General features: G+C 70.8%; 105 protein-coding genes, 3 tRNA genes and 1 pseudogene (1 of these 109 cut by a window edge). 67 read left to right on the top strand and 42 right to left on the bottom strand.

All coding sequences use genetic code 11. The features are described from left to right. Together QM641_RS00545 and QM641_RS00540 are read left to right on the top strand one after the other, a co-directional pair. Positions 1–113, top strand: the end of a protein-coding gene (locus tag QM641_RS00545) for a hypothetical protein (RefSeq protein ID WP_415112356.1). 4,771 nt of this gene lie to the left of the window's left edge; the window shows 113 of its 4,884 coding nt (coding positions 4,772–4,884); the start codon falls outside the window, past its left edge; the stop codon is at positions 111–113. A gap of 392 nt (positions 114–505) precedes the next feature. After that, positions 506–1,336 (top strand): Ltp family lipoprotein, encoded by an 831-nt coding sequence (locus tag QM641_RS00540; protein ID WP_415112354.1) that lies wholly within the window; start codon positions 506–508, stop codon positions 1,334–1,336. Positions 1,337–1,506: 170 nt separating this feature from the next. On the opposite strand, the gene QM641_RS00535 is transcribed toward QM641_RS00540, so the two are convergent. After that, positions 1,507–2,790, bottom strand: a complete 1,284-nt coding sequence (locus QM641_RS00535; protein ID WP_415112352.1) for a DUF222 domain-containing protein — start codon at positions 2,788–2,790, stop codon at positions 1,507–1,509. Between the two features lie 165 nt (positions 2,791–2,955). Here QM641_RS00535 and QM641_RS00530 point away from each other — a divergent pair, with 165 nt between their 5' ends. Further along, positions 2,956–3,873: an antibiotic biosynthesis monooxygenase gene (locus QM641_RS00530; RefSeq protein ID WP_415112350.1), complete on the top strand. Its 918-nt coding sequence runs from the start codon at positions 2,956–2,958 to the stop codon at positions 3,871–3,873. A 66-nt stretch (positions 3,874–3,939) separates the two neighbouring features. Here the strand turns inward: QM641_RS00530 and QM641_RS00525 are convergent. The 3 genes from QM641_RS00525 to QM641_RS00515 all read right to left on the bottom strand — a co-directional run bounded on the left by QM641_RS00525 (position 3,940) and on the right by QM641_RS00515 (position 5,267). After that, a tRNA-Arg gene (locus QM641_RS00525) sits at positions 3,940–4,011 on the bottom strand. 275 nt (positions 4,012–4,286) lie between these two features. After that, on the bottom strand, positions 4,287–4,628 hold the full coding sequence (locus tag QM641_RS00520; RefSeq protein ID WP_415112348.1) for a histone-like nucleoid-structuring protein Lsr2: 342 nt from the start codon (positions 4,626–4,628) through the stop codon (positions 4,287–4,289). Between the two features lie 114 nt (positions 4,629–4,742). Further along, a complete protein-coding gene (locus QM641_RS00515) occupies positions 4,743–5,267 on the bottom strand; it encodes a methylated-DNA--[protein]-cysteine S-methyltransferase (RefSeq protein WP_415112346.1) in 525 nt (174 codons plus the stop codon). 295 nt (positions 5,268–5,562) lie between these two features. Here QM641_RS00515 and QM641_RS00510 point away from each other — a divergent pair, with 295 nt between their 5' ends. Together QM641_RS00510 and QM641_RS00505 are read left to right on the top strand one after the other, a co-directional pair. Further along, positions 5,563–9,231, top strand: a complete 3,669-nt coding sequence (locus QM641_RS00510; protein WP_415112458.1) for an AAA family ATPase — start codon at positions 5,563–5,565, stop codon at positions 9,229–9,231. Continuing rightward, positions 9,218–9,403: a hypothetical protein gene (locus QM641_RS00505; protein WP_415112344.1), complete on the top strand. Its 186-nt coding sequence runs from the start codon at positions 9,218–9,220 to the stop codon at positions 9,401–9,403. The genes QM641_RS00510 and QM641_RS00505 overlap by 14 nt, the downstream gene beginning before the upstream one ends. A gap of 29 nt (positions 9,404–9,432) precedes the next feature. Here the strand turns inward: QM641_RS00505 and mscL are convergent, their stop codons facing one another. From mscL to QM641_RS00490, 3 genes and pseudogenes are all read right to left on the bottom strand, one after another. After that, entirely contained in the window at positions 9,433–9,849 is a 417-nt protein-coding gene (gene mscL, locus QM641_RS00500; RefSeq protein ID WP_415112342.1) for a large conductance mechanosensitive channel protein MscL, read from the bottom strand. A 30-nt stretch (positions 9,850–9,879) separates the two neighbouring features. Then, positions 9,880–10,143, bottom strand: coding sequence for an FmdB family zinc ribbon protein (locus QM641_RS00495; RefSeq protein WP_415112456.1), 264 nt, complete (start codon positions 10,141–10,143; stop codon positions 9,880–9,882). A gap of 24 nt (positions 10,144–10,167) precedes the next feature. Then, positions 10,168–10,749 (bottom strand): annotated as a pseudogene (locus tag QM641_RS00490) (5-formyltetrahydrofolate cyclo-ligase); the annotation flags it as partial. Between the two features lie 86 nt (positions 10,750–10,835). Between QM641_RS00490 and galU the strand changes: the two are divergent. The 3 genes from galU (at position 10,836) to QM641_RS00475 (ending at position 13,317) form a co-directional block, all read left to right on the top strand. Beyond that, the gene (gene galU, locus QM641_RS00485; protein WP_415112340.1) at positions 10,836–11,714 is read left to right on the top strand and encodes a UTP--glucose-1-phosphate uridylyltransferase GalU; all 879 of its coding nucleotides are present in this window, start codon (positions 10,836–10,838) and stop codon (positions 11,712–11,714) included. Positions 11,715–11,742: 28 nt separating this feature from the next. Next, the gene (locus QM641_RS00480) at positions 11,743–12,399 is read left to right on the top strand and encodes a GNAT family N-acetyltransferase (protein ID WP_415112338.1); all 657 of its coding nucleotides are present in this window, start codon (positions 11,743–11,745) and stop codon (positions 12,397–12,399) included. A gap of 66 nt (positions 12,400–12,465) precedes the next feature. Next, positions 12,466–13,317, top strand: a complete 852-nt coding sequence (locus QM641_RS00475; protein WP_415112336.1) for a large exoprotein — start codon at positions 12,466–12,468, stop codon at positions 13,315–13,317. 21 nt (positions 13,318–13,338) lie between these two features. On the opposite strand, the gene QM641_RS00470 is transcribed toward QM641_RS00475, so the two are convergent. Beyond that, entirely contained in the window at positions 13,339–14,367 is a 1,029-nt protein-coding gene (locus QM641_RS00470) for a LacI family DNA-binding transcriptional regulator (protein ID WP_415112334.1), read from the bottom strand. A 247-nt stretch (positions 14,368–14,614) separates the two neighbouring features. Here QM641_RS00470 and QM641_RS00465 point away from each other — a divergent pair, with 247 nt between their 5' ends. The 3 genes from QM641_RS00465 to QM641_RS00455 are packed head-to-tail and all read left to right on the top strand — an operon-like array spanning position 14,615 to position 17,763. Next, positions 14,615–15,973: an ABC transporter substrate-binding protein gene (locus QM641_RS00465; protein ID WP_415112332.1), complete on the top strand. Its 1,359-nt coding sequence runs from the start codon at positions 14,615–14,617 to the stop codon at positions 15,971–15,973. Continuing rightward, entirely contained in the window at positions 15,973–16,920 is a 948-nt protein-coding gene (locus QM641_RS00460) for a carbohydrate ABC transporter permease (protein WP_415112331.1), read from the top strand. Before QM641_RS00465 ends, QM641_RS00460 begins: the two co-directional genes overlap by 1 nt. A gap of 42 nt (positions 16,921–16,962) precedes the next feature. Then, positions 16,963–17,763: a carbohydrate ABC transporter permease gene (locus QM641_RS00455; protein ID WP_415112330.1), complete on the top strand. Its 801-nt coding sequence runs from the start codon at positions 16,963–16,965 to the stop codon at positions 17,761–17,763. 59 nt (positions 17,764–17,822) lie between these two features. Here QM641_RS00455 and QM641_RS00450 read toward each other — a convergent pair whose 3' ends face one another. Next, positions 17,823–18,845, bottom strand: a complete 1,023-nt coding sequence (locus QM641_RS00450) for a LacI family DNA-binding transcriptional regulator (protein ID WP_415112328.1) — start codon at positions 18,843–18,845, stop codon at positions 17,823–17,825. Between the two features lie 94 nt (positions 18,846–18,939). Between QM641_RS00450 and QM641_RS00445 the strand changes: the two genes are divergently transcribed. Continuing rightward, positions 18,940–19,015: transfer RNA gene (locus QM641_RS00445), tRNA-Ala, on the top strand. Positions 19,016–19,062: 47 nt separating this feature from the next. Next, positions 19,063–20,517 (top strand): GH32 C-terminal domain-containing protein, encoded by a 1,455-nt coding sequence (locus QM641_RS00440; RefSeq protein ID WP_415112326.1) that lies wholly within the window; start codon positions 19,063–19,065, stop codon positions 20,515–20,517. Positions 20,518–20,857: 340 nt separating this feature from the next. Here QM641_RS00440 and QM641_RS00435 read toward each other — a convergent pair whose 3' ends face one another. Continuing rightward, the gene (locus tag QM641_RS00435; RefSeq protein ID WP_415112324.1) at positions 20,858–21,058 is read right to left on the bottom strand and encodes a helix-turn-helix transcriptional regulator; all 201 of its coding nucleotides are present in this window, start codon (positions 21,056–21,058) and stop codon (positions 20,858–20,860) included. Continuing rightward, a complete protein-coding gene (locus tag QM641_RS00430; protein WP_415112322.1) occupies positions 21,058–21,537 on the bottom strand; it encodes a hypothetical protein in 480 nt (159 codons plus the stop codon). Before QM641_RS00430 ends, QM641_RS00435 begins: the two co-directional genes overlap by 1 nt. Before the next feature lie 141 nt (positions 21,538–21,678). Between QM641_RS00430 and QM641_RS00425 the strand changes: the two genes are divergently transcribed. The 5 genes from QM641_RS00425 to QM641_RS00405 all read left to right on the top strand — a co-directional run bounded on the left by QM641_RS00425 (position 21,679) and on the right by QM641_RS00405 (position 26,152). Beyond that, positions 21,679–22,224: a hypothetical protein gene (locus tag QM641_RS00425; RefSeq protein WP_415112320.1), complete on the top strand. Its 546-nt coding sequence runs from the start codon at positions 21,679–21,681 to the stop codon at positions 22,222–22,224. Between the two features lie 126 nt (positions 22,225–22,350). Next, the gene (locus tag QM641_RS00420; RefSeq protein ID WP_415112318.1) at positions 22,351–23,121 is read left to right on the top strand and encodes a glucose 1-dehydrogenase; all 771 of its coding nucleotides are present in this window, start codon (positions 22,351–22,353) and stop codon (positions 23,119–23,121) included. Positions 23,122–23,255: 134 nt separating this feature from the next. Next, a complete protein-coding gene (locus tag QM641_RS00415) occupies positions 23,256–24,422 on the top strand; it encodes a MalY/PatB family protein (protein WP_415112316.1) in 1,167 nt (388 codons plus the stop codon). Positions 24,423–24,674: 252 nt separating this feature from the next. Continuing rightward, entirely contained in the window at positions 24,675–25,541 is an 867-nt protein-coding gene (locus QM641_RS00410) for an endonuclease domain-containing protein (protein WP_415112314.1), read from the top strand. Between the two features lie 137 nt (positions 25,542–25,678). Continuing rightward, positions 25,679–26,152: a YbaK/EbsC family protein gene (locus tag QM641_RS00405; RefSeq protein WP_415112312.1), complete on the top strand. Its 474-nt coding sequence runs from the start codon at positions 25,679–25,681 to the stop codon at positions 26,150–26,152. Positions 26,153–26,171: 19 nt separating this feature from the next. Here the strand turns inward: QM641_RS00405 and QM641_RS00400 are convergent, their stop codons facing one another. From QM641_RS00400 to QM641_RS00380, 5 genes are all read right to left on the bottom strand, one after another. Continuing rightward, positions 26,172–26,642 carry a SixA phosphatase family protein gene (locus QM641_RS00400; protein WP_415112310.1) on the bottom strand — a complete coding sequence of 157 codons (471 nt, stop codon included), beginning with the start codon at positions 26,640–26,642 and terminating at the stop codon, positions 26,172–26,174. A 128-nt stretch (positions 26,643–26,770) separates the two neighbouring features. Then, a complete protein-coding gene (locus QM641_RS00395) occupies positions 26,771–27,121 on the bottom strand; it encodes a gamma-glutamylcyclotransferase family protein (protein WP_415112308.1) in 351 nt (116 codons plus the stop codon). A 59-nt stretch (positions 27,122–27,180) separates the two neighbouring features. Beyond that, positions 27,181–28,452, bottom strand: a complete 1,272-nt coding sequence (locus QM641_RS00390; protein ID WP_415112306.1) for a DUF445 domain-containing protein — start codon at positions 28,450–28,452, stop codon at positions 27,181–27,183. A gap of 75 nt (positions 28,453–28,527) precedes the next feature. Next, a complete protein-coding gene (locus tag QM641_RS00385; RefSeq protein WP_415112305.1) occupies positions 28,528–29,685 on the bottom strand; it encodes an acyl-CoA dehydrogenase family protein in 1,158 nt (385 codons plus the stop codon). Then, positions 29,682–30,449 (bottom strand): alpha/beta fold hydrolase, encoded by a 768-nt coding sequence (locus QM641_RS00380; RefSeq protein ID WP_415112303.1) that lies wholly within the window; start codon positions 30,447–30,449, stop codon positions 29,682–29,684. Before QM641_RS00380 ends, QM641_RS00385 begins: the two co-directional genes overlap by 4 nt. Before the next feature lie 60 nt (positions 30,450–30,509). On the opposite strand from QM641_RS00380, the gene QM641_RS00375 reads away from it, so the two are divergent. Beyond that, entirely contained in the window at positions 30,510–30,920 is a 411-nt protein-coding gene (locus tag QM641_RS00375) for a pilus assembly protein CpaE (RefSeq protein ID WP_415112301.1), read from the top strand. A gap of 116 nt (positions 30,921–31,036) precedes the next feature. Here the strand turns inward: QM641_RS00375 and QM641_RS00370 are convergent, their stop codons facing one another. Beyond that, on the bottom strand, positions 31,037–31,921 hold the full coding sequence (locus QM641_RS00370; RefSeq protein ID WP_415112299.1) for an intradiol ring-cleavage dioxygenase: 885 nt from the start codon (positions 31,919–31,921) through the stop codon (positions 31,037–31,039). Positions 31,922–32,337: 416 nt separating this feature from the next. Between QM641_RS00370 and nrdH the strand changes: the two genes are divergently transcribed. The 5 genes from nrdH (at position 32,338) to QM641_RS00345 (ending at position 36,747) form a co-directional block, all read left to right on the top strand. Then, on the top strand, positions 32,338–32,571 hold the full coding sequence (gene nrdH / locus QM641_RS00365; RefSeq protein ID WP_415112297.1) for a glutaredoxin-like protein NrdH: 234 nt from the start codon (positions 32,338–32,340) through the stop codon (positions 32,569–32,571). Positions 32,572–32,643: 72 nt separating this feature from the next. Further along, positions 32,644–33,081: a class Ib ribonucleoside-diphosphate reductase assembly flavoprotein NrdI gene (nrdI, locus tag QM641_RS00360; RefSeq protein ID WP_415112295.1), complete on the top strand. Its 438-nt coding sequence runs from the start codon at positions 32,644–32,646 to the stop codon at positions 33,079–33,081. Next, complete coding sequence (gene nrdE / locus QM641_RS00355) at positions 33,063–35,219, top strand: class 1b ribonucleoside-diphosphate reductase subunit alpha (RefSeq protein ID WP_415112293.1); 2,157 nt, start codon at positions 33,063–33,065, stop codon at positions 35,217–35,219. Before nrdI ends, nrdE begins: the two co-directional genes overlap by 19 nt. 35 nt (positions 35,220–35,254) lie before the next feature. Then, positions 35,255–36,235: a class 1b ribonucleoside-diphosphate reductase subunit beta gene (gene nrdF / locus QM641_RS00350; protein WP_415112291.1), complete on the top strand. Its 981-nt coding sequence runs from the start codon at positions 35,255–35,257 to the stop codon at positions 36,233–36,235. Between the two features lie 92 nt (positions 36,236–36,327). Further along, positions 36,328–36,747 (top strand): MarR family winged helix-turn-helix transcriptional regulator, encoded by a 420-nt coding sequence (locus QM641_RS00345; protein ID WP_415112289.1) that lies wholly within the window; start codon positions 36,328–36,330, stop codon positions 36,745–36,747. Positions 36,748–36,786: 39 nt separating this feature from the next. Here the strand turns inward: QM641_RS00345 and QM641_RS00340 are convergent, their stop codons facing one another. Genes QM641_RS00340 through QM641_RS00320 form a run of 5 tightly spaced genes read right to left on the bottom strand, consistent with a single transcriptional unit; the run spans position 36,787 to position 42,417 of the window. Further along, a complete protein-coding gene (locus QM641_RS00340) occupies positions 36,787–37,791 on the bottom strand; it encodes a LacI family DNA-binding transcriptional regulator (protein WP_415112287.1) in 1,005 nt (334 codons plus the stop codon). A gap of 33 nt (positions 37,792–37,824) precedes the next feature. Beyond that, the gene (locus tag QM641_RS00335) at positions 37,825–38,436 is read right to left on the bottom strand and encodes a 2'-5' RNA ligase family protein (protein ID WP_415112286.1); all 612 of its coding nucleotides are present in this window, start codon (positions 38,434–38,436) and stop codon (positions 37,825–37,827) included. Next, positions 38,436–39,575, bottom strand: coding sequence for an ABC transporter ATP-binding protein (locus QM641_RS00330; RefSeq protein ID WP_415112284.1), 1,140 nt, complete (start codon positions 39,573–39,575; stop codon positions 38,436–38,438). The genes QM641_RS00335 and QM641_RS00330 overlap by 1 nt, the downstream gene beginning before the upstream one ends. After that, a complete protein-coding gene (locus QM641_RS00325; RefSeq protein ID WP_415112282.1) occupies positions 39,572–41,284 on the bottom strand; it encodes an ABC transporter permease in 1,713 nt (570 codons plus the stop codon). The genes QM641_RS00330 and QM641_RS00325 overlap by 4 nt, the downstream gene beginning before the upstream one ends. Positions 41,285–41,343: 59 nt before the next feature. Next, positions 41,344–42,417 carry an ABC transporter substrate-binding protein gene (locus QM641_RS00320; RefSeq protein ID WP_415112280.1) on the bottom strand — a complete coding sequence of 358 codons (1,074 nt, stop codon included), beginning with the start codon at positions 42,415–42,417 and terminating at the stop codon, positions 41,344–41,346. 265 nt (positions 42,418–42,682) lie between these two features. Here QM641_RS00320 and QM641_RS00315 point away from each other — a divergent pair, with 265 nt between their 5' ends. Further along, a complete protein-coding gene (locus tag QM641_RS00315) occupies positions 42,683–43,318 on the top strand; it encodes a hypothetical protein (RefSeq protein ID WP_415112278.1) in 636 nt (211 codons plus the stop codon). 541 nt (positions 43,319–43,859) lie between these two features. Here the strand turns inward: QM641_RS00315 and QM641_RS00310 are convergent. From QM641_RS00310 to hrpA, 5 genes are all read right to left on the bottom strand, one after another. Next, positions 43,860–44,978, bottom strand: a complete 1,119-nt coding sequence (locus QM641_RS00310) for a class I SAM-dependent methyltransferase (RefSeq protein ID WP_415112276.1) — start codon at positions 44,976–44,978, stop codon at positions 43,860–43,862. Then, positions 44,975–46,273 carry a DUF4921 family protein gene (locus QM641_RS00305; RefSeq protein ID WP_415112274.1) on the bottom strand — a complete coding sequence of 433 codons (1,299 nt, stop codon included), beginning with the start codon at positions 46,271–46,273 and terminating at the stop codon, positions 44,975–44,977. Before QM641_RS00305 ends, QM641_RS00310 begins: the two co-directional genes overlap by 4 nt. Positions 46,274–46,294: 21 nt before the next feature. Continuing rightward, positions 46,295–47,176, bottom strand: a complete 882-nt coding sequence (locus QM641_RS00300) for an NYN domain-containing protein (protein ID WP_415112272.1) — start codon at positions 47,174–47,176, stop codon at positions 46,295–46,297. Positions 47,177–47,440: 264 nt separating this feature from the next. Next, on the bottom strand, positions 47,441–48,382 hold the full coding sequence (locus tag QM641_RS00295; RefSeq protein ID WP_415112270.1) for a quinone oxidoreductase family protein: 942 nt from the start codon (positions 48,380–48,382) through the stop codon (positions 47,441–47,443). 157 nt (positions 48,383–48,539) lie between these two features. Further along, a complete protein-coding gene (gene hrpA, locus QM641_RS00290; protein ID WP_415112268.1) occupies positions 48,540–52,472 on the bottom strand; it encodes an ATP-dependent RNA helicase HrpA in 3,933 nt (1,310 codons plus the stop codon). Between the two features lie 228 nt (positions 52,473–52,700). Between hrpA and QM641_RS00285 the strand changes: the two genes are divergently transcribed. Together QM641_RS00285 and QM641_RS00280 are read left to right on the top strand one after the other, a co-directional pair. Continuing rightward, the gene (locus QM641_RS00285; RefSeq protein WP_415112266.1) at positions 52,701–54,938 is read left to right on the top strand and encodes a 2OG-Fe(II) oxygenase; all 2,238 of its coding nucleotides are present in this window, start codon (positions 52,701–52,703) and stop codon (positions 54,936–54,938) included. 66 nt (positions 54,939–55,004) lie between these two features. Continuing rightward, positions 55,005–56,519 (top strand): ATP-dependent DNA ligase, encoded by a 1,515-nt coding sequence (locus QM641_RS00280; RefSeq protein WP_415112264.1) that lies wholly within the window; start codon positions 55,005–55,007, stop codon positions 56,517–56,519. Between the two features lie 146 nt (positions 56,520–56,665). Here the strand turns inward: QM641_RS00280 and QM641_RS00275 are convergent, their stop codons facing one another. Then, positions 56,666–58,252: a dolichyl-phosphate-mannose--protein mannosyltransferase gene (locus QM641_RS00275; RefSeq protein ID WP_415112262.1), complete on the bottom strand. Its 1,587-nt coding sequence runs from the start codon at positions 58,250–58,252 to the stop codon at positions 56,666–56,668. 22 nt (positions 58,253–58,274) lie between these two features. Here QM641_RS00275 and rsmI point away from each other — a divergent pair, with 22 nt between their 5' ends. The 4 genes from rsmI (at position 58,275) to QM641_RS00255 (ending at position 62,089) form a co-directional block, all read left to right on the top strand. Further along, complete coding sequence (gene rsmI / locus QM641_RS00270) at positions 58,275–59,120, top strand: 16S rRNA (cytidine(1402)-2'-O)-methyltransferase (RefSeq protein ID WP_415112260.1); 846 nt, start codon at positions 58,275–58,277, stop codon at positions 59,118–59,120. A 94-nt stretch (positions 59,121–59,214) separates the two neighbouring features. Next, a complete protein-coding gene (metG, locus tag QM641_RS00265) occupies positions 59,215–60,777 on the top strand; it encodes a methionine--tRNA ligase (RefSeq protein ID WP_415112258.1) in 1,563 nt (520 codons plus the stop codon). Continuing rightward, positions 60,774–61,649 carry a TatD family hydrolase gene (locus tag QM641_RS00260; protein WP_415112256.1) on the top strand — a complete coding sequence of 292 codons (876 nt, stop codon included), beginning with the start codon at positions 60,774–60,776 and terminating at the stop codon, positions 61,647–61,649. The genes metG and QM641_RS00260 overlap by 4 nt, the downstream gene beginning before the upstream one ends. Before the next feature lie 149 nt (positions 61,650–61,798). Next, positions 61,799–62,089, top strand: a complete 291-nt coding sequence (locus QM641_RS00255) for a hypothetical protein (protein WP_415112454.1) — start codon at positions 61,799–61,801, stop codon at positions 62,087–62,089. Between the two features lie 19 nt (positions 62,090–62,108). On the opposite strand, the gene QM641_RS00250 is transcribed toward QM641_RS00255, so the two are convergent. Further along, the gene (locus QM641_RS00250; protein WP_415112254.1) at positions 62,109–63,359 is read right to left on the bottom strand and encodes a glutamyl-tRNA reductase; all 1,251 of its coding nucleotides are present in this window, start codon (positions 63,357–63,359) and stop codon (positions 62,109–62,111) included. Positions 63,360–63,436: 77 nt separating this feature from the next. On the opposite strand from QM641_RS00250, the gene hemE reads away from it, so the two are divergent. The 10 genes from hemE to QM641_RS00200 all read left to right on the top strand — a co-directional run bounded on the left by hemE (position 63,437) and on the right by QM641_RS00200 (position 73,472). Continuing rightward, entirely contained in the window at positions 63,437–64,567 is a 1,131-nt protein-coding gene (gene hemE / locus QM641_RS00245) for a uroporphyrinogen decarboxylase (RefSeq protein ID WP_415112252.1), read from the top strand. Continuing rightward, entirely contained in the window at positions 64,564–65,955 is a 1,392-nt protein-coding gene (locus QM641_RS00240; protein WP_415112250.1) for a protoporphyrinogen/coproporphyrinogen oxidase, read from the top strand. The genes hemE and QM641_RS00240 overlap by 4 nt, the downstream gene beginning before the upstream one ends. Positions 65,956–66,013: 58 nt before the next feature. After that, a complete protein-coding gene (gene hemC, locus QM641_RS00235; protein WP_415112248.1) occupies positions 66,014–67,063 on the top strand; it encodes a hydroxymethylbilane synthase in 1,050 nt (349 codons plus the stop codon). Further along, positions 67,060–67,839 carry a uroporphyrinogen-III synthase gene (locus tag QM641_RS00230; RefSeq protein WP_415112246.1) on the top strand — a complete coding sequence of 260 codons (780 nt, stop codon included), beginning with the start codon at positions 67,060–67,062 and terminating at the stop codon, positions 67,837–67,839. The genes hemC and QM641_RS00230 overlap by 4 nt, the downstream gene beginning before the upstream one ends. A gap of 68 nt (positions 67,840–67,907) precedes the next feature. Beyond that, positions 67,908–68,879, top strand: coding sequence for a porphobilinogen synthase (gene hemB / locus QM641_RS00225; RefSeq protein ID WP_415112452.1), 972 nt, complete (start codon positions 67,908–67,910; stop codon positions 68,877–68,879). Further along, on the top strand, positions 68,876–70,183 hold the full coding sequence (gene hemL / locus QM641_RS00220) for a glutamate-1-semialdehyde 2,1-aminomutase (protein WP_415112244.1): 1,308 nt from the start codon (positions 68,876–68,878) through the stop codon (positions 70,181–70,183). The genes hemB and hemL overlap by 4 nt, the downstream gene beginning before the upstream one ends. 190 nt (positions 70,184–70,373) lie before the next feature. Next, positions 70,374–71,228 carry a 16S rRNA (adenine(1518)-N(6)/adenine(1519)-N(6))-dimethyltransferase RsmA gene (gene rsmA / locus QM641_RS00215; RefSeq protein WP_415112242.1) on the top strand — a complete coding sequence of 285 codons (855 nt, stop codon included), beginning with the start codon at positions 70,374–70,376 and terminating at the stop codon, positions 71,226–71,228. A gap of 77 nt (positions 71,229–71,305) precedes the next feature. Then, complete coding sequence (locus tag QM641_RS00210) at positions 71,306–71,479, top strand: hypothetical protein (RefSeq protein WP_415112240.1); 174 nt, start codon at positions 71,306–71,308, stop codon at positions 71,477–71,479. Continuing rightward, positions 71,476–72,546 (top strand): aldo/keto reductase, encoded by a 1,071-nt coding sequence (locus tag QM641_RS00205; protein ID WP_415112238.1) that lies wholly within the window; start codon positions 71,476–71,478, stop codon positions 72,544–72,546. The genes QM641_RS00210 and QM641_RS00205 overlap by 4 nt, the downstream gene beginning before the upstream one ends. Continuing rightward, a complete protein-coding gene (locus QM641_RS00200; RefSeq protein WP_415112236.1) occupies positions 72,543–73,472 on the top strand; it encodes a 4-(cytidine 5'-diphospho)-2-C-methyl-D-erythritol kinase in 930 nt (309 codons plus the stop codon). The genes QM641_RS00205 and QM641_RS00200 overlap by 4 nt, the downstream gene beginning before the upstream one ends. A gap of 169 nt (positions 73,473–73,641) precedes the next feature. Here the strand turns inward: QM641_RS00200 and ykgO are convergent, their stop codons facing one another. Then, a complete protein-coding gene (gene ykgO / locus QM641_RS00195) occupies positions 73,642–73,764 on the bottom strand; it encodes a type B 50S ribosomal protein L36 (RefSeq protein ID WP_415112234.1) in 123 nt (40 codons plus the stop codon). Positions 73,765–73,835: 71 nt separating this feature from the next. Here ykgO and QM641_RS00190 point away from each other — a divergent pair, with 71 nt between their 5' ends. Then, on the top strand, positions 73,836–74,873 hold the full coding sequence (locus QM641_RS00190) for a GTP-binding protein (RefSeq protein WP_415112232.1): 1,038 nt from the start codon (positions 73,836–73,838) through the stop codon (positions 74,871–74,873). Between the two features lie 146 nt (positions 74,874–75,019). On the opposite strand, the gene QM641_RS00185 is transcribed toward QM641_RS00190, so the two are convergent. After that, complete coding sequence (locus QM641_RS00185; RefSeq protein WP_415112230.1) at positions 75,020–75,172, bottom strand: hypothetical protein; 153 nt, start codon at positions 75,170–75,172, stop codon at positions 75,020–75,022. Then, positions 75,169–75,579, bottom strand: coding sequence for a hypothetical protein (locus tag QM641_RS00180; protein WP_415112228.1), 411 nt, complete (start codon positions 75,577–75,579; stop codon positions 75,169–75,171). The genes QM641_RS00185 and QM641_RS00180 overlap by 4 nt, the downstream gene beginning before the upstream one ends. 570 nt (positions 75,580–76,149) lie before the next feature. Between QM641_RS00180 and QM641_RS00175 the strand changes: the two genes are divergently transcribed. The 3 genes from QM641_RS00175 (at position 76,150) to QM641_RS00165 (ending at position 77,690) form a co-directional block, all read left to right on the top strand. Continuing rightward, complete coding sequence (locus tag QM641_RS00175; RefSeq protein ID WP_415112226.1) at positions 76,150–76,467, top strand: hypothetical protein; 318 nt, start codon at positions 76,150–76,152, stop codon at positions 76,465–76,467. Positions 76,468–76,565: 98 nt separating this feature from the next. After that, positions 76,566–77,039 (top strand): hypothetical protein, encoded by a 474-nt coding sequence (locus QM641_RS00170; RefSeq protein ID WP_415112224.1) that lies wholly within the window; start codon positions 76,566–76,568, stop codon positions 77,037–77,039. Between the two features lie 237 nt (positions 77,040–77,276). Next, entirely contained in the window at positions 77,277–77,690 is a 414-nt protein-coding gene (locus tag QM641_RS00165) for a hypothetical protein (protein WP_415112222.1), read from the top strand. Positions 77,691–77,819: 129 nt separating this feature from the next. Here the strand turns inward: QM641_RS00165 and QM641_RS00160 are convergent, their stop codons facing one another. Next, positions 77,820–78,032, bottom strand: a complete 213-nt coding sequence (locus QM641_RS00160; protein ID WP_415112220.1) for a nucleotidyltransferase family protein — start codon at positions 78,030–78,032, stop codon at positions 77,820–77,822. 216 nt (positions 78,033–78,248) lie between these two features. After that, on the bottom strand, positions 78,249–80,990 hold the full coding sequence (locus tag QM641_RS00155) for a LuxR C-terminal-related transcriptional regulator (RefSeq protein ID WP_415112218.1): 2,742 nt from the start codon (positions 80,988–80,990) through the stop codon (positions 78,249–78,251). Between the two features lie 305 nt (positions 80,991–81,295). Between QM641_RS00155 and QM641_RS00150 the strand changes: the two genes are divergently transcribed. From QM641_RS00150 to QM641_RS00130, 5 genes are all read left to right on the top strand, one after another. Beyond that, positions 81,296–81,904: an alternate-type signal peptide domain-containing protein gene (locus QM641_RS00150; protein ID WP_415112216.1), complete on the top strand. Its 609-nt coding sequence runs from the start codon at positions 81,296–81,298 to the stop codon at positions 81,902–81,904. Between the two features lie 130 nt (positions 81,905–82,034). Next, a complete protein-coding gene (locus QM641_RS00145) occupies positions 82,035–82,607 on the top strand; it encodes a hypothetical protein (RefSeq protein ID WP_415112214.1) in 573 nt (190 codons plus the stop codon). A gap of 1 nt (position 82,608) precedes the next feature. Next, the gene (locus tag QM641_RS00140) at positions 82,609–83,943 is read left to right on the top strand and encodes an RICIN domain-containing protein (RefSeq protein ID WP_415112212.1); all 1,335 of its coding nucleotides are present in this window, start codon (positions 82,609–82,611) and stop codon (positions 83,941–83,943) included. 4 nt (positions 83,944–83,947) lie between these two features. After that, complete coding sequence (locus QM641_RS00135; protein ID WP_415112210.1) at positions 83,948–84,706, top strand: hypothetical protein; 759 nt, start codon at positions 83,948–83,950, stop codon at positions 84,704–84,706. After that, positions 84,691–85,377 carry a signal peptidase I gene (locus QM641_RS00130; RefSeq protein WP_415112208.1) on the top strand — a complete coding sequence of 229 codons (687 nt, stop codon included), beginning with the start codon at positions 84,691–84,693 and terminating at the stop codon, positions 85,375–85,377. The genes QM641_RS00135 and QM641_RS00130 overlap by 16 nt, the downstream gene beginning before the upstream one ends. An 11-nt stretch (positions 85,378–85,388) precedes the next feature. On the opposite strand, the gene QM641_RS00125 is transcribed toward QM641_RS00130, so the two are convergent. Further along, positions 85,389–86,147, bottom strand: a complete 759-nt coding sequence (locus QM641_RS00125) for a MerR family transcriptional regulator (RefSeq protein ID WP_415112206.1) — start codon at positions 86,145–86,147, stop codon at positions 85,389–85,391. A 90-nt stretch (positions 86,148–86,237) separates the two neighbouring features. On the opposite strand from QM641_RS00125, the gene QM641_RS00120 reads away from it, so the two are divergent. After that, positions 86,238–88,031 (top strand): ABC-F family ATP-binding cassette domain-containing protein, encoded by a 1,794-nt coding sequence (locus tag QM641_RS00120; protein ID WP_415112204.1) that lies wholly within the window; start codon positions 86,238–86,240, stop codon positions 88,029–88,031. A gap of 1 nt (position 88,032) precedes the next feature. On the opposite strand, the gene QM641_RS00115 is transcribed toward QM641_RS00120, so the two are convergent. Further along, the gene (locus QM641_RS00115) at positions 88,033–88,542 is read right to left on the bottom strand and encodes a MarR family winged helix-turn-helix transcriptional regulator (RefSeq protein ID WP_415112202.1); all 510 of its coding nucleotides are present in this window, start codon (positions 88,540–88,542) and stop codon (positions 88,033–88,035) included. Positions 88,543–88,638: 96 nt separating this feature from the next. Here QM641_RS00115 and QM641_RS00110 point away from each other — a divergent pair. The 6 genes from QM641_RS00110 (at position 88,639) to QM641_RS00085 (ending at position 94,458) form a co-directional block, all read left to right on the top strand. Further along, positions 88,639–88,710, top strand: a tRNA-Gln gene (locus tag QM641_RS00110). Position 88,711: 1 nt separating this feature from the next. Beyond that, positions 88,712–90,181 carry a bifunctional UDP-N-acetylglucosamine diphosphorylase/glucosamine-1-phosphate N-acetyltransferase GlmU gene (gene glmU, locus QM641_RS00105; protein ID WP_415112200.1) on the top strand — a complete coding sequence of 490 codons (1,470 nt, stop codon included), beginning with the start codon at positions 88,712–88,714 and terminating at the stop codon, positions 90,179–90,181. Continuing rightward, positions 90,168–91,202: a ribose-phosphate diphosphokinase gene (locus QM641_RS00100; RefSeq protein ID WP_415112198.1), complete on the top strand. Its 1,035-nt coding sequence runs from the start codon at positions 90,168–90,170 to the stop codon at positions 91,200–91,202. The genes glmU and QM641_RS00100 overlap by 14 nt, the downstream gene beginning before the upstream one ends. Positions 91,203–91,560: 358 nt before the next feature. After that, complete coding sequence (locus QM641_RS00095) at positions 91,561–92,046, top strand: hypothetical protein (RefSeq protein WP_415112196.1); 486 nt, start codon at positions 91,561–91,563, stop codon at positions 92,044–92,046. A 1-nt stretch (position 92,047) separates the two neighbouring features. Next, on the top strand, positions 92,048–92,902 hold the full coding sequence (locus QM641_RS00090; protein ID WP_415112194.1) for an FAD:protein FMN transferase: 855 nt from the start codon (positions 92,048–92,050) through the stop codon (positions 92,900–92,902). Next, entirely contained in the window at positions 92,899–94,458 is a 1,560-nt protein-coding gene (locus QM641_RS00085; protein ID WP_415112192.1) for an FAD-dependent oxidoreductase, read from the top strand. Before QM641_RS00090 ends, QM641_RS00085 begins: the two co-directional genes overlap by 4 nt. A 217-nt stretch (positions 94,459–94,675) precedes the next feature. Here QM641_RS00085 and QM641_RS00080 read toward each other — a convergent pair whose 3' ends face one another. The 5 genes from QM641_RS00080 to QM641_RS00060 all read right to left on the bottom strand — a co-directional run bounded on the left by QM641_RS00080 (position 94,676) and on the right by QM641_RS00060 (position 99,937). Then, positions 94,676–96,145: a sensor histidine kinase gene (locus QM641_RS00080; RefSeq protein ID WP_415112190.1), complete on the bottom strand. Its 1,470-nt coding sequence runs from the start codon at positions 96,143–96,145 to the stop codon at positions 94,676–94,678. Continuing rightward, the gene (locus QM641_RS00075; RefSeq protein ID WP_415112188.1) at positions 96,142–96,870 is read right to left on the bottom strand and encodes a response regulator transcription factor; all 729 of its coding nucleotides are present in this window, start codon (positions 96,868–96,870) and stop codon (positions 96,142–96,144) included. Before QM641_RS00075 ends, QM641_RS00080 begins: the two co-directional genes overlap by 4 nt. Positions 96,871–97,023: 153 nt before the next feature. Next, a complete protein-coding gene (locus tag QM641_RS00070; RefSeq protein WP_415112186.1) occupies positions 97,024–97,470 on the bottom strand; it encodes a VanZ family protein in 447 nt (148 codons plus the stop codon). Positions 97,471–97,483: 13 nt separating this feature from the next. Beyond that, the gene (gene gndA, locus QM641_RS00065) at positions 97,484–98,935 is read right to left on the bottom strand and encodes an NADP-dependent phosphogluconate dehydrogenase (RefSeq protein ID WP_415112184.1); all 1,452 of its coding nucleotides are present in this window, start codon (positions 98,933–98,935) and stop codon (positions 97,484–97,486) included. 69 nt (positions 98,936–99,004) lie between these two features. Beyond that, positions 99,005–99,937, bottom strand: coding sequence for an NAD(P)-dependent oxidoreductase (locus tag QM641_RS00060; protein WP_415112182.1), 933 nt, complete (start codon positions 99,935–99,937; stop codon positions 99,005–99,007). 119 nt (positions 99,938–100,056) lie between these two features. Between QM641_RS00060 and QM641_RS00055 the strand changes: the two genes are divergently transcribed. The 10 genes from QM641_RS00055 (at position 100,057) to pth (ending at position 110,334) form a co-directional block, all read left to right on the top strand. Beyond that, positions 100,057–101,115: a D-2-hydroxyacid dehydrogenase gene (locus QM641_RS00055; RefSeq protein ID WP_415112180.1), complete on the top strand. Its 1,059-nt coding sequence runs from the start codon at positions 100,057–100,059 to the stop codon at positions 101,113–101,115. A 17-nt stretch (positions 101,116–101,132) separates the two neighbouring features. Next, a complete protein-coding gene (locus tag QM641_RS00050; RefSeq protein ID WP_415112178.1) occupies positions 101,133–101,954 on the top strand; it encodes an IclR family transcriptional regulator in 822 nt (273 codons plus the stop codon). A gap of 81 nt (positions 101,955–102,035) precedes the next feature. Continuing rightward, positions 102,036–103,574, top strand: coding sequence for a sugar ABC transporter ATP-binding protein (locus tag QM641_RS00045; protein ID WP_415112176.1), 1,539 nt, complete (start codon positions 102,036–102,038; stop codon positions 103,572–103,574). Then, positions 103,571–104,716, top strand: coding sequence for an ABC transporter permease (locus QM641_RS00040; protein ID WP_415112174.1), 1,146 nt, complete (start codon positions 103,571–103,573; stop codon positions 104,714–104,716). Before QM641_RS00045 ends, QM641_RS00040 begins: the two co-directional genes overlap by 4 nt. Next, on the top strand, positions 104,716–105,894 hold the full coding sequence (locus QM641_RS00035; protein WP_415112172.1) for a substrate-binding domain-containing protein: 1,179 nt from the start codon (positions 104,716–104,718) through the stop codon (positions 105,892–105,894). Before QM641_RS00040 ends, QM641_RS00035 begins: the two co-directional genes overlap by 1 nt. A 33-nt stretch (positions 105,895–105,927) precedes the next feature. After that, positions 105,928–106,857 (top strand): SMP-30/gluconolactonase/LRE family protein, encoded by a 930-nt coding sequence (locus QM641_RS00030; RefSeq protein ID WP_415112170.1) that lies wholly within the window; start codon positions 105,928–105,930, stop codon positions 106,855–106,857. After that, positions 106,854–107,636 carry an SDR family oxidoreductase gene (locus QM641_RS00025; protein WP_415112168.1) on the top strand — a complete coding sequence of 261 codons (783 nt, stop codon included), beginning with the start codon at positions 106,854–106,856 and terminating at the stop codon, positions 107,634–107,636. Before QM641_RS00030 ends, QM641_RS00025 begins: the two co-directional genes overlap by 4 nt. Beyond that, entirely contained in the window at positions 107,636–108,673 is a 1,038-nt protein-coding gene (locus QM641_RS00020) for an alcohol dehydrogenase catalytic domain-containing protein (RefSeq protein ID WP_415112166.1), read from the top strand. The genes QM641_RS00025 and QM641_RS00020 overlap by 1 nt, the downstream gene beginning before the upstream one ends. Positions 108,674–109,053: 380 nt before the next feature. Further along, positions 109,054–109,665 (top strand): 50S ribosomal protein L25/general stress protein Ctc, encoded by a 612-nt coding sequence (locus QM641_RS00015; protein ID WP_415112164.1) that lies wholly within the window; start codon positions 109,054–109,056, stop codon positions 109,663–109,665. An 84-nt stretch (positions 109,666–109,749) separates the two neighbouring features. Continuing rightward, a complete protein-coding gene (gene pth, locus QM641_RS00010) occupies positions 109,750–110,334 on the top strand; it encodes an aminoacyl-tRNA hydrolase (RefSeq protein WP_415112450.1) in 585 nt (194 codons plus the stop codon). 21 nt (positions 110,335–110,355) lie between these two features. On the opposite strand, the gene QM641_RS00005 is transcribed toward pth, so the two are convergent. Next, positions 110,356–111,744 (bottom strand): glycine--tRNA ligase, encoded by a 1,389-nt coding sequence (locus QM641_RS00005; RefSeq protein ID WP_415112162.1) that lies wholly within the window; start codon positions 111,742–111,744, stop codon positions 110,356–110,358. Positions 111,745–112,012: the final 268 nt, after the last annotated feature.

Raw genomic sequence — 112,012 nt, 5'->3', positions numbered from 1 at the left:
TCGAGGAGTGGGAGCGGTTCCCGGGCGACCCCGAGCCGGGTGGCGCCGGGCTGGCCGCACCGCCCCCGGTGTGGGAGCAGCGGCTCGTGTTCGCCGACGAGATCTACCTCTGACGATCGGCGCGGCGCACGCGCGGTTGGTGCGGCTTTCGTTCGGAATCCCGCCCGGACAAAGGCTGGATGTTGCGATCCGGCGCTTCTGGCGAGCCTTGGAGCGATCCGGCCTTTGTCCGGGCTGCATTCGGCGGCTGACGACCTCGCGTGGGCGTGTTGCGGCGCGGTGTCCGAGGTCTTCCCTTCGTATAGCGCCGCAGCTCAGGGTCAGCTCAGCATTCTCTTGGGTCGCTATCGCTCTGATCCGCGCGGTCGCTACTGTGAGCTGACGCCCTGGGGAGGCGTCACGGGACTTGTGGGGAGTCCCAGACACTCAATCTGTTGAGGAACGGGCGTGCTCGTCTCGGCATCGGGACGGTCGTTCTCCTCGGCATCCATCAGGGGGAACAACAATGACCATCACCGATCGAGAACAGCCGACTTACGCGGCCGGCTGGTACGTCGACACGACGGTCCCGGGCACCGAGCGTTGGTACGACGGAACGACCTGGACGGATCGTGTCCGCCCCGCGGCGCCTCAGATCCAGCCCCAGAGCGCCACCGCCGCCAAGCGTCGCTGGTACAAGCGGAAGGCCCTCGTCATACCGGTCGCCGTCATCGGTGGGATCGTCGTCGTGTCCGGCATCGCTGGCGCACTCGGCGGAGAGCGCAACAACGATGTCGCGGCGCCGCGCATCGCGTCGCAGGCGCCGGTCGAAGAAGCGCCGGCGGTCCTCGTTGACGTTCCGAACGTCGTGGGGATGACCGGCTCAGATGCTCAAACGACGTTGTCCGCGCTGGGCTTCCGCGTCGACTTCGGCAACGGGGATCCCACGATGCCGGTCACGGCACAGGACGTCGCTGCCGGAGAGCAGGCCGAGGAGGGATCGACTGTGCAGCTGACGCTTCAAGAGAAGCCGAATCTGACCGTCGCACAGGACTCGGCGATTCGCTCTGCAAAGTCATATCTGTCCTTCATGGGGTTCTCCCGCGCCGGACTGATCGAACAGTTGACCAGCCAGTACGGCGAGGGGTACGAGGCTGCCGATGCCGAGTTCGCGGTGGCCACACTGGAGCAGACCGGTCAGGTCGTTTGGAACGAGGAAGCGCTCCAGAGTGCCCAGTCCTATCTCAAGATCAGCGGGTTCTCGCGGCAGGGCCTGTTCGACCAGCTGACCAGTCAGTACGGTGGGCAGTTCACCCCGGAGCAGGCCAACTACGCACTCGACGGCGTCGGCCTCTGAGCGAGTGGCCCGTCGACATATCGGCGGGCCACCCGCTCCGTTCCCGCGGTTCGCCGTTGCGCCGTTCCGACCCGAGAGTCTCACGGGGCCGGAGATCTCCACGCCGTGGCGATCGATTGCCGCGGGTGAAGGATCGACGACGCCGTCGCTGAATCAGCCGAGTGATCCGGCTAGAAGGGCGCGGGTTCGTGCGCAGCGCGGAACACGGGCATGGGCCGTTCAGGCTCGACGAGATAGCGTCTGCCGGTCGGTGAGCTCCATTCGATGGCCCCGCCGTCCCGTTGTCGGATGGTCCAGTTGCCGTGGTGTTTGACGATGTGGTGCCCTTTGCAGAACGGGGCGTTGTTCCAGACGGCGGTGTGCCCGCCGTGCTCCCAGGCCACGTTATGGTCGATCTCGCAGCGCGAGGCGGGCATGCCGCACCCGGGAGCCATGCACCGGTCGGCACGCCAGCGCACGAGACGTCGCAGGGATGCCGGCGGCCGGTACCTCTTGCGTCCGACCGAGAGCACGACTCCGGTCTCGGGATGAGTCAGCACCCGCATCCACCCGTCGGCCCCGCCGCACAGCTCTCGGGCGGTCTCGATCGGGATGGGGCCGACGCCTTCGACGACGGCCGGGTCGCTCGCGGCCGCGTGCTCGTCGTCGAGGAGCGCGAGGGCGGGCACCGTGACGACCACGCTGGCGCGGATGCCGCTCGCCTCGGCCGGGTGCGCTGAGGTGTCGCCGTCGATGAGCAGGTCGCACATCACGTCGGCGCGCAGCTGATCGAGGGAGCGCGTCTCGCCGTCGCGGGTCTTCAGGGCTTTCGCGATCGCGGTGGCACGCTCGTGGGCGGCGTGCACCTCGACCGCGGGTGCGTGCAGTTCCAGGGTCGCCATCCCCTCCGTGCCCGGCTGCACCCAGGTGCGCCGCTCTGTGAGCGCCTTCTCATGCCGCTCGGTGAGGGTCTCGGCCCGGGCGGTCTCGATCAGCTTGCCGAGCTTGCGACGGAACACGCCGACCGGCTCGGCCTCGGCCAGGTCCAGGGCGGCCGGTGCGAGCCGTGCCGCCACGTCGGGTTCGATGCGGTCGAGCTCGTCGGCGATGATCTCGGCGTGCCGCTCCGTGATCCGCCCGCGCCCCAGGGCCTCCAGGGTCTCCGGGTAGCGTGTGCAGAGCGCTTCGGCGCGGGCGAGGAGCATGCCCGCGGCGTACTCGGAGACCCGCAGCGCCGCGGCCAGTTCGAGTCGCAGCGAGCGCTGCGCGATGTCTGCCTGTGCCCCGTACCCGGCGCCGGTCAGGGCACGGCGCCGCAGCACCTCGATGTTCGCGTACCGCTGCGCCGCGAAGATCGCGACCATGCCATCGACCTCACACACCAGGTCCAGGTCATCCGGTGCGGTCACGGGCCCGGTGAACTCCGGAAGCGGCGCGCCCTCGAACGGATCACGCGGCATCGGGATCGCTTCCATGCATCCATTATAGAACAAGAGTACTCATGATGTAAAGAGTACTGGCAGTTGATTATCGAAGTAAACTTCCCCACTTATCGCGTCTGCCGCACCGGCGCTAGGGTTTGCTCGGGACGCGACGAGGCGTTCCCGGCACGACGTGCCGCGCAGAGAGCAGGTGATCCGGTGGTCGACGGTCAGGCGACGGTGTTTCTCAGCTTCCATCGCACCGGCGAGGCGGAGGACTTCGCCGCTTTCGCAGAGGAGGTCGGGGCGGATGCCGCGGCGGCCCCGGGCTTCTCGGGGTGGCGGCTCTCGGTCCTCGCGTCCCCGTTGCTGGACTGGGCGATCGCGGTCGCCTTCGACGACGAAGGACGGCTGCACCAGTGGCTGGACCGCGCCCGTGGCCGCCTCGTCGGCACTCGCTTCCCGCGGCTGGGCATGGAGCTGTTCGTCGATGGTGTCCCGCACACGCCGGGGGTGGTGCTGGTGCGCGACGTCGCCGTCCCGGGCCGGGAGGAGGCGTTCGTCGCGACCGCCGAGGACCTCGCGCGGGCCGAGCGCGCCCAGCCGGGCTATGAGGGCTCCGCCGTGTTCCCTCCGGCTGCGCACCAGCCGCACTGGGCGTCGATCATCCGCTTCCGCACCGCTGCGCATCTTCAGGCCTGGCTTTCCTCTCCGGAGCTGACCAGGGCTCTTCCAGAACGCACCGCGTTGCTCGGCGGGCAGACCCAGGTGACGACGGCGACGTCATTCGGCTCGACGGTCCAGGTCGCCGGCGGCAGGGCGATCATGACTCCCACGTGGAAGATCGCGCTGATGATGCAGCTGATCCTCTACCCCGTGGTCATGCTGCTCGCGCGGTTCGTCAATCCGTTGCTCCACGCTCTGACCCCGCAGCCGTGGCTCGTGACGTTCTTGAGCCTGGGGATCAGCGTCTGTCTCCTGAGCTGGGTGCTGCTGCCGCTCGTCCACCGCGCACTCGCACGCTGGCTCGATCCGTCCGCGAGCGCGCGGGTGAGCGCACTGGGGGTGGTCGCCGTGGGCGCCGGCTACGCCGTGCTGCTCGCGGTGTTCGCCGTGATCCCGCTGCTTCAGGTGTAAGCTCCCGCCCGTGCAGGTGGGCGATCTGTGCGGTTCGCTCGGAACAATGACGCGGGGGTCAACGAGTGCCCCTCGAGGGACTCGAACCCCCAACCGTTTGCTTAGGACGCAACTGCTCTTCCATTGAGCTAGAGAGGCCGGTGCCACGAGTCTAATCCGGTGGCATCCGCGTCGCGCGCGAGCCCGGCGGGACCGGCGGCGCGAACCGCCGCTGCGCGCTGCCGGTTTACGACTCACAGACTTCGGAGAATCGCACGTACTTCGGAGGATTTCGGCCGAATCCTCCGAAGTACGCACGATTGTCCGAACTTCGTGTCGCGAACTTCGTGCCGCGAACTTCGTGCCGCGAACTTCGTGCCGCGAAGCTTGTGCCGTGCGCCGGGGAATCCGGCAAGCGAGCGCGCCGATTGCCCTCAGTGTGCGGCGTCGTACGCCTCGAGCACCGAGGCGGGAATGCGTCCGCGAGACGACAGCGAATACCCGTTCTCGGCCGCCCATGCGCGCACGGGACCGTAGTCGCGCTGGCCGGCGCGGCGCTGCGTCCGCGACCCGCGCGCGGCGGGACGCGACGACACCGAGCGACCGGCCGCGACATAGGGTGCGAACGCGTCGCGCAGCGCGGCGGCGTGCTCCTCGGTGAGGTCGATCTCGTAAGCGACGCCGTCGAGGGAGAACCGCACGGTCTCTCCTGCGCCGGTGTCGAGAAGGGTTCCGTCGAGGTCGTCGACGAGCTGATGAACGATTCTGCGGGCCATGACGACAATACTAATCACAGTGGCCGGAGGACAATGCACACATTCCGCGATTTCTTTCGCTAAAACGCCCACATGGCCCCGGGAATGCCTCCCGGGGCCGCCCGAGCGCGCGGCCTACTCGCGCGCCGAGGTCGATATCCCGCCGGCTTCGAGGCCGAGGAGGAAACGCTTGTGCTCGGGCCTGCCGCCGTATTCGCCGATCGAGCCGTCCGTGCGGACGACGCGGTGTGCGGGCACCACGATCGAGATCGGCGTGCGCGCGCACGCCGACCCGACCGCGCGATGCGCGCGCGGCGACCCCGCGGCGACCGCAACCTCGCCGTACGATGCGGTCTCGCCGTACGGGATCTCGCACACGGCCCGCAGGGCTGCCCGCGTGAACCCGCGCACCAGGCGCAGGTCGAGGTCGAGCTCGAACGCGCGCCGTGACCCTGCGAAGTACTCGTCGAGCTGGGTCGCGACGGATGCCGTGGCCTCGGCATCCGGATCCGGAAACGCCCCGAGCGCCTCGGCCAGCTCGTGCAGCGCGTCGTCGTCCGGTCCGTCCTGCACGTGCAGGACGACGAGACCCTCGTCGCCGACGACGATGAGGGCGTCGCCGAGCGGGGTGGGGTGGATGCGGAACGCGGTGCGGATCATGAACCCATGATGACCCGCGGCGCTGCCCCGGCGGCCGCAGCATCCGGCATCCGTGGAGAGATTCCCGAAACTCGCGATGGGGGAGAGGTCCTCGAGCCGCGTCGAGCCGCGTCGAGCCGCGTCGAGCCGCGGCGAACCGCGGCGGGCCGGGAAAGCCGGGCAATCGGGCGAAACTCGGTGACCGCGCAGCGCGCGGCCCGCCCGGGCGCATAGGGTATGTCGTGTGTGGCGAGCAGAGGACGGCGCCGTGCCGGACCCGACGGACCCCGAGCACGCGACAGCGGAGAACCCGGCGATGACGGACGCGACGGAGCAGGCCGCCCCCGCAGACGACGAGTCCGCCGCCGCAGGCGAGGCGACCCCCGTCGAGGCGGCGCGCGAGCGGCTGCGCGCCGAGACCGCCCGGCTGGGCGGACCGTCCGCGCTGCTGCACTACGCCGACGCCGGCGACGCCGGCATCGACGTGGCCAAGGCCCACCCCGGCAGCCTCCCGCAGTTCATCACCGGTCGCTCCACGCTGCTGTCGAACCTCTTCCGTGATGAGGTGGCGCTCCGCACCGCGCGTCTGGCCGCCGACCGCATCGCCGCGAAGGACGTCGAGCTGCGCACCGCACGGGGGCTCGACACCGTCGCGCTCGCCGTGGGCATGGCGTCGTGGCGCGTGGGCGAGGCGTCCTTCCGCGCACCGGTGCTGCTGCGTCCGCTGCGGATCCGCCGCCACCACGCCGACTTCGACCTCACGCTGCACGGCTCCTTCGCGATCAACCCCGAGCTCGTGACCGCCGTGCGCACGCACTTCGGCATCGAGCTCGACGGGCGGGCCCTGGCCGCGCTCGCCCAGGCGGAGGGCGTGTTCCAGCCGCAGCCGGTCATCGATCGGCTCCGCGCGCTCACCTCCCACATCGAGACGTTCACCGTGCAGCCCCGGCTGATCGTGTCGACCTTCGCCGACGCGTCGGCCGCGATGGTGCGGGATGCCGTCGACCTCGGCCATCCGGTCCTCGACGCGCTCGCCGGCGACGTCGACGCGCGCGAAGAGGTCTCCCTCCGCCGACCGGTGCCACCGGTCGTGGGCGCCGACGAGCGTCCGCCGGCCTCCGACCGCCTGCTGCTGGACGCCGACGCCGAGCAGGAGGCGGTGCTGGCGCGGATCGTCGCCGGGCAGTCGCTCGCGGTGCACACCCTTCCCGGCACCGGTGGCACGCAGACGGTCATCAACGCCGTTGGCGAGCTCGTGCGCACCGGCAAGCGCGTGCTCGTCGTGAGCGCCCGCCGCTCGACCCTGGAGGGGGTGCGTCACCGGCTGGCGGGCATCGCGCTGCCCGGGCTCACGGTGTCGCCGAGCCGCCTGCACCGCGACCTCATCCGCGCGATCGCGCGCAACGAGAAGGCCCAGCCGCCCAAGGTCAGCGAGGTCGACGACGCGCTCGTACGGCTGCGCTCGGTGCTGCGGGATTACCGCGTGGCCCTCACCGAACGGCATCCGCAGCTCGGCGTCTCGGCACTGCAGGCGCTGCGTGCACTCTCGACGCTCGTCACCGACCAGCCGCAGCCGCAGACCGAGACGCGGTTCGAGCTCGCCACGCTGCAGCGGCTCGCCTCCCGCCGCGACGAGGCCGCCACGGCGCTGGCCGCGGCCGCCCGGCTCGGGGAGTTCCGATTCGGTCCGGACGACTCGCCCTGGTACGGCGTGGCGTTCGAGACGACCGAGCAGGCGCGCGCTGCGCACGGCCTCGCCGGCCGCCTGCACCGCAGCGACGTGCCGACGCTGCTCGAGCGCGGCTACGAGCTGACGGCTCAGACGAGGATGCGGCCGTTCACGACCGTCGCGGGGCTCGGGAGCTACCTCCGGCTCCTGCAGGGCATCCGCTCCTCGCTCGACCGCTTCAGCCTCACCGTGTTCGAGCGGCCCCTCGGCGAGCTCATCCAGGCGCACGCGCCGCGCGGCACCGTCGCGTCGATGACCCGCACGCAGCGCCGGCACCTGCGCCGCCTCGCGAAGGAGTACGTGCGCCCGGGCATGCACGTCGGCGACATGCACGAGGCGCTCGTGCGCGTGCAGGAGCAGCGGACCGCCTGGGAGCGGCTGGTCGAGCCCGGGGTGCTGCCGGAACTGCCGGCGGGTCTCGACGACCTCGCGACGGCATGGCAGAGCGTGGATGCCGACCTGGCCGAGCTCGACCGGGTGCTCGGTCGTACGATGCCGCTTGCCGAGACGCCGATCCCCGAGCTTGTGCGAACCCTCGGCGGGCTCGCCGCGGAATCGGCAATGTTCGACAACCTCGTCGAGCGCGCGGAGCTGCGCAGTCGCCTGGCGGCGCTGGGGCTCGATGCGCTGCTGACCGAGCTGTCGATGCGGCACGTGCCGGAGGATCGCGTGGCGACGGAGTTCGAGTTCGCCTGGTGGCAGTCGGTGCTGGAGGCGCTGCTGCGCAGCGAGCGGGCGCTCCTGGGTGCGAACACGTCGGTCGTCGACCGGCTGGAACGCGACTTCCGCCTCGTGGACGAGGCGCACGCGGCCTCGGCGGGTCCGTTGCTGGCCGCCGAGCTGGCCACCCGCTGGCGGATCGCGATCGTCGACGAGGCGGCTGAGGCACAGGCGCTGAAGACGGCGCTGCGGGCAGGGGTGTCGGATGCCGCGGAGCTCATCGCGGCTGCCCCGACGCTGCTGCGCACGCTCGCGCCGGTGTGGCTGTCCACCCCGTACGACGTTCCCACGATCCCCGACCGGCCCGACTTCGACGTGGTCATCATCGCCGACGCGGGTGCGCTGAATCTCGCCGAGGCGGCGCCGGCGATCCGTCGTGCCCGCCAGGTCGTGCTGTTCGGCGATCCGGTCACCCAACGTCCCACGCCCTTCCGCGTCGCGGCGGGCATCGTGGCCGCCGACGACGAGGACGAGCCCGACGACACGAGCGTGTTCGAGCGGCTCGCCGAGCTCGTGCCGGTCGAGACCCTCACCCGCAGCTACCGCGCCGGCGGCGAGGACCTCGCCGAGCTCGTCAACGATGCGTTCTACGGCGGCGAGATCGTCTCCCTCCCCTGGGCGGGCTCCTACCTCGGCCGTGGCAGCCTCACTGTGGACTACGTCGAGGGCGGCAGCGGCACCCCTGACCCGGTCACCGGCGGCGTGGAGAGCCCCGACGCCGAGGTGGCCCGCGTCGTCACCCTCGTGGTCGAGCACGCCGTGAACCGGCCGACCGAGTCGCTCATGGTCGTCACCGCCTCTCCGCGCCACGCCGAGCGCGTGCGCGGCGCGGTGTCGGAGGCGTTCGCCGGCCGGGCCGATGTGGCCGATTTCGTGGGGCGCGACACCGCGGAGCCCTTCGCCGTGCACACCCTCGACGAGTCGGTGGCCGAGAGCCGCGACCGGGTGATCTTCTCGCTCGGCTTCGGGCTCACCAAGCACGGTCGCGTGCTGAGCGACTTCGGCGACCTGTCCCGCCCCGACGGGGAGCGGCTGCTGACGGTCGGCATGACGCGGGCGCGGCGCTCGATGGTGATCGTCTCCTCGATCCGGCCCTCTTCGTTCGACGGCGGGCGCCTGGAGTACGGCGCGGCGATGCTGATGTCGGTGCTCGGCGGCATCGCCGCACGGGCCCGCGACGCACGCCTGGAGGACCTCGCCGACCCGCTCACGCTGGGGCTTGCCCGTCAGCTGCGCAGCCTCGGCGTCGCGGTCGACGTGGACTATCGCGGCCGCCTGCCGCTGGTGGCCCAGCGCGAGGGCAAGGCGGTCGTGGTGGAGAGCGACCCGGAGACGACGGGGGAGTCGCTGCGGGAGTCGCTGCGGCTGCGTCCGCAGATCCTCCGTCGGCTCGGCTGGCACTACGTGCGGGTGCATGCCTTCGACTTGTACAGCGACCCGGCCGACGTCGCCGCGCGCATCGCCGCGATCCTCGGCGCCCCGCCGGAGACGCCGGCCTCGCACACCTCGACGCAGCCGATCGATGTCATCGAGTGATCACCAGCGCATCGTCCGGGTGCCGGGAGCGCGTCGGGCGAGGTTGACGCCGGCGCCGGGCACCTCCGGCGAACCGGGGGCGGAGACGGCGGATGCCGCGACCGAGCGGGCGGTCGCGGCATCCGGTCCGAACGACGAACGGCTGCGTCGAGAGGTGCCTCCGCACTACTGAGCGGATGCCTCGGCCGCCGCCGCGCGGTGTCAGCTCCGCTGCGGGCGCTCGCGCTCGAGCAGGTCGCGGATCTGCATGAGCAGCTCCTGCTCGCTGGGCAGCTCTTCCTCGGCGGGGGCGTCCTTCTTCGCCTCGGCGGCGGCCTTGGCGTGGTTCATCGGGTTGACGAACACGAAGTAGACGACCGCCGCGACCGCGAGGAAGTTCACGATGGCGCCGAGGAGGGCTCCGATTGCGAACGAGCTGGTGCCGCCGCCGAGGGTCGGGACGGTCAGGACGAGGGCCGTGTCGAGGCTGTCCGCGTTGAAGAACAACCCGATCAGGGGGTTGATGATCGAGGTGACGGCCTGGTCGACGATCGCGGTGAACGCGGCGCCGATGACCACGGCGACGGCAAGGTCGATGACGTTGCCGCGCATGATGAAGTCTTTGAATCCGTTGAGCATGATGCGTCCTTCTTTCGCTCGTGAGCCCCGTCAGTCGGAGCCGGTGGCTGCGGCCGGGGCTGCGGCCTTCTTCTCCGTCGCGCCCCCGGACGCGGCTGTCGAGCCTTCTGCGGGGGCGGTGCGGGAGTCTGTGCGGTAGAAGCCCGAGCCGTTGAAGGTGACGCCGATCGAGTCGTAGCGCTTGCGCAGTTCCCCGCCGCACTCCGGGCAGAGGGTGAGTGCAGGATCGGCGAACGACTGGACCGCGTCGAAGCGGTGGCCGCAGCTTTTGCAGGCGTAGGCGTACGTGGGCATGGGTTCTCTCCGGGCTGGGCGCGGGCGCGCCGCGAAGGCGACGGTCCGGGTGGGCGTGACGACTCCGGCGACGGGCTGGTCGTGCACGTCGCGCGGTACCGCGTCGACGAGCTCGGAGTCGAAGATCACAGCGTAGACCGGCGGATGCCGTTTCATCGAACCGAGCATCCGATCGTAGTATCCGCGGCCCCAGCCGAGCCGCATGCCCGACCGGTCCACGGCCGCCGCCGGGACCACGAGCAGATCGGCGTCCTCGACGGAGCGCGGCCCGATCGGTGCGCCGGCGGGCTCGGCAGGCCCCAGGGCGCCGGGCACGAACCGGCCGTCATCGACGGCCCAGTCCAGGGTCCCGTCGGCGCGGGCGAGGGGGAGGAGCACGCGGATGCCGCGGGCGGTGGCATCCGTCACGAACGCGCGGGTGCCCGGCTCGGTCTCGGTCGACAGGTAGCACGCGAGCGTGCGCACCCCGAGACCTGTCACGAGGCGCTCCAGCTGGAGGTGCAGCCCCGCGGCGGCGGCTTCTCGCTCGGCGATCGTGCGTCGTCGCCTCCGCTCGCGGAGGTCGTCGCGGAGCACGCGCTTGTCCTGCGCGATCGCATCGGACATGAGGTCGATTTTAGACGAGGCGGTGTCGGCGAGGGGGCAGCCCGTGCAGTCGGGCGGGGCGGCCGGGCATCGATAGAGTGTCATGCATGGCTCATACCCCCATCAAAGCCGTCATTCCTGCCGCGGGACTCGGCACCCGCTTCCTGCCGGCGACGAAGGCGTTGCCCAAGGAGATGCTGCCGGTGGTCGACAAGCCGGCCATCCAGTACGTGGTCGAAGAGGCCACGGACGCCGGGATCGACGACATCCTCATCATCATCGGCCGGAACAAGAACGCGCTGTCCAACCACTTCGACTCGGTGCCGGAGCTGGAGTCGAACCTGAAGATCAAGGGGGACCTCGCTCGGCTGCACCGGGTGCAGGAGTCGAGCGGACTGGCCGATATCCACTTCGTGCGCCAGGGCGAGCCGCGCGGTCTCGGCCACGCCGTGCTGCGGGCGCGCTCGCACGTCGGCGACGCGCCGTTCGCGGTGCTCCTGGGCGACGACCTCATCGACGCGCGCGATCCGCTCCTGACCACGATGCTCAACCAGCACGAGCGCACCGGGTTCGCGGTCATCGCGCTCATGGAGGTCGACCCCGACCACATCCATATGTACGGTGCGGCGGCCGTCGAGCCGACCGGCGAGCCCGACATCGTGCGCATCACCGGCCTGGTCGAAAAGCCCAAGGCGGAAGAGGCGCCCTCGAACCTCGCCGTCATCGGCCGCTACGTGCTCACTCCCGACGTGTTCGAGATCCTCGCCCGCACCGAGCCCGGCAAGGGCGGCGAGATCCAGCTCACCGATGCGCTGCAGGAGCTCGCCGCGGCCGGCCGCGTCTACGGCGTCGTCTTCCGCGGACGGCGCTACGACACGGGCGACCGGCTCGACTACATCAAGGCCATCGTGCAGCTGGCTGCTGACCGCGACGACCTGGGACCGGAGCTGCGGCCCTGGCTCAAGGACTTCACGGCGTCGCTGTGACGACGGGCCGGCGCTAGAAGGGCTCAGGATGGATCCGACCGCGCCGCGCAGCCACGGACCGATCTCGATCCGTCTGGTGCGCTCGCGCGACGCCCGGGGGCTCCAGGCGGAGCTGATGGGCAACCGGGCGTGGCTGCGCCCGTGGGAGGCGACCAGTCCCGACGGCCCGGTGTCGCTGGACATGCGGGTGGGCGTGCGGCGGCTGCTGCAGCAGTATCGCGACGGGGGCGGCGTTCCGTTCGTGATGGAGTACCACGGCCAGCTCACCGGTCAGCTGAACGTGTGGGGCATCTCGCGCGGGTCGCTGTCGTCGGCGACGATCGGGTACTGGGTGAGCGAGAGATATGCCGGTTTGGGCATCACTCCCACTTGCGTCGCGCTGGCGACGGATCTGTGCTTCCAGGAGCTGCGGCTGCATCGGATGGAGGTCTGCATCCGCCCGGAGAACCGCGCGAGCCTGCGCGTCGTGGAGAAGCTGGGCTTCCGTTACGAGGGGCTGCGCCGTCGCTACATCCACATCGACGGCCAGTGGCGCGACCACTACGCGTTCGCTCTCGTGCGCGAGGAAGTACCCGACGGCATCCTGCAGCGCTGGCTGTCCGGACGTGTGCCGGCGGATGCCGCCGTCATCCCGCCCGCGGACCGCTTCGACCCCGAGCGAGGGGTCGAGGAGGGTTCGACCTGAACTCGAACCTGAGACACGCGGCGTCATGGCCCGGTCGCGACGACGCGTGCCCCTACCGTGGACGGCATGGGTGAGCAGGTTCTCGGTGGTGGTGTGATCGTCCTCGTCGCCGTGGCCCTCTGGCTCGTGTATCTGCTCCCCTCCCTGCATCAGCGGCACCAGTACAACGCCGCCGAGCGCAACGCGGTGCGGCTCAGTCAGGCACTGCGGGTGCTGGCCGAGACCAGCGAGACGCCCGAGGAGGTGCAGGTGGAGCTCAACGCCCGTGCCGCGCACGCCCAGCAGCGGATCGCCAAGCGCGCCCAGGCCGAACGCGAGCAGTTCGCGGTCGAACAGGCCCGCGTGCAGCTCGAGCGCGAACGTGCAGAACGTGCCGCGCGCCGCGCCGACCCTGCTGCCCGGCGCGCCCGTGCGCGGCGGCGCCTGCGCCTGACGATGACGACCCTCGTGCTGATCGGCCTGGGTGTTGCCGCCTGGGGCGCCTACGAACTGGTGACGACGGGCGCGCAGCTGCTGCTGTGGGTCGGTGCCGGTGCGGCCATGCTCGCCGCGGCGGTGCTGTGGCGCGCCTCCCGGATCGGGGCGCGCACGGCGGCGAAGGAACTGGAGGCGCAGGAGCGACCGGTCGCCCAGGTGCAGGACGTCGCCCTGGAGGGCTCCGGCCGCCAGTGGGCGCCGCGGAGCCTGCCCAGACCCCTCACCGCGCAACCCGGTTCGCGCGCCTCCGCCGTGCTCGATGCCGAGTCCGCGCGTGCGGCATTGCGCCAGGCGGCGCTCGAGGAGGCGATGCGCGCACGCGCCGAGGCGCTGCGTCCGCCGTCGATCGAGGTCGCCCGGTCTGCGCGTGCGGCCGCAGACGACGCGGCGATCGAGGCGCACGTGCGCCGGCTGCTGGAGCAGCGCGCCTCCGGTCAGTGACGCGGCGAGCCGGAGCCGCGGTCAGTCCCGCGGCGGGCCCACCGATTCGCGGACGACGAGCGGCATCGGCAGCGTCTCGTGGGCGGGCTCGCGCCGGCCGAGCAGCATCTCCACGGCGCGCTGGGCCATCTCCTGATAGGGGAGCCGCGCGGTGGTGAGCCCAGGCCGCTGGTAGGCGGCGACCTCCTCGTCGTCGAAGGAGATCACGGAGAGGTCGTGCGGGATGCGCAGGCCCAGCTCGTGCATCGCCTGGTACACGCCGAAGGCGATGTTGTCGTTGCCGGCGACGATCGCCGTCAGCTCGGGGCGGGTCGTGATCGTCCGCAGCGCGTGCTCGTAGCCGAGCTGCACGGTCCACTCGGCGACGTCGACGCGCAGCGGTGAGACGCCGCCGGCCGCGAATGCGTCATCCATCCCCTGCAGGCGGTCGTCGATCGACACCGACTGCCGGGGATCGTTCATCAGTCGCCTGACCGGGCCGATGAACGCGATCCGCCGGTGTCCGGCGTTCAGCAGGAACTCGGCCACCGTTCTGCCCGCCGCGTACTCGCCGGGCAGAACACTGGGGTGGTCCTGCGGCGTCGTACCGTTGACGATCAGGAGCGGGAGATTCGCCGGGATGCGGGGGACGTCGACCATGCGGGCCTGGAAGAGCCCGACGAGGATGCCGTCGACCCGCCGGTCGAGCATGCTCTGGATCGACGCGTCGAGTCGTTGCGGATCGCCGCCGGTCTCGGTGATGAGGACCGTGTGGTCGTGCTGGGCGGCGGTGTCGAGCACGCCACGGATCATGGCGGACGCGTAGCGGGTGAGGGTGACGTTGTCGGAGACGAAGCCGAGCGTGCGCGTATGGCCGAGCCGGAGGCTCTGGGCGGCCGGGTTGGGGCGGTAGCCGAGCTCGGTCGCCGCCGCGCGCACGCGCTCCGCCGCCGCGGCGGACAGCCGCGAGCCCTCCTTGTTGTTGAGGATCATGCTCGTCGCCGACTTCGACATGCCGGCCAGGCGCGCCACGTCGGCGAGCGTGGGTCGGCGAGGAGCCTCTTCGACCATCACGACCTCCGTTCGCCCGCGGGTGCTGAACCATTTCAGCACAGTCTTGTCGCCGGTCGAGGAGGGGTGCTATCGTTCCCAATGCTGAATGGATTCAGCACGGACGATCCGAATCCCCACGTGGGGACTTGACGTCCTCTCAGCGAATTGTCAGGATGAGTTCTGGTGACCTAACACGTGTTAGTCGCCGGAACGAACTCTCTTCCAGAGAAGGAGCAACATAGTGGTTGACCTCACACGAAGAGCGATGATCGGAGCCATCGGCCTCGGCATCGTCGGAACTGCGGTGTCGTGGCCGCGTTTGACAGGGGCGGACATTCCGGGGCGCGGGCAGGACGCGCTCACGATCGCCCTCTTCGGAACCGCCCAAGACGCCGCTGCGCGTCAGAAGCTCGTGGACGGCTTCCAGAAGAAGCACCCCGGCATCGCGGTGCGCATCGTGGCGATCCAGGGACAGGACTGGAGCACCTACTTCGCGAAGATCCTCACCATGAGCGCGGCGGGCAGTCCGCCGGACATCGTCTCGGTCGCCACCGAGGGCACCCAGCTGTTCGCCTCGCGGATGGCGTATCCGATCGACGAGTACGTGCAGCGCGACGCCGACGAGATGAAGGGCTACTTCGACGACACGCACCCGGCCCTGGTGGACTCGATGCTCTACAAGGGCAACCTGTTCATGCTCCCGGACAACTTCAACGCGGCGAACGTCTTCTACAACTCGTCGGCACTGGAGCGGGCCGGGCTGGAGCGGCCCGACGACCACTGGACCCTCGACGACTTCTTCAACGTCGCCCGCAAGATGAAGGCCGGTGCCCAGGGCACGTTCCTGCCCTACTTCTGGAACAACCGGCTGTGGGGCGGTGTCGTGCCGTGGCTCTACATCAACGACACGAGCTTCCTCACCGAGGAGAAGGCGCCCGGCGGCGACTGGCTGTGGAACACCTTCTACCCCGACATCGAGCCGCGTGGCGGTGGCTACCTGTGGGAGGGTGCGGACGCGCTCAACGAGAAGACGATCGAGAGCTTCTCGGTGCTGCAGCAGCTGGTCGGCGAGGGACTCGCGGCTAACCCGGCCCAGGGCGGTGGCAACGAGCTGGTCGCCCTGTTCTCCACCGGCGCGGTCGGGATGACGCCGGCGGGCGGGTTCTGGGCGCAGGGCCTGCACGACGCCGGCGTCGCCAACGACGAGTACGACGTCACCTACTTCCCGAAGATGCGCGGCCAGCGGCACCAGTTCGGCGCCGGCGGCTACGCGATCATGGAGACCTCGCCCCGCAAGGACGAGGCGTGGGAGTGGCTGAAGTACTGCGTGTCGGAGGAGGGGCTGCGGATTGCGCACAACAAGCCCGACTCCTCGATCCCGCGCAAGTCGATCAACGATGAGATCTACGGCGCGGGCATCGGCCCGAAGCACTGGAACGTGTTCTACGACACGCTGATCAACTTCCCCGACACGGGCCCGATGCCGGCGCCGCCGCAGCAGGCGGCCGTCGAGTCGGCGCTGATCAAGAACGTGGTCAGCACGATCACGAATGGACCGGACGGGGTCAAGCGGGGTCTGGAGACCATGCAGCGCGACCTCGAACTCGCACTGAGGGAGCGCTGATGTCCACGACGACGACTCCGCCGACCACGCGTACCGTGGTCACCGGCAAGCGCAAGGGGAGCGCCCCGGAGGGAAGGCGCGGCAACCGCCTGCTCATCTGGGTGTTCCTCGCTCCGACGGTCATCGGCCTCGGTCTGTTCGCCTTCCTGCCGATCATCGGATCGGTCGTGCTGGCGTTCTTCCGCTGGGACATCATCACGGCGCCCGAGTTCGTCGGGTTCGACAACTTCGTCGAGCTCGCGGGCAACCCCACGGTGCGCGTGTCGTTCCTCAACACGATCGGGTTCGTGATCGCGGCGGTCATCATCCAGCTCGCCGTCGCCCTCGGGCTGGCGATTCTGGTGCAGTCGAGGATGCCGAACTGGCTGCGGACGTTCTTCCGCTCGTCGCTGTTCTTCCCGCTCATCCTGTCCGCGGCATCCGTTTCGCTCATCATGGCGTACCTGTTCAACCAGGAGTTCGGCCTGATCAACCAGTTCCTCGGTCTGCTCGGGATCGGCAAGGTCGGCTGGTTGACGACCGGATTCGGCGCCAAGGTGGTCGTGCTGCTGGTGTACGTCTGGCAGAACTTCGGCTTCACGTTCCTGATGTTCATCGGCGGCATCTCGGCGATTCCGAAGGAGGTCTACGAGGCGTCGTCGCTGGACGGGGCCACGGGTCTCACGCAGTTCCGTCAGATCACGCTGCCGCTGGTGAGCCCCACGATGCTCGTCGCCTCGGTCATGGCGATCATCAGCGCGCTGCAGATCTTCGACCAGCCCTACGTCCTCACGCGGGGCGGTCCGGGCGACGAGACGCGCACGGCGGTCATGGTCATCTACGAGTCGGCCTTCCAGCAGCTCGAGTTCGGCCTCGCCTCGGCGATCGGCATCGTGCTGACCGTCCTGATCATGATCGTCACGGCGATCCAGTTCCAGCTCAGCAAGCGTTACGTGTTCTACGGGTGAGGTCGAGAGATGACTATTGATGCAGTAGAGAAGCCGTCTCGGATGAAAGGCCTCGGGACGTTCGGAAAGTACGCCGTCCTCGCGATCGGTGCATTCCTGACGCTCGGACCGGTGGTCTGGACCCTGATCACGTCGCTGACGCCGACCGACCCGGTCACGAACATCACGTCGTTCGGGTTCGACGCCTACGCCGACGTGTTCACGAAGATCCCGGTGTGGCTGTACACCTGGAACAGCGCCCTCGTGACGGTGCTGGTCGCGGCCGGCCAGATGCTCAGCGCGGCCATGGCGGGCTACGTGTTCGCGAGGTTCGAGTTCCGTAGCAAGAAGATGCTGTTCGGACTCATCCTCGCCACGATGATGGTGCCGATGCAGGTCACGATCGTGCCGGTGTTCATGCTCATCCGTGGGATGGGCCTGGCCGACACGCTGCTGGCCCTCATCCTCCCGGCGCTGCCGACCGCGTTCGGCACGTTCCTCATGCGGCAGTACTTCATGGGGCTGCCGGCGGAGCTCGCCGAGGCGGCCGAGATCGACGGTGCGGGGCCGTGGAAGGTGTTCTTCAGCATCTACCTTCCGCTGTCCACGCCCGGTCTTGCGATCGTCGGCATCCTCGCGTTCAACTACCACTGGAACGAGTTCTTCCGGCCCCTCATCATGACCATCAGCGAGCAGAACTTCACACTGCCGCTAGGACTGGTCACGCTGCAGGGCAACCTCGGCACCGGAAGCGTCTCGACGGTGCTCGCCGGCGTCATCCTGTCGATGATCCCCGCGCTGCTGGTCTTCGTCTTCGGCCAGAAGCCGCTGCGCGAGGGCCTGACGGCAGGTGCGGGCAAGTAAGGAGCAGCACGACTCGAGCGGGCCTCGGCACGCTCCGTCATCGCCGTGGGGAGCAGACCCTACGACGACGGCGGAGCGACCGAGGCCCGCTCGATCGGCTCGCAGTCCACGAGGACCTGCTCCGGAGTCTGCGGCGCCGTGCCGGAGAGCTGGTCGACGAGCATGCGCACGCCGATCCGCCCCAGTTCGTCGTGGGGGAGGCGCATCGTCGTGAGCGGGGGGATCATCACCGCGGCGACGTGGTCGTCGTCGTCGTAGCCGACGATGGACAGGTCGCGGGGCACGTCGAGTCCCTGCCGGGTGGCGGCCAGAGCGATGCCGATCGCCGAACGGTCGTTGCCGGCGAGGATCGCGGTGGGCCGGTCGGGGCTCGCGAGCACGGATTCGGCGACCCGATACGCGCCGCCGATCTCCCAGCCGCCCACCAGGGGCTCGCGGGCAGGCAGGCCGGCCGCCCGCATCGCATCGCGATAACCCTGCAGCCGTTCGCGCGCGGGCTGCACGTCGAGCGTGCCGCCCAGCCACAGGATGTCGCGATGGCCCGCAGCCAGCAGCAGCTCCGCCGCGCGCCGGCCGCCGGTGCGCTCGTCGGGGCAGACGCTCGGGATGTCGGCATCCGCCGTGAAGCTGTTGATCATCACGCTCGGGAGCGTGCGCATGAGTGCGGGGACGGGATGCTCGTGGGTCTCCATGCCCGCGAAGACGAGGGCGTCGACCTGTCGGTCGACGAGCCGCTGGAAGGCGACCTCCTCGACCTCCTCGCTGTTGTGCGTGTCGACTGTGAGGAGCATGTAGCCGTGATCCAGTGCGGCGCGCGTGGCAGCGCTCAGGATGTGACCGCCGTATGCGGTGCTGGCGATGTAGTCGGTCACCACGCCGATCGTCTGCGTGCGCTGGCGCCGCAGGCTGACCGCGATCGAGTGCGGCGTGTAGTTGAGCCGCTGCGCGGCAGCGCGGATCGTCTGCTGGGTCTCGGCGGCGATGTTGCCGTCCGCACGGTCGTTGAGCACGAGCGACACCGCGCTGCGGGACACGCCGGCGAGGTCGGCGACGTCCTGCGCGGTCGTTCGGCGCGGCTTCACGCCGCTCAGTCTAGGGGGAGGGTCAGGCGGGGCTGTTCGCACGGCCCTCGCCGCGGGGCGCTCCCGCGGTCGTGATAGTGTTGCTGAGGTTCACGGGCCTGTGGCGCAGTTGGTAGCGCGCTTCGTTCGCAATGAAGAGGTCAGGGGTTCGAATCCCCTCAGGTCCACCACTGACGTCAGCTCTTCTGTCTCCGCTCTCTCATGAGGTCCCACGCACATGCGCGAGTCTGTCTTCTTCCGCCCGAAGCCTGCGTGGGTGGGCGACATCATCCCGTGGCAGGAGAATGGCGAGTTCTTCCTCTACTACTTGCATGAGTCGCGTACGGATCCCAAGCCGGGCACGCCGTGGCACCTGGTCAAGACGACGGACTTCGTCGACTTCGAGGACTGCGGCGAGGCGCTCGCCGCGGGAACGTCTGATGAGCCGGACTTCAACGCTTACACGGGCAGCATCGTGCGCGACGAGCGCGGGCTGCATCATCTCTTCTACACCGGCCAGAATCCTCACCGGCTCGGCCGCGATGGGCTTCCGCTGCAACTCGTGATGCACGCCACGAGCACGGACGGAATGCGCTCATGGCAGCGGCATCCGGAACACACGTTCGGCCCGCCCGCTCGCTACGAGACCGCCGACTGGCGTGACCCGTTCGTGTTCCGTGACGAAGACGCCGGCCTCTGGCGGATGCTGATCGCGGCGCGTCACGTCGACGGTCCTGAGCGCCGCCGCGGGCTGATCGCGCAGTGCGTCTCCCGTGACCTGGTGGCGTGGGAGCCGGTGGAGCCGTTCTGGGATCCGCGACGGTACATCGCCCACGAGTGTCCGGACGTCTTCCGGTGGGGCGACTGGTGGTACATGCTCTGGTCGGAGTTCTCCGAGTCGTTCACGACTCGATACCGGATGGCGCGGAGCCTGGACGGTCCGTGGCTCGTTCCGGAGCACGATTCGATCGATGGGCGGGCCTACTACGCGGCGAAGACGGCGGAGCGGGACGGCCGTCGCTTCCTCTTCGGCTGGATCGCAAGCCGCGAGGGCGACGTCGACGACGGCGCGTGGCAGTGGGCGGGAACGATGTCCGTGTTGGAGGCGCACCAGCGCGCGGACGGTACGCTCGCCTTCGGGTTGCCGCGTGAACTGGTCGAGAGCTTCGACGACGTCGTGCCGGTCGCCTTCGATGCGGTGACCGGGTCCGCCGGTCGTGCACTGGTCGAGCTCGACGCGCCCGACGGCTACGTCGCCGTGGTCTCGCGAGAGGGGCTTCCCGCCACTTTCCACGCTGCCGTCCGGTTCGAGGTGCAGCCGACGACGACCGAGTTCGGGGTACTGCTGCACGCGACCGAGGATGGCGATGAGAGTTTCATCCTTCGGATCGAGCCGAGACGCCAGCGCATGGTGCTCGACCGGTGGCCGCGTCGTCGGCTGGGGGATGCCCAGTGGGAGATCTCCGGCGATGTGCCGTTCTTCGTCGAGCTGGAGCGGCCGTGCCGACTCAGTGCCGGGCAGCACACCCTGGATGTGATCGTCGACGGTGATCTGTGCGTCGTGAATCTCGACGGTGCCACGAGCCTCAGCACCCGCATCTACGAACGGTCCGGTGACCGGTTCGGGCTGTTCGTGGGTGAGGGCTCCGCCGTGGTGCACGCGGTCGACGTGCACACCCGTGCCGCGAGCTGAAGGCCCCGGCATCCACCACCCGCCGCACGAGCCCCTCAGCTAACCGGCCGTACCGGGTGCGAACTCCGGCATCCGAAGTTCGGAGAGTTGAGCGAACTTCGGAGGTTCTCGGCCGGATCGCTCCGAAGTATGCGCGATTCTCCGAACTTCGTGAAACCGGATGGGTGGAGGCCGGAGGTCCGTCACGAGCACGAAGATGCCGACCGCGACGAGCCGGAACACCCATCCGATGAGGGTCGTTCCCACGGAGTCCTTCAGAAGCAGCATTCGCGCATCGCCTCCCGTGGCCGACAGGGCGGCGCCGGCGGCGAAGACCGAGCGGAGCGCCCGAGCGCCGGCGTCACCCGTCGGCATCCGGGAAGAACACCTCCTCGATGCGGCACTCGAAGATCGCGGCGATGCCGAACGCGAGCGGCAGCGACGGGTCGAAGCGCCCCTTCTCGATCGAGATGACTGTCTGGCGGGAGACACCGAGCTCGTCGGCGAGACGCTGCTGCGACCAGCCCGCGGCCGCACGCTTCTCGGACACGGCGTTGCGCATCAGCGGGCCGCTCGTGCCGTCGCCCAGAAGCGCAGCGCGAAGTCGGCCATCGCCACACCGCACAGCACCGTGAAGAGCAGACCGGTGTCGAACGTGAGGCGCGTGACACTGAATGCCGCAGCACCGAGTCCGAGAATCATGAGCAGGTCGTGGAACGTGCCCGTCGCCGCGCGATCGTACCAGGCGTTCTCGATCGATTCCTCTGGCCGCTTCGCCCGGCCGGCGATGGTCGACCAGTCGACCAGCAACGCCCAGCTGAGCGCCGCCGCCGCGGGAAGCGTCACGATGGAGCCCACGGCGAAGCCCAGCCAGGAGTCGCCGGAGGTGCTGAACAGCGCGAGGAGTGCGCCGAGCCCGCCGGCGATCAGCAGGCCGCCCGCGGCCGAGAGGGCGAGCAGCAGCGCGCTTCCTCCGCCGAAGCGGGCGCGGCCCCAGCGCGAGGTGGATCGAGTGCCGGGGGCGGCAGGGGTGGTGTTCATCGGTCTTCCTCCTTCAGAGTGGGTTGCGAGATGCGGTGGTAAAGAAGACTTTACAGTCAAGTGAGCTTTACGTCAAGCACGCTTGACATAAGGATGGCGCGGGGGCGTTAGGGTGGGGAGCGTGAGCAACGGCGGGATCGCATGATCACCGATTTCCTACGTGACCAGGCTGTGGCGATCGCCTGGCTGGCGTTGATGGCCGCAGGCTGGTTCGGCTGGTCGCAGGAGGACCCGAAGCCGCAGCTGCGCGGCTACCTGGGCGCCGGTTCGGTGGTCGGGTTCCTGGTCTCGGTCGCGTTCGGCATCGTCGTCTGGCGCAACTGGGCGACGCCGACCGCGCTCGAGGGGCGCTACTGGGTCTTCGGGGTGGTGGTGCTCGCCGAGACGTTGCTGATCGGCATCGGCTGCATCGTGTTCGCCCGGCGCAAGCAGAAGCGCTGGTACGGCTGGTGGATCGCGCTGTGCGTATCGCTGCACTTCCTCCCTCTGGCGTGGGTGTTCTCCGACTGGTCCTATCCAGTGCTGACCGCCGTGCAGCTCATCGGGCTGTTCGCGATGCTCCCCGCGCTGCGCCGCGGCACGTATGAGACGAGCAGATGGGCCTGCCCGTGGATCGCCGTGACCTTCCTGGTCTACGCGCTGCTCTCCGGCGCACTGTTCCTCGGCAGGTACGGCTATCCGTTCTAGAGGGCACCGGCTCGCGTGTGGGTTCGCGTGGGTGTTAGATTCGCGGCATCCGAGCCCCAGCGGAATCGGATGGCGCCCGGACCGATTCGGATCGGCGTCGGCACACAGAGACAGGGTGAGGCAGCTATGAGCAGGGTCGAAGGCAAGGTCGCGATCGTCACCGGAGGAGCGAAAGGGATCGGCGAGTCCACCGCACGCATCCTCGCCGCCGAGGGCGCGAGTGTCGTCATCACGGATCTGGACGCGGAGGCCGGCCAGTCCGTCGCGGCGTCGATCGACCCGTCCGGGGAGAAGACGCTGTTCATCCGTCAGGACGTCTCCGACGAAGCGGCATGGGGCGACGTCATCGCCCAGACGCTCGCGAAGTTCGGCAAGCTCGACGTGCTCGTCAACAACGCCGGGGTGGGCGTGACGGGATCGGCCGAGGACACGACGCTGGAGCAGTGGCGCTTCGTGCAGTCGATCAATCTGGATGCCGTCTTCCTCGGCACCCGCGCGGCGATCGGGGCCATGAAGGACAGCGGTGGAGGCTCGATCATCAACCTCGCGTCGATCGAAGGCATCATCGGCGACCCGAACCTGGCCGCCTACAACGCCAGCAAGGGCGGCGTGCGCATCTTCACCAAGTCGGCGGCGCTGCACTGCGCGAAGACGGGCACCGGCATCCGCGTCAACTCGGTGCACCCGGGCTACATCTGGACGCCGATGGTCGAGGCCGTCGCCGGCGAGGGCGGCGACCAGGATGCCGGGCGCAAGGCGCTCGAGTCGCTGCACCCGATCGGCCGTCTCGGTCGCCCGGAGGAGATCGCGTACGGCATCCTCTTCCTCGCGTCGGACGAGTCGTCGTTCATGACGGGGGCCGAGCTGGTCATCGACGGGGGCTACACCGCGCAGTGACCTCACGGCGGCGGGTGTCGGGCACGTCCCGGTGCCCGCCGCCATTCGGCGTGCGGAATGATGCGGCGAGCGGGTCGATGCGACCCGGCCGCGGTGACAGGCCGCCGAGGCGGACACAGAGGAGCACGAGACGCATGGATGACGGCATCGACTTCGACGCGATCACGATCGAACGGCTCCGCGAGATCGGCAGCGTGAAGTGGTCGGTGTTCCCCGACGCCATCGGCGCGTTCGTCGCCGAGATGGACTTCGGCGTCGCGCCGCCCATCGCCGAGGCCCTGCACGCGAGCATCGACGACGGTCTGTTCGGGTACCTGCCCAGGTCGCTGTCGGTCGCGATGTCCGAGGCGTGCGCCTCCTGGCAGGCGGACACCTACGGGTGGGACGTCTCCGCCGACCGCGTCCATCCGCTCCCCGATGTGCTGAAGGCGCTCGAGCTCGCGATCGTGCACTTCACCGCACCGGGGTCGAAGGTGATCCTGCCGACACCGGCCTACATGCCGTTCCTCCGCGTTCCGCCGAGCCTCGGGCGCGAGATCCTCGAGGTCCCGATGCGGGTCGACGCCGGCCGTTACGGGCTCGACCTCGACGCGGTCGACGCCGCCTTCCGCGACGGCGGTGAGCTGCTGATCCTGTGCAACCCGTACAACCCGGTGGGAAGGGTGTTCACCCGTGACGAGCTCGCCGCGGTGTGCGAGCTGGTGGACCGGCACGGCGGGCGGGTGTTCTCGGACGAGATCCACGCGCCGCTGGTGTACGCGGGCCGCCGGCATGTGCCGTACGCCAGCATCTCCGACGCGGCTGCCGCGCACACGATCACCGCCACCTCGGCCTCGAAATCGTGGAACCTGCCCGGGCTCAAGTGCGCGCAGCTGATCCTGAGCAACGACGCCGATGCGCGAGCGTGGGAGCAGCTCGGCCCGATGGCGGGTCACGGCGCGAGCAACCTCGGCGTCATCGCGAACACGGTCGCCTACACCTCGGGGCGGCCCTGGCTCGAGCGCGTCATCGCCTACAACGACGCCAACCGTCACGCGCTCGCCGAGCTGCTCGTCGAGCACATTCCCGGCATCCGCTATACGCCGCCGGAGGGCACGTACATCGCCTGGCTGGACTGCCGCGGGCTCGGGCTCGACAATCCGGCGCAGTTCTTCCGCGAGCAGGCCGGTGTGGCCCTGACCGACGGGCTTGCCTGCGGCGCACCCGGGGCCGGGTTCGTGCGCTTCGTCTTCGCGACCCCTCGGCCGATCGTCGAGCGGGCAGTGCGACAGATGGCCGACGCCCTCGCCCGGCGCGGATAGCGCCGCACCACCCGGGCGGATTCGCGGCCGTTCGACCCGATTCGCGTCCCGCTTACAGGGCGAATGGGGTCTGAGACCGGTCGGGAGCTCCGCCACAGCCGTTTCGCCCTGTAAGCGGGACGACAGGAGGGCGTCCTCCTCAGGACAAGGGCGCCCGCGCAGACTCCTCCACAGGCGACGACTTCGGGAAGTTGTCCACGGATCGGGTGTGAGGCGCCCCGCGCGGCGGCGTGTGTCGTCAAGATGCGACCCATGGACACCTCACGCAAGCCCGATGTGCGCCGCGCGCCCCGACTCCTCACGACGGGGGATCTCGTGGGGGAGGGCTTCAGCAAACGCCGGATCCGCACCGCGGTGGACGACGGGAACCTCCTCCGAGTGCGGGTCGGCGCGTATTGCACAGCCGACACCGACCCCGGCTGCATCGCCGCCGCGCGCCTGCACGGGCGACTGACGTGCGTGTCAGAGCTGCGGCGCCGTGGCGTATTCGTACTGGAGTCCGGCGCGCTCCACGTGCACGTGCCGCCCACGTCGTCCAGGCTCCCCGCTCGGTCGCACGGACAGAGACGACACCGCGCTGCGCTACTGCGTATCCCGCATCCGCGGGCGGTGTCCGTGGAGCCGCTCGATGCGGTGCTGCATGCCGTCCTCTGTCAGTCGCCCCGCGCCGCTGTGGCCACGATCGACTCCGCGTTGCATGTGGGGCTCATCCGCCTCGACGATCTCGACGAGCTGTTCGCGGCGCTCCCGCGCCGGCACCGGCGGCTTCGCAGGCTGGTGGACGGTCGTGCCGAGTCGGGTCCGGAGTCGTTCATGCGCCTGATCCTGCGCTCGCTCGGATGCGCCTTCGAGGTGCAGGTTGAGATCGATGGCGTCGGGCGCGTGGATTTCCTGGTGGACGGCTGGCTCATCGTCGAGTGCGACAGCAAGGCCCATCACTCGGACTGGCAGGCCCAGGTCGAGGACCGTCGCCGTGATCAGGAGGCCGCCCTGCGGGGATTCGCGACGTATCGTGTGCTCGGCTCCGACGCGATGTGGAAGCCGGACCGGGTGCGCGCCGCTCTCGCGGGCCTTCTGGCGGCCGTGCACGGCCGTCGGACGGTCGGCACTCGCCGTTGACGTCCCGCTTACAGGGTGAATTGGTCACTCGGCCGCGACCTCGCGCCGGTCGCGTCGATCGGCCCTGTAAGCGGGACGGAATTCGGCCGGCGCCCGGCTGAGCCGGGGGGACGGACCGGCGCCGATAGGCTGGCGCGATGACCGACCTCCCCGTCCGCAGCCGTCTCGTCCACGACGCCCTCCGGGCGGCCGGGATCCCCGGCGACATCGTCGTGCTCCCGGATGCCGCCTCCACCGCGCAGCTGGCCGCCGCCGCCCTCGGCGTCGAGGTCGGCGCGATTGCCAACTCGCTCGTGTTCTGGTGCGACGAGGCGCCGCTTCTGGTCATGACCAGCGGCGCGCATCGCGTGGACACCGCGGCGCTCGCCGCCCGCCTCGGCCGCGGCCGGATCCGACGAGCCACACCGGATCAGGTGCGTGAGGCGACCGGGCAGGCGATCGGCGGGGTCGCACCCACCGGACACCCGGCGCCCATCCAGACCGTCGTCGACGAGGCGCTGGCCGGCTACCCGCGGCTGTGGGCGGCGGGCGGAACGCCGCACACAGTGTTCCCGCTGACCTTCGACGAGCTCGTCCGGCTCACCGGCGGCACCGTGGCGGCGGTGGACTGACCAGCGCGCAGCGGCGGGGTCAACGCGGGCTGTCGAAGCTCCAGGAGGCGGGCTCGATCGCCGACGCGACCTCCCAGTCGTCGGCGTCCCACGTGAATCGCGCCACCGCGCACGTGGGCATGTGCCCGATGCCGCCGTCGGACAGCAGGCCGGCGAGCACGGTCATGCCGGGGTCGTGCGCGACGATCAGCACCGACGTAGCGCCGCTGTCGACCGCCGCCGCCAGCAGCGTGCGTGCCGGCGCGCCGTAGAGCTCCTCGCGCAGCTCGGGCTTCAGGCCGAGCGCTTCGCCGAAGAATCCCGCCGTGGTGCGGGCGCGCAGCGCCGTGGACGCCAGGATCGCGTCGGGGATGAAGCCGGTCGCCGCCAGGCGCGAGGCCATCTCCGGAGCGTCGCGCAGGCCGCGCTCGTTGAGCGGGCGGTCGTGGTCGTCGAGGCGCGGGTGGCCCCAATCGCTCTTCGCATGGCGCACGAGCACGAGGGCCGTCATCGACGTACCGCCTTCCCACGGGTTCCGCATGCGCGGCTGCGGCCGCACGACGGGGCGCGGCATCCGTCGCACCGCTCTCGACGATATCGGTGTCGCCGATCCGGATGCCACGCCCCGGCCTGCCGCGTTCAGGAGACGTAGACCCATCCCGATCGGCCGTCGGCCAGGGTGATCGCGATGCGCCGGTACATCAGAGGGGTCTGGTACTCGTCGGTGGCGTCGAGCTCGGCGTCGGTGAGCGACAGCACTGTGCCGATCACCTTGTCGATCGGGTTGCCGGTGTAGCGCAGGATCGGGTGCACGGAGCGGTCGCAGGCATCGGCGTCGCGATGGTCCTCGACGTCGGCATAGTCCACGGTGTAGCCGGTCATGCAACCGGGGCTGGCGGGTACCACGCGGCCGAACAGGTCGAGTTGCACCTCGGTGGACTGAAGCGCACCGTAGGAGAACAACAGCTGGTCGGCCCCCGCCTCGTTCACACTGTCAGGGTACTCCGCGGTGGCGTGAATGGGACAGGCCGGCCGGCGACCGCCTCGGCCTACCTCAGCAGTGCATGGGCGACGGAGAAGATGGCCAGACCCGCGAGCGCACCGACGATCGTACCGTTCAGGCGGATGTACTGCAGGTCGCGGCCGACCATGAGCTCGATCTTCTCGGTGGTCTCGGCGGCGTCCCACCGCTCGACGGTGTCGGTGATGATCGAGGCGATGTCGTGGCGGTAGCGCTCGACGAGGAACACGGCGGCATCGGCGACGCGTCGGTCGACGCGGCGCTGGAGCGCGGCATCCGTCGCGAGGCGGGCACCGATCTCGGCCAGCGCTTCGGCGATGCGGCGGCGCAGGGCGCTGTCGGGGTCGTCGAGGGCGCGCAGGAGCCCGACCTTGGCGGTGTTCCAGGCCTCCGCGGCCAGCTCCCGCACGCGGGGGCTGTCGAACACGGCGCTCTTGGCGTCTTCGAGGCGCCGGATGGTCGCCGGGTCGTGCTGGAGGTTGTCGGCCAGCCGCGCGAGATAGCCGTCGACGGCGAGGCGGGCCGGATGCCGCGGGTCGGCCTGCACCGCGTCGATGAACTTCACGGCCTCGTTGTAGACGGTGTCGTCGATCAGGCGCAGTGCGATCGACGGCACCCACGACGGGAGTCGTCGCGACATGAGGCCGCTGAAGGCCTCGCGATTGTGCCGCAGCCACACGGCGATGCTGTCGACGGCGAGGTCGACCGCGCCGCGATGGGCGTCGGCGTCGACGACGCGCGACAGCCATCCGCCCAGCGCCGGTCCCCACTCCGGGGCGATGAGGTGCTCGCGCGCGAGATCGGCGATGAGCTCCTGCACCTCGTCGTCGCTGAGCGCGCGCAGGATGCCGGCGGCCATCGTGGCGGCCTCCACGCCGACCCGCTCGGCGTGCTGCGGATCGCGCAGCCACTCGCCGGCACGGGCGGCGATGTGCGCCGAGTCGAGCTTGGTGCGCACGACCGAGCCCTCCAGGAAGTTCGTCTCCACGAACTCCCCGAGTGTGCGGCCGATCTCGTCCTTGCGGCGCGGGATGATCGCGGTGTGCGGGATGGGGATCCCGAGCGGATGCCGGAACAGCGCCGTCACGGCGAACCAGTCGGCGAGCGCGCCGACCATGCCGCCCTCGGCCGCGGCCCGCACATATGCCAGCGCGGGAATGCGCTCCTGCAGTGCGAACGCGATGACGAAGAGCACCGCCATGAACAGGAGCGCACCGAGCGCGACGCCCTTCATGATCCGCAGGCCTCGCCGGCGCTCCTGGTCGGCCGGGCTCAGCAGGGCGAGGGGAGTGGGAGGCATGCCGTCATCCTCGCACGGCGCTGCGGTCTCGATCACCGCGGGGCCTGACGAACGGCCGCGGCACCAAGGCCAGGATCAGGCGTCGAGGGGACCGAGCCAGGCGGTCGCGACAGTGGAGTGCGCCGATTCCGGGTCGGAGGGGTGGAAGAGCCCGGCCAGCACATCGCGGTAGAGCCGGCTGAGCTCGGCGCGCGCGAAGTACGACGACCCGCCGGCCACGAGCATCGCGTCGTCGACGACGGCCTTGGCGGTGGTCACGGCGCGGTGCTTGACCCCCGCCAGCAGCGAGAACCAGCGTGCGCCGTGGTCGGCGCGGCCGTCGACGTCGCGGCACAGGGCCGCCAGCTGCGGCGGCAGCGCGTCGTACGCGAGGGCCATGTCGGCGACGCGCCAGCGGATGTCGGGGTCCTGGCTGTAGGCGGCGCCGGACTTCTTCGAGCGGCGCGCGTGCGCGGCCTGGACCGCGAGATCGAGAGCGCGGCGCGCGATGCCGGTGTAGACCGAGGCGAGCAGCAGCTCGAAGACGCTGAAGATGCCGAAGACGATCGGGTCGGGGTTCGGGCCCGGGTCGACGCGGCGCACGACGCGACCTGCGGGGGCGACGGCGCCGTGCAGCTCGGTCGTGCGCGACTGGGTGCCGCGCATGCCGAGGGTGTCCCAGTCGTCGCGCGTGACGACGGCATCCGTGCGCGGCACGAAGGCGTAGACGAGCTTCGGCGCATCCGGCGAGGTGGTGTCGAGGCCGTGCAGCCCGAGCTGCGTCCACACCGGCGCGAGCGAGGTGAAGATCTTGGTCCCGGTGAAGGCGTAGCCGCTGTCGGGGAGGGGTGCGGCATCCGTGTCGCTCCCGAAGAGCACGAGGTCGTTTCCGGCCTCGCTGATGCCGAACGCGAAGACCTCGCCCGCCGCGGCGCCCTCCTGCACGAAGCGCAGTGCGTCGATCCCTCGGTCGGCGAGCACCTTCGCGACCCCGGTCCAGACCAGGTGCATGTTGACCGCGAGCGCGGTGGCGGGGGAGGCGGTGGCGAGCTTCTGCTGCAGGACGGATGCCTCGGCCAGGCCCAGCCCGGCGCCGCCGAGCTCTGCGGGGACGAGGATCGCGAGGTAGCCGGCATCCGCCAGTTCGGCAAGGTCCGCCTCGGGGAAGGTGTTGTCGCGGTCGTGCCCGGCGGCGCGCTCGCGGATGCGGTCGAGGAGGGCGTCGGGGAGGTAGGCCGCCGGGTCGAACCTCATGCGAGCGCCTCGTGCAGCTGCGCCATCGTCTCCTCGGGCTTGTCGCGGTGCGGGGAGTGCCCGGCACCGGCCACGACCGACATCGTGAACACCGGATTCTGCAGCACCTCGCACGCGCCCTCACCGGAGAAGATCGAGTCGAGGGACGGGTCGGCGGCGATCACATGCGCCGGCACGCTCAGGCGCGCAGCGGCATCGCGGACGTCCCATGGCGAGTTCTGCAGGATCGTCTGATCGACCGCCCACGGGCTCGCCTGGCGGAGGGAGATGAGCTTGAGCTCCACGTCCTGCTCGTGCCAGGTCGGGTTGGCGGCGCGGATCGCCTCTGCACTCGGATCGGCGAACGACGCCTGCTGACCGAGGCGGGTCTGCTCGCGGTTGTGTTCGGACAGGTGGATGCCGGGGTCGATGAGCACCAGCCGGTGTGCCCATGCCGAGTCGTCGGCGGCGGCGACGGTGGCGGCCGCACCGCCGAGGGAGTGGCCGATCACGAGATCCCAGGCGGCGGGCGGGGCGGGCCGGGTCGCGGCGATATCGGCCGCGTAGGCGGCGATCGTGTAGTCGAGGGCGCGCGGGGCCGTGCCGTGGCCGCGCAGGTCGACGGCGACGGCGTGCCAGCCGGCGTCTGCCAGGGCGACGCCGAAGCGCCACATGAGCGCCCCGTTCGAGCCGAGGCCGTGGACCAGGAGAGCGTGTCGGGGCGAGGCGGGATCGCCCCACGCGCGGCGGGGCAGGGTGACGGGGATGGGCATGGGCATGGGCATGGGCACCAGCCTAGGAGCGTGGCGTGTTCGGCGGGCGCGCGCGGGCTGGATAATGGTCGGATGATCTCGACGGAGCTGGCGATGGCGCTGCACGACGCGGGTCTGGTGTGGCATCCGACTTCCGGGGACCGGTTCCAGCTGCACGAGCCCGAGTTCGAGGCCGACGTGTTCACGGTGAGCGAGATGACGATCGAGCCCCGCGACTACCCCTCCGGCCGCATTCTCGCCTTCAACGGCACGACCGAGTGGGCGCTGGACTCCGTGTCGCAGGAGGACACGCTGTGGCTGCCGCGCGAGGATCAGCTGCGCGAGCTGCTCGGGCGGGCCTTCCGCGCGCTACGGCGCCTCCCGGACACCTACGAGGTCGAGATCGTGCTCCCCGGCGATGACGAGCCCCGCCGGTTCGCCCACCCCGAGCCGTCCGACGCGTACGCCCTCGCCCTGCTGGAGCTTCTGCGCCGCGTCGCGTAGCGCCGGCGCGCCGCATCGAATCCGCGAGACTCCACCCGTGCACCGAGACTGCGCGCTGGGCATGCAGTCTCGGTGCACCAATGGAGTCTCGCGGTCAGAGGGACCGGCATCCCGGGTCAGACGCCGACGGTGAGGGCGGCCGTGTAGCCCTCGGAGACCGAGCCGGACATCGTCGCGATCTGGAAGATGCCGCCGTCGTCGCCGAACACGTTGTCGCTCTGCAGCGAGATCTCCGACAGGTTGCGCACGCTCTGCTCGTAGCCTGCCGTGGCGTACACCGCGTTGTTCGTCTCGGCGGGCAGGGCCAGCTGCGACGTCTTGACGATCGGCCCGTCGGCGATCGCGCCGGCGAGGTTCTCGTACACCTCGAAGTGGATGTGCGGCCAGCGTCCGGAGTAGCAGGCGGGGTAGATCGTCGTGAAGCGCACGACGCCGTTGGCGTCGGTCTCCTGCACGCCGCGCAGGTAGTTCTCGTTCTCCAGCCCCTGGCTGTAGAGCGAGTAGTTCCCGTCGCGGTTGCAGTGCCACAGGTAGACCCCGCGTCCGGCGAGTGCGGCGCCGGTCGCGGCGTCGCGGATGGTGAGAGCCACCGAGAGCGGGATGCCCTCGGCGACCGTGGTCGACGAGCCGAAGCTGGAGCGGATGTCGCTGCGCACGATGCCGGAGTCGTCGAGCACATCCACGCCGTTGGAGCCGTCGGCAGGATACGGGCCGGCCGTCTCGTCGGGGATCTCCGTGACCGGGACATCGGCCGTCGCGGTCGGAGTCGGCGTCGCGGTCGCCGCGGGCGTTGCGGTCGCGGTAGCGGTCGCGGTGGATGTGGAGGTCGGTGTCGCGGTGGCCTCGGTGCCGCATGCCGCGAGCAGAGACGTGAGTGCGACGCCGCCGAACAGTCCGAGCACCCGGCGCCGGTCGATCAGGGTCTGCACGTCGTAGACGAGTCCGCGGTGATCCTCGTCGATCTCCTGGCCGTGCTCGTCGACCCAGCGTGTGTCGTCCATATCGCCCTCCTCATCGCGTGAGCCTCAGTCCACAGCATCCGGCTATGCGCCCACTGTGAGCGAGCGATGCGTTGAGTGGGCACTCCGGTCTCGACACGCCGCGACACGCCGGGGGCGCGTTTCCACAGCGAATCCGATGTCGGAGCCCCCGCGTAGCGTCGGGACTGTGGATGGATGCCGGCAAGGCTCGCGCGAAGGGCGTGAATCAGGGCTTTTCCCGGCTCCGAGGAAGGAGGTGTCCTGTGGATGAATCGGTGGACAACGAGCGTTGTACCTGAGGAGGGCGGTGGAAAACTACACGGATGTAACTACTAGCCCTTGTGGTGCATCCCGATGTCGGCACCTATATGTAGTATTGGGAGTCCGGCGGGGAGCCGCCGGGAGAACAGAGGAACTTGAGGGGAGAAAGGGTCACGATGGCGATCACGGTCTACACCAAACCGTCCTGCGTGCAGTGCAACGCGACCTACCGCGCGCTGGACTCGAAGGGCATCGACTACGAGGTCCTCGACCTGTCCGAAGACGCCACGGCGCTCGCGCACGTGAAGTCGCTCGGCTACCTGCAGGCGCCGGTCGTCGTCACCGACGAGGACCACTGGTCGGGCTTCCGTCCCGACAAGATCGACGAGCTCGCCTCGCGCCTGGCGTGACGCGTCTCGTCGCCGCCCGGAACATCCTGACGCCCCGTAGACGAGGCGAGACGATACGCGAGGAGGTGCGCAATGCCGACGTCACTGGCGACGCGAGCGCCCCTGCTCGTGTACTTCTCGAGCATCTCGGGCAACACCGCGCGCTTCGTCGAGAAGCTCGGTCTGCCCGCCGTGCGGATCCCGTTGCGGGCCTCCGATCCGGCCGTGGAGGTCGATGAGCCGTTCGTGCTCGTCACCCCCACCTATGGCGGGGGACAGGGGCACGGAGAGGAGAAGGGCGCCGTGCCCAAACAGGTCATCCGGTTCCTCAACGAGGAGCGGAACCGGAGCCTGATCCGCGGAGTGATCTCCGCGGGCAACACCAACTTCGGCGAGGCCTACTGCCTCGCCGGCGAGATCATCAGCCGCAAGTGCCGCGTGCCGCACCTGTATCGGCTCGAGCTATTCGGCACGCCTGAAGACGTCGATCGCGTGAGCGAGGGACTGGAGCGATGGTGGACACAGCACTGACCGACACGGCATTCAAGAAGGATGCCCGCTTCGACGGGATGGACTACCACTCCCTCAACGCGATGCTCAACCTGTACGGCGAGGACGGGAAGATCCAGTTCGACGCCGACCGTCGGGCAGCGCGCGAGTACTTCCTGCAGCACGTCAACCAGAACACCGTGTTCTTCCACTCGCTGAAGGAGCGGCTGGAGTACCTGGTCGACAAGCAGTACTACGAGCCGGCGGTCCTGGAGAAGTATCCGTTCGAGTTCGTCGCGCAGCTCAACGAGCTCGCCTACTCGAAGAAGTTCCGCTTCGAGACCTTCCTCGGCGCGTTCAAGTACTACACGAGCTACACGCTCAAGACCTTCGACGGCAAGCGCTACCTGGAGCGCTTCGAGGACCGCGTCGTCATGGTCGCCCTCGGGCTCGCCGACGGCGACCAGCAGCTGGCCACCGAGCTGGTCGAGGAGATCATCGCCGGCCGGTTCCAGCCGGCGACCCCGACCTTCCTCAACACCGGCAAGGCGCAGCGCGGCGAACTGGTCTCGTGCTTCCTGCTGCGCATCGAGGACAACATGGAGTCGATCGCCCGCGGCATCAACTCCGCGCTGCAGCTGTCCAAGCGCGGCGGCGGCGTGGCTCTGCTGCTGTCGAACATCCGCGAGTCGGGCGCCCCGATCAAGCAGATCGAGAACCAGTCCAGCGGCATCATCCCGGTCATGAAGCTGCTCGAAGACAGCTTCAGCTACGCCAACCAGCTCGGCGCCCGGCAGGGCGCGGGCGCGGTGTACCTCTCGGCGCACCACCCCGACATCCTGCGCTTCCTCGACACCAAGCGCGAGAACGCCGACGAGAAGATCCGCATCAAGACGCTCTCCCTCGGCGTGGTCATCCCCGACATCACCTTCGAGCTCGCCAAGAAGGACGAGGACATGTACCTGTTCTCGCCGTACGACGTCGAGCGGGTCTACGGCGTGCCCTTCGGCGACATCTCGGTCACCGAGAAGTACCACGACATGGTCGACGATGCGCGCATCAAGAAGACCAAGATCAACGCGCGCGAGTTCTTCCAGACCCTCGCCGAGATCCAGTTCGAGTCCGGCTACCCGTACATCATGTTCGAGGACACCGTGAACCGCGCCAACCCCATCAAGGGCCGGATCAACATGTCGAACCTCTGCAGCGAGATCCTGCAGGTGAACACCCCGACCACCTACCACGAGGACCTCTCCTACGCCGAGATCGGCAAGGACATCTCCTGCAACCTCGGCTCGATGAACATCGCTCTCGCGATGGACGGCGGCGACCTCGGCAAGACCGTCGAGACGGCGATCCGGGCTCTCACCGCGGTGAGCGACCAGAGCCACATCACCTCGGTGCGCTCCATCGAAGACGGCAACGACCGCTCGCACGCGATCGGCCTCGGGCAGATGAACCTGCACGGCTACCTCGCGCGCGAGCACATCCACTACGGCTCGCAAGAGGGTGTCGACTTCACGAACATCTACTTCTACACGGTGCTGTTCCACGCCCTTCGCGCCTCGAACCGGATCGCGATCGAGCGCGGCCGCGCCTTCGACGGGTTCGCCGACTCGACCTACGCGTCGGGGGAGTTCTTCGACAAGTACACGGATGCCGCGTGGGAGCCGCAGACCGAGCGCGTGCGGGAGCTGTTCGACGGCATCCACATCCCGACCCAGGACGACTGGCGGGCGCTCAAGGCGTCGGTGCAGCAGCACGGCATCTACAACCAGAACCTGCAGGCGGTGCCGCCCACCGGCTCGATCTCGTACATCAACAACTCGACGAGCTCGATCCACCCGATCGCGTCGAAGATCGAGATCCGCAAGGAGGGCAAGCTCGGCCGCGTCTACTACCCGGCGCCGTTCATGACGAACGAGAACCTGGAGTACTACAAGGACGCGTACGAGATCGGCTACGAGAAGGTCATCGACACCTACGCGGCCGCGACCCAGCACGTCGACCAGGGCCTGTCGCTGACGCTGTTCTTCAAGGACACCGCCACCACGCGCGACATCAACAAGGCGCAGATCTACGCCTGGCGCAAGGGCATCAAGACGATCTACTACATCCGCCTGCGGCAGCTGGCGCTGGAGGGCACCGACATGTCGGAGTGCGTCTCCTGCATGTTGTGACAGTCGATCAGGGATTTTTTGGAACAGGAACGACAATGACCCCGCACGAACCCCTCAAGCTGATCGACCACGTGCAGGCGATCAACTGGAACCGCATCCAGGACGACAAGGACCTCGAGGTGTGGAACCGCCTCGTGAACAACTTCTGGCTGCCCGAGAAGGTGCCGCTGTCGAACGACATCCAGTCGTGGAACACGCTGACGCCGGAGGAGCAGCAGCTCACGATGCGCGTGTTCACGGGTCTCACCCTGCTCGACACGATCCAGGGCACGGTGGGCGCGGTCTCGCTCATCCCCGACGCGATCACTCCGCACGAGGAGGCGGTGTACACCAACATCGCGTTCATGGAGTCGGTGCACGCGAAGAGCTACTCGTCGATCTTCTCGACGCTGTGCTCGACGAAGGAGATCGACGAGGCGTTCCGCTGGTCGGTGGAGAACCCGAACCTCCAGCGCAAGGCGAACATCGTCATGGACTACTACCGGGGCGACGAGCCGCTCAAGCGCAAGGTGGCATCCACTCTGCTGGAGTCGTTCCTCTTCTACTCCGGCTTCTACCTGCCGATGCACTGGTCGAGCCGCGCGAAGCTCACCAACACCGCCGACCTCATCCGCCTCATCATTCGCGACGAGGCCGTGCACGGGTACTACATCGGCTACAAGTTTCAGAAGGGGCTGGAGCAGGTGACCGAGGCCGAGCGCGCAGAGCTCAAGGACTACACGTTCTCGCTGCTGTACGAGCTGTACGACAACGAGGTGCAGTACACGCAGGATCTCTACGACGCGGTCGGTCTCACCGAGGACGTCAAGAAGTTCCTGCACTACAACGCGAACAAGGCGCTCATGAACCTCGGCTACGAGGCGATGTTCCCGTCGACGGTCACCAATGTGAACCCGGCGATCCTGTCGGCCCTGTCGCCGAACGCCGACGAGAACCATGACTTCTTCTCCGGCTCCGGATCCTCGTACGTGATCGGCAAGGCCGTCGCCACCGAGGACGAGGACTGGGACTTCTGACCCGCCGGTCGCCCGGTGTACCGACTCGAGTCCTCCGGCGCCGTCCGTGCCTCGCGGACGGCGCCGGTGACCGAGTGGCTACGATGAGCGTCATGCCCGAACGGCCGCCGCTCAGTCCCGTGATCGGTCTGCTGACCGTCTCGGCGATCTGGGAGGGCCGGCTCGCCGAGAAGCTGCGGGGCCTGGGCATCTCGACCCGCAAGTACGGCCTGCTCGGCCACATCGACGCCACCCCCGGCATCTCGTTCTCCGAGCTGGCGCGCCGCTCGAGCATCACGGTGCAGTCCGCGCACACCGCCGTCCGTGCGCTCGTCGACGACGGTCTTGTGGAGGACGCCACGCGCCATGCCGGCACGGCATCCGATCTTCGCGTCACCGCGCGCGGCGCGGAGGTGCTCGCCACGGCGCACGCACGGCTCGCCGAGCTCGATGCGCGGCTGGCCGATGAGGCCCCCGAACTCGCGGCGGTGCTGGCAGCCAGCCCCGCCGCGATGCTCCGCACGGCCACCTGAAGCGCGACACCGCGCGGATCGCCTCCGAGTGCCGCGACGCTACGCCGGCGCAGCGCCGAGCGTTCGGCCGCGGACGAAGTGCCCCGGAATGCGGATGTCCACCGAATCGGTCGCGTCGTTGCGCAGTCTGTCCTGGATCAGCTCGATGGCGCGTTCGGCGAGCTGGGCCACGGGTTGCGCGACCGTGGTCAGACCGAGCAGCGAGCTGCGATACGGGCCGACGCCGTCGAATCCGGTGACGCTCACGTCGTCCGGACACCGGACTCCCCACTCGGCGAGGTACTCGAGGATGCGGAGGGCGGTGGCATCGTCGCCCGCCATGAAGGCGGTGACACCGTCGTCCAGGGCCGCACGGAGCCCTTCCCTCAGCTCGCGCCCCTCCTGGGCGCGGCTGGCGATGATGGTCGTCTTGACATCGGCCATGATGAGCTGGGTCAGGAAGCTGGAGGTCCTGGCGTGCAGCGTGTGCGCCAGCCGATTCCGCGATGCGGTCACCGCGACGCGAGTGTGACCCGCTTTGACCACGCGGTCGGCGAGGTCGGCCTCGCTGGCCGGATCGATGTTGACGGCGTCGAACCCTGGACGCACGAGACCGAGGGCGATGGTCACCGTCGGGACGAAGGATGCCGCGAACTCCGCGGTGGCCGCGGACGTGCGGCCGGATGCCACGAGGATCCCACCCACACCGTGGCCCAGCAGATTGCGCACCGCGGCGGTCTGTCGCCGCTCGTCGTCGCCGGCGCCGACGATGAGCAGGTCGATGTCGCGCTTGTCGGTCTCCAACTGCACCTGTGCGGCCAGCTCGCCGTAGAAGGCCCGCCCGGCACCGCGGATGAGCAGGCCGATGGTCGTCGTCCGGGAGCTCGCCAGACCGCCGGCGCGCAGATCGGGCACGTACCCGAGCTTCTCCGCCGCCGCCTTGACGCTTCTGCGTGCAGCGGGGCTCACGCGGGGGGCGTCGGCCAGCGCACGGCTCGCCGTGCTCTGTGCGACACCCGCCTCGCGGGCGACATCGAGGATGCTGACCCGCCGCCTGCGTTCCATCTTCGAGTCTCCACCCAACCCATGCCGACGCCGTCAGCCGTCGAGCGTCCACTCCCGGAGCGTGTCGAACGTGAAGATCCCCTGCTCCGGCCGCTGGTCGACGGCCACGAGCGACACTCTATCGACGCGCATGGAGCTTCGCCGGGCGGCTCGCTGCAGCGCCCGGCTCACCGGCTCGGCCGCGGTGTCGTCGAGGCAGTAGGCGACCGTGTAGTGCGGGCCGTAGGGCGGCGCCATCAGCACGTCCCCGAGTCCCGCGCTCAGGAACGCCCTGCGCAGCCCGTCGAGCAGGGCCGCCCACGATGCGCTCGGGGCGCCGACGGCCTCCACCGCGTGCGTGTTCGCCCTCGGCGCCTCGAACTCCACATCGAACGGCTCGAGCGCGGCCACGGATTCGCCGATCCTGCCGAGGGCGGTGGCCCAGGCATCCCCGCCGATCTCGTCGGGGTAGGCGTCGAGCCGCTGCATCGTCATGTGGAGGTACTCGGCGGGCTGCACGGCCAGCTCTTCGATCGGCTCGAGCGACCGTGCCGCCGCCTCGTACGCGGCGAAGAGGGCATCGCCCGGTGGCGGACAGACGTAGAAGTGGAGCGCACCATCGAGTCTTCGCCACTTCGTGTCGTCCCGGTCGAAGAACCTCCGCATCAATGCACGTCCTCGGTCCGCGGGATCACCCACAGCGAGCCGGGCTCGATCGTGAGCGCGACCTGAGTCCCGCGGGGGTACAGCGGTGCCGCACCCGGCGCTTGGCCTTGAAGCTCGCCTACCTGGCTGCCGACGACGTAGTTGACCACGCCGCCGTCGAAGGCCACGGAACGCACCGTCGCCGAGATCGCCTCGTCGCCGGGCGCGGTCACGTGGAGGTTCTCGGCACGGATGACCAGCGACGCGGCGGAGCCCGCGGTGAGCCCCGGCGTGCCCGGCACGTCGAAGGTGCCGAGGTCGGTGTGGACCCGGTAGAGCGGATAGGCGCCCTCGCCCCCGAGGATCGCCGAGACGGTGCCGTCGACGAAGTTGCTCGTGCCCAGGAATGCCGCGACGAACCGATTGGCGGGATGCCGGTAGATCTCCGTCGGCGAACCCACCTGCTCGATGCGCCCGGCGCTCATCACCACGATGACGTCCGACATCGTGAGCGCCTCCGACTGGTCGTGCGTGACGAAGATCGCCGTCAGCCCGAGCCGCTGCTGCAGGGCGCGGATCTCGTCGCGCATGCGCACGCGCAGGCGCGCGTCGAGATTGGAGAGCGGCTCGTCGAACAGCACGATCTTCGGCTCCATGACCAGCGCGCGAGCCAGCGCCACACGCTGCTGCTGACCTCCGGAGAGCTGGTGCGGGTATCGATCGGCGTACTGTTCGATGCCCATCATGCGCAGGCCGTCGGCCACCTTCTGCTGGCGCACCTGGCGGTCGAGCTTCTTGAGCTTCAGTCCGAAGGCGACGTTGTCGCGGACCGTCAGGTGCGGGAACAGCGCATAGGACTGGAACACCATCGACATCGGTCGCTTGTCGGGCGTGACGCCCAGCACGCTGGCGTCGTCGAGCAGGATGTCGCCCTCGGTCGGATGCTCGAAGCCCGCGATCATGCGCAGCGTCGTGGTCTTGCCGCAGCCGGAGGGTCCCAGGAGGGTGACGAAGGTGCCGGCCTCGATGTCGAGATTGATCGTGTCGACGGCCTTCTGATCGGAGTGCTTCGCGTTGTACGCCTTGGAGACGTCGACGAGTCGGACGGATCCGGCCGTGGTCGCCGTGACGGGTCGCGGGGAGATGGTTGACGTGGTCATTTGTTGGCCGTCCTCTTCGAGCGGTTCAGTTGCTGTAGGAGCAGGGAGGCGACGCCGAGGATGGCGAGCACCATGAGGATGAGGATCGTGCAGTAGGCGAAGGCGTTGCCGAATCGCCCCGCGTCGACCTCGTCGAGGATCTGCGAGGTCATCACCTTGGTCTGCGGCGTGGTGATGAAGATGATCGCGGTGATGGTGGTCATCGACTTCGTGATCGCGTAGGTGACCGCGGTGATCACCGCCGAGCTGACCAGTGGGATGGTGATCTTCCTGAAGGTGGTCAGCGCGCCCGCGCCCAGCGAGGTCGCCGCCTCCTCCACCTGCGGGTTGATCTGCCGGAGTGCCGCGATCGACGCCTGCTGGCCGGTCGGGATGCCGCGGGTCACGTAGACGAGGACGATCGCGATCGCTCCGCCGCCGACGGCGAGCCCGCCGGCGAGGATCGGGAGGATCTGCACGCCGAGGAACCAGGTCGGGCTGGAGTAGGCCAGCGCGAAGCCGAGACCGAGTACGGTGCCGGGGATCGCAGCCCCCAGCATCCCGATGAAGTCGAGCAGTTTGCCCGACCGGGGGAGGTGCCGGACGACGAGCCAGGCGATCGCGAGTGCGAGCAGTGCCGCCACCGGCGCGGCGATGAGCGTCATGGTGAGGGTCGTCACCATGGCGCTGGATCCCAGTCGCTGGACGAACTCGTAGTGCGACAGCGTGAAGGTGTTGTTGACGCCCAGGATGTTGACGAACCCGCCGACGACGATCGTCACGTACACGAGCACGATCAGCAGGGCCCAACCGCCGGTGAGGATGCCGATGGGGATGACGATGCTCTTCGACGTCACCGGCTTGAGGGCTCCGGTCGGCTTGCCGGTGACCGTGATCACCGACTTCTTGCCGGCCCAGTACTTCTGGATCGCGAACACCGTCAGAGCCGGCAGGAGCAGCACGAGCGCGATGCCGGCGGCGCTCGCGATGTCGCCGCTGCCCGCCACCGCGAAGTAGATCTGGCTCGCCAGCACACGGAAATCCCCGCCGAGGACCAGGGGGTTCGCGAGGTCGGCGATGCCTTCGACGAAGAGCACGAGGAACGAGGCGAGCAGGGCGGGGACGACCATGGGGATCGTCACGGTGAGCAGCGTGCGCAGCTGCGTCGCGCCGAGTGTCGAGGCCGCCTCGAACAGCGACGGGTCGAGGTTCTCGAACATGCCCTTGATGTTCATGTAGGCGACCGGGGCGAAGGTCATCGAGATGACGATGACGAGTCCGGGCAGGCCGTAGATGTCGAACTCCAGGCCGAACAGCTGGTACGAGACGATGCCGCGTCGGCCGAACAGGCTGATGATCGCGGTCGCCGCGGCGAAGGGCGGCGAGATCGTGGGCAGCAGGGTGAGCCAGTGCAGCGCACGCTTGCCGCGGAAGTTCAGGAACACCTGCGCGTACGCGCAGACGAAGCCGACGAGCGTGCCGACGATCCCGACGAGCAGGCCGAGCAGCACCGTGTTGCGCAGCGGAACCGCGTTCGTGGTGAACGTGTGGATGATCGCGCCCAGTCCGTCGTCGGAGAACGCTGCGCCGACGAGCTTGGCGACCGGGATGCCGAGAACGACGACGAGCGCGAGCAGCACGATGCCGAGGACGAGCCATACGGCGGGATCCTTGCGCTGCTCCGTGCGGCGTCGGCCTGATGCGACCGGGATTCTGGTGGTGAGTGACATCGGTGTCTCCTCTTCGGATCGTGGGCCGGGGACGAGGGCGTCCCCGGCCCACGGGTCGGCTACTGAGCGTCGTTCGCCGAGGCGATCTGCGACTCGAACGCCTGAATGAAGGCGTCACGGCTGTCGGCAGCCAGACGGATGTCCCAGTCGACCTGCTTCACCTCGTCCTGCGGGGGCACGTTCGGGCCGACCTCGGCGTCGGGGTTGGTCGGCGCGGCGAAGGAGGGGATGTCCGCGTAGAGGTCCTGAGCCTTGGCCGTGAGCACCCAGTCCATGAACAGCTTGGCGTTGGCGAGGTTGGCGGGATCCTTGAGGATCGACACGGCGCCGACCTCGTAGCCGGTGCCCTCCTCCGGGTAGGAGGTGACGAGGTCGGGGTAGCCGGCCTGGATCGCCTTCTCGCAGTCGGAGTCGAGGGCGATGGCGACGGCGACCTCACCGCGTCCGGCCTGCTCGGTGCCGGTGGCCGCCGACTTGGAGTACTGCATGACGTTCGAGTTGAGCTTGGCGAAATAGTCGATCGCCTTCGCCTGGTCGCCGCCTTCGAGCGTCGCCACCGTGAAGATCGCCATGTAGCCGACGCCGGCGGTCGCGGGGTGCGGCATGGCGACGCTGCCGGCGAGCGCCGGGTCGAGGAGATCCTGCCAGGAGGTCGGAGCCTTGAGGCCCTTCTTCTCCAACTCCGCCTTGTTCGAGCAGAAGGCGACCGAGTCGGTGTAGAAGCCCGACCAGACGCCGGTCGGGTCGTTGTACTGCTCGGGAAGCGAGCTCGCCTCGGGGGAGATGTAGGACTCGACGAAGCCGCGGTCATCCGCGATCAGGTGGTTCTCCGCCTGGCCGCCCGACCAGACGTCGAACTCGCCGGGGTTCGTCTCCAGCCGGGCGAGGACCTCGCCCGAGCCGAGACGCACGTAGGTCGTCTCGATGCCGGTCTCGGCCTGGAATGCAGCCGTGATGGCCTGGCAGAAGTCCTCCTGCTGGGAGCAGGCGACGTTCAGGGAGCCGCTGGCCTCGGGGGCTGCGGAGGTCGTCGCGTCTGCGGCGCCTTCGGGAGCCGAGCACGCGGTCAGGGTCCCTGCGGTCAGGGCGAGCGCGCCGAAGGCGAGCAGGGCGGTGGTGGTGCGTGAGCGCATCGTTGAGCCTTCCGTAGTGGGTTCGGGAACGCTGTGGATACGCTCCCACTCGCAAAGAATGTCTCACTGGACTGCCCTATGTCAAGAGAACATTGGGATCAAGCCTGCATTGGGCGTCTCTCGGTCTGCGACGTCGAAGTGGATGCGTATCCATAGTCCGATCGGGTCAAGGGGTCCCGATGCATGCGGTTGATCCCGGCTCCTCGAATCGCGACACCGCCCGAATCCTCCGCACAGCGGGCGCATCCCGCACTAGGGTGCAGACATGCGCACACGTCTCGCCGCCGGTGCTGCGGCCTTCGTCGTCGCGGCATCGCTGGTCGGCTGCGTGCCCGAGCCCGCCTCCACGCCGACGGCCACACCGACACCGACGGTCACGCCGACGCCGACACCCACTCCGACCTCCACGCCCACTCCGGGACCGACCGTAGAAGCGTCGGCCGCCGCCCAGTACTGTACCGAGCACGGGGGCACGGTCGTCGAGATCACCCCGTCCTCGAGCGATGCCGTCCCAGGCGACTGGACCGCCGTCTCCGACCCGGTTCCGGCGTGCCGGTTCCAGCAGGGCACGGGCGACGCGATGACGCAGCTCGACGTCGATCTCACGACGCTCTACGCCGAGGCGCCGACGATGGCCGCCTACGCCTACCTGGCCAAGAAGCCTCTTCCCGGTGGGGGCGGCGAGAACCCCGCGGCGATGCTGTGCGTCAATCTCGAGGGCGTGGAGCTGACCCTCACACCCGTCGGCGGCAGTGCCGACACGGCGGTGACCGCGTGCCGCTTCGCCGACGGTTCGTTCATCGACGACTGGGCGATCGCCTACTACTCGGGCGGTGTGGTGCACGGCGTCGATCTGGCGACCCTGTTCCGGTTCGACCCCGCCTCGGTGCCGGCGGCCTGACGCACCACGCGCTCTTCGGCCCTCGCGCCCTCGCGCCGTGCGCCTCGCGCCGTCGCGCGGTGCGCCTCGCGCCGTGGCTCCTCGCGCCCTCGCGCCCTCGCGCCCCTCGCGCCCCTCGCGCCCCTCGCGCCCCTCGCGCCATCGCCCCTTGCGCCCTCGGGTCGTGCCGCTCCGCGCCCCTCGCGCCTCGGCTCCTCGCCCCTCGCACCGTGTCGCTCCTGTCGAGTCACTGTCTTCCTGCCGAGTCACTGTTCTCCAGGGCAGTGACTCGACGGAAGAGCAGTGACTCGGCGGGACGTCACCCGGGGAGAGCAGTGACTCGGTGGGGGAGGGGGATTGTGTCGGTGGCACGGGGCGGAGCGGTGCGCGGCGGAACCGGGGCGCATCGGGAGGCGGATCGGGGGGTGGAGCTAGGGGTGCGGGCCGGGGGCATGGCGGATTTCTGTCCCGCTTACAGGGTGAACTGCGCCGATCTGACCCGGAGAGCACGGTTCGGCGCGATCGGCCCTGTAAGCGGGACGCGCGAGTCACCGCAGCGAGGTCAGCGGCGGGTCGACACGGTCACGGTGAATCGGGCGTCGCGCGCGACCTGGCGGGTCGAACCGACGACGCGCTCCAGCGCGGGCCGATAGCGCAGCGGAGAGTTCCACACGCACCACAGCTCGCCGCCGGGCCGCAGCACCCGGGCGGAGTCGGCGAACAGGTGCGGCGCGATGCGGTCGGTGACCGCGGCGCCGCTGTGGAACGGCGGGTTGAGCGCGACGAAGGAGGCGGTGGCCTCCGCCCGTCGCGCCAGCGCGTCGTCGCGGACGACCTCCACGCGCGCGGCGACGCCGTTGGCGGAGACTGTCGCCCGTGCCGAGACCACCGCGACGGCGGACTGGTCCGACGCGTAGACGTGGGCGAGCGGATGCCGCAGGGCCAGCGTCGCCGCGACGACCCCCGTGCCGCACGCGAGGTCGATGAACGGATCGTCGCGCGTGCCGCCGGGAAGCGTCGCGGGAAGGCTCGACAGGAGCAGCCGCGTGCCGCCGTCGATGCGCGCGCCGGCGAACGCGCCGCCGTAGGCGCACACGACGATGCCGTCGTGGCAGGCCTGCGCGGGCGCCGGATCGCGGCCGTCGTGCGGATCGCGGGCGACGAGCACGCGGGACTTCTGGCGGGCGCGGGTGACGTCGAGCCGCCCGAAGAACTCGCCGAGCACCGCGTTCATGGCCGGCGTCATGTGCTTGAGGCGGCCGCCGGCGAACACGACGACCTCCGGTGCGGCGTGCGCGGCGATGAGCCCGGCGAGGTCGCGGAGCGCATCGAGCGAGCGGGGGAGCCGCAGCAGCACGACCCGCGCATCGCGCACCAACGGGCCCGCCGCCGATAGGCTCTCGAAGCGTCCCGAGAACCCCAGGCGCGCGGCGTTGGCCGCGAGCGCGCGCTCGCCGGTCAGGGCGTCCTGGTGCACGCGGATCGCGTCTGCACCGGCATGCGCTGAGGCGAGCGTGAGCGCGCCGTGCGTGTCGCCGATGACCACGAGGGCGCCGGGCGGGAGATCGCGGCGCGTGGCGGCCGACTCGTCCAGCAGCAGCCGGTCGGCGGCATCGGCCGCCACCAGCCCCGGCCCCTCGAGGTCGGGCGCACGCCGGAGCGCGTCGAAGGCGAAGCTCACGCCTCGCCCGGGTCGGCGTAGTGCAGGCGCGTGTCGTCGGCGGTGCACTCGTCGCCGATGCGGATGCCCGCCGCGACGAGTCCGTCGTCGCGCAGGTGCTGGAGCGCCACCACGGCGCGGCGGCGCAGCTCCCACGGATCGATCGTGTTGACGAAGATCTTCGTGCCGCCCTCGAAGCCCGCCGGGGTCGAGACGCGCCACTTCAGCACGACCCGCCACGGCATCGGCCAGGGTGCGCCCGGGGGTCGGTAGTGCCACTCCTCGTTGGTCGGCACGTGCGCTCCGGTCGCGGCGTGGAGGGCGTGCACGAGGTCGGAGACGGCGCGGATGCCGGCATCCGAATGCTCCTGCGGAAGGTTCGCGCCCGAGGTGGAGTACACCTCGAAGGCAGGGTAGCGGTGCCCCACGCCGGCGACGGCGACGGCGCCGTCGACGGCGGCCACGACGAGGCGCTCGGCCACAGCGAGGTCGGCGATCGCGAGCTGGTAGAGGTTCCGGTCGCTTGCGAGCATGCGCAGCTCGCGGTCGACCTGGGGACCGGCCTCGTCGACGGCCACGAGCTGCTTGTGCAGGTGCTCGAAGGAGGCGCCGGCCGGCGCCAGCCAGTTCTGGAACACGGAGACGTATGTCGCCGCGGGCTGGGCGGCCTGGATCGCGGCGAGCGAGTCCACGGTGAACGCGAAGTAGGCGCCGTGCTCGTCGGGGCTCAGGGTGCCCGAGGCGGCGAGCTGGTCGTCGGTGCGGGCGCCGTCGAGCACGTGCCGGCGAGCGACGACCACGTCGTGCGATCCGCCGAGGAGGTCGAGGGCGGCCTCTTCGAGCGAGGGGACGACGCCGGTCGCTCGGGCGCGGATCTCGGCGAGCCGCTGCAACTGCTCGTGGCCCACCGGGTCGGCGAGGTACTGCTGCGCCCACTCGATGACCGCACGCGGCTGACGGAAGCCGTGGTTCTCGCGCCAGTACTCGGCCGACACGATCTCGAACAGGTTGCCGAAGCGGCGGAACTCCGCCGGCGTGTCGAACAGCTCCGAGGCCGGCACGTGATGGACCGCCTCGAACGCGGGGCCGACGAGGCGGACCTTCTCCGGCGTGGTCTCCAGGTAGCGGTCGCTGCAGAACGCGCACAGGCGTGACGCCTCGCCCGGCTCCAGCGTGCGCGGCTCGCGCGGCAGGCTCGGCAATGCGCGCCCGGCGCGCCCGGGCACCGTCCACACGCGGGTGCCGGTGAGCGGGCCCACCTGCTTGACGGTCCCGTCCGGCAGGCGGACGATCATCGGCTGCGCCTTCACCCGCACCCCCTCAGCCTAGCGAGCGGTTCAGGGCGTGCGTGCCGGGTTGAGCCTCACGTACCTGATCGTCCCCTCTTCGCGCAGTTCGACGACGGCCGGATGGGCCTTCACGAAATCGGTGAACGAGGCGTGTCCGAGCTCCTTCTCGCTGAAGGACGGGTCCATGCGCTTGATCAGGTCCTTCAGGGCCGATGCGACGGCCCACTCGTCGTCGGTGCGCTCGCGCTCCAGGCGCAGCGCGCGCTCCAGCAGTGCCTCGGCGGGGTCGGCGGGCGGGGTCGCCGCCGGCTTGCGGGACCGTCCGCGACCGGATGCCGCGACCTTGCCGTCGCTGGCCTCGGGTCTCGTGACGCCGGGGAGCGACTCGTAGGAGTCGAAGCGGTCGCAGGCCGCCGCGAGCGCCTTCGCGGTGGATCCGGCCACGCCCACGCCCACGACGTACCGGCCGAGCCGCTTGCAGCGCTGAGCCAGCGGCACGTAGTCGCTGTCGCCCGCGACGATCACGACGTGGGTAAGGTCGGGAAGGCGGAACATGTCCTCGACGGCATCCACCGCGAGCCGGATGTCGGCGCCGTTCTTGGCGTAGGCGGCGGTGGGGAACAGCTGCACCAGATCGACCGCGCGTGCGACCAGCTGCGAGCGGTACTCGGCGTTGATGGGCGCGGACCAGTCGGCGTAGGCGCGGGTCAGGACGAGCGTGCCGAACGATGCCGCGTACTCGACGATCGCCGCGACGTCGACGGTCGCGGCGGCCAGGCGTGCCGTCACCTCCGGATCGCCGGCCGATGCCGCGATGCGAGCGCGGTCGCGGCCCAGGGAGCCGCGTCCGTGGATGCGGTCGTACCAGCTCAGCACGATGTTGTCGAAGTCGAAGTAGACCGCCACGCGGGCCCCGGCCGTCTCGGGCATCACGCCTCCTCGGGGTGGTTCAGGCCGATCCGGCTGCGGATCTCGTCGAGCGTGCCCGTGCGCGCCTCCACGCTGGTGCCGATGTCGAGGGTTCCGCAGGGCAGTCCGGTCATGCTGAGAGCCTAGCCGCCGTGCTCTGACGCGGAATGGCGCCCGGACGAAGGCATGGATCCATGCTGAGCCGATCCGTGCGGCTGGAATCGGTCGTCCAGCCTTGCTCCGGGCAGCATTCCGGTGGAGCCTCGCCCGGATCGGGCCGCGAGGTCAGGGGATCAGGACGATCTTGCCGTCGGCGCCGGCCTCAAGGAGCCGGTGCGCCTCGGCAGCCTCGGCAAGCGGCAGCTGCGTGCCGAGCTCGACCGAGAATGCCCCCGCGGCGACGAGCGCGACGGCCACCGGCATCGCCTCGGCACGCCACGCGCGCTCCAGCGCGCTGAGCGGGCGGGGGCTGCCGCCCATGAAGGCGCGGATGCCGAGGCCCGCGGCGTCGGCTCCGCGCACGAGCGTCGCGATGCGGTCGCGGTCGGCGACGAGCTCGAGGGACGCCGCCAGCGCCTCGTCAGTGCCGGCGATGTCGATCGCCGCGGTCACGCCCCGCGGTGCGGCGGCACGCACCCGCGAGGCGAGCCCCTCACCGTAGGCCACAGGGATCGCGCCGAGGGCGCGGACCCGGCCGGCGCGGCGATCGCTCGTGGTCGCGATCGCGGTCGCGCCCCACAGCACGGCGAACTGGATGACCGCCTGCCCGACGGCCCCCGACCCGCCGTGGACGAGGAGCGTGTCGCCGGCGCGCACGCCGAGCGAGCGCAGTGTCTGATACGCGGTGCCGAACGGGATGCCGAGGGCAGCCCCCACTGCGGCGCTCACCCGCGGGGGCCTCGGGGTCAGCTGCGCGGGAGTGACCACGAGGTCGCTCGCGTAGACGCCGGCGGCGCCGAACACGACGACCTCGTTGCCCGGACGGTAGCCCTCGACCTGGTCGCCGACAGCCGTCACGACCCCGGCGCCGTCGCCGCCGACGCGCCGCGGCGCAGTGATCGGCCCGGACGGGCGCCGCCCGGAGCGAAGCTTCGCGTCCAGCGGATTGACGCCCGCCGCCTCCACGCGCACGGCGACCTCTCCGGTGCCCGGAACGGGCGGCTCGATCTCGGTGAGGGTCAGGACCTCGGGGTCGCCGAACGCGGAGTAGGTGATCGCGGTTGCCATGCCTCCCCACTGTACGCGGGACAGGTGGTGGCCCGAGGCGCGGTGCCGGGCGCCTCTCTCCCCCCACCCGTTCGGTTGCCCCAGGTGTACGCCCGGAGCGCCGTTTCGCGTACATCCAGGACAAGTGAACAAGGGAGGGGGACGCCGGGGTCGGCGCTCAGCGGGCGCCGGACAGGGCCTTCGCGATGCGCTGCAGCGAGACCGGCTCGGCCGTGCCGAGGTTCTGGGCGAACAGGCTCACGCGGTACTCCTCCAGCAGCCAGCGGGCGTGGACGAGGGCTCGTCCCGCATCGGGGGCGACCGGGATCGTGCCGCCGGCCTCGGCGTAGAGTGCGGCAGCGCGCTCGAATTCGGTCATGCGCTGGCGATCGCGCCCGGGCTGGTCGGCGAGGCCGCGCACGCGATCCCGCGCGGCCTGCAGGTAGCGGGGGAGGTGGGCGAGCCGAGCGACGCCGGTCTGCGCGACGAAGCCGCGGTGGACGAGGCCCGCGAGCTGGGCCTTGACGTCGCCGAGCGCGCCCAGCAGGGTCAGGGAGTTCTGCTCCCTGACGGCTCGATCGACCTCGCGCTGGAGCGTCAGGATGCGCGCGCAGAGGGACACCGCAGCGAACAGCTCGTCCATCACGGCGGCCGAGAACGCGTCGCGCACGACCTCGAACCGTTCCCGCGTGCGGACGGCGGGGTCGGTCCGCGCGATGACGGCGTCGGCGACCGCGACGCGGGCGTCTTCGACGAGCGCCCGCGCCGACGGGTAGGGCGAGGCGGCCAGGGCGAGCTTCTCCGCCGCGGTCAGGTGGTCGAGCACGTACGCGGTCGGTGAGGGAACGGCCAGCAGCACGAGCCGGCGGATGCCGGCGTGCGTGAGCCGCGCGGCCTGTTCCGGCGTCGCCTCGATCCGCAGAGCCACGCTCGTGCCCTCGTCGACGAGTGCCGGATAGCCGCGCACCACGCCGCCGGCCACCGGCGTGTCGATGAGGGAGGGGAGCGCACCGAACGTCCAGTCGATGAGCCCCGATTGCTCGGCGAAGCGGGATGCCGGTGCCCCGTGCTCGCCGGGCATCGGGCGCGGGCCGGCGGGGCTCTCGGTCGGGGAGCGCGGCCCGGAGGGCCGAGCCGAGACGTCTGTGCCGGGTGGGCGTCCCGACTCGCTGCGCTCGACGGGCGACCGGGAACCGGTGCGCGCGAGGGAGCGGGACACGGCATCCCGAGCCCGCCCGGCGAGCCGGGTCTGCAGGTCTTCGAGCGAGCGGCCGGAGCCGACGACGCGCCCGCGCTCGTCGACGACGCGGAACGACGCAGTCAGGTGCGCGGGCAACCGGTCGAGGTCGAAGTCGCCCGCGCGCACCGGCTGGTTCGCCACGCGCTGCACGAGGGCGGCGAGGGCCTCGGTCAGCGTGCGGCCCGGACGGCCGTCGTGCGACTCGGGACCGGCGCCGTCGAGCTGCTCGCCGAAGCGCGCCGCCCAGTCCGCGGCGGGCACGACGTTGCGGCGGATCGCCTTCGGGAGCGCACGAAGCAGCGCCGTCACGAGCTCGGCGCGCAGCCCCGGCACCTGCCAGTCGAAGCCGTCCGGGCTCAGCTGGGCCAGGAGCGCCAGCGGTACCACGACGTTCACGCCGTCGTCGGGGGCCCCGGGCTCGAAGCGGTAGGCGAGCGTGAGCACCTGGTCGCCCTGCCGCCAGCGGGTCGGGAAGTCGCGCTCGTCGGCGCGCGCGGCGTCGTCGACGAGGTCGCCCTCGGTGAGGTCGAGGAGGCGCGGGGTGCGGGTCGAGGCATCCCGCCACCACATCTCGAAGGAGCGCACGTCGAACGCGTCGCGCGGCACCCGGGCGTCGTAGAAGCGGAACACCGCCTCATCGCCGACGAGGATGTCGCGGCGGCGCTCGCGCTCCTCCAGGCGCTCCAGCCGGCGGCGCAACGCGTGGTTGCGGCGCTCGAATGCCGTGAGGCGCTTGTCGAGGTGCTGGCTGTTCCACTCGCCGTCGACGAGTGCGTGCCGCACGAACAGCTCGCGTGCGAGGTCGCGGTCGATGCGCGCGAGCTGGATGCGGCGGCGCGGGATGATCTCCACCCCGAACAGGGTGATCTTCTCGGCGGCGACGGCGGCTCCGGCATCCTTCGACCAGTGCGGATCGCTCACGGTGCGGTGTGCGAGATCGCCGGCGAGCTCCTCGGCCCACGCGGGGTCGATCGCCGCGACCGTGCGCGCGAACAGGCGGGAGGTCTCGACCAGCTCGGCGGCCATGACCGCGTCGGGCGAGGCTTTGCGCAGGCCCGAGCCGGGGAAGATCGAGAACGTCGCGCCGCGCGCGCCGCGATACTGCGGCAGCGGCCTGCGGCCCTTGTCGCCCTTCGCGAGCGAGCGGGTGTCGAGGATGCCGAGATGTGACAGCAGCCCGGACAGGATCGCGCGGTGCACGGCCGCCGGATCTGCAGCGCCCGGGGCGCCGGGTGCCGCGCCGCCGTCGCGCAGGAGTGCGCGCAGCTGCCGATGCACGTCGAACCATTCCCGCACGCGTACATAGTTGAGATGCTCGGCGCGGCAGAGGCGCCGGAAGGCGCTGGAGCCGAGTCGGCCCTGCTGCTCGTGCAGGTAGGACCACAGGTTCAGAAGCGTGAGGAAGTCGCTGGTCGGATCGGTGAACCGCGCGTGGAGGCGATCGGCCTCGTCGCGGCGCTCCTCGGGGCGCTCGCGGACGTCCTGGATCGAGAGCCCCGCGACGATCGCGAGCACGTCGCGCGTGACCCCGAGCTTGCGTGCCTCGAGGAGCATGCGCGCGAAGCGCGGGTCGATGGGCAGGCGCGCGAGCTCGCGGCCGATCTTCGTGAGCTTCGGCTCGGCGCCCTGACGCGTGATCGCCCGGAGCTCGGTGAGCAGGTCCAGTGCGGCTTTCACGCCGCGCGAGTCGGGTGGGGTGAGGAACGGGAACGCCGAGATGTCGCCGAAGCCGAGCGCGAGCATCTGCAGGATGACGCTCGCGAGGCTCGTGCGCAGGATCTCGGGTTCGGTGAACTCGGGGCGCTTGTCGAAGTCCTCCTCGACGTACAGGCGGATCGCGATGCCCGGCGAGGTGCGGCCGGCGCGACCGGAGCGCTGCTGCGCGGATGCCTGCGACACGGCCTCGATCGGGAGCCGTTGCACCTTCGACCGCGCGCTGTAGCGGGAGATGCGCGCGGTGCCGGTGTCGACGACGTATCGGATGCCGGGGACCGTCAGGCTCGTCTCCGCGACGTTCGTGGCGAGGATGACACGGCGCCGGACGCCGGCGACCTGCGACCGCTCGAACACGCGATGCTGCTCGGCGGCGGACAGCCGGCCGAACAGGGGCAGAACCTCCGTCGGGCGAGGGTGATCCGCATACATTCCGCGAACGGCATCCATCGCGTCGCGGATCTCGGCCTCGCCGGGGAGGAACACGAGCACGTCGCCGTCGGGCTCGCGGTCGAGCTCACGGAGGGCCGCGACGATGGCGTCGACATCGTCCTCCGCGGGGTCGCGGTAGCGGATCTCGACGGGATACGTGCGGCCGGACACCTCGATGATCGGTGCCGGGTCGCCCGCGGCATCCGCGAAGTGCGCGGCGAAGCTCTCCGGGTCGATCGTGGCGCTCGTGACGATCACCTTCAGGTCGGGGCGCCGAGGGAGGATGCGCCTGAGGTACCCGATCAGGAAGTCGACGTTGAGCGAGCGCTCGTGCGCCTCGTCGACGATGATCGTGTCGTAGCGGCTCAGCAGCCGGTCGCGGTGGATCTCGTTCAGGAGGATGCCGTCGGTCAGCAGCGCCACGCGCGTGTCGGCGGAGACCCTGTCGGTGAAACGCACCTTGTAGCCGACCGTCGTGCCGAGGGGCACCTGCAGCTCTTCGGCGATGCGCTCGGCGATCGTGCGCGCGGCGATGCGGCGCGGCTGCGTGTGGGCGATGCTCGTGCGGCCGAGCTCGAGGCAGATCTTCGGCAGCTGCGTGGTCTTTCCCGACCCGGTGGCGCCGGCGACGATGACGACCTGGTGGCTCTCGATCGCGCGGGCGATCTCGTCGCGCGCGGCGCTGACTGGCAGCTCCGGCGGATACGAGATCGCGGGCTCGGGCATAGCCCTTCATCGTAGGCCGCCCGCGCTCGTCGGTGTCGGCGCGCAGCGATGCTCGTTCGCTGGCCCGTGTGGTCGCGCGGCGCGGCTGCGGCGACAATACGGGGCAGGTGAGGAAGGCGCACGCGCCTCGGGTCGGCGCGTATGGTCGCGTTCCGCGGCAGCGGCGACCACATGCGCCAAGGCGAGCGCTACCCGCAGCGGGCAGTCCTCCTCGGTAGGTTGTCGGTCATGGTCAAGCCAGCCCGAGAGAAGATCGCTCGCCTTCTGCGCGGTGGTGAGTCAACCGGGTCCTTCAGCGTGGAGACGTCGGCACCGGCCGCGGGCGTGACGTTATTGGTGGACGGGATCGGCTCGGTGAAGCTCCCCGTCGGCGCCGCGCAGGAGCGAATGCTCGTGTCGGTCGCGCGTCCGGCGATGTTCGGGCTCGGTGAACAGACGCTGACCGACACGTCGGTGCGCGACACGTGGGAGCTGACCGCTGACCAAGTCAGCTTGGGCGGCGCCTGGGACGAGCTGCTCGATGCCGTGCTGGCCGACGTGCACGAGGGACTCGGCCTGCCGAGAGGCTCGCGTGTTCGCGCCGAGCTGCACGCGCTGCTCGTCTACGGGCCGGACCAGTTCTTCGCGCCCCATCGAGACTCGGAGAAGGATGACGAGATGGTGGCGACGCTGGTGGTGTCGTTGCCGTCCGTCCATTCCGGCGGGGAGCTCCTGGTGAGCCATGGCGGAAAGACCCACGCCTATCGACACTCGGACCGGAACTCCATCGGCTTCGTGGCCTTCTATGCCGATTGCGTGCACGAGGTGCGGCCGGTGCGTTCCGGACGCCGGGTGACGCTGACCTTCAACCTGCTCGTCACCCGCGATGCCGAGACGATCGAGCTCGATCCGGAGGAGGAGCTCGCCGCCCTGGTGGGTGAGCACTTCGCCACCCCGGTGCCACGACCCTGGTCGGACGAGCCGTCTCCGGCGCCGAACCACCTGGTGGTCCTGCTCGACCACGAGTACAGCGAACGAGGGCTGGCCGCGGGTCGTCTCAAGGGCCGCGATGTCGAGTGGGTGAGGCGACTGCAGACCGCTGCGGCTCGAGCCGGCTGTCGGAGCGCGCTCGCTCTCGGTGAGATTCGCCAGACCTGGAACGCCTACGAGGACGGGTGGTCGTGGCGATACGAGGACGGCCCGGACGACGAGGGGTACGACGACGGAGGGTCTGGTGCGTCATACGACCTCGGGGAGCTGCTCGACGATGAGATCTCGCTGGGCTGGTGGAAGCGGGACGGTGTCGGCGACGGGGAGCAGATCGGTCTCGGTGTGGACGAGAGCGAGGTCTGCTCCGTCACACCGACGGCATCGATGGCCCCGTATCAGTCCGAATACGAGGGCTACATGGGCAACTACGGCAACACCCTCGACCGCTGGTATCGCCGAGCCGCGATCGTGCTGTGGCCGCAGGAGAGGGACTTCATCGCGCGCGCAGAGGCGGACCTGCCCAACGCGATCGCCGAGCTGAATGCCCGGTTGGGCGGCGGGGCCGACCTCGATCAGGCCCGAGCCGATGCGAAGGCGCTGACGGGTCTGCTCCGAGCAGGCAGTGCGGGTCTTCTGGCCCCGCTCCTGGCGCTCGCGGACGCTGTGGAGGACGCCGAACTCGCCCACGACCTCCTCGCCCACTGCGACGGGAAAGAGGTGACGGCCGCTCACGCGGCGGCGTTGGCTGCGGTTCGCCAGAGGTACGGAGACGCGTCGACGGCGAGGTTGATCGAGTCCTGGTTCCCTGTCGACGGCTACCGGCACGGGTACTGGGAGTGGGCGAGCGACACCATGCCGGACGTGGCCGCGGCGCTCAGGCGGGCCGGCGCAGCCAGCGTCGTCACCCGGTTGTGCCGACGGATCTGGGCGGGCGTGCTGAGTTCGATCACGGCGGCCCTCACCGCGGGTCCGCGGTCACGGGCGCGCAACCTGGCACCGGTCGTGAGGCCGGCGGAGGCACTCGTCAGGACCGCCGATTCCGAACTGGTGGAGGAGTTCGTGGCATCCCTTGCGGCGTGCGGCGACGGTGTGCTCGATCTGGAGCTCCCGCTGCTGCGCCGCCTCGGCTCGGCCGCGCCGGCGCTGTTGGCCGGTGACGCGGTGCGTCGGCTGGAGGGTGTCGTCGGGATCACGCCACGACCCGCCGACGACTGGTCGATCACGTGGTCGGGCTGCGGGTGCGACCTGTGCGAGCGCCTGCGGCGCTTCCTCGCGGACCGCACGGCCACGGAGCTCGACTGGCCGCTGAGGGCAGACCGGCGCCAGCACATCCATCAGCGCATCGAAGCAGCCGAGCTTCCCGTCATGCATCGCACGATCCGCAAGGGCAGCCCCTACACGCTGCACCTCGCGAAGCGGCCGGACCTTCACGAGCGCGAAGCCGCGCACCGTCGTCAGGCGATGCGGGACCTGGCGTGGCTGCGCGGGGAGGAGTGAACTCTTCTACCGGTGCCGGTGCGCCGCGCGGGTTCGGGTGTCGGAGGCCGGTGGGACAATGCCGGCATGCTGCTCGCCGAGGTCGTCGCAACGGTCCACGAGGTCACCGCCACGCGGTCGCGCCTCGCGAAGATCGACGCCCTCGCGCGGCTGCTCGCTCGCCTCGACCCCGACGAGGTCGCTCCCGCGGTGGCCCTCCTCACCGCGAGCCCGCGGCAGGGGCGCCTCGGCGTCGGCTGGCGCGGGCTCTTGGCGATCGACGCGCCGCACGCCGAGGTGCCGACCCTGACCATCGCCGACGTCGACGAGGCCTTCGACGTGCTCGCCGCGGCATCCGGACCCGGCTCGGCCGCCATGCGCAGCAGCACCCTCGTGGACCTCGCCGAGCGCGCGACCGCGCCGGAATGGGAGTTCGTGCGCCGCGTTATGCTGGGTGAGCTGCGCACCGGCGCGCTCGAGGGCGTGCTGCTGGAGGCCGTGGCCCGCGCGGCGGACCGGTCCGCGGCATCCGTCCGCCGGGCCGCGATGCTCTCCGGCGACCTCGGCGAGACGGCGCGGCTCGCCCTCACCGGTGCCGACCTCGAGGCCGTGGGCCTTGCCGTCGGGCGGCCGGTCATGCCGATGCTGGCGTCGACCGCGGCGTCCGTCGCGGACGCCCTCATCGAGACGGGCGAGGCGTCGGTGGAGTACAAGCTCGACGGCGCCCGCATCCAGGTGCATCGTCGGGGCGACCAGGTGCGCGTCTACACGCGGAGCCTCGCCGACATCACCCATCGCGTGCCGGAAATCGTGCGGGTCGTCCGCGGTCTCGACGCGCGCGAGCTCATCCTCGACGGCGAGACGCTCTCGCTCGACGAGGACGGCGCGCCGCGGCCCTTCCAGGACACGATGTCGCGTTTCGGCGCCGACGCGCCGTCGGAGGTGGCGCTCCGCCCCTGGTTCTTCGACCTGCTGCACGTCGACGGGCGGGACATCATCGACGAGCCGCTGCGCGTACGGCTGGCCGAGCTGGAGCGCGTTGCGGGGCCGTGGCGGATGCCGGGCATCGTCACCGCCGACGGCGACGCCGCGGATGAGCTCTCGCGTCGGGCGCTCGCCGCCGGGCACGAGGGCGTGGTCGTCAAGGCGATCGACTCGGTCTACGCGGCGGGTCGCCGCGGCAAGAGCTGGGTCAAGGTCAAGCCCGTGCGAACGCTCGATCTTGTCGTGCTCGCGTGCGAGTGGGGTTCGGGGCGCCGCACCGGAATGCTGTCGAACCTGCACCTGGGCGCGCTCGACCCCACCGGAGAGTTCGGCGAGCCGGGCGGGTTCGTCATGGTCGGCAAGACCTTCAAGGGCCTCACCGACGAGCTGCTCCGCTGGCAGACCGAGCGGTTCCCGCAGATCGCGACGCACCGGACCGCCCACGCCGTGTTCGTGGAGCCGGTGACCGTCGTCGAGATCGCGGTCGACGGCGTGCAGCGTTCGCCGCGCTACCCGGGCGGGCTCGCGCTGCGGTTCGCGCGCGTGAAGGCGTATCGCCCCGACAAGAGCCCGCGCGAGGCCGACACCATCCAGAGCCTCCGGGAGGGCCTCCGGTAAGGTGCGCGGGCCGGTGCCTTACCGGGCTGACCCCGGGCGCGGCATCCCGAGTCACTGCGTTGTTTCGCGAGTCACTGCCTTAGTGGCGAGTCACTGCGCTGCAGGGCAGTGACTCGGTGGGAAAGCAGTGAGTCGGGATGCCGGAGTCAGATCCAGCCGGGCAACCACGCGTGCAGGTGGTAGAAGTCGTACGGCACCTGGATCGCGGTCCACAACGGGAACCAGAACGCCGACAACGCGACCGCGGCGGCGAGGAGCACGACCACCGTGCGCTGTCCGGACCGGCGGCGCACCGGGTCGGTCGAGCTCGAGCCCGCGATCGAGCGCAGCGCGAAGGCGAGCGCCAGGAGCATGAAGGGCAGGATGACGATCGTGTAGAACTGGAAGACCGTGCGCTCGGCGAACAGCAGCCACGGTGCATAGGTCGCGGCGACACCGGTGAGGACGAACGCGTACCGCCAGTCCCGCGTGCGGACGAACAGGTAGCCGATGAACACGACCGCGGCGACCCCGCCCCACCACACCAGCGGGTCGGGCATGCTGTAGATGGTCGCGATGCAGCCGTTCGCTCCCACGCACCCGGGCGAACCATCGGCAGCGGTCTGCACGTACATCGAGGTCGGCCGCCACAGCAGCGGCCACTGCCACGCGGGGCTCATGTACGGGTGCGAGGAGGTGATGCTCGCCGTCGAGTTGTAGATCGTCTCGTGGTAGTGCCAGAGGTTCCGAAGCGGCAGCGGAACCCACGACCAGAAGCCCGGATCCGGATCGAGGCGGTCGCGCCCGTAGCCGCCGTGGGTGGTGAGCCAGCCGGTCCACGATGCCAGGTATACGACCACCGCGACGGGCACGAGCAGCAGGAACGACACCGCCCCCTGGCGGAAGGCGGCATCCGCGGGCCAGAGCTGTACGCCCCAGCGGCGTCGCGCGAGCGCGTCGGAGATCACGAGATAGAGGCCGATCGCGGCGAGCGCCCATGCGCCCGACCACTTGACGGCGGACGCCGCGCCCGCCGCTGCGCCGGCCGCCACCACCCACGGGCGGTTCCACAGCACCGGTCCCCATGCGGGCGGACCGGCATCGGTCTCGCGCGCGGCGATGCCCGCGGCGAGCCGGTCGAGGTGCCTGCGCCGATCGAGCAGCACGAACCAGAACGCGAGGAGCGTGAACATCGTGAGGATGACATCGAGCAAGGCGACGCGGCTCATCACGATGCCGAGCCCGTCGATCGCGAGCAGGCCCGAGGCGACCGCGGCGAACACGATCGAGCCGGTGAGGGCCCGCGCGATGAGGTACAGCAGGAGCACGCACGCGGTGCCGCTCAGCGCGACGGCGATGCGCCACCCGAAGGACGAGTCGGCGCCGAACAGCGCCATCCCCGCTCCGATCAGGTATTTCCCAAGCGGCGGATGCACCACGAAGCTGCCGTCGGCCTGGAAGAGGTCGGTCTGGCCGGCGACGAACTGCTCGTCAGCGCCGTCGGGCCAGGTCGCCGCGTAGCCGAGGTTCCACTGGCTCCAGGCGTCCTTCACGTAGTACGTCTCGTCGAACACCAAGGCGTGCGGATGCCCCAGGTTCCACAGGCGCAGTCCGGCCGCCAGGAGCGTGACGAGTGTCGGGGCGAGCCACGCGTACAGGCGGCGAAGGCGCGGGTCGGCATCGGTGCGTGCACGCCAGCGGTCGTACGCGGACGGTCGCACCGGAGGCGTGATCGTGGTCGCGGGCGTGGTCACCGGTCCAGCCTAAGCTGGGGCGGTGATCATCCTCGCGGCGACGCCGATCGGCAATCTGGGGGATGCCTCGCCCCGTCTCGTCGCCGCTCTGGAGTCCGCGACGGTGGTCGCCGCGGAGGACACCCGCACGGCGCAGCACCTGCTGCGGGCGCTCGGGGTGCAGAACCACCCGCGGCTCGTGGCGCTGCACGACCACAACGAGAAGCACCGCGCGGCCGAGCTCGTCGCCGCGGCGCGCGAGGCGGAGCTGCTCGTGTTGTCGGATGCCGGCATGCCCACCGTCAGCGACCCCGGTTACGGCCTCGTCGCCGAGGCGGTGGCGCAGGGCGTCGCGGTGAGCGTCATTCCGGGGCCGAGCGCCGTGCTGGCCGCGCTCGCCGTGGCGGGGCTTCCCACCGACCGCTTCACGTTCGAGGGGTTCCCGCCGCGCAAGCCCGGGGAGCGCCGCCGCGCCCTCGCGGCGCTTGCCGCCGAGCCGCGCACGATGGTCTTCTTCGAGGGCCCGTCGCGCCTGGCCGAGACTCTCGCCGCGATGGCCGACGCGTTCGGCGCCGACCGCCGCGCGGCCGTGTGCCGCGAGCTGACCAAGCTGCACGAGGAGGTCGTGCGCGGCGAGCTCGCCGAGCTGGCGGCCTGGGCGTCCGGGGGTGTCCGGGGCGAGCTCGTCGTGGTGGTGGCCGGAGCGGTCGCGCGCGCGGTCTCGCCCGACGACGCGCTCGCCCAGGTGCAGTCGCTCGTGGCGAGTGGAGCACGCCTGAAGGATGCCGCCGCCGAGGTCGCCGGTCTCACCGGCCACTCCTCCCGCGAGCTGTACCAGGCCGCGCTCGCCGCTCGGTCTGTGCAAGGAGCACCCTCGCGGGGGGAGTGAGCACCCTCGCGGGGGGAGGGAGCACCCTCGCGGGGGGAGGGAGCACCCTCGCGGGGGGAGTGAGCACCCTCGCGGGGGCAAATAGAATCGTCTGGTGACTTCCGGCCGCAGCTTCTACATCACGACGCCGATCTACTACCCGAGCGACGTACCCCACATCGGGCACGGCTATACGACCGTCGCCGTCGACACGCTCGCGCGCTGGCACCGCCAGGCCGGCGACGACACCTGGATGCTCACCGGCACCGACGAGCACGGCCAAAAGATGCTCCGCGCGGCCACCGCCAACGGGGTGACCCCGCAGCAGTGGGTCGACAAGCTCGTGAGCGAGTCGTGGCATCCGCTCCTGAAGACCCTCGACGTCGCCAACGACGACTTCATCCGCACCACGCAGGAGCGGCATGAGCGCAACGTCCAGGTGTTCTTCCAGGCGCTGTACGACCGCGGCTACATCTACGCGGGGGAGTACGAGGCGCTGTACTGCGTGGGCTGCGAGGAGTTCAAGCCCGAGTCCGAGATCGTCGACGGCACGGGTCCCTTCGAGGGGCTCAAGGTCTGTGCGATCCACTCCAAGCCGTTGGAGCTGCTGCAGGAGAAGAACTACTTCTTCAAGCTGAGCGAGTTCCAGGACCGGCTGCTCGAGCTGTACAAGACCGGGTTCGTACAGCCGGAGTCGGCGCGCAACGAGGTCGTCTCGTTCGTCAAGCAGGGGCTCAAGGACCTCTCGGTGTCGCGGTCGACGTTCGACTGGGGCATCACGGTGCCGTGGGACGAGTCGCATGTCATCTACGTGTGGATCGACGCGCTCCTGAACTACGTCACGGCGGTGGGCTACGGCTCCGACCCGGTGGAGTTCGCGCGGCGCTGGCCGGCCCGCCACGTGGTCGGCAAGGACATCCTGCGGTTCCACGCCGTGATCTGGCCCGCGATGCTCATGGCGGCCGGCCTCGACGTGCCCGAGGGCGTCTTCGCGCACGGCTGGCTGCTGGTCGGCGGCGAGAAGATGTCGAAGTCGAAGCTCACCGGCATCGCGCCCACCGAGATCACCGATGTGTTCGGCTCCGACGCCTACCGGTTCTACTTCCTCTCCGCGATCGCGTTCGGCCAGGACGGCTCGTTCTCGTGGGAGGACCTGTCGGCGCGCTACCAGGCGGAGCTGGCGAACGGCTTCGGCAACCTCGCCTCGCGCACGACGGCGATGATCGAGCGCTACTTCGAGGGGATCGTGCCGCCCCCGGGCGAGTACGAGACCGGTGACCTCGCGATCCAGCAGACGGTGGCGGATGCCGCGACCGCCGCCGACGCGGCCATGGAGCGCTTCCGCCCCGACGAGGCGATCGCCGCGATCTGGACCGTCGTCGACGCCCTGAACGCGTACATCACCGACAACGAGCCGTGGGCGCTCGCCAAGGATGACGCGCAGCGCGCACGATTGGGCACGGTGCTCTACACGGCCGCGGAGGGCCTGCGCGCCCTCGCGGTGCTCCTCTCGCCGATCATGCCGGTCTCGACCGAGAAGCTGTGGGTCGCCCTGGGCGGCCCGGGTCGCCTGGTCGACCAGCCGATCCGCGAGGCCGGTGTCTGGGGGGTGCTCCGCCCCGGGGCGAGCGTCAACGGGCTCGCGCCGCTGTTCCCGCGCGTGGAGCAATCCGCGTGACGGACCCGTCGGGGTACGTGCGGCGGCGGGAGCAGGGCTCGCGCGACGTGCGGTGGCCGCAGGCGCCCGAGCCGCTGCGCGTGCCGGTGTACGACAACCACTGCCACCTGGAGATCGCCGACGGCGACGAGCCCCGCACCCTTGCCGAGCAGCTGGAGCTGGCGGCATCCGTCGGCGTCGTCGGCGTGGTGCAGGCGGGGGGCGACATCGCCTCGAGCGTGTGGTCGGCGGATGCCGCCTCCTCCGACCCGCGGGTGCTCGCGGCCGTCGCTATCCACCCCAACGAGGCTCCCGGGTACGCCGAGGCGGGCCGGCTCGACGAGGCCATCTCGGTGATCGACGAGCTGGCGGCGCAGCCGCGCGTGCGCGCGATCGGCGAGACGGGCCTGGACTTCTTCCGCACCGGCGAGGAGGGGCACGCCGCCCAGTTCTTCAGCTTCGAGGCGCATATCGAGCTCGCGAAGAAGCACGGCATCGCGATGCAGATCCACGACCGCGACGCGCACGCGGCCGTCCTTGAAACGCTCGAACGCGTGGGCGCCCCCGACCGCACGGTGTTCCACTGCTTCTCGGGCGACGCGGACATGGCGCGCTCCTGCGCCGAGCGCGGCTACTACCTGAGCTTCGCGGGCAACGTCACGTTCAAGAACGCGCAGAACCTGCGCGACGCGCTCTCGGTGACGCCGCGCGAGCGGATCCTCGTGGAGACGGATGCCCCCTTCCTCACTCCCATCCCGCACCGCGGGCGGCCGAATGCGCCGTACCTCGTTCCGGTGACGGTGCGGTTCATGGCTGCCGAGCTCGGGCTCGAGGTGGACGAGCTGTGCGCGCAGCTCGCGGCGAACACCCTTGCCGTCTACGGCGCCTTCTGAGCTGTCCCGGTGGTTGCTGCGGGCGCCGTCTTCTCCACAGACGCTCGACCTCGCGAGCTGTCCACGGATCGTCGGAATCCGCCCGCGTCGGGGTGCGCGGCGCCGTAGCGTCGGAGTATCCGAACCGGGACAATGGAAGGGTGATCGAGATGGACGACGCGCAGACGTGGGCGGTGATCGGCGTGCTGGCCGCGTCGTTCCTCGGCACGATGACGATCATCTCGACGATGTTCACGCGCGTCATCAAGACCGAGATCGGTGCCGTGCGGAGGGAGCTCAGCGCGGCGATCGGCGGCGTCCGGGCGGAGCTCGGCGCGGAGATCGGCGGCCTCCGGGAGGAGATGAACGCCCGGTTCCAGGCGGTGCACACGCGACTGGACGGCATGGACCGCGACATCCAGTTGCTCATGAACCGGGAGTTCGGCACCGACAGAGGCTGATCGGGATTGCCGTGGGCCGTCAGTCCGACGGGCGCTGCGTGTCGAGCGGGAAGACCAGCTCGAGAGCCTGGCACCATTCCTGACCCGCTCCCGCGGCGGCGAGAGTGTGGCCCTGCCCGATCAACCGGTGCAGCACCACGCCCTCGAAGTGCCGCAGCGCCCGCTCTGTCTCGGCGACCCCGTCGCCGCGACCGCGCAGCCGCGCGATCTCCTCCTCGAGCAGGCCGTGCAGGTAGCCGCGGAGTGCGACGACAGAGGGCGACACCTCTCGCACGCGGCGCTCGGCGGCGTGGCGTCGCGCGGCCTCCGCGACGATCTCGCGGGCCTCCCCGAGGGCGGCGAACTCGTCCAGCGGCGCGTGCAGGCGGATCGTGTCGAGGTCGAGCAGCTCGGTGCCGGGCAGCTCGGCGACAGCGGGGTCGACGTTCCGAGGCATCCCGAGATCGATCACCAGTTGCGCGTGCGCATCGCCACCGCGGGCGGCGCGCAACACCGGGGCGGGCAGGACCGGGGCATCCGACGCGCTCGTGCAGGCGATCACGACCTGGGCGCGGGCCGCGGCCGCGGCGAAGTCCCGTTCTGTGACCAGGGCAAGGCCCTGCCGGGCCGCGAACTCGGCGCCGCGGCCCGATGCCGAGAACACACCGATGTCCACGGCGCCGTGGCTGCGCAGCACCGACAGCGTCGTGGCGGCATAGCGGCCGGTGCCGATCAGGAGCACCCGCGTCTGCGCCCAGTCGACGACCCGCGACGAGGCCATCTGCAGCGCCACCCGCACCAGCGACCTTCCCGCCGCGCCCACGCCCACGGCGTTCTTCACGACGCGCGAGGTCTCGGCGGCGCGCTGGAACAGGCTCTCCAGCGGCGTGGTGGTCAGGCCCTGCTTGCGGGCGGCGTCGAGGGCGCGCTTGACCTGCCCGGCGATCTCGTCCTCGCCGACGACGACCGACTCCAGGCCCGCGGCGACCGAGAACAGGTGACGTGCCACGCCGCTTCCGTGCGCGAAATCGACGCTCTCGCGCACCGTGCGAAACGGAAGGTCGCTCATCGCGGCGAGCCTCTCCATGGCGGCATCCATCGACGGCACCGGGGACTCGTCGGCGATGTCGAAGTACGCCTCGAAACGGTTGCACGTGGCGAGCACGACGGTGCCGAGGATGTCCTCGTGCGCGGCGCGGAGCGCGGGCGCGGCGGACTCGCCCAGGCGCGACAGGCTCTCCAGCGACTCGAACGGCGCCGAGCGATGGTGAGCGGACAGGCAGACGAGCACGAGTGCGGTTCCTCCGGGTGTTCCCCGTTAGTCTAGCCAGGAACGATTCCGCCGACTCTCCTCCCGGAAAAGACCGCATGTCCCTGGCCGCCAGCCACCCGCTCCGTGCGCACGGAACGTCCTCGTCGCGGCTCGTCCGGGCGCTCATGGGCACGCGCCCCGAGGTCGTGCCGGTGTGGTTCATGCGGCAGGCCGGCCGGTCGCTGCCGGAGTACCGCCGGTTGCGCGCGCGCGCCGGATCGATGCTCGACGCGTGCCTGGACCCGGACCTGGCCAGCGAGATCACGCTGCAGCCGGTGCGCCGGCACGGGGTGGATGCCGCCATCTTCTTCAGCGACATCGTCGTGCCGCTCCTGCTCGCCGGCATCGAGGTGGAGATCGTGCCCGGGCGCGGTCCGGTGTTCGCCCGGCCCCTGCGCACGGGCGCCGACATCGCCGCGGCCACCCGGATCGATCCCGCGCTCGTGCTGGAGCGGGGAGAACGGGTGGCGGATGCCGTCGCCCGCACGACCGGCGAGCTCGCCGCCCTCTCGCACGAGCGCGGCGAGTCGATTCCGCTGATCGGCTTCGCCGGCGCTCCGTTCACGCTCGCGGCCTATCTCGTGGAGGGCGGCCCCTCCAAGGACCACCTCGCCGCGCGGCGCCTCATCCACGAGGACCCGGTGGCCTGGCGTTCGCTCGTGGAGTGGCTCGCCGCGCTCGCCGGGGCGTTCCTCGTGCTGCAGGTGCGGGCGGGTGCGAGCGCCGTGCAGCTGTTCGATTCGTGGGCAGGGGGCCTCGCCCCCGCGGACTACCGCCGTGCCGTGCTCCCCGCCTCTGCCGCGGCCCTGGACCCGGTACGGGCGCTGCGGGTGCCCGACGGCGTGGAGCTGGAGCACGTGCCGCTCGTGCACTTCGGTGTCGGCACCGGCGAGATCCTGGCCGACATGGCCTCGATCGGGGTCGACGGGATCGGAGTGGATCACCGGGTCTCGCTCCGAGACGCCGTCGCGCGGGTCGGTCGCGAGGTCACCGTACAGGGAAACCTCGACCCGGCGCTGCTGGCCGCTCCCGAGCCCGTGCTCGACGCCGCGGTCGGGTCGATACTGGCGGACGGCCTCGCCGCGCGGGCGCACGTGTTCAACCTCGGTCACGGCGTGCCGAAGGAGACGGATCCGGCGGTGCTGACGCGTCTGGTGCGCACCGTGCACGAGTGGCGGGCGGTGTGAACGACACCGATCCCGTCGACGTCGCCGTGGTCGGCGCGGGGATCGCGGGGCTCGTCGTCGCCGCCGAGGCCGCGCGGGCAGGCCTGCGCGTCGTGGTGTGCGAGAGCGGTCCGCATGTCGGCGGCATGCTGCGGCCGCTGACGATCGCGGGCGTCGAGACCGATGCCGGCGCCGAGTCGTTCGCGACCCGCACCGGAGCCGTCGCGGCCCTCATCGGCGAGCTCGGGCTGCCGCTGGATATCGCCCTCCCGCGGCCCGGCGGCGCGCAGCTGGTCTGGCCCGCCGCAGGCGGCATCGATCGAGCCCCGCTGCCGCAGCGCACGATCCTCGGTATTCCCGCCGACCCGCTCGCGGCCGACGTCGTGCGCATCGTGGGGGCGGATGCCGCGGCGCTCGCCGCCGCGGAGCCGGCCCTCCCCGCGGCGCGGGCCGCCGCGGAGCCGGATCTGCACACGCTCGCCGCGACCCGGCTCGGGCCGCGCGTGGCCGACCTCCTCGTCGACCCGATCTGCCGCAGCGTGTACTCGCGGCCGGCCGGGGCGGCGCGGCTGTCGAGACTGCACCCCGAGCTGTGGCGGCGCTACCGGGAGCACGGCTCGCTGGTCGAGGCGGCGGCATCCCTCGCGCCCGGAGGGCGACCCGGGAGTGCGGTCGGAGGCATCCGCGGCGGCGTGTGGCGGCTCGCCGCGGCGCTGGCCGACCTCGCGCGCGCGCACGGCGCCCGTGTGCGCACCGACGCCCCGGTCACGGCGTTGCGCGCGGTCGACGGCGGGCACGAGCTGGTCCTGGGCGACGGCTCGGCGGTACGGGCCCGGCGCGTCGTGCTCGCGGTCGACGCGCGCGCCGCGGCGCGCCTGATCCGGTCGCCGAGCGGCACCGCAGGGCCTCGAACGCCGGGCGAGCCCGCGGGGCGTGTCGAGTCGGTGGGGGAGGACGATGCCGTGGCCGTCGTCCACGTCGCCGTCGAGGCCCCGGGGCTCGACGCGTTCCCGGTCGGCAGCGGGGTCATCGTCGCGCCGGGCACGGACGCGGCGGCCAAGGCGCTCACCCACGTAAACGCGAAGTGGCCGTGGGTCGGCGAGGCGCTCCCGCCCGGTGTGCACGTGCTGCGGCTCTCCGCGCGCGAGGCCGGCGCGTTCGAGGCGCGCGACCGTGCGGCGCTCGCGCGCGAGGTCGCCCTGCTCACCGGTGTCGCGGTGGAGGCCGGCGATATCCGCGAGGAGGTCGTGATGCGGTGGCCTGTCGCTGCCTCCGGCATGCTTCCCGCAGAGGTCGTCGCCGAGGCGGAGCGCCGCGGCATCGTCCTGGCCGGCGCCGCGGTCGCCGGCACCGGGCTCGCCTCGGTGGTGCCGCACGCGCGGGCGGTCGGCGCGACCCTCGCGCGATGACCCGAGCCCCGCGCGGGCCGACGTGCGCCGAGCGGTGCGCATCGGGGAGAATGGACCGATGCGCACCATCCGCCTCGGCACGCGCGCGAGCGCTCTCGCGACGACGCAGTCCCGCCACGTCGCGGACCTGCTCACCGCGGCGACGGGGGCGACGGTCGAGCTCGTCCCGATCGTCTCGTACGGCGATGTCGCGACCGGCTCGCTCGCCTCGCTCGGCGGCACCGGGGTGTTCGCGGCGGCGCTGCGCGAGGCGCTCCTGCGCGGCGAGTGCGATGTCGTGGTGCACTCCATGAAGGACCTCCCGACGGCGGCGCATCCCGGGCTCTCGATCGGCGGCATCCCGGCGCGGGAACGGCAGAACGACGTGCTGTGCGCCACCGGCGGGCGTGCGCTCGCCGCCCTTCCCCCCGGCGCCCGCGTCGGCACCGGATCGCCGCGTCGGGCCGCGCAGGTGCGGCGGGTTCGGCCCGACCTGGTCGTCGTCGACATCCGCGGCAATGTCGACACGCGGCTGCGCAGGGTGGCCGCGGGCGAGTACGACGCGATCGTGCTGGCCGAGGCGGGCCTGCGCCGCATCGGCCGCACGGACGAGATCAGCGAGGTGTTCCCGCTCGAGGAGTGGCCGACCTCCGCCGCCCAGGGCGCGCTCGCCGTCGAGCTGCGGCAGGACGACCTCGACGGCGCGTTGGGCGAGGCGCTGCGGAGCATCACCGATCCGGTCGCCGCGGCCACGGCGCTGCTGGAACGGGAGGTGCTCGCGCTCCTGGAGGCCGGCTGCACCGCGCCCATCGCGGTGAGCGCGACCGCTGTCGGCGGCGAGGTGCGGCTGCACGCCGAGGTGTACAGCGCCGACGGCCGCGAGGTCGCCCGCGCTCGCGCGACGGCCCCCCTCGCCGCCCTGATCCCCGTCCCCGCGCACCCCGCCCCCGCCGCCCTGATCCCCGCCCCCCTCACCACCCGTGCCCGTGTCGCCACCGCCGTCGCCACCACCCTCCTCGCCGAGGGTGCCACTTTCCTCGCCGAGGGTGCCTCCACCCTCGCCGAGGGTGCCACTTTCCCCGCTGAGGGTGCCTCCACCCCCGCAGATACGCCGGAGCCGCGCTCGTGAGCGGCCTCACCGGAGCGCGCGTCCTGGTCCCGCGCGGCGGCGCGTGGGGCGCCCGCGTGAGCGACACGCTGCGCAGCAGAGGAGCGGACCCCGTCGTCGCCCCCCTCATCGCCGCCCGGCCTCCGCGCGACCCCGCCGCGCGCGACGCCGTGTTCGCCCGACTCTCCGCGGGGGAATACGACTGGCTGTTCGTCACGTCGGCCGCGACCATCGAGCAGCTCACCGGCGCCGGGGTCGCGGTACCGTCCGCGACCCGCATCGCCGTCGTCGGCGCGGCCACCGCGCGCGCGGTCTCCGCGGCCGGCTGGACGGTCGCGTTCACCCCGGACGGGCCGTCGTCCGGCGAGAACCTCGTCGCCCAGTGGTGCGCACGGCACGACCCCGGCGCGACCGGTCGATGCCTCGTGCTGCGCTCCGACCTCGCGCGCGCCGTCGTCAGCGACGAACTGGAGCTGCACGGCTTCGCGGTCGATGTCGGCATCGCATACCGCACCGTCGGAGTCGACCTCGCCCCAGAGATCGCCCGCGACCTCCGCTCCGGCCGCATCCACGCGGTGCTGCTCACCTCGCTCAGCGTCGGCCGCGAGCTCAAGCGTCAGGTCGAGCTCTCCGAGCTCGTCGTCGTCGCCTCGATCGGTCCGGGCACGACGCGGGATGCCGCACGCATCGGCATCCCGGTCGCACTCACCGCGCCCGTGCAGACCGTCGATGCCCTCATCGACGCGCTCGACGCTCACTTCGCCACTCGCCCGCACCACGATGGAGGTCCCGCGTGACCGATCTTCCCGCCGATTCTTCCGGCGACGTCCCCGCCCGCTGGTCCGCCGGATTTCCCGCCCGCCGCATGCGGCGCGGCCGCCGCACCCCGGCACTGCGACGCCTGGCCGCACAGCATGCGCTCGTGCCCGCCCAGCTCGTCCTGCCGGTCTTCGTGCGCGAGGGGATCGACGCCCCGCGCCCGATCCGGACGATGCCCGGGGTGTTCCAGCACACCCTCGACTCGCTGCCGGCACTGGTCGAGGAGGCGGCCGGCGCGGGCCTGGGCGGCATCATGCTGTTCGGGGTCCCGGTCATGCGGGATGCGGTCGGCTCCGGCGCGATCGATCCGGACGGCATCCTGAACCGCGCGATCCGCGTCGCGCAGGATGCTGCCCGCGGCCGGCTGACGATCCAGAGCGACCTGTGCCTGGACGAATTCACCGACCACGGGCACTGCGGGCTCCTCGCCGCCGACGGCTCGGTCGACAACGACGCGACACTCGTGGTCTATGCGCGCATGGCCGTCGCGCAGGCCGAGGCGGGGGCCGACCTCCTCGGACTGTCCGGCATGATGGACGGTCAGGTCGCCGCGTGCCGCGCGGCGCTGGATGCGGCGGGCCACGAGGAGGTCGGCATCCTGGCCTATTCGGCGAAGTACGCGTCGGCCTTGTACGGGCCGTTCCGGGATGCCGTGGAGTCGACCCTCTCCGGGGACCGCCGCACCTACCAGCTCGACCCCGCGAACGGTCGCGAGGGGGTCGAGGAGGCGATGCTCGACATCCGGGAGGGTGCGGACATCGTCATGGTCAAGCCCGCCGGCGCCTATCTCGACGTGCTGGCGCGGGTCGCGGACGTGTCGCCGATCCCGGTGTGGGCCTACCAGGTGTCGGGGGAGTTCGCGCTGATCGAGGCCGCCGCCGAGGCCGGGCTGATCGACCGCGACCGCGCGATCGGCGAGTCGCTGCTCGGCATCCGCCGCGCCGGCGCCGACGTCGTCCTCACCTACTGGGCGCTGGAGGTCGCGCGGTGGCTGCGCGAGGGAAGGAGCCTGTCGTGACGGTCGACGAGCTGTTCGAGGCCGCCAAGGCGGTGATCCCCGGCGGTGTGAACTCGCCCGTGCGCGCCTACGGCTCGGTGTCGGGGACTCCGCGGTTCTTCGTCGCGGCATCCGGACCCTACGTCACCGACGCGGACGGCCGGGAATACGTCGATCTCGTCGCGAGCTGGGGGCCGGCACTGCTCGGCCACGCGCACCCCGCGGTTGTGGATGCCGTCGTCGAGGCGGCGCGTGCCGGGCTGTCTTTCGGCGCTCCGACGCCGGGCGAGACCGAGCTCGCCGCGCTCATCCGCGAGCGGGTGCCGGCCGCCGAGAAGGTGCGGTTGGTCTCCACCGGCACCGAGGCGACGATGACGGCGATCCGTCTCGCGCGCGGGTTCACCGGGCGAGACCTCGTCGTGAAGTTCGCGGGCCACTACCACGGACACTCCGACGGTCTGCTCGCGCAGGCCGGCTCGGGGCTCGCGACCTTCGCGCTGCCCGGATCGGCGGGCGTGCCGGCGCCGATCGCGGCGCAGACCCTCGTGCTGCCCTACAACGACCGCGCCGCGGTGGCCGAGGCGTTCCGCGTTCATGGCGAGCGCATCGCCGCGGTGATCACCGAGGCTGCGGCGGCCAACATGGGCGTCGTGCCGCCTGCGCCGGGCTTCAGCAGGTTCTTGGCGGAACAGTGCCGCGCCGCCGGTGCGCTCCTGATCAGCGACGAGGTGCTCACCGGGTTCCGTGCCGCGCCGGGAGGCTACGCCGAGGTGCTGGCCGGGGCCGGGGAGGTCGTCGTCCCGGACCTCATCACCTTCGGCAAGGTCATCGGCGGCGGGCTGCCGGTTGCCGCGGTGGCAGGGCGCGCGGAGGTCATGGACCGGCTCGCCCCGCTCGGCCCGGTCTACCAGGCCGGGACCCTGTCGGGGAACCCGGTGGCCGTCGCGGCGGGGCTCGCGACGCTGCGGCACGCCGATGCCGCCGCGTACGGGCGGTTGGACGAGGCATCCGTCGCGGTCCGCACCGCCGTCGGCGAGGCGCTGACCGGGGCCGGCGTGCCGCACACGATCCAGACCGCGGGGACCCTGTTCAGCGTCTTCTGGGGCGAGGAGGTCGCCGGCGGAGTGGCGGACTATGAGACCGCCGGCAGGCAGGACACCGCCGCGTACGCCGCGTTCTTCCACGCGATGCTGGACGCCGGGGTTTCCCTGCCGCCGTCGGCCTTCGAGGCCTGGTTCCTCACCGCCGCCCACGACGACACCGCGATCGACCGCGTCGTCGCCGCGCTCCCGGCCGCGGCCAAGGCTGCCGCCGCGGCCCTCTGACCCTGCCGGAGCTGCCCGGCGGCGGCCGGTCTCGCTGCTTGTGCGTCCCGCTTACAGGGTCAAACCGCTCATCGGTCTGCGCAGGGCCCGCCAGAGGCGCTTTGGCCCTGTAAGCGGGACAGATTCTGCGAGTGCCCGGCCCCGTCAGGCGGGCGGCTGGGGTCCTTGCCGCGTCGGTAGGCTGATCGGCATGCCCGTGACCCTCCTCGGCGCCGCCGAGATCCGCGCGCTGGCCGCCGACCTCGACGTCACGCCGACCAAGAAGCTCGGTCAGAACTTCGTCGTCGACGCGAACACCGTCCGCAAGATCGTGCACGTCGCGAACGTGAGGGCGGCCGATCGCGTCGTGGAGATCGGGCCGGGCCTCGGATCGCTGACCCTCGCGATCCTCGAGACCGGAGCATCGGTCACGGCGGTCGAGATCGATCACCGCCTCGCCGAGCGTCTGCCCTCGACCGTCGCCGCGCACGGCGTGGCCGCGGGCGCTCTGACCGTGCTCGACGCCGACGCACTCCGGGTCACAGAGCTCCCCGGCGCCCCGAACGTGCTGGTCGCGAACCTGCCCTACAACGTCAGCGTGCCCGTGCTGCTGCACTTCCTGCAGACGTTCCCCGAACTGCAGCGCGGGGTCGTGATGGTGCAGGCCGAGGTCGGCGAGCGTCTCGCGGCCTCTCCGGGCTCGAAGGCGTACGGCGTCCCGAGCGTCAAGGCCGCCTGGTACGGGTCGTGGCGGCTGGCCGGCACGGTGTCGCGTCAGGTGTTCTGGCCGGTGCCCAACGTCGACAGCGTGCTCGTCGCGTTCGAGCGCGGCGCAGCGCCGCGCGGTGACGACACGCTGCGGCGGACCGTGTTCGAGATCGTGGATGCCGCATTCGGTCAGCGACGTAAGATGCTCCGGCAGTCGCTCGCCGGGGTCGTCGGCGGATCCGCGGCCGCGGCATCCGAGATTCTCGCGGCAGCCGGGGTCGACCCCACCGCGCGCGGAGAGCAGCTGTCGATCGAGGACTTCGTCGCGATCGCCCGCGAGGTCGCGGACGGCCGCTGACGGACGCGGCGGGCTGCCATGACTGCCATGCGGCGCGTCCGGCGCGAGCGCGGCGGCACCTCCGCGAGCGGCGGGCGATGAACGAGCTCGCTCGCGCCCAACACGCGGCCCCGCTCGACGTCGCGTCGGTCGAGGCGGACGGGCCGCGCGTGCGCATGGTCGACGACACTGATCCGGCGCAGGTCGCGGCGTGGCAGGATGCCGTCGTCCGCGGCTTTCTCGACGGCGTTGTCGATAGCCTGGAACGGTGACCGACTCCGAACGCTTCCCGCCGAGCCGCAACGGCGACACCCACCGTCCGTACACCGCCGCCGAGAGCCGCTACGAGGGCGCCGACTGCCGTCAGGTCGGCGAGTCCGGCCTTTACCTCCCGCCGCTGTCGCTGGGGCTGTGGTGGAACTTCGGTGACAACATCCCGTTCGACAATCAGCGCACGCTTCTGCGCCACGCCTTCGACCGCGGCATCACGCACTTCGACCTGGCCAACAACTACGGCCCGCCGTACGGCTCGGCTGAGACCAACTTCGGGCGCATGATGCGCGAGGACTTCGCGCCGTACCGCGACGAGCTCATCATCTCGTCGAAGGCGGGCTGGGACATGTGGCCGGGGCCCTACGGCACGCAGGGCTCGCGCAAGTACATCCTCGCGAGCGCCGACCAGTCGCTGGGGCGCATGGGCCTGGACTACGTCGACATCTTCTACTCGCACCGCGCCGACGCGGTCACCCCGCTGGAGGAGACGATCGGCGCCCTCGACACGCTCGTGCGGCAGGGCAAGGCGCTCTATGTCGGCATCTCGTCGTACAGTGCCGCGCGCACGGCGGCGGCCAAGGCCGTCGCGCACTCGCTCGGCACGCCGCTGGTCATCCACCAGCCCGCGTACTCGATCCTCAACCGCTGGGTCGAGGACGGACTCACCGGGGTGCTCAGGCAGGAGGGCATGGGCGCGATCGCGTTCACCCCGCTCGCCCAGGGCCTGCTCACCGGCAAGTACCTCGCCGACGGCACCGCCGAGCGTGCCCAGCAGCGCGGGTCGCTCCCGAGCGGCCGGCTCAGCGACGGGGCGCTGAATGCGTTGCGCTCGCTGAACGTCGTCGCGCGCGAGCGCGGGCAGACTCTCGCCCAGTTGGCGATCCAGTGGGTGCTGCGCGACCCGGTGATCACATCGGCGTTGATCGGCGCCTCGCGGCCCGAGCAGCTCGACGAGAACCTCGCGGCCCTCGACGGACCGGCCTTCGTCGCGGAGGAGCTGGAGCAGATCGACGTGCTGGCCGGCGCCATCGACGTCGATCTGTGGGCCAGCTCGACGAAGGCGTGAACGCAGGCGTCGCCCCGCGCCGGGTGCACGTGCGCGCGCCCGGCAAGCTCAACGTCTTCTTCGAGGTCGGCGCGGCCGGTGCCGACGGCTATCACGACGTGGCATCCGTCTATCAGGCCGTCTCGCTGTACGAGGACGTCGTCGCCACGCCTGCCGACGGCTTCACGATCAGCGTCCACGGCGAGGTCGACACGACCGGCGTGCCGCAGGACGACCGCAACCTCGCGATCCGTGCCGCGCGGCTGGTCGCGCTCGAGCTGGGGCACGAGGGCGGTGTGCACCTTGAGGTGCACAAGGGCGTGCCGGTGGCCGGCGGCATGGGCGGGGGATCGGCGGATGCCGCGGCCGCGCTCGTCGCGTGCGACGCGCTCTGGCGGGGCGGGCTCAGCCACGCCCGGCTGCACGCGCTGGCCGCACGCCTGGGTGCGGACGTGCCGTTCGCGCTCCTGGGCGGCACGGCGGTGGGCACTGGGCGGGGCGATGTGCTCACGCCGGCGTTGGCCGGGGGCCGGTTCGAGTGGGTGCTCGTCACGAGCGACGAGGGGCTGTCGACACCGGAGGTCTATCGCGAGCTCGACCGGCTGCGTGCGACCGGGCGCGCGCTGGCGCCGACGGACGAGCCGGTCGTCGACCCCGCGGTGCTGCAGGCGCTGCGCGCCGGTGCGCCGGCCGCCCTCGCGGTGGCCCTGCGCAACGACCTGCAGACGGCGGCGCGGTCGCTGCGCCCCGACCTGGCCGCGCTCCTCGCCCTTGGGGGATCGCAGGGCGCGCTGGGCGGCATCGTCTCGGGGTCGGGGCCCACGGTCGCCTTCCTCGGCGGTGGTTCCGGCGCCGCCGCCGAACTGCGCGAGCTGTTCACGGCATCCGGCCTGGCCGCCTTTCACGTGCACGGTCCGGTGCCCGGCGCCCGCATCGTCTCGGACTGACGGGAGCCTCGGCCCCGGAGGTCGGTGTGCCCGCTCCGGTGTTCATAACTCAGGCAATTCGTGGCGCCGCGTCGGCTTCGCCCCGCGCCGGCGGCGTTCTGCCTGAGTTATGCGCAGCCTGCGCGGCGAGCCCTATGGCAACCAGGCCGGACGGGCGCGAACCGGCGCCTCAGCCCTGGCGCCCCTTGAACCGTGGGTTGAGCTTGTTGATGACGTAGACCTTGCCGCGCCGGCGCACGACCTGGGCGCCCGGCTGGTTCTTCAACGACTTGATCGATGCGCGGACCTTCATGTCTGCCTCTCTATTGAGAAGGGTTATCATCAAAGGATAGCGGCGGAGCACGCCGGACGAGAGGAGCGCGCGTGGAGCAGGTCGATGTGGTGGCGGTGGTGGGCAGCTGTGCGCCGGAACGAGCGCGCTATGCGCGGCGGCTCGCACAGCAGACGCGGCGCATGTTCGTCTCCGCGCACCAGCTGGCGGTCTCGCCGGACCCGATCGACGAGGCGGCGGCGCTCGCCGCGTGGGCCGACACCTCGGGCGGGGCGGTCATCGAGTTCCCCGCCGAGACCGAGCCGACCGAGCTGATCGGCACGCTCGCCGCGCCGGATGCCGCCACCCGGCTGATCCGTCTGGTCTGCGTCGCCGATGCCGCGCACCTGCGCGACGACCTGGACCGCGAGAGCTACGCCTACCGAGCGGCCCCGCCCTGGCGGCACGCCGATGCACGGCAGTACATCGCCCGCGCGGCGCTCACCGTGACCCAGATCGAGTACGCGTCGGACATTGTGCTCGTGAACGGGGACGCCCTGCCCACCGAAGACCTGTCGACGATCATGGCGCTGGTCAGTCACCTGAGCCCCCGCGCCCGGCTGCGCCTGCACCGCGAGGTCTTCGAGGCTGGTTCAGAGGACGAGCCGTACGGGGCGGCGCAGGAGCGGCCGGGCTGGGTCGCAGTGCTCAACGGCGACCTCGATCCGTGCATGACCGACCCGCACGTCAGCGCGCTGAGATACGACAACGTCCGTCCGCTGCACCCCGGCCGCCTCAAGCGCCTGCTCGATGACCGCATCGAGCCGGGCGAGTTCGGCACGGTGATCCGGTCCGGCGGCTTCTGCCGCTTCGCGACGCGGTCTCACGTCGTGGCGCAGTGGGAGCACGTCGGCCGAATGATCTCGTTCCATCCGGTCGCTCGCGACGACGATCTCGCCGAGGATGAAGACCTGCTCGCGCTCGGGCAGGAGCTCGCGATCATCGGTGTCGACCTCAACCGTGCGGCCCTGACCGCCGCGCTCGATGAGGCGGCACTCGACGACGCGGAGCTTGCCGATGGCCCCGCGGCGTGGGCGGCGTTCGCCGACCCGTTCCCCGTGTGGCCGACCGTGGCCGACCGGGCGGAATAGCCCGTCGGCGGCGTGCGGCGGGCGCGCGACACGATGAAGGGGGTGCGCCGAACGAGCGTCGCGCCCCCTTCACGCGACGAGGCCGCCGCCGCCCGTTGCCGGGCCGGCCGCATCGACGCGGATCGGGCAGAGGCCCGGCTCGCGACTCAGGAGAACAGCTGGAGGGCAATGCAGCTGGAGCCCAGCACCACGAAGGCCACGAAGAGGCCGACGGTCGCCCATACGCCCGTGGCCGAGCCCTCGTCGTCGTCCTGCGTCGCGGCGTCGACGACCGCGCGCTCCTGCGCTGTCTCGCTCATGCTCCGGTGACCAATCTGCTGATGTCCATGACGAGCGCCACCGTCAGCACGGCGAACACGACCGCCATGAACCAGGTGTACATCCAGCGGTGCCGGTGATCGGCGATCCAGAACCGGCGCACCCCGATCACGCCGTTTACGAACGCGAAGCAGCACAGCGCGATGCTCAGCGGCGTCGCGACCAGGCCGGCGATCGCGGTGAACGGGATGAGGATCGGCACCGCGAGGTACGTGATGAGGCACCGGACCGCCGAGACCACGATCGAGACCCGGAACGCGCGGTGCGCGCTGCTCGCGGCGCGGCGGTCGGTCGCCTGAACGCGCAGGAGCCGACGCATGAGGCGGTCGGCCGGGGGCGTGGTCGGGCTCTCGCTCCGCACGGTCTCGCGCACCGCTGTCTGGGGCATCGTCACCGCCTCTCGCCTCCAGGGTATCGCGCCCGCCTGGCGCTCGCCGACCTCGCACGCCAGAGCGGCCCGCGACCGAGGATTCGCTCTGTGGTATCACATCGTGATGAGGCTATGCCTTCCCTTGGGTACATCTGTGTGCCATCCTTGGCTATCTGTTCGCGGGGCTCGTGTTCGCGACGGGCGCGCTGCATTGTCGATCGAGACGTGGGCGCCGGTTTGGATGTTGGTGGTGTTGTGCGGGTGAATCACGCGAGTGCTGCGCCGCGGAACGACTTTCGCTGGGCGCGTTTGGTCATGGATCGGAGGCGCGGCGACCAGTTGCGCCAACTGCGTACGTGGCGCTCCCTCAGGCGGGCGCATCTGGTCGCGGAACAGGGATTCAGCGACAGAACGCGCCAGGTGTGGCTGTGGCCCTCGTCTACCTGACGCGATTGGTCGTGAATGCCGGTTGCGGCGACCGTACGCGCCAACTGCGCGAGGGGACTAGTTCCTCAGGTGGGCGCATCTGGTCGCTGCGACGGGGTGCGGCGACCAGATGCGCCAAGTGGTGTCGGTGCCCCCCTGCTCATGTTCCTTCTGTCGTGGCGCATCAAGGCATACGCCACACAAGACGAGCTGATCGTCCGGTCGTACCTGCGAACTTATACCGCACGGTACGAAGATGTCCTCGGCTTCAGCGATGCTGGGTACGCAGGTATGTGCACTGCTTTTAACGGGACTGATTCGTGGCACAACATGGGGCTCCGGGTGATCGAAGTGTATCGCCTCGGGGGAAGGAGCATCGACCTCTCCGCGACGATGATGGGCCGGCGGAGCAGCAACCGGATTGAGGAGTTGCTCAATACCTGGGTGCCGCAGGAGATGCCACCGGATTGGGTGCCGTGATGCCGGGTGAGACAGAAGCGACGGCCGGGGGAGGGTCACGCGGCTCGGTGCGATCTACGGCAAGTCGTCGCTCGCTACGTTCCGACAGGAAGCCGTTCATGCGCTATGTACCGGGCTCGGGCATAGGCATTCGCGTGACCGCAGCGGTGTGGGGCGGTGTCATGATCCTGGGCGGGCTGGTTGGTGTTTCGTATGGCAGCGCGGACCATGAAGCCTGGCTCTTCCTTCTGATGCCATTGTTTGTGATCGTTCGATCATGGTGGCTGGGGGTGTGGTTGACCGAAGACGGATTCGTGGTGAAGTCGTGGTTCCGTCGCCGTCGCGTCAGGTCGTGCGATATCGTCAGAATTGATCTTTCGGCGGTGTACTCCGGGCTTCTCGGGGTCGGGACGCGATTCATTCCGTTCGTCGGTTCCGTGAGGATCATAGAAGTAGAGATCAAGGACAGATGGCTACCGCTGTCGTTTCCAACTACGGTTGGCCGTCGGAACCGTGTCTTACGGCTCGTACGCGAACTCAGGGAGCACACTGGTGCTCCTCGTAGTGGCAGCATCTTCAACTCTGGGCTGTAGGGAGGAGGACGTGAGTCCTGAGCTCATTGCGCGGTTTTCGGTGGGCGACCGCCGGACGGAGCTCGTTGACGAGTTCGCGCGGGGCTATGCGATGAACACTCGACAGGTCGCATGCGGGCCGCGACCCGCTCGTGTGGGGTGACGGGCACGGCAGTGGAGTTCGAGTCGATTCGGGCGTCGCTCGGTGCTGTCGAGGGCGTGGCATACGACCCGTTGCTCGTACTGGATCTTGACCGTGTGCGCATCGAGGACCTGCAGTTCGGCCGTCGCATAGGCCTGCTCGACGATTGTCAGCTCGGCCGAATCGCGCAGGAGCGAGAACGGCGGGGGAGCGCGCCGATCGGCGAGATCGTCGGGATCGGCTCCGAGGAGGCCGTCGGTCGGCTCGACGACGAGGTGCTTCTCGCCGACGAGACGGCCGCTGATCTCTGGTTGCGCGTCGTGCTTCGGCTTGCAGAACGACGATGGCGTGCGGGCGTGGGCGATCCGGTGGCGGAGACGGAGGAACTCGTCGGCGCGTGGGGTGCGTCCGGACGTGACGCGTGGGGCCGCCTTCGTCCGCGGGGCATCGATTCGCTGTTCTTCGGCGGTGCAGCGCGCCGCCGGTTCTTGGCGCGCATTCGTGCCTACGTCGCGGAGGCGTCGAGGTAAGGCCCGGCGAGCGGCCGGTCAGAGATGTCGACGATCGGCACTGGTCAAGGTTCACCGGCTGCGACCAGTTGCGCATCCACGTACCCTGTGACCGTCACGCCATCCAGGAAGCTGGTGATCGACCTCGCGTCAGGCGAGTCGCTCCAGTTCGTCCTTGAGGTTGAGGAATGGCGCAACGCCCTTCGGTGCGTGAGCCCGGAAGTCGACGAGAAAGTCGAGGTCGCTGGTGGCGGGAACGAACCGATCCGTCACGACGGATCCGAAGGCGCGCAGTCGCGCGACGCGGTTCCGTTCGCATGCGCGCGCAATAGCCTCCCGGTCCAGGCCGCTGACGCCGATCATGCGTGCACACTACCGGGGCGGCTTCCGGCGAGGGCGTAAGCCCTGCCGGTGCGCGTGAAAGCCGGTGCGCGGTGCGCACAACTCAGGCAATCTGTGTGAGCGAGGGCGGTACTTCCGCGTGATTGTGCGGCTGGTGCCCGGCGGCATCGACGTTCTGCCTGAATTATGCGCAACGCATCGGGCCAGAGTGCTCGACCGCGCGGTCGCGGGGCGACCCTAGTCCAAGATGCCCATGCGACCGGCCATCAGGATCGCCTCGTCGCGGCCGTTCACCCCGAGCTTGCGGTAGACCGAGGCGAGGTGCTTCTTCACGGTCCCCGCCGTGACGAACAGCTCCGCGGCGGCCTTGTTCGCGCTGCGGTGCCGCGCGATGGCCTGCAGAGTGCGCAGCTCCATCTCGGTGAGGCGCTCGTAGCGCGTGGCGCGGGCCGGCTCCGGCACGTCGTCGACCATGCCGACGAGGTCGCAGACACCGGCATCCCGCGCCGCGAGGGCGAGCTCGCGCAGTTGCCGATAGGGCAGGTTCTGCAGCGCCGAAGGAAGCAGGTGGCGCTCGAGCAGCTCCGACGCCTCGTGCAGCATGGCGAACGCGTCGTCGCCTCGTCCGCAGTTCCACGCGGCGACCGCGCCGATGAGGAATCGATCGACGCGCTTGCGGATCGTCGTGCCGGGAAGGCCGACGCGCTGGGCGGCGAGCAGCGCCTCGACGTCATCGCCGGAGAAGAGCGCCAAGCGCGCCCGCTCGAGCTTCATGCGCGCGCTGTCGGTGGGTGCGGATGCCAGCAGTTCGGCGGAGGCGGACAGATCGCCCAGCGCGGTGCAGAGCATGAGCTCGTAGCCGAGGAGGTACTCCGACCAGCTGCTGCTCGAGCGTGGCACGGTGGGAATCTCGGCGATGCCAGCCCGCAGCTGTGCGAGCGCGGAACTGGTGGAGCGCTCGCGCCGCTTCGACGCGGCCTGGGCGACGATGAACAGCGGCCAGTACTCGAGGTGGGCGCCCAGGGGACCGAGTCTGGCGTACGCACGCTGGAGCAGGGCATTGTCGGCCAGCTCGTACGACAGGTGCGCCCGGGCGACCTCTGCGCCCGCCCAGGAGATGCTCGGAGCAGTCGCTCCGGTGCGCTCGACGAGCTCGTCCATCGCTGCCAGCGCGGCCGCGCAGCCGCGCATATCGCCTTCGAGCAGCTCGGTGAACGCGAGTCCGCCGAATGCGACGAGCAGCCATCGGTAGCCGGCATCCGGACCCGAGCCGTTCGCTCCCGCCGCGAGGCGGGCGGTCGCGCCGGCGATCATGCGCTCGGAGCGGCGCTTCAGCCGATGCAGATTGCGCCGCGCGCAGTCCAGGTCGCCGACCATGATCGCGGTGGTGGCCGCGAAGTGGAAGTAGGCCGGGAGGAACCCGCTGAAGACGGGCGTGCCCGCCACGGGCGCATGCTCCGGCGCGGCTGTCGGGTCGTCGTCGACCTGGCTCGCGGTGAGCAGGCCCTCGATGTGCCGAAGGATCTCCTGCGAGGCATCCGGGCCCTCCAGCAGCCGCGCGACCACCATCGCCTGACACAGGAGCGGAAAGTGCAGGGGACCGGGTGGGGTCGCGATGCCCTGCGGCAGCTGGGCGTCCAGGGCCCGCGCCCAGATCCGGACCAGGTGCAGGATGCGCTCCGCGGACACATCGACCTGTGGCAGCTCGAGGAAGATCAGGGCGAAGGTGATCGTCGGGTAGGCAAGGAGCGCATCCTCGGGCACTGCGCGCAGCAGCTGGTTGCGCGCATCCGGTTCGGCGACGATCGCCGCGAACTCCCGGCCGACCAGGCTTTCGGCGGCATCGTATCGACCGGCGGCGCAGTACAGCCGGAACGCGGAGAAGGGGTCGGTGCGTTCCAGCTCCGCGGCCCGGTCGTGGTAGATCCGCGCGCGCTCGGCGGCATCCATCGTGTGCGCGGCGAACTCGTGCAGCGGCGTGCGCACCGAACGGTGGCAGCTGAACTCGGCCCTGGGCGAGCCCGGCAGCTCGACCAGCAGGCCCGTCTCGACGAGCTGCCGCGCGGTCGTGAGCGCGGCGTCGGCGTCGACGTCGAGCATCCGCGCGATCTGGGCGAGGCCGATCGCCTTGAGCTGGGATGCCGCCAGCAGCACGCGACGCGCGTCCGCGCCGAGGAGCTCGATCCAGTCCAGTGCGAAGGCGGCGAGGTTGGCGGGAGGATCGAAGGCGGCAGCCTGCGGGGAGCCGGCCCAGGAGCGACCCTGAGGCGTGTCGAGGTACAGCTCGTCGGAGCCGAGGTCGAGCGCGGCGGCGATCGCGAGCGGCCAGCCGTCGGCCTCCTCCAGCGCGACGCCGAGGCGGTCGCTGGATGGCACGCCAAGCGACACGGCGAGGTGCTTCGACTCGTCGGGGGTGAGCGCGAGGTCGGCCGAGCCTATGCGCAGGAGGCGGGTCTTGGTGCGGATCAGAGGTCTGTCCAGCAGCGTCACCCGCCGGGCGAGGACGACGACCCGCAGGTGCGGCGAGGCCGTGGACAGCTCGGCGACGGCGGCATCGTCGTCGGTGCTGGTCGCACGCTGGTAGTCGTCGATCACCAGGTAGGCCGGAGCCGAGATGCCCGAGGCGATCCGGATCGCTGTGCGCACGGCATCCTCTTCGGGCGCCACCGTGGTCGCCGACAGCGGCGCCAGCGCCTGCGCGACCGACCGCCACAGGGCATCCGGTTCCGACGCCCCCGCGCGCGCCCAGCGCACCCGGCGGCGCGTGTCGGTCCCGTCGCCCAGCCAGGCGGCCACGGTCGCCGTCTTTCCGTAACCGGTCGGCGCGCACAGCACCGTGAGCGGCGGAGCCTTCGTGAACCCGTCCTCGTCCGCGACGAGGCGCTCGAGCAGGCGCGAGGCCACCGGGATGCCGGCGCCACGACGGCGGGCATCGAGGTGCTCTCCGGTGGGGAGGCCGGAATCGTGCGATCTGACCATGGACGAATTTCTCCTGGGGCGGTCCATCGTTCAGCTGGGGAGGGAGAACATCTGGGGGAAGGTTCAGGCGAAAGCACACCTGAGCCGTCCGGCCGATCATATCTTCAATATCGCGTCCGAGGCGAGGCGGGCTTGCTCGTCGCCTCTCGATCGCTTCTGGGGCTCTGCGCCCTGCCACCGATTCGGCGGCGGGGTGTGGAGAGGAGCAGGTGCGCTGGGGACTGCGCGCGCAGCGGTGTCATAAGCCGTCGCGTGCAGTCGCAATGCTCGCCGACCTTCTCGCACTCCCACAGAAAGAAACATCCATGAAAAAGACCACCAAGGGGGTCATCGCCACGGGCGCGGCCATCGTGCTGCTGCTGGGCGGTGCGGGCACCCTCGCCTATTGGAACGACAGCGCGGATCTCGGCGAGTCGAGCACCATCACAGCAGGCACGCTCACCGTCGTGGCCGACGGTACGCCGACCTGGACGATCGCCCACACCAGCGGGGCGGCTACCGCGGTCGCCGACATCAGCGCCGTGCGATTGGTGCCGGGCGACGTGCTCACCTACACGATGCCGGCCTCGATCACCGCGCAGGGGCAGAACCTGCGCTTCCAGGTGGGGCTCGCTGGCGGAGCTGTCGCGGCCGCCGGCGGCGATGCGGAAGACACGGCCCTGGCCGGTCGCCTCACGGAGTCCGCCGTGTTCGCGGTCGCCGGCGCCACTCCGGTCGGAACCGGGGGCGACACCTTCGAGCACAAGAGCAACACGAGCAGCGCCTACGCGACCACGATCACGGCAACGATCACGTGGCCCTTCGGCGCGGCCGGCTCGCCCGCGGCGGACAACCCGGCCAAGACCGGCGCGGTCGACCTCTCGGGCTTCGCCCTCACGGTCACCCAGGTCGACGGCAGCATCGCCGTCCCGTAACCCGCGCAGGGCGGGGCGATCGCCCCGCCCTGGCGCGTCGGCCCTGGCGCGTCGGCATCCTTCGTCGGTGCCGCGCGCCGACGCCTGCCCGCACGACGACGAGCGATCGGCGCGCGAGAACGGAACCCACATGACACGCAGCGACGAGCACCCCGCACGTCGGCCGCGCCGACGTGCGCTCGTGCACGCGTCCCTGGCAGTGGCGGCGTCCGTGGTGGTCGGGCTCAGCGGGGCGGGAGGAACCTACGCGTTCCTCACCTCGACCGCGGGTGCACCGGGGGCGACCCTGAGCGCCGGAACGCTCACGCTCCAGGTCAACGGGTCGGCCTCAGCCTCCCTGGGCACGTTCGCGGTCTCGCCCGCGGCTCCGATCGCCACGGCGTTCCGGGTGACGAACACCGGCGACGCGCCCGCGGCGCTCGATGCCGCGATCGCGGCCACGAGCACGCCTCTGCTCGCCTCGCACGCCCTGGCCCGCATCACCGAGGTGGCCGGCTCCGAAGCCTGCACCACGGGACTCGGTGGACCGCAGGCGGCTCTGCCCGGCTACGCCGCGGTACTCGGTGACGGCGCGTCCCTGTCCGCCGGCGCGACGCGCTGGTACTGCCTCGAGGTCGCCCTCGCCGCGGACACGCCCATCGCCGCGAGCGGACAGGGACTCGGCTTCACCCTCACCGTCAACGGCACCCAGAGCACGAGCTGACATGTCCGAGCCCACCACCCGAGGAGTCGCGCGATCGTGGATCGCGCGGCATCGCGTCGCGCTCGTCGCGGGAGTCACCGCGTTCCTCGTGGCGATCGGCGGCGGCGCGGGGTGGGCGTACCTCACCGCGAGCGCCACGGCCACCGGGTCGATCAGCACTCAGGCCGTCTCGGTCGCCCAGACCGGCTTCTCCGGCATGGGCGCCAAGTACCTGCCGAGCGACCTGACCGAGACCGGCAGTTTCACGGTCACCAACACCGGCAGCGTGGGCGGCACGGCCGCGGTGACCATCGCGGCGCCGGAGTCGTGGGCGAGCGGCCTGCCGATCCGGGTCTGGCCCACGACGGCCGCCGCGTGCAGCGCGACGAGCCCGCCGGACTCCGCCCTCAGCGGCACCTGGGCCGCGCCTCCTGCGATCAGCACGACACTGGCCGCCGGCGCGTCGATCGTCTACTGCGTGCGCACCATCATCCCGGACTGGAAGGCACTGACCTCGACCGGCGGATCGCAGCAGGCGAACCCGGCGATCGCCGTCTCACTCAGCGCCGACGGGTGGGTGGCATCCGCGACCGGCTCCACCCACGTGCAGCAGACGGCCGGCATGTACCCGCTCACCACCGGCTTCTTCGACTCCTCGCTGTCGCGCTGGTTCACGGTGCGCGCGAACGCGAACACCGGCTTCTGTCTCGACGTCAGCGGAAGCGGGGGAACCGGAGCGGCCGCCATCGCGTGGGGATGCCACAGCAACTCCAACCAGCGCTGGGAGTTCGTGCCGGTGTCGGGAAGCGACCAGTCGCTGGTCACGATCAAGCCCCGTCACGCCCCGGGCATCCGCGTCACCTACAGCGGGACGAGCGCGATCATGCAGACCGCGGCGAGTACGACGGCCCAGCAGTGGTACGTGCAGCAGATCGACGCGACCCGCTACCAGCTGGTCAGCGCAGCGACCGGTCTGTGCCTGGGCCTGGCAACGACAGCGGGCACGCAGGCCACCATGGTCGACTGCGACGCCACGAGCGCGCAACTGCGCTTCGAGCGCGAGCCCCTGACCTTCGGCGCGGTGCTCACGAGCGTCACCCTGACCTTCGGAGGCTCGAGCATGCCGGCCGGCACCCTGCAGCGCTGCACCAACACGGCCTGCTCGACGTACACCGCCGCGGCCACCATCTCGAGCTCGTCGTCGAGCGTCACGTTCACCGCAAACAGCTCGACCATGCCGAACAACACGACATCGACCTATCGGATCGTCGACAGCTCCTCGAACGTGCTGTGGGACGGCATCCAGCTCCGCCGCAGCGGCACCACCACCATCACGGCTGTCGCGGGGATCGGCTGAGCCCGTGGCGACGACGAGACGGATGCCGGTGCGCACCGCCGCCGCGACGGCCGGCACGCTGCTCACCGTCGCGCTGATGGGCGGGACGGCGGGGTCGGCCGCCGCAGCGGGGGGCGAACTGCTCGTCTCGCGCGACGGCGTGCACTTCACCCCTGACAGCACGCTGCCGCTGTTCGGGGGCATGGGGATCGTCGTGCCCGGCGACCGCGGCGCCGAGCACGTCTGGGTGAGAAACGGCTCGGAGGTCGAGGCCGCACTGCGCATCGAGCTCGTCGGGCCGAGCGCCGACGACGCCGCGCTCGCTGCCGCCTTCTCGGTGCGGGTGATGCCGGAGGGGAGCGCGGCCCTGCCGCCCGTGACGCTGGAGACCGCCGTCGCGAACGGGGAGTGCACGGTGCTCGGCGACGGCATCGCGCTCGGGCCGGGGCAGAGCCTCCGGCTCGACGTGACCGCTGGGCTGGATCCCGCGCTGGACGGGGAGCGCGGCATGCGTGGCACGGTCGGTTTCGGACTGCGGGGGGTGCTGGTCGAGGCCGTCGCGGCGGGGAAGGCAGAGCCGGGCAGCACGTGCCAGGTGCTCCCCGGGCCGACCGTCGACCCGGTGTCGGGCGCTCTGGCGACGACCGGCGCGGATCGGTCGTGGTCGCTGACGCTTCTGGCCGGGAGCATGACGGTGGCGGGTGTCGCGCTCACCGCACTCGGCGGGAGGCGTCGAGGTCGTCGGGGGGCTGGGGGCGGTGAGCGGCGATGGCTGAGCCGGTGACCGGGCGTTCGGCGGTCGATCGGGCTGCGGCGGTGTCAGGGGCCGCCGCAGCCGGGTCGGCTTCAGGGGAGGCGCTCGCCCAGGCCGAGGCATCCGTCGTCGGGAGCGCCGAGGCGGCACGACTCTCGCGCCCGCGCGCGGTGCTCCGCGCGGTCGGCACGGCGGCGATGGGGGCGCTGCTGGTGCTGCTGGTGGGCATCGGCGTGGTCGCGATCGTGATCCCGGCCCTCACCGGCTCGGTCGCCCTCACCGTGCGCACCTCGTCGATGGAGCCGTCGCTGCCGCCGGGCACGATGGTCGTGGTGCGGCCGACCGCGATCGACGAGATCGAGCCCGGTGACGTGCTCACGTATCAGCTCCACAGCGGCGAGCCGACGCTCGTCACCCACCGGGTCACGCAGCGGATGCTGCTGGCCGACGGCACGCCCGTGTTCGTCACCAAAGGCGACGCCAACGCGCAGCCCGACCTCGATCCGGTGCGGCCGGTGCAGGTCAGGGGCATCGTGTGGTACGCCATCCCGTATATCGGCTGGGTGGCCACGGTGCTCAGCGGCGACCTGCGTGCCATCGTGGTGACCGTGCTGGTCTGCGGGCTGCTGGGCTACGCGGCGTGGATGTTCGTCTCGGCCGCACGCGACCGCTTCGCCGCGCGCCGCCGCTCCGTGCGCTGACCCCGCGCGCGTCAGTGCGCCCGGTCGAGGTAGGACCGGAGCGCATCGCGGACGAACGATGCGCCCTCGACGCCGCCGTAGTCGGCGGCGAAACGCTCGTCGGCGACGTACATCTCCGCGAGTCCGCGCACGTAGGCGGCGAGGTCGCTGGCCGGCGCGGCAGCGGGTGTTCCCGGGATGCCGGTCAGCCACTCGATGTGCCGGCGGGCGAGGTCTTGCGCCTCGGGGGAGTCGGGCGCGACCCCCAGTGCCGCCGCCGCGGTCCAGTCCCGGTTGAGCTGCTCGACCCGGTCCATCCAGGCGCGCCGCTCCTCGTCGTTCATGCCGCGCCACCAGGCATCGGATCGCGCGTAGGCGTCCTTTCCCCAGCGCTGCTCCACCTCCTCCTTGTACCGGGTGTGGTCGAAGCCGTCGAACATGGTCTCTGCCATGAGCTCATCCCCTCCTTGCAGGGTCGTGACGGTGTGCTCGACGGCGGCGATCTGCCGCGCGAGCCTGTCCTGTTCCTGCCGCAGCAGCAACAGGTGGGTGGTCAGCGCCGACGCCTCGTCGTCCTCGTGCGCGAGCCCGCCTGCGATCTGCGGCAGCCCGAGTCCGAGCTCGCGCAGCAGCAGCACCCGCTGCAGCCGCACGAGCGCGTGCTCGTCGTAGTACCGGTATCCGTTGCTCCCGATCCGCGCGGGAGGCACCAGGCCGAGGTCGTCGTAGTGACGAAGGGTGCGGCTGGTGGTGCCGGCGATCCGCGCGACCTGTTGTATCGACCACTCCATGCCGCCCACGCTAAAGGTTTCCGTTACGTCAAGGTCAAGCCTCGTCGGCGATACGTGTGCGCCCCGCCGCGCGGATACGCTGGTCGGGACATGGCACATCTCCTCGGCGCCGAAGGCCTGCACCTCGAGTACCCGACCAAGGTCGTCTTCGACTCCGTCACCCTCGGCATCGAGGAGGGCGACCGCATCGGCATCGTCGGTCGCAACGGAGACGGAAAGTCGAGCCTGCTGGGGATGCTCGGCGGCTTGATCGAGCCGCAGGCGGGCCGGGTGACGCGGCGAGGCGGGGTGCGTTTCGGGGTGTTGTCGCAGTCCGACGATCTCGACCCTGCTGCGACGGTCGCAGGATCAATCGTCGCTGACCGGCCGGAGCACGAGTGGGCCGGTGACGCCAGGGTCCGCGATGTGATCGGCGGGCTTGTCGCCGATCTGCCGTGGGAGGCGAGGATCGGCGAGCTGAGCGGCGGGCAGCGGCGCCGGGTCGCGCTGGCCGCGCTGCTGATCGGCGAGTGGGATATCGTCGCGCTGGATGAGCCGACGAACCATCTCGACGTCGAGGGCATCGCCTGGCTGGCCGGGCACCTGCGCAATCGCTGGGCGAAGGACTCGGGCGGCCTGCTGGTCGTGACCCACGACCGCTGGTTCCTCGACGAGGTCTGCACCGAGACGTGGGAGGTCCACGACGGGACCGTGGAGCCGTTCGAGGGCGGCTATGCCGCCTACGTGCTGCAACGGGTCGAGCGGGACCGGATCGACGCGGCTACCGAAGCGAAGCGTCAGAATCTCATGCGCAAGGAGCTGGCATGGCTGCGTCGTGGCGCGCCGGCACGGACATCCAAGCCGAAGTTCCGCATCGACGCCGCCAACCAGCTGATCGAGGATGTGCCGCCGGTTCGCAATCCGATCGAGCTGCAACGTCTCGCGGTCGCCCGCCTGGGCAAGCAGGTGGTCGACGTGGAAGGCGCGGGTGTGCGGTACCGCGACCGCGACGTGCTGCGTGACGTGACGTGGCGGCTCGCCCCCGGCGAGCGGACCGGGATACTCGGAGCGAACGGGAGCGGCAAGTCGACCCTGCTCGGCTTGATCGCCGGAACCGTGCAGCCCACGTCGGGCCGGGTCAAGACAGGCAAGACCGTGAAGCTCGGGCTGCTGGATCAGCAGTTCTCCCAGCTCGCGGACATCGGCGGTGATCGGGTGCGCGAAGTGCTGGCCCGCACGCAGACGACCTTCCAGGTCGACGGCAAGGATCTGACTCCGGCGCAACTGTTGGAACGTCTCGGCTTCGCCCGCCCACACCTCTCCACGAGGATCGCCGAGCTGTCCGGAGGGCAGAAGCGGCGGCTCCAGCTCCTGCTCCTGTTGCTGGACGAACCTAACCTCATCGCTCTCGATGAGCCGGCGAATGACGTTGACGCCGACATGCTGGCGGCACTGGAGGATCTGCTGGACTCGTGGCCCGGATGCCTCATCGTCGTGTCCCACGACCGCTACTTCCTCGAGCGGGTCACCGACCAGCAGTACGCCATCCTCGACGGGCGCTTGCGGCACCTGCCCGGCGGGGTGGACGAGTACCTGCGGCTGCGGCGCGAGCAGCCGGCATCGCGCGCGAGTGGTCCGATCACCCCGACGACCGGCGACGAGGGAGCCGGCGCGGCCGGGCTCTCCGGTGCCGAACGGCGCACCGCGCAGAAGGAGGTCGCCTCGATCGAACGGCGTCTCGACAAGCTCCACGCCGAGGTGAAGACCCTGCACCGGCGCATGGCCGACCACGACCAGGGCGACTACGGGGGTCTGCAGAGGCTCGCAGACGACCTCCGCGCCGTCGAGGACGAGACGACCGAGCTCGAAGAGCGCTGGCTGGAGCTCTCGGACTTGATCGAATAGGTCAGAGGTGCACACCGACGTCGAAGCCGAGGCTGAGTTTTCGCAGCAGCGCGGCGAGGCGGTCGCGGTCGGAGCGGGCGAGAGCGCCCAGCAGTGCTGCCTCGGCGTCGACGAGCCGCGTGATCGCGGCATCCACCCGGATCCTGCCGTCGTCGGTGAGCGTCACGAGGATGCCGCGCCGGTCGGCGGGATCGGCCTCGCGCCGCACCAGCCGCCGCCCGACGAGCCGGTCGATGCGGTTGGTCATCGTGCCGCTGGAGACGAGCGTCTGAGCGAGGAGCTGCTTGGGGCTGAGCTGATACGGCTCGCCGGCGCGCCGCAGTGCGGACAGCACGTCCCACTCCCACGGCTCCAGATCGCTGCGACGGAAGGCGGCACGGCGCGCGCGGTCGAGGTGGCGCGAGAGGCGGTCGACGCGCGAGAGCACCTCCAGGGGCGAGAAGTCCAGGTCGGGGCGCTGCGTGCCCCACGCGTCCACGATGCGATCGACCTCGTCCGCCTCCGCTGCCATCCGTCCATTATCGGGCGGTGACGCCTCGGCCGCTCGGCGGTGTCGTGACCGGGCCCGCGCGACTGGAAGAATGGACGGCGCCGCGGTCTGCGGCGTTCCGCCGTGGTGTAATGGCAGCACGACAGCCTTTGGAGCTGTGAGGTCTAGGTTCGAATCCTGGCGGCGGAGCATGGCGGAGAACAACGCAACACAGGGCGCACGTGCGCTGGCCGTGATCGTCCTGGCCGCAGGTCAAGGCACTCGCATGAAGTCGAGCCTGCCGAAGGTGCTCCATCGCATCGGCGGTCGTCCTCTGCTCGGTCACGTGCTCGACGTCGCACGCGATCTGCACCCCGACAGCGTGCTGGTGGTGCTGCGGCACGAGCGCGACCGCGTCGCGGAGGCGGTCACCGGCATCGCGCCCGAGATCCGGGTCGTCGACCAGGACGAGATCCCCGGCACAGGTCGCGCCGTCCAGGTCGCCCTCGACGCGCTCGGCGACTTCGACGGCGACGTGCTCGTGCTCAGCGGCGACGTTCCCCTCCTCGACGCCGACACGCTCGACGCGCTCCTGTCGGCTCATAGGGCCGCCGCGGCGGCGGCGACCGTGTTGACGGCGGTCGTGGACGACCCGAGCGGGTACGGTCGCGTCATCCGCGCCGCCGACAGCTCCGTGGCCCGCATCGTGGAGCAGAAGGACGCCACCGGCGACGAGGCATCCGTCACCGAGATCAACGCGGGGGTCTACGTCTTCCGCGCCGCACCGCTGCGCGAGCACCTGGGCCTCGTCGGCACCGCCAACGCGCAGGGGGAGCGCTATCTCACCGACGTGATCGGGCTGCTGCGCGCCTCGCGCCTCGCCGTGGCCGCGCTGACCGCGCCGGATGCCGCGGCCGCCCTCGGCGTCAACGACCGGGTGCAGCTTGCCGAGGCGGCGCGCCTCCTCAACGCGCGCACCGTGCGGCGGTGGCAGCTGGCCGGCGTCACCGTGCAGGATCCCGCCACGACGTGGATCGACGTCACCGCGACGCTCGCCCCCGACGTGACCGTGCTGCCGAACACGCACATCCTGCGCGCCACGGCCGTCTCCACCGGTGCGGTCATCGGCCCCGACACGAGCCTCGTGGACTGCGAGGTGGGCGAGGGCGCGACCGTCACCCGCAGCGACGCCACGCTCGCCGTGATCGGCGCCGGCGCCACGGTCGGGCCCTTCTCGTACCTGCGCGCGGGCACGCAGCTGGCCGCCGGGGGGAAGATCGGCACGTTCGTGGAGACCAAGAACTCCACGATCGGCGAGGGCAGCAAGGTGCCGCATCTCTCCTACGTGGGCGACACCACGATCGGGCGCGGTGTGAACCTGGGCGCGGGAGCGATCACCGCGAACTACGACGACCTGACCAAGCACCGCACGCATATCGGCGACGAGGTGCACACGGGCTCGCACAACGTGTTCGTGGCCCCGGTCAGGCTCGGCGACGGCGCCAAGACCGGTGCCGGCGCGGTCATCCGCAAGGACGTCCCCGCCGGCGCCCTTGCTCTGAGTGTGGCCCCTCAGCGCAACATCGACGGATGGGTCGAGAAGAACAGAGCGGGAACGGCCGCGGCAGACGCCGTGGCCAGGGCTCGGGCGGCAGAGAAAGCGGACGATGGCGCGCAATAAGAACACGGTTGATCTCGATGTCGCGCGGGGGATCGCGCCGGGCATCGTCGCGAAGACCAAGAAGCGGCTCGTGGTGGCCTCGGGCCGCTCGCACGAGGAGCTCGCGCTGGCGGTGACGCGAGAGCTGGGCACCGAGCTCGTGCCCACGGAGCACCGCACGTTCGCGTCCGGGGAGATCCTGACGCGTTTCGAGGTGTCGATCCGCGGATGCGACGTGTTCCTGATCCAGACCTTCGGTCCGCCGGTGAACGAGTGGCTCATGGAGATCCTGATCATGCTCGATGCCGCCAAGCGCGCGTCGGCGAAGCGGATCACCGTCGTCGCCCCGTACTACCCGTACTCGCGTCAGGACAAGAAGGGCCGCGGACGTGAGCCGATCAGTGCCCGCCTGGTGGCCGACCTGCTGCGCACGGCCGGGGCCGACCGCATCATGAGCGTGGATCTGCACGCCGCGCAGATCCAGGGCTTCTTCGACGGTCCGGTGGACCACCTGTTCGCCAAGCCGGTGCTGCTGGACTACTTCGAGCGCACGCTCACCGCCGACGACCGGGCCAAGCTCACCGTCGTCTCGCCCGACACCGGCCGGGTGCGGGTCGCCGACACCTGGTCGGACAGCCTCGACGCGCCCCTGGCGATCATTCACAAGCGCCGCGACCCGAACGTCGCCAACCAGGTGACCGTCAACGAGATCGTCGGCCACGTCGAGGGGCGCGTGTGCCTGCTCGTCGACGACATGATCGACACCGGAGGCACGATCGTCAAGGCCGCCCAGGCGCTGAAGAACAACGGCGCGGAGCGCGTCATCGTCGCCGCGACCCACGCGATCTTCAGCGACCCCGCCGCGCAGCGTCTGCAGGACCCGTCGATCGACGCGGTCGTGGTGACCGACTCGATCCCGCTGCCGCCGGAGAAGCGGTTCCCGGCGCTGACGATCCTGCCGATCGCACCGCTGCTGGCCCGGGCGATCCACGAGGTGTTCGAGGACGGCTCGGTCACGAGCATGTTCGACGGCGCCGCGTAACCCGTGCCCCCGGCATCCGCCCCCTCGTCCGCACCCTCACTCGCACCCTCGTCCGCACCCGCGTGCGGCATGACCTTCTCGCGAGTCACTGCCTTGCGCGCGAGTCACTGCGCTGCAGGGCAGTGACTCGACGGTAGGGGAGTGACTCGCGACCGGGGGCAGTGACTCGTGGCGAGGGCGAGGGCAGTGACTCGTGGCGAGGGCGAGGGCAGTGACTCGTGGCGAGGGCAAGGGGGAGGGGGAGGGCTAGCCGGGAGTTCCTCACCGTGAACGCATAGGCTGGACACAGGCTGCGCGGCGGGCGGCGCCGTTAGCGTGGAGGAGCGCCGTACGGCGCGGCAGAACGAGAGGACCGTCCATGATCCCCACCCCCGCCCTTGCTCGACCCGCCCGCGCGACAGCGGCCGCGGCATCCGTGGTCGGGGCGGTGCTCCTCACCGGCTGCGCGGCCGAGTCCGCGCCGGCCGCCGAGACGACCGAGACCGCCACTGCCACCGCGACCGCCGAGCCCACTGAGACCGCCGCGGCGGTCGCCGAGCCCGACAGCACGTACGTCGACGGGACCTACTCCGCCGAGGGCTCGTACGCGACGCCCGAGACGGTGGAGACGATCACCGTGACCGTGACCCTGGAGGACGACGTCGTCACGGCCGTGAGCGTGACCGGGAACCCCAGCAAGCGCGAGTCGGTGCAGTTCCAGGGCGAGTTCATCGGCGGCATCGCCGAGGTGGTCGTCGGCAAGCCCATCGATGAGCTCGCGGTCAGTCGCGTGGCCGGATCGTCGCTCACCAGCGGCGGGTTCAACCAGGCTCTGGAGATCATCAAGGCCGAGGCGAAGGCGTGACGTGACCGGCGACCGCTGGGAGTTCGACGCGATCGGCACCCGCTGGCGCATCGACACTCCTCGCCCGCTGCCGGCCGGAGTGCGCGACGCTGTCTCCGCCCTCGTCGACGCGTTCGACCGCGAGTGGTCGCGCTTCCGTGACGACTCGCTCGTGAGCGCTCTCGCGCGCGGCGCCGGTGTCGTGGACGCGCCGCCGGATGCCGCCGCCATGCTCGCCGTCTATGCCGACCTCGACGAGGCCACCGCCGGCGCGGTCAACCCGCTCGTCGGCGGGGTGCTCGCCCGGCGCGGCTACGACGCGCACTACGGGTTCGTCGATCGCGGCGCGGAGCCTGCGCCGTCGGACTGGCGCGCGGTGCTCTCCTGGACGACCGAGCGGCTGATGCTCACCGAGCCCGCCACGATCGACGTCGGCGCGGTCGGCAAGGGTCGCCTCGTCGACCGGGTGCTGGAGGTCGTGGCCGCCGACGGCGAGGCGGTCGTCGACGCGAGCGGCGACGTCGCGGTGCGCGGACGCGGCGACCGCATCGGGCTGGAGCATCCGTTCGACCCGACCCGCGCGGTGGGAGTGTGGGAGGTGCGGGATGCCGCGCTGTGCGCCTCCGCGACGAATCGGCGCGTGTGGGGCGAGGGCCTGCATCACGTGCTGGACGCGCGGACGGGGCATCCGGTCCGCACCATCGCGGCGACGTGGGCGGTCGCCGAGTCCGCCATGGTCGCCGACGCCGTCGCCACTGCCCTCTTCTTCGACGGCGGTGCCGCGTTCGCCCACGCCAGGGGCGTGCCGTGGGTGCGCATGACCAGCGACGGGCGCCTGGAGTGGTCCCCGGGCTGCGCAGCGGAGCTGTTCGTATGACGAGCGCGCTCACCGCGAGGTGGAACCGCGTCTTCGCCGTCCTCGGCCGCGTGTCGATGTACCGGCTCGTCCTGCTGTGCCTCGGCATGCTCGCCGCCTACGCGCTGACGCTGTCGCTGCTGGACGCCCTCGCGATCGGGCCGCTGGAGCTCATGGCAGCGCTGGCGGTCCTCGTGGCCGTGTGCGCGGCGGTGGATGCCGTCTCCCACCGCGTGCTGGGCTCCTCCTGGCGCCTGGAGTCATCGCTCATCACCGCGCTCATCCTGCTGTTCGTGCTGCGGCCGACGCTCGATCCGGCGGGCCTTGCCGGACTCGCGCTCGCGGGCGCCGTCGCATCGGCCTCGAAGTACCTGCTCGCGTGGCGCGGGCGGCACCTGTTCAACCCCGCCGCGGCGGGCGCGGCGGTACTCACGGTCGTGAGCGTGTGGCTCCCCGGTCTCGGCGCGTCGTCGTGGTGGGTGGGCACGCCCCTGCTGGCGGCGCCCGTGATCGTCCTGGGTCTCGTGGTGCTCCTGCGCACCGAGAAGGTGCGCGTCGTCGGCGTCTTCGTGCTCGTGGCGATCGTGGTCGCGGTCGTGCGAGTGAACGTGCAGTATCAGGCCGCCGGCATCCCGCTCGACCTCGCCACCGTGTTCTGGTCGGTCGTGTGGTCGTCGCCGTTCCTGTTCCTCGGCGCGTTCATGCTCTCCGAGCCCCTCACCCTGCCGCCGCGCCGGTGGCAGCAGCTCGCGGTCGCAGTCGTCGTCGGGGTTCTCGCCGGCTGGCCGATCGACCTCGGCGAGGTGAGCCTCGGACAGGAGCGCGCACTCCTCGTCGGCAACGTCGTGGCGTTCTGCTTCGCCGCCCGCTCCGCCGTCCGGCTGCGGTTCGAGGGGCGTCGCACGCTGACTCCGACCGTCCGCGAGCTGACCTTCCGGGCGGGGCGCGGGCTCCGGTTCGTGCCCGGTCAGTACGTCGAGCTCGAGGTGCCGCACGCGCACCCCGATGCGCGGGGCACGCGGCGGGAGTTCAGCATCGTCTCCGCTCCGCGAGAGCTCCCCGAGCTCCGTATCGCGCTGCGCGAGGGCGGCGCCGTGCAGTCCACGTACAAGCGGGCGCTCGCCGCGGTCGCACCGGGGGACGCGCTGGCCGTCACCGGGGTGTGGGGCGACTTCGTGCTGCCGCGTCGCTCGTCGGGCCCCGTGCTCATGGTCGCCGCCGGCATCGGGGTCACGCCGTTCGTGTCGCAGCTGACCGAGCTCGGCGCCGACGCGCGCGAGCGCGACATCGTGCTCGTCTACGTCGCGTCCGAGGCTGCGGAGCTGGCGTTCCGTCCGGAGCTGGAGGCCTCCGGCATCCCGGTCGTCGTCTTCACGCGCGACCGGCCTGCCGGGCTGCCGTCGCACTGGCGGTGGGCCGGTGGCGCGCGGCTGGATGCCGACGGCCTCCTGCAGCTCGTTCCCGACATCCACGCGCGTCACGCGTACGTGTCGGGCCCGCCGGGGCTGATCGCCGAGCTCGCTCCGGTGTGGGAGCGAGCTCGTTCGGTCACGACCGACGCCTTCTCCGGTTACTGACCCCGCCTCGCCCCCTCTCGGCCTCCTGCCCTGTTGGTGACACTTTCCTGCGACGGCGCCACACCCCCTTCTGCGATGGCGCCAGAAGTCTGCAACAGCGCCACATATTCGTACGGGCCGGAGCAGGAGACTGGCGCCGACGCGCAGTGAGGGTTCGCCAGGCAGGTGGTGGGATGCCGTGACTCAGGGCGCGGGACAGGCTGTGTCAGGGCGCGGCTCAGGGTGCGGGATCGGCGGGCCGCGCGGGCAGGCGCAGCTCGAAGGTCGTCGAGCCTGGGCGGCTGTCCACCGTGAGCGAGCCGTGGTGGGCCACCACGATCGCCCGCGCGATGGACAGCCCGAGGCCCGTGCCTCCGGTCTGCCGCGCGCGGGAGCGGTCGCCGCGGGAGAAGCGCTCGAACAGCTCGCCGGCGACGGCCTTCTCGATGCCGGGGCCGTTGTCGTTCACCCGCACAACAGCCTCGCCTCCGACCACGAGGACCGCGACGGTCACGCGGGTCCCGGCGGGAGTGTGCACTCGAGCGTTGGCGAGCAGGTTCGCCACGACCTGGTGGAGCCGCGCGACGTCGCCGGCGGCCACGACCGGCTCGTCGCCGACATCGAGGATCCACTCGTGGTCGGTGCCGACTGCCCGTGCATCGGCGACCGCCTCGATCGCGAGCCGCGTGAGATCGACGGCACCGAAGACGAGCTCCTGCCCCTCGTCGAGGCGCGCCAGCAGCAGCAGGTCTTCGACGAGGCTCGTCATGCGCACCGACTGCGCCTGGATGCGCTCCAACGCCGACGTCGTCGTGGTCGCCGCCTCCGGTCCGGGCAGCTGCTGCAGGGCTCGCAACGACAGCTCGGAGTAGCCGCGGATCGACGCCAGCGGGGTGCGCAGCTCGTGGCTCGCGTCGGCGACGAAAGCCCGCATCCGTTCCTCGTTGCGCTGACGGGCATCGAGGGACGAGCCGACGTGGTCGAGGAGCGTGTTCAGCGCGATGCCGACGCGACCGATCTCGGTGCGCGCGTCGGCCTCGGCCACCGGAACGCGCTCCGCGATCGAGACGGCACCCTCGGCCATCGGCAGCGCGGCGACGCGGGTCGCGGTGTCCGCGACCGCCTCCAGGGGCTTGAGCGAGCGGCGCAGCACGACGGCGATGGCCGCAGCCAGCAGGACGAGCCCCAACGCGGTGACGAGGAGGATCGCCCAGAGGATCTGCGTGATCGTGGCGTTGACGGTGCCCAGCGGCAGCCCGGCGATGCCGGCCACATCGCCCGCGCGGAACGGCACCACGCGGTATGTGCCGAGGTCCGGTACGGTGATGGTCGCGAAGCCGTTGTCGGGGGTCGCGACCACTGCGGCGACCTGCTCCGCGCTGAGCGCGGTCACCCCGCTGTCGGCGGTGACGACTGCGGCGGTGACACCGGCGGTCGAGTCGAGCAGCAGCAGGTAGCCCTCCGGCTGGCGGCCGGTGGAGAGCACGGCGGCCGCGTCGCGCACGCCGCGAAGCTCCCCCGGGCCCGGCTCGAACAGGCGCAGGGCGGCGGTGGAGGCATCCAGGGTGGAATCCAGCGAGCCGATCAGCGCGTCGCCGACGCGCGCGCCGATTGCGACGGCGCTGCCGACGAGGATGAGGGCCACCATGCCCATGACGGTGACCATCAGGCGCGCCTGCAGGCTCCAGCGCCGTCGGCCGGGGCTCATTGCGGGGCTTTGATCATGTAGCCGACGCCGCGGACCGTGTGGATCAGCGGCTCCCGGCCGTGATCGATCTTCTTGCGCAGGTAGGAGATGTACAGCTCGACGACCGACGAGCGGCCTCCGAAATCGTAGTTCCACACACGGTCGAGGATCTGCGCCTTCGACATCACGCGGCGCGGATTGCGCATGAGGAAGCGCAGCAGCTCGAACTCGGTGGCGGTCAGCTCGATGAGCTCGCCGTCGCGCTCCACCTCGTGGGAGTCCTCGTCAAGCGACAGGTCGCCCACGCGCAGCACCGGGTCGGTGAGGTCGGTGCGGGCCGTGCCGGCCCGGCGCATCAGGCCGCGCAGCCGTGCGACGACCTCTTCGAGGCTGAAGGGCTTGGTGACGTAGTCGTCTCCGCCGGCGGTGAGACCGGCGACGCGGTCGGAGACGGAGTCCTTCGCGGTGAGGAACAGTACCGGGACATCGTTGCCGGAGCGTCGCAGCCGCTGCAGCACTCCCATGCCGTCAAGGCCCGGCATCATGATGTCCAGGACCAGGGCGTCGGGCGCGTACTCGCGCGCCACGGTGAGCGCCTCCAGCCCGGACGGGGCCGTGCGCACCTCCCAGCCCTCCATGCGCAACGCCATCGAGAGGAGGTCGGTCAGCATCTGCTCGTCGTCGACGACGAGCACGCGTGGGGGAGTGCCGTCTGGCCGGCGGAGCTCAGGTGCGGTTGAGGTCATGTTCACCATGATGAACCCTTTTCCTTTGCGAGTGCTATGTAGACCCGATCTTAAGGCTGTCGATCGTGTCGGAACCGGTGATGACGCGACTGAGGATCGTTCCGAGTCGTGCGACGGGATGCCGCCGATCGCAGGTCCCGCGCAGGACGACGACTATCGACGCGGCCGGCTCGGCACGAGGAGGAACGCGAGGAGCAGCATCAGCAGCATCCCGACCACGGAGCCGATCGTGTTGGCCACGAGGTCGCGCACGTCGGGCACGCGCGTGTCGAGCAGCAGCGCCTGGGCGAGCTCGATCGCGCCGCTGAGTACGAGGCCCAGCACCGGGGCGGACCACCAGCCGCGCACGCCGAACCAGAGCACGGCGAACACGCCCAGCGGCACGAACATCGCGATGTTCGCGGCGAACTCCATGCGCTCCAGGGTGATCCACTCGGTGACCCGGTGCCGGGAGAACCAGGCGAGCAGGCGTTCCAGCACCTCCGAGACGTCCGCGCCGTAGGGCCGGGCGCGCAGCGTCAGCCAGCCCACCGCCCACAGGTAGGCGGCGGAGAGGACGGCGAGCACGGCGCGCGATGCCGCACGCCGTGCTCGCACCATCACTCCGACGAACTCAGTGCGTGTCCTCGGCGGCGATCTCCGACCGGTCGCCCGACCACAGCGTGTGGAACGTGCCCTCCTTGTCGACGCGGCGGTACGTGTGCGCGCCGAAGAAGTCGCGCTGACCCTGGATGAGCGCGGCCGGCAGCCGCTCGGCGCGCAGGCCGTCGTAGTAGGCGAGCGAGGACGAGAAGGCGGGGGCGGGGATGCCGGCGGTCGCGGCCGTCGACACGATCGAGCGCCACGCGTCCTGGGCGCGCCCGAGCGCCTCGACGAAGTACGGCGCGCTCAGGAGCACCGGAAGTCCGGGCTCGGCGTCGTACGCGTCGGCGATGCGGTTGAGGAACTGGGCGCGGATGATGCACCCGCCGCGCCAGATCTTCGACACCGCGCCGAGGTCGATGGTCCAGCCGTACTGCGCGGCGCCCGCGCGGATCTCGTCGAAGCCCTGCGAGTAGGCGACGATCTTCGAGGCGTACAAGGCTAGACGCACGCTCTCGACGAAGGCGTCGGGGTCGCCCACCTGCAGGGCCTCGCTCGGTCCGGGCAGGCCCCCGGAGACCACGCGCTGCTCCGGATGCGACGAGAGCGAGCGGGCGAAGGTCGCCTCGGCGATGCCCGACACCGGCACGCCGAGGTCGAGCGCGGTCTGCACGGTCCAGGCCCCTGTGCCCTTGGCGCCCGCCTGGTCGACGATGATGTCCACGAGCGGGCGGCCGGTCTCGGCATCGGTCTGGCGCAGCACCTCGGCGGTGATCTCGATGAGGTAGCTCTCCAGCTCGCCGCGGTTCCACTCGGCGAAGATGTCCGCGATCTCGGCGGGGGTCTTGCCGGTGCCGCGGCGGATGAGGTCGTAGGCCTCGGCGATCAGCTGCATGTCGGCGTACTCGATGCCGTTGTGCACCATCTTCACGAAGTGGCCGGCGCCGTCGTGGCCGACGTGGGTGACGCACGGCTCGCCCTCGGCGACCGCGGCGATCGTGCGGAGGATCGGGCCGAGCGTCGTCCACGCCTCGTCGGGCCCGCCGGGCATGAGCGACGGGCCGTTGAGCGCGCCCTCCTCGCCGCCGGAGACGCCCATGCCGACGAAGTTGAAGCCGCGCTCGCGCACGGCCTTCTCGCGGCGGATCGTGTCGGTGAACAGCGAATTGCCGCCGTCGATGATGATGTCGCCCGGCTCGAACACGCTCATGAGGTCGTCGATGACGGCATCGGTCGGCCGCCCGGCCTTGACCATGATGATCGCGGTGCGGGGCTTCTGCAGCGACGCGGCGAACTCCTCGTAGGAGAACGCGGGGATGAACTCGGCTTCGGGGTGCTCGGCGATGAGCGCGTCGGTCTTCGTGCGGCTGCGGTTGAGGACGGCGACGGTGTTGCCCTCGCGGCTGGCGAGATTTCGGGCGAGGTTCGATCCCATCACGGCGAGTCCGACGACTCCGATGTTGGCGGTCCGGTCAGAGGTCATGGCAAGAGCCTTCCGATCAAGTGGGGGCCCGGCAGGACGCGGGTCCTTTCACAGTAGCGGGCGGGCCCGTCAGTGCGCAGGTGTGCTGCGCTCGGCGACGAACCGCCGCGAGACGGCGATGTCGCGGTCGCCGTAGCCGCGTTCGACGAGCTCGTCGAACGCGGCGCGCAGCGCGGGCAGGATCACCGCGTCGGTCCCGGTCGCCTCGGCGATGTCGTTCGCGAAGCGCAGGTCCTTCACCATGTACTTGGCCAGGCCGCTGGGGGAGTCGTCGCCGGTGACGAGCTTGTCCTTGCGGCTGTTCAGGACGTTCGACCCGGCGTAGCCGCCCGCCAGCAGGGTCCAGAGCGCATCGAGGTCGAGGCCGGAGCGCTCGGCCAGGACGGTGGCCTCGCCGAGGGCGAGGATCGTGGCCGCGACCACCAGCTGGTTGCACGCCTTCGCGACCTCGCCGGCGCCGAGCGGCCCGAGATGCACCGGGGTGCCGCAGGGGGCGAGGATGCCGGCGGCGCGGGCCGCGTCGGCTTCGGTGCCGCCGATCATGATCGAGAGGGCCCCGGCGCGCGCCCCGTCCTCGCCGCCGGAGACCGGGCAGTCCACGACGCGCACGCGCCCGGCGGTCCGCTCGGCGAGCCGATCGGCCAGTGCGCGCACGCCGGGGGCAGACGAGGTCGACCCGATCATCAGGAGAAGGTCGCCGGCGCCTGCCAGCAGCCCGTCCGGCCCGTCGAGCATGCCCTCCAGGTCGGGGAGGTCAGGCAGGAACACGACCAGCGCGTCGACCTGTTCGGCGAGCTCCCGCGGGGTCGCCACCCACGTGGCACCCGCGGCGACCAGGTCGGGGCGGGGCGAGCGCGAGTGGACGACGAGCGTTCCGCGGGCGGCCAGCAGATGCTGGGCGACCGGGGTGCCCATCGAGCCGACGCCGACGATCCCGACGACGTCGGGCCGGGCCGCGGTCGATGTCGGGCGGACCTCGTCGGCGGGGGGGATGTCGCTCATGCCAGACATGGTAGTGGTTCAGTCGGACGGACGTGGTCCAACCGGTTGTCCTAAGCTAGGGTATGGTCACGGCGACTCTGGCCGACGGAGCAGGATCCTGCTCAAGGGAGGAGAGCGGGATGCCCGGGATCGAGCAGAAGCTGCGGGCGGTCGTGGCCGTGCCGCTGTCGGAGGCGCACTGCCGCCTCATCGAGGAGCTCGAGCCTCGGCTGGAGGTCGTCCGCGACCACCGCCTCGTTCCCCCGATGCGCGGGCCGGCCGATTGGTCGGGGGATCCGTCGTTCGTGCGCACCCCCGCCGAGCAGGCGGCGTTCGAGGCGATGGTGGACAGCGCGGACGTGCTGTTCGGCATCCCCGACGTCGATCCCGCCGCCCTTTCCCGCACGGTCTCGGCCAACCCGCGCCTGCGCTGGGTCATGACCATGGCCGCCGGCGGGGGCAGCCAGATCAAGGCGGCGGGGCTGGATGCCGCAGCCCTCGCACGCATCGTGTTCACCACGAGCGCCGGCGTGCACGGGGGGCCGCTGGCCGAGTTCGCCGTCTTCGGCGTGCTGGCAGGCGCCAAGGATCTGCCGCGGCTGGTCGCCGACCAGGCCGCGCGCACGTGGCCGGAGCGATGGGAGATGCGCCAGGTCGACGAGCTGACCGTGCTCGTGGTCGGTCTCGGCGGCATCGGGTCGGAGTGCGCTCGCCTGCTCGACGCGCTCGGCGCGCGGGTGTGGGGCACGACGCGTTCCGGCGAGCCGGTGGAGGGCGTGGAGCGTCTCGTCCCGCTCGACCAGCTCGTCGAGGCGGTCGCCGAGGTGGACGCGCTCGTGGTCACCCTTCCCGGGACGGCGCAGACCGACCGGCTGATCGGCGCCGAGGTGCTCGCCGCCGCGCGCCCCGGCCTGATCCTCGCCAGCATCGGTCGCGGCAGCGTGATCGACGAGACCGCGCTCCTGGCGGCCCTCGACGACGGCAGGGTGTCGTTCGCGGCGCTCGATGTGTTCGCCGTCGAGCCGCTGCCGGCCGACTCGCCGCTGTGGGCGCATCCGCGGGTGCTGATCAGCCCGCACACGGCGGCGCTGAGCAGCAAGGAGGAGGAGCGCATCGCACGCCGCTTCGCCGACAACGCGACCCGGCTCCTGGACGGGCGAGCGCTTCGCGCGGTCGTCGACACTGTCGAGTTCTACTGAGCGATCGGAAGGCGCGCATGTCCGTCGATGAAGACGACTCCTCCGCCCGTGACCCCGCTCCGGCTCTCCGGCGCGGAGTGCGCATCCTCGGCATCCTGACCGAGGCCCAGGGCAGGGCGGTCGGGCTCACCGAGATCGCCCGCGCGCTCAAGGCCCCGAAGTCCTCCACGTCGAACCTGTGCGTGGTGCTGGAGGAGTCCGGACTGATCCGGCGGGTCGAGGCGGGGTACCTGCTCGGGCACCGCACGGTCGAGTTCGGCGGCGCCTACATCCACTCGTTCAACGAGGTGCGGGAGTTCTACCGCTACTGCGCCACCGCGGCCGCGCTGTCGCAGGAGGTCGTGCAGATCGCGATGCTCGACGGCTCCGACGTGCTGTATCTCGCCCGACACGAGGGCAGCGCGCCGCTGCGGCTGACGGCCGGCATCGGCGACCGGTTCCCCGCCGCTCCCACCGCGGTGGGAAACGCCCTCCTGGCCGCGCTTCCCGACGACGAGGTCGCGCGTCTGTTCCGCGATCCGGCGGCCTTCCCCCGCCGCACGGCGCAGAGCGTGCGCACCCTTCCCGACCTGCTCGCCAAGCTCGAGCTGGTGCGCCGGCGCGGCTACGCGGTGGACGAGAACGAGGTGCATCCGGGCATCTCCGGCGTCGCGGTGCGGATGCCGCCGCGCTCCAGCTCTTCGCCGGCGCTCGCGATCGGGTGCACGTTCCTCACCGCGGCCACCTCCGACCTGCAGCAGGAGACGATCCTGGCGGAGCTGTTCGAGTTGGAGCGGCTGATGGAGAACCCGATGCAGCCCATCAGCGACCCTCGGCCGGGCGCGGAGGCCGATTCCTGAGAACAGTCGTGTTCAGAGTATTGAACTCTGTTCGCTCCACCGGTATCTTCTTCTCAGAACACCACACTCGAAGGAGATGATGTGGAGCACAACGAAGGTTCGGAGGGCGCGCCTCTGCTGAGCGTGCAGCACCTCACCAAGTCCTTCTACGCCACCAAGGCCGTCGATGATGTCTCGTTCGACATCCACGCCGGCGAGATCGTCGCCCTCATGGGCGAGAACGGCGCAGGCAAGTCCACCGTGATCAAGATGCTCGCGGCCGTCTACAAGCAGGACTCCGGCACGATCCTGCTCTCCGGCGCCGACATCGACGCGCCCGGAGTCCGCAGACAGGTCTCGTTCGTGCATCAGAACCTGGGACTGATCGAGTGGATGACCGTCGCCGAGAACATCGCGCTGGGTCTGGGCTACCCCCGCACGGGGCTCGGACTGCTCAGTCAGAAGGGGATGCTGGCGCAGGCCGACGAGGTGCTGGACACCATCGGCGGCGGCATCGATCCGCGCGCCCGCATCTTCGACCTACCGCGCGCCGAGCGGAGCCTGCTCGCGATCGCGCGGGGACTGGTCAGCAAGCCGAAGCTGCTCGTGCTGGACGAGCCGACCGCGTCCCTCCCGCAGGGCGACGTGGAGCGGTTGTTCGTGGTGCTGCGCCGACTGCGCGAGAGCGGGGTGGGAATGATCTACGTCTCCCACCGCCTGGACGAGACCTACGACATCTGCCAGCGCGCGGTCATCATGCGCAACGGCCGGCTCGTCGCCGAGCGCGCCGTGCACGATCTCACCCCGCAGGAGATGGTCGAGCTCATCGTCGGACGCGAGACCACGGTGCCCCGCATCGGCGAGCCGGGCGAGCGCGACCGCCTGGTGCTGTCGGGCCTCCGGGTCGGCGACACCGAGCCGATCGACCTCACGGTGCGAGAGGGCGAGGTGCTCGCGATCTGCGGGCTGCGCGGGGCGGGCCAGGAGGCGCTGGGCCGCGCCATCGCCGGCGCGACGCACCCGACCGGGGGGCGGATGACGCTCGACGGCGAGGAGTACCGGCCGCACGACCCGCGCGATGCCGTCGAGGTCGGGGTCGCGTTCGCCACGTCCAACCGGGAGTCCGAGGCCGTGGGGGCGGGGCTCACCGTGCGGGAGAACCTCTTTTACAACCCCGGCGTGTGGGGACGGAAGTGGTGGCAGCCGCGCGCGGTGCGCAGCGAGAGCGCGGAGGCGCGGGAGATCCTCGCGCCCTACCAGATCCGCCCCGCCGACCCCGAGCTGGCGCTGGACACCTTCTCCGGCGGCAACCAGCAGAAGGCGATCCTGGCGCGCTGCTTCGGCCGCGGGCGCAAGATCGTCGTCCTCGAAGAGCCCACCATGGGCGTGGACGTCGGCGCGAAGGCCGAGATCTACGATCTGCTCGGCCAGGTCGTGTCCACCGGCACCGGTGCGGTGGTCGTCTCCACCGACATGGAGGAGGTGGCCAAGATCGCCCACCGCGCGATCGTCATGGGGCGCGGCCGCATCGTGGCCGAGCTCGTCGGATCCGACGTCACCATCCCGAACCTGATCTCCGCGGCATCCGATCTGGCCAGCGTCGGCCACGCCGCCTCACCTGAAGGAGCCAGCGCAGCATGAGCATGAACACGTCCGTCAAATCGACCGCGCTGGAGCCTGGGCCCGGCGCAGGCTTCTTCCAGAAGCTGACGAGCAATTACGGCATGGTGCTGCTCACGCTCGCCCTGTTCGCGCTGTTCGTCATCCTCCGGCCGGATACCTTCGGGTCGCTGCTGAACTTCCAGCTGCTGGCCTCGAGCAAGTCGGTGCTGCTGATCCTCGCGATCGCCGTCACCATCCCGATGGTCGCCGGCAAGATCGACCTGTCCGTCGGCTACGGCGTCGGGCTCTGGCAGGTGATGGCGCTGTCCTGGCAGATACAGGGGCTGGACTACCGGCTCACGATCCTGCTGGTGCTCGTGGGCGGCGGGGTGATCGGCCTGCTCAACGCGCTGCTGGTCGAGCTCGCCCAGGTCGACGCCTTCATCGCGACCCTCGCCACCGGGCAGGTGATCTACGCCATCACCTACTGGTACACCGGCGGCCAGCAGGTCACCGACTCGCAGGGCGAGCGGGCGCTGTACTTCGACGAGCTGACGCGGTGGACCCTCGGCCCGATCCCCGGCCCGTTCGTCATCGCGCTGGTCCTCGCCCTCGTGGTGTGGCTCGTGCTCGACTACATGCCGGTCGGCCGGTACCTGTACGCGGTCGGCGCCAACCCCGCGGCGGCGACTCTCACCGGCATCCCGCGACGCAAGTACGTCGTGGGCGCGATGGTCGCCTCGGGCATGCTCACCGGCCTCGCCGGCATCCTGCTCGCCTCCCGCCAGGCCGGCGTCGCGCAGGCGAACATCGGGCCGGAGTTCCTGCTCCCCGCCCTGGCGGCGGCCTTCCTCGGCTCCACCACGATCCGCCCGGGCCGGGTGAACGGTCTCGGCACGATCCTCGGCGTCGCGATCACCACGATCGGCATCTCCGGCCTCCAGCAGGTGTTCCCGGGTCAGTTCTTCCTGGAGCCGCTGTTCAACGGCCTGACGCTGGTCGCCGCGATCACGATCGCCTCGCTGGCCACTCGCAAGCGCGTCTCCCGCGCCGACAGCGCACCGGTGACCACCAAGCCACCCGGGCCCGAGCCGCTCGACACGCAGGCGATCGCCAGTGTCGAACACGAGGCTGCCGTCGCGGCATCCACGCCCCCCACCCCTGGAAAGGAAGACCGGTGATGATCAAGCGCACCTCCCGCCGCACGGTGCTGGCCGCGATCGCGGTGCCGATGGCCCTCGCGCTCGGACTCGGGCTCACCGCATGCAACAGCCCGAAGGTCGGCACGGGTGACACGGGCTCCGCCGCAGAGGTGTCGGACTTCACCGCCATCCTGCCCACCGGCGATGCCGTCGACTTCTCGAAGAAGCTCGTCGACAAGAGCCTGAACTCGACCGACGGCTTCACGCCGCCCACGAGCGGACCGACGGCGCAGCAGCCCGGCGCGCACGTCGCCTATGTCGGCAGCGACCTCACCAACGGCGGCATCAACACCGTCCAGAAGGGCGTGCTGGAGGCGGCGGCGGCGATCGGCTGGACCGTCGACGCCTACGACGGCAAGGGCACGACGCAGGGGCGCTCGGACGCGCTGAGCCAGGCGATCGCCGCTCAGCCGGCGGCCATCATCCTCGGCGGGTTCGACCCGACCGAGCAGGCCACGACGATCCGTCAAGCCGGCGATGCGGGGATCCCTGTGATCGGCTGGCACGCCGGCTCCACCGTGGGTCCCGGCAACGGCCTCTTCACGAACATCACGACCGATCCGCTGCAGGTGTCGCAGCTGGCGGCGGCCTACGCGGTCGCCGACTCCGACGGCACGGCCGGCGTCGCGATCTTCACCGACGGGCAGTACGACATCGCCGTGCAGAAGGCCAAGGCGATGCAGGCCTACGTCGAGGCGTGCGAGACGTGCACGGTGCTGTCCTACCAGGACTCGCCGATCGCGGAGGCCGATCAGCGGATGCCGGGCATCATCTCGCAGCTGCTGCAGTCGAAGGGCGACGAGCTCAGCTACCTCCTCGCGATCAACGGCAACTACTTCGGCGGTGCGCAGCAGGCGCTGCGCGCTGCGGGCACCGACCCTGCGGGGCCGCCCAAGTCCGTGGCCGCCGGTGACGGCGACGCCGCCGAGTTCCAGCGCATCCGCAACGTCGACTACCAGGCCGCGACGGTCGCCGAGCCGCTGCTGCTGCAGGGCTGGCAGCTGATCGACGAGGCCAACCGCGCCCTCGCGGGGGAGGAGGACTCCGGGTTCATCGCGCTGCCCGCCCTGATCACGAAGCAGAACGTGCCGGATGGTGACGTGTTCGATCCGTCGAGCGGCTACCGTGACGTGTACAAGACGGTCTGGGGCAAGTGATATCTGCCCGCGCGGCACAGGAAGGACGGATGGATGACGCACGAGCGCATCCCGGCGAGGTTCGAGGCACTGGATCCGCGGTTCGCGGGCATCGGCGGGGATCGCGAACTGCGCGTGCTCTTCGACGACGGACGCTGGCTGGAGGGTCCCGCCTACTCGCCGCAGGGGAGGTTCCTGCTCTTCAGCGACATCCCCAATGACCGGGTGCTGCGCTATGACGAGGTGAGCGGCGCGGTGCACACGTGGGATGCCCGCGCCGGATTCACCAACGGGCGCACGGTGGACCGCGAGGGTCGCTTCGTGCAGTGCGAGCACGGTGGGCGGCGGGTCGTGCGCTTCGAGCACGACGGCTCGGCGAGCGTCGTGGCCGACTCCTATCAGGGGCGGCGGCTCAACAGCCCCAACGACGTGGTCGTGCACACCGACGGGTCGGTGTGGTTCACCGATCCGCACTACGGCATCCGCAACGACTACGAGGGGCATCGCGGCGACGAGGAGATCGGCAGTCGCAACGTCTACCGGTGGAGCGAGGACGACGGCCTGGTCGCGGCATCCGACGCGCTCGACGGGCCGAACGGGCTGGCGTTCTCGCCCGACGGTGCATTCCTCTACGTGAGCGACAGCGAGCACCGCAGCATCGTGCGCTTCCCGGTCGAGGGCGCGCGGCTGGGCGAGGGGTCGACCTTCGCGACGGCCGACGTCATCTACGACGGGCTGCGCATCGACACCGAGGGCAGGGTGTGGGCCGCGGCGGAGGACGGCGTGCACGTCTACCATCCCGACGGCGAGCAGCTCGGCAGGCTTGCGGTGCCGCAGGTCGTGTCGAACCTCGAGTTCGGTGGACCGCAGCGGAACCTCCTCTACCTCACGGCGACCTCGCGGCTGTACGTGCTGCGGGTCACCGTGCAGGGCGTGAGCCGCATGCCTTCCCCGTCCGGTGCCGTCCGGACGGCGGCGCGGTGACCTCTCCCGCCGGGCTGGCGGCCTTCGACCTGACCGGTCGGACGGCGCTGGTCACCGGCTCCAGCCAGGGCATCGGGCGCACGCTCGCGGAGGGGCTGGCGGCCGCCGGCGCCACCGTCGTGGTGCACGGACGCGACGCGGCCAAGGCCGCCGCCGCGGCGGCGGAGATCTCCGCCGCGACCGGCACCGCGGCGCAGAGCATCGTCTTCGACGTGACGGATGCCGGGGCCGTCGATGCCGGCATCGACGCCCTGGAGGCGGACCTCGGCACCCCGGACATCCTGGTCAACAACGCCGGCGTGCAGCGGCGCGCCCCGATCGCGGAGTTCTCCGACGAGGACTGGCGGGCCCTCGTGGAGACGAACCTGTCCAGCGTCTTCTATCTCTCCCGCCGCGTCGCGCGCGGGATGATCGCGCGGGGTTCCGGCAAGCTCGTCCAGATCGGCAGCGTGCAGTCCCAGCTGGCGCGGCCGTCGATCGCGGCGTACTCGGCCACAAAGGGCGCTATCGCGATGTTCACCAAGGGACTGTGCGCCGACCTCGCGCCGCACGGCATCCAGGCCAACGCGATCGCGCCGGGCTACTTCGCCACAGAGCTCACCAAGGCGCTTGTCGACGACGAGCAGTTCTCCGGGTGGGTGCGCACGCGCACTCCGGCGGGCCGCTGGGGCGACACGCGCGACCTCGTGGGGGCGCTGGTGTTCCTGGCCAGCGGGGCGAGCGACTTCGTCAACGGGCAGACGCTGTACGTCGACGGCGGAATGACGGCGGTGGTGTGATGGGCAATCCCGCCGTGGTCGTCCACGCCGCCGGTGACCTGCGCGTGGAGGATGTCGCCGAGCCCCGTCCGGCAGGCGACGAGGCGATCGTCGAGATCGCCTATGGCGGCGTGTGCGGCTCCGACCTGCACTACTGGCTGCACGGCGCCGCAGGTGCGTCGATCCTGCGTGAGCCGATGATCCTCGGCCACGAGGTCTCCGGCACGGTGGTGCAGGCCGCCGCCGACGGGAGCGGCCCCGCGGCGGGCACACCGGTCGCCGTCCATCCGCTCACCCCCCGCGGCGACGGGGCGACGCCCTGGCCGGCGGGCCGGCCCAACCTCGCCCCGGCCTCGACCTATCTCGGCTCGGCGATGCACCTCCCGCACACGCAGGGCGCCTTCGCCCGCCGGGTGGCGCTGCCGGCGCGCATGCTGCACGAGGTGCCGGCGGGGCTCGACCTGCGCGTGGCCGCCCTCGCCGAGCCGGCCGCGGTCGCGTGGCACGCGATCGAGCGCGCGGGCGACGTACGCGGCAGGAGCGTCGCGGTGATCGGTGCCGGCCCCATCGGCCAGCTCGTGGTGTCGGCCGCGCAGCATCACGGCGCGGCATCCGTCGTGGTCACCGATCTGCATCCGCTGCCGCGCGAGCTGGCTGCGGCGCGAGGGGCACGGGCGCTCGATGCGAGGGACGCCGACGCGATCGCCGCATTGCACGCGGACGTCGTCGTCGAGTCCAGCGGCACCGTCGCGGGGCTCGCCGGGGCGGTGTCGGCCGCTGCGCGCGGCGGAACCGTCGTGCTGCTCGGCCTGCAACGAGCAGGCGACGTCCCCGCGCCGATCGCCACCGCGATCACTCGCGAGCTGAGCCTGGTCGGCTCGTTCCGTTTCGGGGCGGAGTTCGACGCGGTCATCGCCGCGCTCGCGGACGGATCGCTCGTCGTCGACGGCGTCGTCACCCACGTCCGGCCGGTGGCCGAGGCCGCCGAGGCGTTCGCGGTGGCGGCCGACGCGTCGCGCTCGTCGAAGGTGCTGCTGCGCTTCGACGACGACGCGTGACCGCGTGCCGTCGGACGCGGCCGTTCGCGGTGCGCGACTCAGTCGTGGTAGCTCTGGCGCCCCATCGAGAACAGCGCCATCGAGACCGCGGTGGTCGCGCCGAGGGCCATGAGGCCGAGCAGCCAGAACAGCGCGTGCGAAAGAAAGCCGTACTCCATGGGTCCCCCTTCGGGCGCTTCGTGACGTCCTCATCGTAGCGCGACGGCTGGTAGACTCGCCACGATACTTCGGCGAGGGATGCCTCGTTTCTCCGGTCTCCGGAGGGGCGCGGCATCCGTGATCGACGCGGTGATGCAGGCTTCCGGCTTTCCTCACGCGTGCGCGTTCGAGTCGAATCCAGATCCCGCACCAGGGCCGTGTGGCCCGCAAGGAGAACCATCATGTCGACCGAGACCGACACCAAGGTCCAAGCCGAGCCGCGCGAGAGCTTCGGCAAGGGGTTCGCGCGCCGCCTGCGCGCGGCCGGCAAGATCCCCGCCGTCATCTACGGCCATGGCACAGACCCCGTCCACGTCGCCCTCCCCGGCCACCAGATGTCGCTGCTGATCCGTCGTGCGAACGTCGTGCTCGAGCTCGACGTGGCAGGCAATACCCAGCTCACGCTCGTCAAGGACGTCCAGAAGGACCCGGTCCACCAGGTCATCGAGCACATCGATCTGCTCGTGGTCAAGAAGGGCGAGAAGATCCAGGTCGACGTCCCGATCGTCGTGGTCGGCGAGCCGTTTGCCGGCACCATCGTGAACCTCGACGCCCCGAGCGTCGCGCTCGAGGTCGAGGCCACCCACATCCCCGAGCACATCGAGGTCGACGTCGAGGGTCTCGAGGACGGCACGCACATCACCGCGGCCGAGCTGACCCTGCCGCGCGGCGCGACCCTGCAGACCGAGCCGGACGTCCTGGTCGTGGCGATCTCGACCCCGGCCGGATCCGCGAGCGACGAGACCGAGGAGGCCGCCGAGGAGGCGGCCGCCGACGAGGCCGCCGGCGAGTAGGACACCGCCCGCATGGAGCCCGTCCTCTCCGGCGAGGGGGCGGGCTCCGCTGTCCGCACGGTGACCGAGGAAGGGAGCGCAGCGATGGCCGAGACGTGGCTGATCGTGGGTCTGGGCAATCCCGGGCCCCGCTACGAGCCGACCCGTCACAACGCCGGGCAGCTCGTCGTGGACGAGCTCGCCTCCCGGCGCGGCGAGACCTTCCGGGTCCACAAGGCGGGTGCACGCGTGGTCGAGGCGTGGTCGCGTCCGGGCGGACCGAAGCTGGTGCTGGCCAAGCCCAATAGCTTCATGAACCTCTCCGGAGGCCCCGTCTCGGCGCTCGTGGCGTTCTATCGCGTGCCGCTGGAGCGGGTCGTGGTCGTGCACGACGAGCTCGACCTGCCCTTCGACACCCTCAAGCTCAAATCCGGTGGCGGTCACGGCGGCCACAACGGTGTCCGCGACGTGGCGAAGGCGCTCGGCTCACCCGACTTCGTGCGGGTGCGCGTGGGCATCGGGCGCCCGCCGGGTCGGCAGGACCCCGCCGACTGGGTGCTCGATCCGTTCTCCTCCGGCGAGCGCGCGGCGCTGCCGAGCATCGTCGGCGACGCGGCGGATGCCGTCGAGCAGCTGGTCGCCGAGGGACTCCTCGCCGCGCAGCGGACCCACCACGCGCCCCGGCCCTGAACGGCCGTGCCGCCCGGGCTCCTACAGTCCGGTGAGCAGCGCGTCCAGGTGGGCGACGAGGCCAGCGATCGGCACGCGCACCTGCGCCATCGAGTCGCGCTCGCGCACCGTCACGGCGGCATCCTCCAGCGTGTCGAAGTCCACGGTGACGCAGTAGGGCGTGCCGACCTCGTCCTGGCGACGGTAGCGGCGGCCGATCGCCTGGGCGTCGTCGTAGTCGATGTCCCACTTCTCGCGCAGGAGATCGGCGACACGACGCGCGGTGGGTGTGAGCGCCTCGTTGCGCGAGAGCGGCAGTACCGCGACCTTGTAGGGTGCGAGCCGGTGGTCGAGCCGCAGCACGGTGCGCGTGTCGGTCTTGCCGGCCGCGGTCGTGGCCTCCTCGACGTCGTAGGCGTCGACCAGGAACGCCATAAGCGCGCGGGTCAGACCGAAGGACGGCTCGATCACATACGGGATGTACTTCTTGTTCTGGGCCTGGTCGAAGTAGGAGAGGTCCTTGCCGGATGCCTCGGCGTGCACGCCCACGTCGTAGTCGGTGCGGTTGGCGACACCCATCAGCTCGCCCCACTCGCTGCCGACGAAGCCGAAGCGGTACTCGATGTCGACCGTGCGCTTCGAGTAGTGCGCGAGCTTGTCCTTGGGGTGCTCGAACCAGCGGATGTTCTCGGGGGTCATGCCCAGGTCGAGGAACCATGCCCAACTGGCGTCCATCCAGTCCTGCTGGGCCTGCTCGTCGGTGCCGGGCTCGACGAAGTACTCGATCTCCATCTGTTCGAACTCGCGCGTGCGGAAGATGAAGTTGCCGGGGGTGATCTCGTTGCGGAAGGCCTTGCCGATCTGCGCGATGCCGAACGGGGGCTTGCGGCGCATCGACTGCTGGACGTTCCGGAAGTTCGTGAAGATGCCCTGCGCGGTCTCGGGTCGCATGTAGTGCTTGCCCGACTCGTCGTCGACGACGCCGAGGTAGGTCTTCACGAGACCCGAGAACGACTTGATCTCGGTCCACTGACCGACCTTGTCGGGGTGCTCCGGGTCGGGGATGTCGGCCAGGCCGTTGACCGGCGGATGCCCGTGCTTTTCCTCATAGGCCTCGAAGAGGTGGTCGGCGCGGTAGCGCTTGTGCGTGACGAGCGACTCGGTGAGCGGGTCGGAGAAGGCAGCGACATGGCCGGATGCCTCCCACACCGCGGTCGGCAGGATGATCGCCGAGTCGAGCCCGACCATGTCGGCGCGCCGCTGCACGAAGGTCTTCCACCACTGGCGCTTGATGTTCTCCTTGAGGGCCACGCCGTAGGGTCCGTAGTCCCACGCAGAGCGCGTGCCGCCGTAGATCTCCCCGGACGGGTAGACGAACCCGCGGTGCTGCGCCAGGGCGATGGCGGCGGTGAGGCGTTCGTGCGGTGTCATGCGTGGTTCCCCGTATCGTGGCTGATTGCCGCAAGGGGCGCGGCGACCAGTCGATCCTATAAGGTCGCGCGGACGCCGCTTCGGGTTGGCGCGTATGGTCGCGGAGTCCGGTGGGTTGGCGCGTATGGTCGCGGCTTCAGGCTGCGGCGGCAAGGTGGGCCTGGTGAAGCGGGCGTGGCATCCGGTGGGTTGGCGCAAATCGTCGCGGATGAAGGGCGGGTTCAAGCTGCTATTGCAACGTTGATTTCGTTTCGTAGTGTCTCACTCG

The organism is Microbacterium sp. (genome assembly GCF_047605725.1).
Lineage (GTDB): Bacteria > Actinomycetota > Actinomycetes > Actinomycetales > Microbacteriaceae > Microbacterium.
This window is presented reverse-complemented; position numbering and strand designations above follow the sequence as displayed.

Excerpts from the sequence above, each read along its gene's own strand:
- QM641_RS00210 (WP_415112240.1), top strand. The coding sequence starts at position 71,306 with ATGAACGAGCTCGCTCGCGCCCAACACGCGGCCCCGCTCGACGTCGCG.
- QM641_RS00085 (WP_415112192.1), top strand. The coding sequence starts at position 92,899 with ATGACGAGCGCGCTCACCGCGAGGTGGAACCGCGTCTTCGCCGTCCTC.
- QM641_RS00480 (WP_415112338.1), top strand. The coding sequence starts at position 11,743 with ATGGATCCGACCGCGCCGCGCAGCCACGGACCGATCTCGATCCGTCTG.
- QM641_RS00325 (WP_415112282.1), bottom strand. The coding sequence starts at position 41,284 with ATGTCACTCACCACCAGAATCCCGGTCGCATCAGGCCGACGCCGCACG.
- QM641_RS00340 (WP_415112287.1), bottom strand. The coding sequence starts at position 37,791 with ATGGAACGCAGGCGGCGGGTCAGCATCCTCGATGTCGCCCGCGAGGCG.
- QM641_RS00390 (WP_415112306.1), bottom strand. The coding sequence starts at position 28,452 with ATGCCTCCCACTCCCCTCGCCCTGCTGAGCCCGGCCGACCAGGAGCGC.
- mscL (WP_415112342.1), bottom strand. The coding sequence starts at position 9,849 with ATGCTCAACGGATTCAAAGACTTCATCATGCGCGGCAACGTCATCGAC.
- QM641_RS00285 (WP_415112266.1), top strand. The coding sequence starts at position 52,701 with ATGGTCAAGCCAGCCCGAGAGAAGATCGCTCGCCTTCTGCGCGGTGGT.
- QM641_RS00070 (WP_415112186.1), bottom strand. The coding sequence starts at position 97,470 with ATGGTGCGAGCACGGCGTGCGGCATCGCGCGCCGTGCTCGCCGTCCTC.
- gndA (WP_415112184.1), bottom strand. The coding sequence starts at position 98,935 with ATGACCTCTGACCGGACCGCCAACATCGGAGTCGTCGGACTCGCCGTG.
- QM641_RS00080 (WP_415112190.1), bottom strand. The coding sequence starts at position 96,145 with ATGAGCCCCGGCCGACGGCGCTGGAGCCTGCAGGCGCGCCTGATGGTC.
- QM641_RS00330 (WP_415112284.1), bottom strand. The coding sequence starts at position 39,575 with ATGACCACGTCAACCATCTCCCCGCGACCCGTCACGGCGACCACGGCC.
- nrdE (WP_415112293.1), top strand. The coding sequence starts at position 33,063 with ATGGTGGACACAGCACTGACCGACACGGCATTCAAGAAGGATGCCCGC.
- QM641_RS00410 (WP_415112314.1), top strand. The coding sequence starts at position 24,675 with ATGGACACCTCACGCAAGCCCGATGTGCGCCGCGCGCCCCGACTCCTC.
- QM641_RS00420 (WP_415112318.1), top strand. The coding sequence starts at position 22,351 with ATGAGCAGGGTCGAAGGCAAGGTCGCGATCGTCACCGGAGGAGCGAAA.
- QM641_RS00475 (WP_415112336.1), top strand. The coding sequence starts at position 12,466 with ATGGGTGAGCAGGTTCTCGGTGGTGGTGTGATCGTCCTCGTCGCCGTG.
- QM641_RS00145 (WP_415112214.1), top strand. The coding sequence starts at position 82,035 with ATGACACGCAGCGACGAGCACCCCGCACGTCGGCCGCGCCGACGTGCG.
- QM641_RS00170 (WP_415112224.1), top strand. The coding sequence starts at position 76,566 with ATGCGCTATGTACCGGGCTCGGGCATAGGCATTCGCGTGACCGCAGCG.
- QM641_RS00140 (WP_415112212.1), top strand. The coding sequence starts at position 82,609 with ATGTCCGAGCCCACCACCCGAGGAGTCGCGCGATCGTGGATCGCGCGG.
- galU (WP_415112340.1), top strand. The coding sequence starts at position 10,836 with ATGGCTCATACCCCCATCAAAGCCGTCATTCCTGCCGCGGGACTCGGC.
- QM641_RS00100 (WP_415112198.1), top strand. The coding sequence starts at position 90,168 with ATGGCGCGCAATAAGAACACGGTTGATCTCGATGTCGCGCGGGGGATC.
- QM641_RS00300 (WP_415112272.1), bottom strand. The coding sequence starts at position 47,176 with ATGCCCGAGACGGCCGGGGCCCGCGTGGCGGTCTACTTCGACTTCGAC.
- QM641_RS00180 (WP_415112228.1), bottom strand. The coding sequence starts at position 75,579 with ATGCCCCAGACAGCGGTGCGCGAGACCGTGCGGAGCGAGAGCCCGACC.
- QM641_RS00185 (WP_415112230.1), bottom strand. The coding sequence starts at position 75,172 with ATGAGCGAGACAGCGCAGGAGCGCGCGGTCGTCGACGCCGCGACGCAG.
- QM641_RS00280 (WP_415112264.1), top strand. The coding sequence starts at position 55,005 with ATGCTGCTCGCCGAGGTCGTCGCAACGGTCCACGAGGTCACCGCCACG.
- QM641_RS00520 (WP_415112348.1), bottom strand. The coding sequence starts at position 4,628 with ATGGCCCGCAGAATCGTTCATCAGCTCGTCGACGACCTCGACGGAACC.
- QM641_RS00415 (WP_415112316.1), top strand. The coding sequence starts at position 23,256 with ATGGATGACGGCATCGACTTCGACGCGATCACGATCGAACGGCTCCGC.
- QM641_RS00430 (WP_415112322.1), bottom strand. The coding sequence starts at position 21,537 with ATGAACACCACCCCTGCCGCCCCCGGCACTCGATCCACCTCGCGCTGG.
- QM641_RS00535 (WP_415112352.1), bottom strand. The coding sequence starts at position 2,790 with ATGGAAGCGATCCCGATGCCGCGTGATCCGTTCGAGGGCGCGCCGCTT.
- QM641_RS00075 (WP_415112188.1), bottom strand. The coding sequence starts at position 96,870 with ATGACCTCAACCGCACCTGAGCTCCGCCGGCCAGACGGCACTCCCCCA.
- QM641_RS00055 (WP_415112180.1), top strand. The coding sequence starts at position 100,057 with ATGCCCGGGATCGAGCAGAAGCTGCGGGCGGTCGTGGCCGTGCCGCTG.
- QM641_RS00005 (WP_415112162.1), bottom strand. The coding sequence starts at position 111,744 with ATGACACCGCACGAACGCCTCACCGCCGCCATCGCCCTGGCGCAGCAC.
- QM641_RS00175 (WP_415112226.1), top strand. The coding sequence starts at position 76,150 with ATGTTCCTTCTGTCGTGGCGCATCAAGGCATACGCCACACAAGACGAG.
- QM641_RS00400 (WP_415112310.1), bottom strand. The coding sequence starts at position 26,642 with ATGACGGCCCTCGTGCTCGTGCGCCATGCGAAGAGCGATTGGGGCCAC.
- nrdF (WP_415112291.1), top strand. The coding sequence starts at position 35,255 with ATGACCCCGCACGAACCCCTCAAGCTGATCGACCACGTGCAGGCGATC.
- QM641_RS00380 (WP_415112303.1), bottom strand. The coding sequence starts at position 30,449 with ATGCCCATGCCCATGCCCATCCCCGTCACCCTGCCCCGCCGCGCGTGG.
- QM641_RS00515 (WP_415112346.1), bottom strand. The coding sequence starts at position 5,267 with ATGATCCGCACCGCGTTCCGCATCCACCCCACCCCGCTCGGCGACGCC.
- rsmA (WP_415112242.1), top strand. The coding sequence starts at position 70,374 with ATGCCCGTGACCCTCCTCGGCGCCGCCGAGATCCGCGCGCTGGCCGCC.
- glmU (WP_415112200.1), top strand. The coding sequence starts at position 88,712 with ATGGCGGAGAACAACGCAACACAGGGCGCACGTGCGCTGGCCGTGATC.
- QM641_RS00125 (WP_415112206.1), bottom strand. The coding sequence starts at position 86,147 with ATGGAGTGGTCGATACAACAGGTCGCGCGGATCGCCGGCACCACCAGC.
- QM641_RS00160 (WP_415112220.1), bottom strand. The coding sequence starts at position 78,032 with ATGATCGGCGTCAGCGGCCTGGACCGGGAGGCTATTGCGCGCGCATGC.
- QM641_RS00510 (WP_415112458.1), top strand. The coding sequence starts at position 5,563 with ATGACGGACGCGACGGAGCAGGCCGCCCCCGCAGACGACGAGTCCGCC.
- QM641_RS00335 (WP_415112286.1), bottom strand. The coding sequence starts at position 38,436 with ATGCGGAGGTTCTTCGACCGGGACGACACGAAGTGGCGAAGACTCGAT.
- QM641_RS00470 (WP_415112334.1), bottom strand. The coding sequence starts at position 14,367 with ATGGTCGAAGAGGCTCCTCGCCGACCCACGCTCGCCGACGTGGCGCGC.
- QM641_RS00370 (WP_415112299.1), bottom strand. The coding sequence starts at position 31,921 with ATGGACGACACACGCTGGGTCGACGAGCACGGCCAGGAGATCGACGAG.
- QM641_RS00435 (WP_415112324.1), bottom strand. The coding sequence starts at position 21,058 with ATGCGCAACGCCGTGTCCGAGAAGCGTGCGGCCGCGGGCTGGTCGCAG.
- QM641_RS00375 (WP_415112301.1), top strand. The coding sequence starts at position 30,510 with ATGATCTCGACGGAGCTGGCGATGGCGCTGCACGACGCGGGTCTGGTG.
- QM641_RS00035 (WP_415112172.1), top strand. The coding sequence starts at position 104,716 with ATGATCAAGCGCACCTCCCGCCGCACGGTGCTGGCCGCGATCGCGGTG.
- nrdI (WP_415112295.1), top strand. The coding sequence starts at position 32,644 with ATGCCGACGTCACTGGCGACGCGAGCGCCCCTGCTCGTGTACTTCTCG.
- QM641_RS00015 (WP_415112164.1), top strand. The coding sequence starts at position 109,054 with ATGTCGACCGAGACCGACACCAAGGTCCAAGCCGAGCCGCGCGAGAGC.
- QM641_RS00385 (WP_415112305.1), bottom strand. The coding sequence starts at position 29,685 with ATGAGGTTCGACCCGGCGGCCTACCTCCCCGACGCCCTCCTCGACCGC.
- QM641_RS00540 (WP_415112354.1), top strand. The coding sequence starts at position 506 with ATGACCATCACCGATCGAGAACAGCCGACTTACGCGGCCGGCTGGTAC.
- ykgO (WP_415112234.1), bottom strand. The coding sequence starts at position 73,764 with ATGAAGGTCCGCGCATCGATCAAGTCGTTGAAGAACCAGCCGGGCGCC.
- hemB (WP_415112452.1), top strand. The coding sequence starts at position 67,908 with ATGCGGCGCGGCCGCCGCACCCCGGCACTGCGACGCCTGGCCGCACAG.
- QM641_RS00095 (WP_415112196.1), top strand. The coding sequence starts at position 91,561 with ATGATCCCCACCCCCGCCCTTGCTCGACCCGCCCGCGCGACAGCGGCC.
- hrpA (WP_415112268.1), bottom strand. The coding sequence starts at position 52,472 with ATGCCCGAGCCCGCGATCTCGTATCCGCCGGAGCTGCCAGTCAGCGCC.
- QM641_RS00315 (WP_415112278.1), top strand. The coding sequence starts at position 42,683 with ATGCGCACACGTCTCGCCGCCGGTGCTGCGGCCTTCGTCGTCGCGGCA.
- QM641_RS00020 (WP_415112166.1), top strand. The coding sequence starts at position 107,636 with ATGGGCAATCCCGCCGTGGTCGTCCACGCCGCCGGTGACCTGCGCGTG.
- hemE (WP_415112252.1), top strand. The coding sequence starts at position 63,437 with ATGTCCCTGGCCGCCAGCCACCCGCTCCGTGCGCACGGAACGTCCTCG.
- QM641_RS00425 (WP_415112320.1), top strand. The coding sequence starts at position 21,679 with ATGATCACCGATTTCCTACGTGACCAGGCTGTGGCGATCGCCTGGCTG.
- nrdH (WP_415112297.1), top strand. The coding sequence starts at position 32,338 with ATGGCGATCACGGTCTACACCAAACCGTCCTGCGTGCAGTGCAACGCG.
- QM641_RS00455 (WP_415112330.1), top strand. The coding sequence starts at position 16,963 with ATGAAAGGCCTCGGGACGTTCGGAAAGTACGCCGTCCTCGCGATCGGT.
- QM641_RS00060 (WP_415112182.1), bottom strand. The coding sequence starts at position 99,937 with ATGAGCGACATCCCCCCCGCCGACGAGGTCCGCCCGACATCGACCGCG.
- QM641_RS00495 (WP_415112456.1), bottom strand. The coding sequence starts at position 10,143 with ATGCCCACGTACGCCTACGCCTGCAAAAGCTGCGGCCACCGCTTCGAC.
- QM641_RS00150 (WP_415112216.1), top strand. The coding sequence starts at position 81,296 with ATGAAAAAGACCACCAAGGGGGTCATCGCCACGGGCGCGGCCATCGTG.
- QM641_RS00050 (WP_415112178.1), top strand. The coding sequence starts at position 101,133 with ATGTCCGTCGATGAAGACGACTCCTCCGCCCGTGACCCCGCTCCGGCT.
- QM641_RS00255 (WP_415112454.1), top strand. The coding sequence starts at position 61,799 with ATGGACGACGCGCAGACGTGGGCGGTGATCGGCGTGCTGGCCGCGTCG.
- QM641_RS00460 (WP_415112331.1), top strand. The coding sequence starts at position 15,973 with ATGTCCACGACGACGACTCCGCCGACCACGCGTACCGTGGTCACCGGC.
- QM641_RS00295 (WP_415112270.1), bottom strand. The coding sequence starts at position 48,382 with ATGGCAACCGCGATCACCTACTCCGCGTTCGGCGACCCCGAGGTCCTG.
- QM641_RS00440 (WP_415112326.1), top strand. The coding sequence starts at position 19,063 with ATGCGCGAGTCTGTCTTCTTCCGCCCGAAGCCTGCGTGGGTGGGCGAC.
- QM641_RS00345 (WP_415112289.1), top strand. The coding sequence starts at position 36,328 with ATGCCCGAACGGCCGCCGCTCAGTCCCGTGATCGGTCTGCTGACCGTC.
- QM641_RS00040 (WP_415112174.1), top strand. The coding sequence starts at position 103,571 with ATGAGCATGAACACGTCCGTCAAATCGACCGCGCTGGAGCCTGGGCCC.
- QM641_RS00405 (WP_415112312.1), top strand. The coding sequence starts at position 25,679 with ATGACCGACCTCCCCGTCCGCAGCCGTCTCGTCCACGACGCCCTCCGG.
- QM641_RS00115 (WP_415112202.1), bottom strand. The coding sequence starts at position 88,542 with ATGGCAGCGGAGGCGGACGAGGTCGATCGCATCGTGGACGCGTGGGGC.
- QM641_RS00130 (WP_415112208.1), top strand. The coding sequence starts at position 84,691 with ATGGCTGAGCCGGTGACCGGGCGTTCGGCGGTCGATCGGGCTGCGGCG.
- QM641_RS00465 (WP_415112332.1), top strand. The coding sequence starts at position 14,615 with ATGATCGGAGCCATCGGCCTCGGCATCGTCGGAACTGCGGTGTCGTGG.
- QM641_RS00155 (WP_415112218.1), bottom strand. The coding sequence starts at position 80,990 with ATGGTCAGATCGCACGATTCCGGCCTCCCCACCGGAGAGCACCTCGAT.
- QM641_RS00120 (WP_415112204.1), top strand. The coding sequence starts at position 86,238 with ATGGCACATCTCCTCGGCGCCGAAGGCCTGCACCTCGAGTACCCGACC.
- QM641_RS00320 (WP_415112280.1), bottom strand. The coding sequence starts at position 42,417 with ATGCGCTCACGCACCACCACCGCCCTGCTCGCCTTCGGCGCGCTCGCC.
- hemC (WP_415112248.1), top strand. The coding sequence starts at position 66,014 with ATGCGCACCATCCGCCTCGGCACGCGCGCGAGCGCTCTCGCGACGACG.
- QM641_RS00505 (WP_415112344.1), top strand. The coding sequence starts at position 9,218 with ATGTCATCGAGTGATCACCAGCGCATCGTCCGGGTGCCGGGAGCGCGT.
- QM641_RS00030 (WP_415112170.1), top strand. The coding sequence starts at position 105,928 with ATGACGCACGAGCGCATCCCGGCGAGGTTCGAGGCACTGGATCCGCGG.
- pth (WP_415112450.1), top strand. The coding sequence starts at position 109,750 with ATGGCCGAGACGTGGCTGATCGTGGGTCTGGGCAATCCCGGGCCCCGC.